At 45.5% G+C, this 115,343-nt stretch carries 103 protein-coding genes and 1 pseudogene (2 of these 104 running past the window's edge); 69 read left to right on the forward strand and 35 right to left on the reverse strand.

Annotation, left to right across the window (positions count from 1 at the left end):
* From EKN16_RS27020 to EKN16_RS27065, 10 genes are all read left to right on the forward strand, one after another.
* On the forward strand, nucleotides 1–140 hold the final stretch of the coding sequence (locus tag EKN16_RS27020; protein ID WP_125664051.1) for a spore germination protein. 1,396 nt of this gene lie to the left of the window's left edge; the window shows 140 of its 1,536 coding nt (coding positions 1,397–1,536); the start codon falls outside the window, past its left edge; the stop codon is at nucleotides 138–140.
* On the forward strand, nucleotides 137–1,234 hold the full coding sequence (locus EKN16_RS27025; protein WP_164523006.1) for a GerAB/ArcD/ProY family transporter: 1,098 nt from the start codon (nucleotides 137–139) through the stop codon (nucleotides 1,232–1,234). Before EKN16_RS27020 ends, EKN16_RS27025 begins: the two co-directional genes overlap by 4 nt.
* Nucleotides 1,231–2,349, forward strand: a complete 1,119-nt coding sequence (locus EKN16_RS27030) for a Ger(x)C family spore germination protein (RefSeq protein WP_164523007.1) — start codon at nucleotides 1,231–1,233, stop codon at nucleotides 2,347–2,349. Before EKN16_RS27025 ends, EKN16_RS27030 begins: the two co-directional genes overlap by 4 nt.
* Nucleotides 2,350–2,758: 409 nt before the next feature.
* Nucleotides 2,759–3,691: a ribokinase gene (gene rbsK / locus EKN16_RS27035; RefSeq protein ID WP_125664057.1), complete on the forward strand. Its 933-nt coding sequence runs from the start codon at nucleotides 2,759–2,761 to the stop codon at nucleotides 3,689–3,691.
* 133 nt (nucleotides 3,692–3,824) lie between these two features.
* Nucleotides 3,825–4,730 (forward strand): carbohydrate ABC transporter permease, encoded by a 906-nt coding sequence (locus tag EKN16_RS27040; protein WP_125664059.1) that lies wholly within the window; start codon nucleotides 3,825–3,827, stop codon nucleotides 4,728–4,730.
* Nucleotides 4,731–4,738: 8 nt separating this feature from the next.
* Nucleotides 4,739–5,557 carry a carbohydrate ABC transporter permease gene (locus EKN16_RS27045; protein ID WP_125664061.1) on the forward strand — a complete coding sequence of 273 codons (819 nt, stop codon included), beginning with the start codon at nucleotides 4,739–4,741 and terminating at the stop codon, nucleotides 5,555–5,557.
* A 27-nt stretch (nucleotides 5,558–5,584) separates the two neighbouring features.
* Nucleotides 5,585–7,321, forward strand: coding sequence for a sensor histidine kinase (locus tag EKN16_RS27050; RefSeq protein ID WP_125664063.1), 1,737 nt, complete (start codon nucleotides 5,585–5,587; stop codon nucleotides 7,319–7,321).
* Entirely contained in the window at nucleotides 7,318–8,940 is a 1,623-nt protein-coding gene (locus EKN16_RS27055; protein ID WP_125664065.1) for a response regulator, read from the forward strand. The genes EKN16_RS27050 and EKN16_RS27055 overlap by 4 nt, the downstream gene beginning before the upstream one ends.
* A gap of 108 nt (nucleotides 8,941–9,048) precedes the next feature.
* Nucleotides 9,049–10,383, forward strand: coding sequence for an ABC transporter substrate-binding protein (locus EKN16_RS27060; RefSeq protein WP_125664067.1), 1,335 nt, complete (start codon nucleotides 9,049–9,051; stop codon nucleotides 10,381–10,383).
* 86 nt (nucleotides 10,384–10,469) lie between these two features.
* On the forward strand, nucleotides 10,470–13,130 hold the full coding sequence (locus EKN16_RS27065) for a hypothetical protein (protein WP_125664069.1): 2,661 nt from the start codon (nucleotides 10,470–10,472) through the stop codon (nucleotides 13,128–13,130).
* Nucleotides 13,131–13,247: 117 nt separating this feature from the next.
* On the opposite strand, the gene EKN16_RS27070 is transcribed toward EKN16_RS27065, so the two are convergent.
* Nucleotides 13,248–14,003 carry a helix-turn-helix transcriptional regulator gene (locus EKN16_RS27070; protein ID WP_164523008.1) on the reverse strand — a complete coding sequence of 252 codons (756 nt, stop codon included), beginning with the start codon at nucleotides 14,001–14,003 and terminating at the stop codon, nucleotides 13,248–13,250.
* A 489-nt stretch (nucleotides 14,004–14,492) separates the two neighbouring features.
* Between EKN16_RS27070 and EKN16_RS27075 the strand changes: the two genes are divergently transcribed.
* On the forward strand, nucleotides 14,493–16,844 hold the full coding sequence (locus EKN16_RS27075; RefSeq protein ID WP_125664073.1) for an alpha-L-rhamnosidase-related protein: 2,352 nt from the start codon (nucleotides 14,493–14,495) through the stop codon (nucleotides 16,842–16,844).
* A 103-nt stretch (nucleotides 16,845–16,947) separates the two neighbouring features.
* The gene (locus EKN16_RS27080; protein ID WP_125664075.1) at nucleotides 16,948–18,063 is read left to right on the forward strand and encodes a GntR family transcriptional regulator; all 1,116 of its coding nucleotides are present in this window, start codon (nucleotides 16,948–16,950) and stop codon (nucleotides 18,061–18,063) included.
* Nucleotides 18,064–18,396: 333 nt separating this feature from the next.
* Here EKN16_RS27080 and EKN16_RS27085 read toward each other — a convergent pair whose 3' ends face one another.
* The 3 genes from EKN16_RS27085 to EKN16_RS27095 all read right to left on the reverse strand — a co-directional run bounded on the left by EKN16_RS27085 (nucleotide 18,397) and on the right by EKN16_RS27095 (nucleotide 20,235).
* On the reverse strand, nucleotides 18,397–18,906 hold the full coding sequence (locus tag EKN16_RS27085) for an SRPBCC domain-containing protein (protein WP_125664077.1): 510 nt from the start codon (nucleotides 18,904–18,906) through the stop codon (nucleotides 18,397–18,399).
* Nucleotides 18,907–19,277: 371 nt separating this feature from the next.
* Complete coding sequence (locus EKN16_RS27090; RefSeq protein WP_125664079.1) at nucleotides 19,278–19,622, reverse strand: ArsR/SmtB family transcription factor; 345 nt, start codon at nucleotides 19,620–19,622, stop codon at nucleotides 19,278–19,280.
* Between the two features lie 151 nt (nucleotides 19,623–19,773).
* Entirely contained in the window at nucleotides 19,774–20,235 is a 462-nt protein-coding gene (locus EKN16_RS27095; protein WP_375782085.1) for a hypothetical protein, read from the reverse strand.
* Between the two features lie 191 nt (nucleotides 20,236–20,426).
* On the opposite strand from EKN16_RS27095, the gene EKN16_RS27100 reads away from it, so the two are divergent.
* The 10 genes from EKN16_RS27100 (at nucleotide 20,427) to EKN16_RS27145 (ending at nucleotide 33,740) form a co-directional block, all read left to right on the forward strand.
* On the forward strand, nucleotides 20,427–20,669 hold the full coding sequence (locus EKN16_RS27100) for a RidA family protein (protein ID WP_125664081.1): 243 nt from the start codon (nucleotides 20,427–20,429) through the stop codon (nucleotides 20,667–20,669).
* A gap of 320 nt (nucleotides 20,670–20,989) precedes the next feature.
* Nucleotides 20,990–22,612 carry a response regulator transcription factor gene (locus EKN16_RS27105; RefSeq protein WP_125664083.1) on the forward strand — a complete coding sequence of 541 codons (1,623 nt, stop codon included), beginning with the start codon at nucleotides 20,990–20,992 and terminating at the stop codon, nucleotides 22,610–22,612.
* Nucleotides 22,613–22,635: 23 nt separating this feature from the next.
* Nucleotides 22,636–24,390, forward strand: coding sequence for a sensor histidine kinase (locus tag EKN16_RS27110; RefSeq protein WP_125664085.1), 1,755 nt, complete (start codon nucleotides 22,636–22,638; stop codon nucleotides 24,388–24,390).
* A gap of 171 nt (nucleotides 24,391–24,561) precedes the next feature.
* Nucleotides 24,562–26,298, forward strand: coding sequence for an extracellular solute-binding protein (locus EKN16_RS27115; RefSeq protein ID WP_232016042.1), 1,737 nt, complete (start codon nucleotides 24,562–24,564; stop codon nucleotides 26,296–26,298).
* Between the two features lie 62 nt (nucleotides 26,299–26,360).
* Nucleotides 26,361–27,260: an ABC transporter permease gene (locus EKN16_RS27120; RefSeq protein WP_125664089.1), complete on the forward strand. Its 900-nt coding sequence runs from the start codon at nucleotides 26,361–26,363 to the stop codon at nucleotides 27,258–27,260.
* A gap of 21 nt (nucleotides 27,261–27,281) precedes the next feature.
* A complete protein-coding gene (locus EKN16_RS27125) occupies nucleotides 27,282–28,166 on the forward strand; it encodes a carbohydrate ABC transporter permease (protein WP_125664091.1) in 885 nt (294 codons plus the stop codon).
* A gap of 28 nt (nucleotides 28,167–28,194) precedes the next feature.
* A complete protein-coding gene (locus tag EKN16_RS27130) occupies nucleotides 28,195–29,832 on the forward strand; it encodes a beta-galactosidase (protein ID WP_125664093.1) in 1,638 nt (545 codons plus the stop codon).
* Between the two features lie 29 nt (nucleotides 29,833–29,861).
* Complete coding sequence (locus EKN16_RS27135; RefSeq protein ID WP_125664095.1) at nucleotides 29,862–31,646, forward strand: glycoside hydrolase family 2 protein; 1,785 nt, start codon at nucleotides 29,862–29,864, stop codon at nucleotides 31,644–31,646.
* A complete protein-coding gene (locus EKN16_RS27140; protein WP_232016043.1) occupies nucleotides 31,618–32,448 on the forward strand; it encodes a polysaccharide deacetylase family protein in 831 nt (276 codons plus the stop codon). The genes EKN16_RS27135 and EKN16_RS27140 overlap by 29 nt, the downstream gene beginning before the upstream one ends.
* A gap of 173 nt (nucleotides 32,449–32,621) precedes the next feature.
* Nucleotides 32,622–33,740 carry an SDR family oxidoreductase gene (locus tag EKN16_RS27145; protein ID WP_125666723.1) on the forward strand — a complete coding sequence of 373 codons (1,119 nt, stop codon included), beginning with the start codon at nucleotides 32,622–32,624 and terminating at the stop codon, nucleotides 33,738–33,740.
* Nucleotides 33,741–33,798: 58 nt separating this feature from the next.
* Here EKN16_RS27145 and EKN16_RS27150 read toward each other — a convergent pair whose 3' ends face one another.
* Nucleotides 33,799–34,179 carry a winged helix-turn-helix transcriptional regulator gene (locus tag EKN16_RS27150; RefSeq protein WP_125664097.1) on the reverse strand — a complete coding sequence of 127 codons (381 nt, stop codon included), beginning with the start codon at nucleotides 34,177–34,179 and terminating at the stop codon, nucleotides 33,799–33,801.
* Between the two features lie 250 nt (nucleotides 34,180–34,429).
* Between EKN16_RS27150 and EKN16_RS27155 the strand changes: the two genes are divergently transcribed.
* On the forward strand, nucleotides 34,430–37,537 hold the full coding sequence (locus EKN16_RS27155) for a fibronectin type III domain-containing protein (RefSeq protein WP_125664099.1): 3,108 nt from the start codon (nucleotides 34,430–34,432) through the stop codon (nucleotides 37,535–37,537).
* A 178-nt stretch (nucleotides 37,538–37,715) separates the two neighbouring features.
* Here EKN16_RS27155 and EKN16_RS27160 read toward each other — a convergent pair whose 3' ends face one another.
* On the reverse strand, nucleotides 37,716–38,672 hold the full coding sequence (locus EKN16_RS27160; RefSeq protein ID WP_125664101.1) for a helix-turn-helix transcriptional regulator: 957 nt from the start codon (nucleotides 38,670–38,672) through the stop codon (nucleotides 37,716–37,718).
* Nucleotides 38,673–38,806: 134 nt separating this feature from the next.
* On the opposite strand from EKN16_RS27160, the gene EKN16_RS27165 reads away from it, so the two are divergent.
* From EKN16_RS27165 to EKN16_RS27225, 13 genes are all read left to right on the forward strand, one after another.
* Nucleotides 38,807–39,700: an SDR family oxidoreductase gene (locus tag EKN16_RS27165; protein WP_125664103.1), complete on the forward strand. Its 894-nt coding sequence runs from the start codon at nucleotides 38,807–38,809 to the stop codon at nucleotides 39,698–39,700.
* Nucleotides 39,701–39,768: 68 nt separating this feature from the next.
* Nucleotides 39,769–40,740: an AraC family transcriptional regulator gene (locus tag EKN16_RS27170; RefSeq protein ID WP_125664105.1), complete on the forward strand. Its 972-nt coding sequence runs from the start codon at nucleotides 39,769–39,771 to the stop codon at nucleotides 40,738–40,740.
* 88 nt (nucleotides 40,741–40,828) lie between these two features.
* On the forward strand, nucleotides 40,829–41,848 hold the full coding sequence (locus EKN16_RS27175; RefSeq protein ID WP_125664107.1) for a phytanoyl-CoA dioxygenase family protein: 1,020 nt from the start codon (nucleotides 40,829–40,831) through the stop codon (nucleotides 41,846–41,848).
* Nucleotides 41,849–42,184: 336 nt separating this feature from the next.
* The gene (locus tag EKN16_RS27180) at nucleotides 42,185–43,837 is read left to right on the forward strand and encodes an alginate lyase family protein (RefSeq protein ID WP_125664109.1); all 1,653 of its coding nucleotides are present in this window, start codon (nucleotides 42,185–42,187) and stop codon (nucleotides 43,835–43,837) included.
* An 82-nt stretch (nucleotides 43,838–43,919) separates the two neighbouring features.
* The gene (locus EKN16_RS27185) at nucleotides 43,920–45,572 is read left to right on the forward strand and encodes an alginate lyase family protein (RefSeq protein ID WP_164523009.1); all 1,653 of its coding nucleotides are present in this window, start codon (nucleotides 43,920–43,922) and stop codon (nucleotides 45,570–45,572) included.
* Nucleotides 45,573–45,815: 243 nt separating this feature from the next.
* Nucleotides 45,816–46,901, forward strand: a complete 1,086-nt coding sequence (rlmN, locus tag EKN16_RS27190) for a dual-specificity RNA methyltransferase RlmN (protein WP_125664113.1) — start codon at nucleotides 45,816–45,818, stop codon at nucleotides 46,899–46,901.
* A gap of 257 nt (nucleotides 46,902–47,158) precedes the next feature.
* Nucleotides 47,159–47,578, forward strand: coding sequence for an Rrf2 family transcriptional regulator (locus EKN16_RS27195; RefSeq protein ID WP_125664115.1), 420 nt, complete (start codon nucleotides 47,159–47,161; stop codon nucleotides 47,576–47,578).
* A 110-nt stretch (nucleotides 47,579–47,688) separates the two neighbouring features.
* Complete coding sequence (locus EKN16_RS27200; RefSeq protein ID WP_125664117.1) at nucleotides 47,689–48,327, forward strand: NAD(P)-dependent oxidoreductase; 639 nt, start codon at nucleotides 47,689–47,691, stop codon at nucleotides 48,325–48,327.
* Between the two features lie 133 nt (nucleotides 48,328–48,460).
* The gene (locus tag EKN16_RS27205) at nucleotides 48,461–49,816 is read left to right on the forward strand and encodes a hypothetical protein (RefSeq protein WP_125664119.1); all 1,356 of its coding nucleotides are present in this window, start codon (nucleotides 48,461–48,463) and stop codon (nucleotides 49,814–49,816) included.
* 147 nt (nucleotides 49,817–49,963) lie between these two features.
* The gene (locus tag EKN16_RS27210; RefSeq protein WP_125664121.1) at nucleotides 49,964–53,290 is read left to right on the forward strand and encodes a DEAD/DEAH box helicase; all 3,327 of its coding nucleotides are present in this window, start codon (nucleotides 49,964–49,966) and stop codon (nucleotides 53,288–53,290) included.
* 129 nt (nucleotides 53,291–53,419) lie between these two features.
* The gene (locus EKN16_RS27215; protein WP_125664123.1) at nucleotides 53,420–54,019 is read left to right on the forward strand and encodes an undecaprenyl-diphosphatase; all 600 of its coding nucleotides are present in this window, start codon (nucleotides 53,420–53,422) and stop codon (nucleotides 54,017–54,019) included.
* Between the two features lie 39 nt (nucleotides 54,020–54,058).
* Nucleotides 54,059–54,526, forward strand: a complete 468-nt coding sequence (locus EKN16_RS27220) for a divergent PAP2 family protein (protein ID WP_125664125.1) — start codon at nucleotides 54,059–54,061, stop codon at nucleotides 54,524–54,526.
* Between the two features lie 215 nt (nucleotides 54,527–54,741).
* Nucleotides 54,742–55,026, forward strand: coding sequence for a hypothetical protein (locus EKN16_RS27225; RefSeq protein ID WP_125664127.1), 285 nt, complete (start codon nucleotides 54,742–54,744; stop codon nucleotides 55,024–55,026).
* Nucleotides 55,027–55,126: 100 nt separating this feature from the next.
* Here EKN16_RS27225 and EKN16_RS27230 read toward each other — a convergent pair whose 3' ends face one another.
* Both EKN16_RS27230 and EKN16_RS27235 read right to left on the reverse strand, forming a co-directional pair.
* Nucleotides 55,127–55,390: a CD3324 family protein gene (locus EKN16_RS27230; RefSeq protein ID WP_125664129.1), complete on the reverse strand. Its 264-nt coding sequence runs from the start codon at nucleotides 55,388–55,390 to the stop codon at nucleotides 55,127–55,129.
* Nucleotides 55,387–56,355, reverse strand: coding sequence for a hypothetical protein (locus EKN16_RS27235; protein WP_125664131.1), 969 nt, complete (start codon nucleotides 56,353–56,355; stop codon nucleotides 55,387–55,389). Before EKN16_RS27235 ends, EKN16_RS27230 begins: the two co-directional genes overlap by 4 nt.
* 349 nt (nucleotides 56,356–56,704) lie before the next feature.
* Here EKN16_RS27235 and EKN16_RS27240 point away from each other — a divergent pair, with 349 nt between their 5' ends.
* The 6 genes from EKN16_RS27240 (at nucleotide 56,705) to cydC (ending at nucleotide 65,044) form a co-directional block, all read left to right on the forward strand.
* The gene (locus EKN16_RS27240) at nucleotides 56,705–57,646 is read left to right on the forward strand and encodes a hypothetical protein (RefSeq protein ID WP_125664133.1); all 942 of its coding nucleotides are present in this window, start codon (nucleotides 56,705–56,707) and stop codon (nucleotides 57,644–57,646) included.
* A 389-nt stretch (nucleotides 57,647–58,035) separates the two neighbouring features.
* Nucleotides 58,036–58,980, forward strand: coding sequence for an L-lactate dehydrogenase (locus EKN16_RS27245; protein ID WP_125664135.1), 945 nt, complete (start codon nucleotides 58,036–58,038; stop codon nucleotides 58,978–58,980).
* Nucleotides 58,973–60,376 carry a cytochrome ubiquinol oxidase subunit I gene (locus EKN16_RS27250; protein WP_125664137.1) on the forward strand — a complete coding sequence of 468 codons (1,404 nt, stop codon included), beginning with the start codon at nucleotides 58,973–58,975 and terminating at the stop codon, nucleotides 60,374–60,376. The genes EKN16_RS27245 and EKN16_RS27250 overlap by 8 nt, the downstream gene beginning before the upstream one ends.
* Before the next feature lie 81 nt (nucleotides 60,377–60,457).
* On the forward strand, nucleotides 60,458–61,471 hold the full coding sequence (gene cydB, locus EKN16_RS27255) for a cytochrome d ubiquinol oxidase subunit II (protein ID WP_125664140.1): 1,014 nt from the start codon (nucleotides 60,458–60,460) through the stop codon (nucleotides 61,469–61,471).
* Between the two features lies 1 nt (nucleotide 61,472).
* Nucleotides 61,473–63,239 (forward strand): thiol reductant ABC exporter subunit CydD, encoded by a 1,767-nt coding sequence (gene cydD, locus EKN16_RS27260; protein ID WP_125664142.1) that lies wholly within the window; start codon nucleotides 61,473–61,475, stop codon nucleotides 63,237–63,239.
* The gene (gene cydC / locus EKN16_RS27265; RefSeq protein WP_125664144.1) at nucleotides 63,236–65,044 is read left to right on the forward strand and encodes a thiol reductant ABC exporter subunit CydC; all 1,809 of its coding nucleotides are present in this window, start codon (nucleotides 63,236–63,238) and stop codon (nucleotides 65,042–65,044) included. The genes cydD and cydC overlap by 4 nt, the downstream gene beginning before the upstream one ends.
* A gap of 63 nt (nucleotides 65,045–65,107) precedes the next feature.
* Here the strand turns inward: cydC and EKN16_RS27270 are convergent, their stop codons facing one another.
* Entirely contained in the window at nucleotides 65,108–65,863 is a 756-nt protein-coding gene (locus EKN16_RS27270) for a Crp/Fnr family transcriptional regulator (protein ID WP_125664146.1), read from the reverse strand.
* A 144-nt stretch (nucleotides 65,864–66,007) separates the two neighbouring features.
* Between EKN16_RS27270 and EKN16_RS27275 the strand changes: the two genes are divergently transcribed.
* From EKN16_RS27275 to EKN16_RS27295, 5 genes are all read left to right on the forward strand, one after another.
* The gene (locus EKN16_RS27275) at nucleotides 66,008–66,493 is read left to right on the forward strand and encodes a GAF domain-containing protein (RefSeq protein WP_125664148.1); all 486 of its coding nucleotides are present in this window, start codon (nucleotides 66,008–66,010) and stop codon (nucleotides 66,491–66,493) included.
* Between the two features lie 43 nt (nucleotides 66,494–66,536).
* The gene (locus EKN16_RS27280) at nucleotides 66,537–67,190 is read left to right on the forward strand and encodes a response regulator transcription factor (protein WP_125664150.1); all 654 of its coding nucleotides are present in this window, start codon (nucleotides 66,537–66,539) and stop codon (nucleotides 67,188–67,190) included.
* A complete protein-coding gene (locus EKN16_RS27285) occupies nucleotides 67,183–68,295 on the forward strand; it encodes a PAS domain-containing sensor histidine kinase (RefSeq protein ID WP_164523011.1) in 1,113 nt (370 codons plus the stop codon). Before EKN16_RS27280 ends, EKN16_RS27285 begins: the two co-directional genes overlap by 8 nt.
* A gap of 99 nt (nucleotides 68,296–68,394) precedes the next feature.
* The gene (locus tag EKN16_RS27290; protein WP_125664152.1) at nucleotides 68,395–68,925 is read left to right on the forward strand and encodes a TQO small subunit DoxD; all 531 of its coding nucleotides are present in this window, start codon (nucleotides 68,395–68,397) and stop codon (nucleotides 68,923–68,925) included.
* Between the two features lie 29 nt (nucleotides 68,926–68,954).
* Nucleotides 68,955–69,380 carry a universal stress protein gene (locus tag EKN16_RS27295; protein ID WP_125664154.1) on the forward strand — a complete coding sequence of 142 codons (426 nt, stop codon included), beginning with the start codon at nucleotides 68,955–68,957 and terminating at the stop codon, nucleotides 69,378–69,380.
* A 130-nt stretch (nucleotides 69,381–69,510) separates the two neighbouring features.
* On the opposite strand, the gene EKN16_RS27300 is transcribed toward EKN16_RS27295, so the two are convergent.
* From EKN16_RS27300 to EKN16_RS27320, 5 genes are all read right to left on the reverse strand, one after another.
* Nucleotides 69,511–70,269 (reverse strand): hypothetical protein, encoded by a 759-nt coding sequence (locus EKN16_RS27300; protein ID WP_125664156.1) that lies wholly within the window; start codon nucleotides 70,267–70,269, stop codon nucleotides 69,511–69,513.
* 221 nt (nucleotides 70,270–70,490) lie between these two features.
* Nucleotides 70,491–70,943 (reverse strand): hypothetical protein, encoded by a 453-nt coding sequence (locus tag EKN16_RS27305; protein WP_125664158.1) that lies wholly within the window; start codon nucleotides 70,941–70,943, stop codon nucleotides 70,491–70,493.
* A 554-nt stretch (nucleotides 70,944–71,497) separates the two neighbouring features.
* On the reverse strand, nucleotides 71,498–72,094 hold the full coding sequence (locus tag EKN16_RS27310) for a DUF2971 domain-containing protein (protein WP_125664160.1): 597 nt from the start codon (nucleotides 72,092–72,094) through the stop codon (nucleotides 71,498–71,500).
* 989 nt (nucleotides 72,095–73,083) lie between these two features.
* Nucleotides 73,084–73,674, reverse strand: a complete 591-nt coding sequence (locus EKN16_RS27315; RefSeq protein WP_125664163.1) for a GNAT family N-acetyltransferase — start codon at nucleotides 73,672–73,674, stop codon at nucleotides 73,084–73,086.
* A 513-nt stretch (nucleotides 73,675–74,187) separates the two neighbouring features.
* Entirely contained in the window at nucleotides 74,188–75,024 is an 837-nt protein-coding gene (locus EKN16_RS27320) for a YitT family protein (protein ID WP_125664165.1), read from the reverse strand.
* 612 nt (nucleotides 75,025–75,636) lie between these two features.
* Here EKN16_RS27320 and EKN16_RS33285 point away from each other — a divergent pair.
* Nucleotides 75,637–75,774, forward strand: a pseudogene (locus EKN16_RS33285) (YiaA/YiaB family inner membrane protein); the annotation flags it as partial.
* 84 nt (nucleotides 75,775–75,858) lie between these two features.
* Nucleotides 75,859–76,050: a YiaA/YiaB family inner membrane protein gene (locus tag EKN16_RS33290; protein WP_232016596.1), complete on the forward strand. Its 192-nt coding sequence runs from the start codon at nucleotides 75,859–75,861 to the stop codon at nucleotides 76,048–76,050.
* Between the two features lie 111 nt (nucleotides 76,051–76,161).
* Here the strand turns inward: EKN16_RS33290 and EKN16_RS27330 are convergent, their stop codons facing one another.
* Together EKN16_RS27330 and EKN16_RS27335 are read right to left on the reverse strand one after the other, a co-directional pair.
* Nucleotides 76,162–77,004: an aldo/keto reductase gene (locus EKN16_RS27330; RefSeq protein ID WP_125664167.1), complete on the reverse strand. Its 843-nt coding sequence runs from the start codon at nucleotides 77,002–77,004 to the stop codon at nucleotides 76,162–76,164.
* 55 nt (nucleotides 77,005–77,059) lie between these two features.
* Nucleotides 77,060–78,271, reverse strand: coding sequence for an MFS transporter (locus EKN16_RS27335; protein WP_125664169.1), 1,212 nt, complete (start codon nucleotides 78,269–78,271; stop codon nucleotides 77,060–77,062).
* A gap of 148 nt (nucleotides 78,272–78,419) precedes the next feature.
* Here EKN16_RS27335 and EKN16_RS27340 point away from each other — a divergent pair, with 148 nt between their 5' ends.
* Nucleotides 78,420–78,830, forward strand: coding sequence for a winged helix-turn-helix transcriptional regulator (locus EKN16_RS27340; protein WP_125664171.1), 411 nt, complete (start codon nucleotides 78,420–78,422; stop codon nucleotides 78,828–78,830).
* A gap of 221 nt (nucleotides 78,831–79,051) precedes the next feature.
* On the opposite strand, the gene EKN16_RS27345 is transcribed toward EKN16_RS27340, so the two are convergent.
* Together EKN16_RS27345 and EKN16_RS27350 are read right to left on the reverse strand one after the other, a co-directional pair.
* Nucleotides 79,052–80,122, reverse strand: a complete 1,071-nt coding sequence (locus tag EKN16_RS27345; protein WP_125664173.1) for a DUF418 domain-containing protein — start codon at nucleotides 80,120–80,122, stop codon at nucleotides 79,052–79,054.
* Nucleotides 80,119–80,694, reverse strand: coding sequence for a TetR/AcrR family transcriptional regulator (locus EKN16_RS27350; protein ID WP_125664175.1), 576 nt, complete (start codon nucleotides 80,692–80,694; stop codon nucleotides 80,119–80,121). The genes EKN16_RS27345 and EKN16_RS27350 overlap by 4 nt, the downstream gene beginning before the upstream one ends.
* A gap of 287 nt (nucleotides 80,695–80,981) precedes the next feature.
* Between EKN16_RS27350 and EKN16_RS27355 the strand changes: the two genes are divergently transcribed.
* From EKN16_RS27355 to modB, 3 genes are all read left to right on the forward strand, one after another.
* Nucleotides 80,982–82,463 carry an aminoacyl-histidine dipeptidase gene (locus EKN16_RS27355; protein WP_125664176.1) on the forward strand — a complete coding sequence of 494 codons (1,482 nt, stop codon included), beginning with the start codon at nucleotides 80,982–80,984 and terminating at the stop codon, nucleotides 82,461–82,463.
* A gap of 451 nt (nucleotides 82,464–82,914) precedes the next feature.
* Nucleotides 82,915–83,697 carry a molybdate ABC transporter substrate-binding protein gene (gene modA, locus EKN16_RS27360; protein ID WP_375782084.1) on the forward strand — a complete coding sequence of 261 codons (783 nt, stop codon included), beginning with the start codon at nucleotides 82,915–82,917 and terminating at the stop codon, nucleotides 83,695–83,697.
* A 20-nt stretch (nucleotides 83,698–83,717) separates the two neighbouring features.
* A complete protein-coding gene (gene modB, locus EKN16_RS27365) occupies nucleotides 83,718–84,380 on the forward strand; it encodes a molybdate ABC transporter permease subunit (protein ID WP_125664180.1) in 663 nt (220 codons plus the stop codon).
* A gap of 47 nt (nucleotides 84,381–84,427) precedes the next feature.
* Here the strand turns inward: modB and EKN16_RS27370 are convergent, their stop codons facing one another.
* A complete protein-coding gene (locus EKN16_RS27370) occupies nucleotides 84,428–85,396 on the reverse strand; it encodes a substrate-binding domain-containing protein (protein WP_125664182.1) in 969 nt (322 codons plus the stop codon).
* A 231-nt stretch (nucleotides 85,397–85,627) separates the two neighbouring features.
* Between EKN16_RS27370 and EKN16_RS27375 the strand changes: the two genes are divergently transcribed.
* Nucleotides 85,628–87,283, forward strand: coding sequence for a DUF4091 domain-containing protein (locus EKN16_RS27375; protein WP_125664184.1), 1,656 nt, complete (start codon nucleotides 85,628–85,630; stop codon nucleotides 87,281–87,283).
* Nucleotides 87,284–87,627: 344 nt separating this feature from the next.
* Here the strand turns inward: EKN16_RS27375 and ptsP are convergent, their stop codons facing one another.
* The 8 genes from ptsP to EKN16_RS27415 form a co-directional block, all read right to left on the reverse strand.
* A complete protein-coding gene (gene ptsP / locus EKN16_RS27380) occupies nucleotides 87,628–89,373 on the reverse strand; it encodes a phosphoenolpyruvate--protein phosphotransferase (RefSeq protein WP_331852353.1) in 1,746 nt (581 codons plus the stop codon).
* A 36-nt stretch (nucleotides 89,374–89,409) separates the two neighbouring features.
* On the reverse strand, nucleotides 89,410–89,682 hold the full coding sequence (locus EKN16_RS27385) for an HPr family phosphocarrier protein (RefSeq protein WP_125664186.1): 273 nt from the start codon (nucleotides 89,680–89,682) through the stop codon (nucleotides 89,410–89,412).
* A gap of 22 nt (nucleotides 89,683–89,704) precedes the next feature.
* The gene (locus EKN16_RS27390) at nucleotides 89,705–90,157 is read right to left on the reverse strand and encodes a PTS sugar transporter subunit IIA (RefSeq protein WP_125664188.1); all 453 of its coding nucleotides are present in this window, start codon (nucleotides 90,155–90,157) and stop codon (nucleotides 89,705–89,707) included.
* Between the two features lie 126 nt (nucleotides 90,158–90,283).
* Nucleotides 90,284–91,669 carry a PTS fructose transporter subunit IIC gene (locus EKN16_RS27395; protein ID WP_125664190.1) on the reverse strand — a complete coding sequence of 462 codons (1,386 nt, stop codon included), beginning with the start codon at nucleotides 91,667–91,669 and terminating at the stop codon, nucleotides 90,284–90,286.
* Between the two features lie 36 nt (nucleotides 91,670–91,705).
* Nucleotides 91,706–92,650, reverse strand: coding sequence for a 1-phosphofructokinase (pfkB, locus tag EKN16_RS27400; protein ID WP_125664192.1), 945 nt, complete (start codon nucleotides 92,648–92,650; stop codon nucleotides 91,706–91,708).
* Nucleotides 92,647–93,435 carry a DeoR/GlpR family DNA-binding transcription regulator gene (locus tag EKN16_RS27405; RefSeq protein ID WP_125664194.1) on the reverse strand — a complete coding sequence of 263 codons (789 nt, stop codon included), beginning with the start codon at nucleotides 93,433–93,435 and terminating at the stop codon, nucleotides 92,647–92,649. Before EKN16_RS27405 ends, pfkB begins: the two co-directional genes overlap by 4 nt.
* A gap of 271 nt (nucleotides 93,436–93,706) precedes the next feature.
* Nucleotides 93,707–95,116: a sensor histidine kinase gene (locus EKN16_RS27410; protein ID WP_232016044.1), complete on the reverse strand. Its 1,410-nt coding sequence runs from the start codon at nucleotides 95,114–95,116 to the stop codon at nucleotides 93,707–93,709.
* A complete protein-coding gene (locus tag EKN16_RS27415; RefSeq protein ID WP_125664198.1) occupies nucleotides 95,106–95,780 on the reverse strand; it encodes a response regulator transcription factor in 675 nt (224 codons plus the stop codon). The genes EKN16_RS27410 and EKN16_RS27415 overlap by 11 nt, the downstream gene beginning before the upstream one ends.
* A gap of 159 nt (nucleotides 95,781–95,939) precedes the next feature.
* Between EKN16_RS27415 and EKN16_RS27420 the strand changes: the two genes are divergently transcribed.
* On the forward strand, nucleotides 95,940–96,380 hold the full coding sequence (locus EKN16_RS27420) for a hypothetical protein (RefSeq protein ID WP_125664200.1): 441 nt from the start codon (nucleotides 95,940–95,942) through the stop codon (nucleotides 96,378–96,380).
* 2 nt (nucleotides 96,381–96,382) lie between these two features.
* Nucleotides 96,383–97,087, forward strand: a complete 705-nt coding sequence (locus EKN16_RS27425) for a PspA/IM30 family protein (RefSeq protein WP_125664202.1) — start codon at nucleotides 96,383–96,385, stop codon at nucleotides 97,085–97,087.
* Nucleotides 97,088–97,229: 142 nt separating this feature from the next.
* Here EKN16_RS27425 and EKN16_RS27430 read toward each other — a convergent pair whose 3' ends face one another.
* Entirely contained in the window at nucleotides 97,230–97,643 is a 414-nt protein-coding gene (locus EKN16_RS27430) for a cupredoxin domain-containing protein (RefSeq protein WP_125664203.1), read from the reverse strand.
* Nucleotides 97,644–97,916: 273 nt separating this feature from the next.
* Between EKN16_RS27430 and EKN16_RS27435 the strand changes: the two genes are divergently transcribed.
* The 7 genes from EKN16_RS27435 (at nucleotide 97,917) to EKN16_RS27465 (ending at nucleotide 104,679) form a co-directional block, all read left to right on the forward strand.
* Nucleotides 97,917–98,354 carry a MarR family winged helix-turn-helix transcriptional regulator gene (locus EKN16_RS27435; protein WP_125664205.1) on the forward strand — a complete coding sequence of 146 codons (438 nt, stop codon included), beginning with the start codon at nucleotides 97,917–97,919 and terminating at the stop codon, nucleotides 98,352–98,354.
* Between the two features lie 303 nt (nucleotides 98,355–98,657).
* Nucleotides 98,658–99,230 (forward strand): TetR/AcrR family transcriptional regulator, encoded by a 573-nt coding sequence (locus EKN16_RS27440; RefSeq protein WP_125664207.1) that lies wholly within the window; start codon nucleotides 98,658–98,660, stop codon nucleotides 99,228–99,230.
* A gap of 87 nt (nucleotides 99,231–99,317) precedes the next feature.
* Nucleotides 99,318–99,839 carry a hypothetical protein gene (locus tag EKN16_RS27445; protein ID WP_232016045.1) on the forward strand — a complete coding sequence of 174 codons (522 nt, stop codon included), beginning with the start codon at nucleotides 99,318–99,320 and terminating at the stop codon, nucleotides 99,837–99,839.
* 212 nt (nucleotides 99,840–100,051) lie between these two features.
* Nucleotides 100,052–100,906 carry an AraC family transcriptional regulator gene (locus EKN16_RS27450; protein WP_232016046.1) on the forward strand — a complete coding sequence of 285 codons (855 nt, stop codon included), beginning with the start codon at nucleotides 100,052–100,054 and terminating at the stop codon, nucleotides 100,904–100,906.
* Between the two features lie 61 nt (nucleotides 100,907–100,967).
* Nucleotides 100,968–101,942, forward strand: coding sequence for a phosphotransferase enzyme family protein (locus EKN16_RS27455; RefSeq protein ID WP_125664213.1), 975 nt, complete (start codon nucleotides 100,968–100,970; stop codon nucleotides 101,940–101,942).
* A gap of 523 nt (nucleotides 101,943–102,465) precedes the next feature.
* Nucleotides 102,466–103,266 carry a COG4705 family protein gene (locus tag EKN16_RS27460; RefSeq protein ID WP_125664215.1) on the forward strand — a complete coding sequence of 267 codons (801 nt, stop codon included), beginning with the start codon at nucleotides 102,466–102,468 and terminating at the stop codon, nucleotides 103,264–103,266.
* A gap of 1,023 nt (nucleotides 103,267–104,289) precedes the next feature.
* Nucleotides 104,290–104,679 (forward strand): tautomerase family protein, encoded by a 390-nt coding sequence (locus tag EKN16_RS27465; RefSeq protein WP_125664217.1) that lies wholly within the window; start codon nucleotides 104,290–104,292, stop codon nucleotides 104,677–104,679.
* A 190-nt stretch (nucleotides 104,680–104,869) separates the two neighbouring features.
* Here the strand turns inward: EKN16_RS27465 and EKN16_RS27470 are convergent, their stop codons facing one another.
* The gene (locus EKN16_RS27470; protein WP_125664219.1) at nucleotides 104,870–105,175 is read right to left on the reverse strand and encodes a hypothetical protein; all 306 of its coding nucleotides are present in this window, start codon (nucleotides 105,173–105,175) and stop codon (nucleotides 104,870–104,872) included.
* A 132-nt stretch (nucleotides 105,176–105,307) separates the two neighbouring features.
* Between EKN16_RS27470 and EKN16_RS27475 the strand changes: the two genes are divergently transcribed.
* The 4 genes from EKN16_RS27475 to EKN16_RS27485 all read left to right on the forward strand — a co-directional run bounded on the left by EKN16_RS27475 (nucleotide 105,308) and on the right by EKN16_RS27485 (nucleotide 108,547).
* Nucleotides 105,308–105,541: a hypothetical protein gene (locus tag EKN16_RS27475; protein WP_179955567.1), complete on the forward strand. Its 234-nt coding sequence runs from the start codon at nucleotides 105,308–105,310 to the stop codon at nucleotides 105,539–105,541.
* Nucleotides 105,542–105,612: 71 nt separating this feature from the next.
* Nucleotides 105,613–105,810 (forward strand): hypothetical protein, encoded by a 198-nt coding sequence (locus EKN16_RS32515; protein ID WP_164523012.1) that lies wholly within the window; start codon nucleotides 105,613–105,615, stop codon nucleotides 105,808–105,810.
* A 43-nt stretch (nucleotides 105,811–105,853) separates the two neighbouring features.
* Nucleotides 105,854–106,831: an aminoglycoside phosphotransferase family protein gene (locus tag EKN16_RS27480; protein WP_164523013.1), complete on the forward strand. Its 978-nt coding sequence runs from the start codon at nucleotides 105,854–105,856 to the stop codon at nucleotides 106,829–106,831.
* Nucleotides 106,832–106,963: 132 nt separating this feature from the next.
* A complete protein-coding gene (locus EKN16_RS27485) occupies nucleotides 106,964–108,547 on the forward strand; it encodes a phytoene desaturase family protein (protein WP_125664222.1) in 1,584 nt (527 codons plus the stop codon).
* A gap of 436 nt (nucleotides 108,548–108,983) precedes the next feature.
* Here the strand turns inward: EKN16_RS27485 and EKN16_RS27495 are convergent, their stop codons facing one another.
* From EKN16_RS27495 to EKN16_RS27515, 5 genes are all read right to left on the reverse strand, one after another.
* On the reverse strand, nucleotides 108,984–110,000 hold the full coding sequence (locus EKN16_RS27495; RefSeq protein WP_125664226.1) for an aminoglycoside phosphotransferase family protein: 1,017 nt from the start codon (nucleotides 109,998–110,000) through the stop codon (nucleotides 108,984–108,986).
* Entirely contained in the window at nucleotides 109,997–111,160 is a 1,164-nt protein-coding gene (gene rsgA / locus EKN16_RS27500; protein WP_232016048.1) for a ribosome small subunit-dependent GTPase A, read from the reverse strand. The genes EKN16_RS27495 and rsgA overlap by 4 nt, the downstream gene beginning before the upstream one ends.
* Nucleotides 111,161–111,382: 222 nt before the next feature.
* Entirely contained in the window at nucleotides 111,383–111,607 is a 225-nt protein-coding gene (locus EKN16_RS27505) for a hypothetical protein (RefSeq protein ID WP_125664228.1), read from the reverse strand.
* A 471-nt stretch (nucleotides 111,608–112,078) separates the two neighbouring features.
* Entirely contained in the window at nucleotides 112,079–112,918 is an 840-nt protein-coding gene (locus EKN16_RS27510; protein ID WP_125664230.1) for an SDR family oxidoreductase, read from the reverse strand.
* A gap of 89 nt (nucleotides 112,919–113,007) precedes the next feature.
* A complete protein-coding gene (locus EKN16_RS27515) occupies nucleotides 113,008–113,433 on the reverse strand; it encodes a MarR family winged helix-turn-helix transcriptional regulator (RefSeq protein WP_125664232.1) in 426 nt (141 codons plus the stop codon).
* Nucleotides 113,434–113,963: 530 nt separating this feature from the next.
* Between EKN16_RS27515 and EKN16_RS27525 the strand changes: the two genes are divergently transcribed.
* Nucleotides 113,964–114,818: a VOC family protein gene (locus EKN16_RS27525; RefSeq protein ID WP_125664235.1), complete on the forward strand. Its 855-nt coding sequence runs from the start codon at nucleotides 113,964–113,966 to the stop codon at nucleotides 114,816–114,818.
* A gap of 89 nt (nucleotides 114,819–114,907) precedes the next feature.
* On the opposite strand, the gene EKN16_RS33585 is transcribed toward EKN16_RS27525, so the two are convergent.
* The gene (locus EKN16_RS33585; RefSeq protein ID WP_260182931.1) at nucleotides 114,908–115,042 is read right to left on the reverse strand and encodes a hypothetical protein; all 135 of its coding nucleotides are present in this window, start codon (nucleotides 115,040–115,042) and stop codon (nucleotides 114,908–114,910) included.
* A gap of 213 nt (nucleotides 115,043–115,255) precedes the next feature.
* Here EKN16_RS33585 and EKN16_RS27530 point away from each other — a divergent pair, with 213 nt between their 5' ends.
* Nucleotides 115,256–115,343, forward strand: partial view of an alpha-amylase family protein gene (locus EKN16_RS27530; protein WP_125664237.1) — the 5' portion only. The gene runs 1,523 nt beyond the window's last position; 88 of the gene's 1,611 nt are visible here — the first part of the coding sequence; its start codon is at nucleotides 115,256–115,258; the stop codon falls past the right edge of the window.

Consider the following 115,343-nt stretch of genomic DNA (forward strand, 5'->3'; position numbering starts at 1 on the left):
TTGTTCCCATCCGACTTCCTGACTGGAAAGACGTATGGATACGGATGCCCATGTGGAAAATGAAAAATCGCCCGCTCTCGAACGAACCGACTCAACTAAAAAGACAGGGAGCAAACAGAGAGGGGGAGAAGCAACAATGAAATATTCGTACAATCAAATCTCCTTGCTCCAATACATCTTTATTATATTTGAAGTCCAAGTGGGACTCGGAGTCCTCTCCCTTCCCCGCGATTTAGCTAAAACTGCCGGTACAGATGGATGGATATCCATTATATTGGGTTGGATTTTGGCTATTCTACTAAGCTTAGTTGTCCTGAAAATTATGGAAAAAAATCCCGAATCTACTTTATTTGATCTTTTGTCCAGATACTTTGGCAAATGGGTAGGTAAAAGTATATCTATTCTATGGATACTGTACGCAGCATTTGCAGCATTCGTTGTCATGTTTTCAACGATTCATATCATAAAGATATGGATCGTTCCGGATATGCCGAACTTCGTCTTGATGATCCTGTTTGTCATTCCCAACTATATGATTGCCAAGCATGGAATGAGGGTGATTGGACTCTTTTCCGAGCTTGTTTTTCTTGTCTCTATGTGGATGCCCTTCTTATTGTTATATACACTGAAGGATATCCAATGGCTTAACCTTCTTCCAATCGCAAAAGAAGGCTTGCTTCCGATTCTGGTTACCGTAAAATCGACCATCCTTGCTTTCCTCGGATTTGAACTGGCTTTCATTCTATATCCGTTTTTAAAGGATAAGAAATCCGCTTCCAAGGGAATTATTATTGCAAATTCTTTATCTATGATCATATTTTTAGCAATTACAGTCATTTGTTTCGTCAGATTCTCTCCGGAAGAGGTGACAGACTTCGTTTATCCCACGCTCAACTTATTGAAGCTCATCCGACTGCCGTTTTTGGAAGGGCTGGAATTCATTTTTCTCTGCTTTTATTTGTTTATGTTGTTTATAACGCTCATTCCTTACCTCTACACGGCTGTGTTGGGAGTTACTCAATTATTCGGCAAGCAGGATCACCGAAATTCTTTACGCATACTCTTGTTCCTATGGATCCTATTGTCATTCTTTTTTATTCCTTCTTCTAGCCAAATAACTCAAATGGGCAAATGGTGGGGAGAGGTAGGTTTATATTTCGCTGGTGTATTCCCCATTTTCCTTTGGATCTACGGATGGCTTTTTCATTTCTTGAGAAAGGAACAGAAACAATGAAAAAAATGCATCTCCTGATTCTAACATGGGCAGCCTTATTGTTTGTGCCAGGGTGTAACAAACCAGTGTATATAGAGAAACAACAGTTTGTTCTTATAGAAGGTATAGATCTGGATGAGCACAATAAACTGGTCGTGTACACGTCGTCTCCTGTCTTCAGCAAAGAAGCCAAAGAAAAATATAAAATCACATCCGCGACAGCTCATTCAATGCGCGATTCGAAGGCGAAAATCAATTCGAAGACGATCGGTTCGATAGCTTACGGAAAAACACAAACGGTTCTGATCGGAAAAAAACTACTGCTGCAACGAAATGCGTTTCCCTACTTGGATGTTCTCTTTCGTGATCCCCGAAATGAGATTAATGCGAACGTGATTGTGGTTAATGGAACCGTGAAAGAGGTCATGTATGCCAACATGAGCGATAAAGGCCGAATCGGTGTCGTGATCAACGATCAGGCAGAAAGCACATTTAAGAACAGTAATTCAGTGCAAACCTCACTGCAGCAATTTCATAAGCAAATGCTGGACAAAAGAGCGACCCCTTACCTATCTGAAATGAAGGTAGAGAAAAATGACCTCGTCATGTCGGGAACAGCTCTGTTACATAAAGATGGCACTTATGCTGCTTCCTTGAATAATAAAGAAACTTCCCTATTGCTATTGATACAGCGAAATACGAAAAATACGATTTCTTTAACATTTCACCTAGATCCTAAACGATTTCATACGGATGAAGAAATGTCTTATGTGAGTTTCGACATCAAGAAGGTAAAGTATAACCTCAAGACAAAATTCGCGGAAAACCATTTTACAATCGATATGCAAATGAAGGTTCAAATCAATTTGTCGGAACGCATGTTTTCTTTAGACTTAGAGAAGAAGAGCAAGCAGTTAGAACAAGCCATTTCACAAGAACTGACAAAAGAATGTAATGCTTTAATCAAGAAAGCTCAAAAGCATCAAGTCGCTCCTTTTGGTTTTGGGCATTATGTGCGGGCACATGACTATAAAAACTGGAAGAAAGTTCAGGATGACTGGGGGAAAGCTTTATCTGAAGCAACAGTAAACATTTCCACTAAAGTAATAATCAAAAATATTGGGGTTACCGAATAGTTTTGAGCATAGTGCTTCGCCATAGTTTTGAGCATAGCTTCGCCGCCAAGGACGGCGATAGCCGTTACAAATGTCATGTGCTCTGACCGAGAAGTTTAAGTTCCTTGGCCTGCGCTATTGCTTTTGTACGCCGCAGAAGTCATTAACTCGTGCGGAGACGACTGTGTTCCTTTACCGTATGCTGCTAAAAGCGGGATTAATCGATGGGTAAACATGAATGAGGAGACGAGCCGACGGGCTCGTCTCTTTTGTGCGCTTGGCAGTGCATCGACTTACGGATGCAAGACACTAAGGTTTTTAACCAAATGATGATAGAAGTCCCCCGAATCATGAAATCTAAAACGGAAGCTGCTAGTTTAAAATGAAGGAGCAGTTAAGGAATCCATTCCCGGCTTAGTCCAATGAAAGGATGATAGTTATTAAAGAACAGCGCATTACAGTGGTAGGCAGTCTCAATATGGACTTGGTTGTTATGGTGGAGAGGATGCCAAGAAGGGGAGAAACCATTCACGGCCGACAACTGCACACGATTCCCGGGGGAAAAGGCGCGAACCAGGCTATAGGCTGCGCGAAGCTTGGCGCGCAAGTCTCCATGATCGGTGCAGTGGGAAGCGATGCGTTCGGCGATAAGCTTATCGAACGGCTGGAAGCCTGCTCCGTTTCCACAGAAGCGATTGTTCGAGCGGGAGACATATCGACCGGAACAGCCTCCATTACGCATACACCTGAGGATAACAGCATTGTCATCGTATCCGGTGCCAATCTCCGGTGTTCTTCGGAGCTAGTTGACACATATAGAGACCGGATTGGGTCAGCCGATACGCTGTTAGTACAATTGGAAATTCCGCTCGCCTCCGTCCGGCGGGCTTTGGAATGGGCGCGCCGTTCGGGTGTACGGACCATTCTAAATCCGGCTCCGGCCGTACCGCTTTCTCGTGACCTGACACAGCTTGTGGATTTTATTTCACCGAATGAAACGGAGTTCGAAATCCTGAGTGGAACAACTTGGGACGATGAAGAAAGCTTAGCCCAAGCGATGCGGCAATGGGAGTACGAGTTCGGCGCTAGGGTCCTGATTACCAGAGGGGACAAGGGATGCTCATACCTCGAGGGGGATGAGCTGTACACGATATCCGCGCCCAATGTACAGGTCATAGACACGACGGGAGCCGGCGATGCTTTTAATGCGGCATTCTCTGTTGCGGTATCCCAAGGGATGTCTATTAGAGAAGCGATCTCTTTTGCGGTTCAGGCGGCATCCTTTTCCGTTACTCGATTCGGGGCACAGGACGGTATGCCTGTATGGGAAGAGGTTTTATCCATTACATCCACAGGGACTTGATGTTCCGAGATATGTTCGTAAAATTGAAGGATTCCTAACCCGAAAAAAAAGCAATCAATCAGAAATTAGTATCGTTGTTCACTTATTTAGGCGGTGATATACTGGGGTCATTCTACGAGAAGGGTGATTTGAAATGCCTCCCATACGCGTTCTAAATAAGCAAATGCTAGCCTATGCCATGATTTTTCCGGCGATGTTTTTCTTTGTCCTTTACCTTGTATTCCCTTTTTTTAAATCCCTCCAAATGAGTTTCTACGACTATGATGGTATCGGAAAGCTGGACCACTTCATAGGGTTGGATAATTTCGCGGAGGGGTTTAAAGATCAACGATTTTATCAGGCGATGTCCAATAATCTGATTCTCATGTTTGCGGAGATGGCGGTTTCGATGAGCATCGCCTTTGTTCTTGCTTATTTTCTATTTCGCGGTGTTTTCGCCTGGAAATTCTTCAATGTTGTTCTATTTCTCCCCTATATTATCCCGCTGGCGGTATCTGCTGTTATCTGGTCGCTGATCTTCGAACCGACGATTGGGATGCTGAACAATTTTCTCGGACTGATCGGTTTAAAATCATGGCAGCAGGTTTGGCTGGGAAGTCCGAATACGTCGCTGTTTTCCGTGATCCTAGTCTGGGTGTGGAGAACGATCCCCTTTAATATGCTGATATTGTTGGGCAGCCTGCTCAAAATCCCCAAAGAAATGATTGAAGCTTCCAAAATAGATGGATGCACCGGAATCAAAACGGTATGGCATATCATTTTGCCGATGATGCTTCCGACAATTATGTTATTGTTAATTATATCGATCGCGAACGATTTTCGCTCATTCGACATCGTCTGGATTATGACGCAAGGAGGGCCGATCGGCTCGACGGAAATTGCCTCTACGCTCATATACAAAATCGGTTTTAAGGAAAATCACTACGGCTATGCCAATGCGATTGCGATCATGGTATTCGTCATCGTAACTGTACTGGTGGGGCTCGTTAGTTTGATTTTACGGAAAATCAATGCCAAAGACGTACGGGTGGAAAGGTGAGGAATCGCATGTTCAAACGATCGATGATGACGCTTATCGTTACGCTGTTCGCACTTACTTCGTTATATCCGCTCTTTTGGGTAGTGCTGCAATCACTCAAAACGGACGTTGAATTTTTTGGAAACCAATGGTCTTTGCCTCATCGATTCATTTGGCAAAATTATATCACTGCCTGGGAGCAGGCGAGCTTCGCGACTTATTATGGGAACACGCTGCTGGTGACCTTAATCAGTCTAGTAGGCGGTGTAGCCGTGTGTGTCGTCGCGGGGTATGCTTTCGGCAAAATGAAGTTTTTCGGAAAAAGGACGCTTCAGGTGACGTTTGCGCTTGTCCTGTTCGTGCCTTCGCCCGTGCTGCTGCTGCCTGTCTTTTTCATCAATCGCGATTTGGGACTGCTTAATACCTATCCGGGTATGATTGGTCCGTATATCTGTTCGATTGTTCCGATGGGGGTTCTGCTCATGCAGTTTTCCTTCGCCGCATTGCCCAATGAGCTGAGCGAATCCGCAAAAATGGACGGCTGTGGGGAGTGGCGAACCTTTTACCGAATTTTGCTCCCCTTAACGATGCCGACTGTCGCCACACTGAGCATCCTCCAATTTATAGGGGTTTGGTCCGAATACATGTGGGCGTTCATATCCAATTCCAGTCCCAAAATGTACACGATTGCCGTCGGGATGGCACAAATGGCCTCCAAAAAATACGTATATGGGTTTGGCCCTGTTTTTGCAGGCATGGTTATTACCTCAATTGTTGTTATAGCCGTCTACATATTTTTGCAAAAATATTTTGTCCAAGCTTTATCTGAAGGGGCTGTCAAAGGGTAGCCGATTAACTGCCAAGGAGGAAGACGATTGGTAAAAAGACTTCTTAGTACTTACATCTTGTTGATCGTTCTACCTATTGTTCTGACTTCTTCTGTCTCTTATTATTTGTACAAGCAAAGCATGGAAGATGAAGTGTCGGTATCGGTTGAGCGGACGATCCGGCTGTTGTATTCGGAAGTTGATGGTTATTTCGTGGACATGGTGCGGTTGTCGACATCCATTATGACGGAAGACACACAGTTGGATGATGACCGCAATTTGCTTCACATTATTAACGAGCGCAATGCCGGTAGGGTCTCGGTTCATTCCTTGGAAGCATACACGCAGGTGCAGCGTTTGAACCATTTTTTAAACCAGCTGTTGAATCAAAAGCGCGATCTGAATTCCGTCTATCTCTACACGAAGTCCAAAGAAATATTTGAAAGCCACCGATCTGAGAGCCGAATGACTCCCCAAAAGCTGGCATATTACGAGCAGCAGTTGATGGAGTCAGGACGAGAGTGGATTATGGAAAAGGATGAAAAGGATGCTTCGATTTATTTAATTCGGCGAATCAATGATCCTTCACACCAATATCTCGGCAGTATTGTCCTGAGCATTGAATTATCCGGTTTAAACCAGCTCATGGAGAACGCCCAGCTGCCGAAACAGGATATGATCGTTCTATGGAATCGTCAGCTTCCGATATTCGATCCCGCCAGCAAATGGCCGGAATACGCCATCGAATTGTCTCCAACGCGGATCGCCTCCATGAATAAAAGCTTTCCATCCGGTAGCACACTCGTCACCTATGCCTCGCCCCAACAATCGGAGTGGACGCTTGTCGCCTACTTGCCGTACAGTGCGCTTACCGAGCAAATACGAACTGTGCGTTTCTGGGTGCTGACTGCAGGGGGCTTATGCGTCTTGTTTTCAATTATTGTCGCCATCTTACTGGCTATGGGTATGGTTAAGCCTGTCAAAGCTGTGCGCAATGCGATGAGGGTAATGGAAAAAGGCTTCTTGAATACAAGGGTTGTGGTACGAGGGACCGATGAGGTTGCGGAGCTGGCCGAAGGGTTCAACTCGATGTCAGAGAAATTGAAGGAGCTTATCGACCAGGTTTATCTGTCCGATCTGGCTCACAAAGAGGCGGAGCTAATAGCGCTGCACGCTCAAATCAATCCGCATTTTCTATATAACACACTGGAAGCGATCAGCATGGTCGCCGAAATGCAAAGGCCATCGGAAGCGGCGGAAATGGCCAGAGCGCTTGGACTGCTGTTCCGTGCGGCTACGGAATTTGAAATGCTCGTTCCTATCCATATGGAGCTCATGCTGCTGAAGCAGTATTTACTGCTTCAGGAAATACGTTTCAACGGATCTCTTCATATCGAGTATGATGTGCAGCCAGACGTGGAGAGAGTCCTTATTCCGAAGCTTTCCCTTCAGACTGTAGTGGAAAACTGTTTCAAACACGGTTTTGCGGCGATGAGGATGCCGCGTCAGGCGTCGATTCGCGTAAAGGTGTATGCTGTACAACAAACCGTGTCGGTCGAAATCATTGACAATGGGATCGGGATTGAGCAGGTCCGCTTGAATGAAATCATCCAGCATTTACAGATGGGAACGGCGGAGGCTTCCCATGTGGGATTGGTTAATGTCCATAACCGCATCCGCTTAAAGTGGGGAAAGGAATTTGGGATGTTGATCTCAAGCAGACCAGGAATCGGAACGGCCGTTACCCTCAACATCCCTTGCGAAAGGCCGGGTGAACAGGTATGAATATTGTTATCGCAGATGATGAGAAGTTGATCTTACAGGGTATGGCCTTCATCATCACCCAAATGAATGCAAACGATAGGATAGTCGCACAATGTTATGACGGCGAAGAAGCGTTGGCGTTTTGTTTGCAGGAAGGTGCAAACGTGGACGTTCTGATCACGGACGTCTGCATGCCTAATAAGGACGGTTTGGACCTGATCACGGAACTGGCCCGCGCTTGCCCCCATATCCAAACTATCGTCATGAGCGGATTTGGCGAATTTGATTACGTGAGAAGGGCCATGCGGGAAGGAGCGATCGATTACTTATTAAAGCCAGTCATTAAGAATGAGCTTCAAGCGGTGCTGGATCGCATCCGTAACCAGGAAAGTCCCGTTTCCAGAGCGGGGGGCTACGACAAGAGAGAATCTCCGCTGGGACCTTCCGTCTACCACGACAATCTATTGAACGCCTTGTTCCACAACAATCCCGGTATGGCTCCGGATGCTAGGGCCTATTTGGAGAATCGTTATGGAATTTCCGAGCATCAATATGTCTTCCTAGCCGCCGGTGTTTCTATCGACGAAATACCAGGAAGTCCTTTTCAGCAAGCCGATCGGATGCTGTTTCAATATTTTATACGCAAAATGGCAGAAGAAGCCTTGTTTTTGCTGCAGCCCGAAGGGGGGACTGTATGGCAAGGCCAGGACGGATTTGTCGTTTTGCTTTTCTTTGTGAAGAAGGGTAACGAAAGGGCTTCTGATATATCAGCTTCTCTGGATCATTTGTTGGCCTTGCTTGCTTCCCATGTCCAATATCCCGTCACGATCGGCTTAAGCTCCGCATTGGACAAGTTCTCGCTCTTTCCCGAGCTGCTGGGGCAAGTGCAGGCTTCGCTCCGAGCAAGATTAACGATGGGTACGGGTAAGGTCATTCGTTACGAAGATTCCTTGAACCTCCTCAACCAATGGTCTGTCAAGCAGGACTCCTTTCACAAGGTGGTTATGGCAACGGTGCTGGGCGATGTGGAGATCGTCGAGAAGGAATTGTATGTGCTTTTGGCCGATTTATACAAGGCAACTGTTCACCCGGAAGTTCTGTTGGATATGATTCTGCGGCTCTTCTTGCGAGTGGAAGATGCGCTGGAAGCGAAGGGGATTCGACCATCGGATGTTGGATTGAGCGATTGGGGAAAGCTGCAAAGGGATTTAGAGAAATGTCCGACATGGGTCGCCTTGGAAAGCGAGGTCATGTCCAGATTGACCGAATGGGCGGGTCTTATTCAGGAGAAACAGCTTGAAGTGAAGCCGACTTTTATTACCGATGCCGTGAATTATATCCATATTCACTATGCCAGCGATTTGACTTTGGCGGAGGTAGCAGATGTTGTGGGGCTGTATCCGACCTATTTAAGCGAGCAGTTCAAAGTGCGTATGGGCGTGAAATTCATTGACTACGTTATTAACATCCGGATGGAGAAAGCGAAGAAACTGCTCCGGGAAACGAACAAGCCTTCCTTTGAAATATGTGAGAAGGTAGGCTACGCGACTCCCGCACACTTTACGAAAGTTTTTAAAAACAAAGTCGGTTGTACGCCTGTGGAATACCGGGAAGGGTGGCGGGAACTGCGCAAACTATAAAATAAAAAACCGAATAATAGGCAATCATTCCGAATTTACTCGAGTTTTCAGCTTGGTTTGAGGGTGCTACGATAGGGGCGTGTTCAAACGACCTATGGAGGGGATTGCATGAAAAAGAGAGGGATGCTCATCACGTTGTCACTGCTGATCGTTGCGATGGTAGTATTGAGCGGATGCGGCGGCAAAAATGAAAACGATACGGTTGCATCTGCGGGGAACCAGAAGGAGTCATCAGCCGCAGGTGAAAATGTCACATTGAAGTTTATTTCCTGGTGGTCTTATTTAAAACCAGAACTATTCAAAAAATTCGAAGACGCTAATCCTGGCGTTAAAATTGACTATGAATATGTTGCTGCTGGTGACGCGTACAACAACAAGATTAAAACGCTAACCGCTTCCAATGATCTGCCTGACGTATTCGGTATTCAGGGCGTCACTTTTGAATCGCTGATCAAAACGAAGGACATTTTGGATTTGAAGAGTGCATTCACAACACCAGCGTACGATAAAAGTACGGCTTGGGGCGACACAATGAATCCTGTTCTTATCGATAATATGAATTCCGGTTTAACGTCAGAGGTAGATGCGAGAAACCATGTTTGGGGCGTTCCGTTCGGAGCCGTCAGCGTTGTCGTCGTCTATAACAAGTCGCTATTCGATGGATTGGGGCTCAAGGCTCCGGCGACATGGGCCGAATTCGAATCGAATAACAAACGAATTAAAGAAGCAGGCGTTATCCCAATGTCTTATGCGAATAAAGTAGGCTGGGGAGACTGGTGGCTTCGCTTCTTGCTTGATCAATCCATAAGAAACGTGACAACCGACGATTTCCTAACCGGGAAAGCGAAAGTAACGGACCCTGGATTTGTGGAGGCGGTTGCGAAGCTCAAAGAAATGTGGGACAGCGGCACGTTCGATCCAGCGGGCATGACCAATGGCGTGGATGAAACGCAAGCGCTGTTCGTCCAGCAAAAGATGGCTCAATATATGGTTGTTCCGGAAAATTTCATTCAATATTTACAACAAAATATGCCTAAGGAAGTTGAACTGGGAGCTTATGCCCTACCTGCTTGGAAGGGGATAGAGCCTAGCCGTACGCTCGGCGGGGCTTCGAATATTGTAGCGGTTTCCGCGAAAACGAAACACCAAGAGGCAGCTATTAAACTGGCGAAGTTTCTGACCTCTGAGAGTACGTTCCAAAGCTTGGCCGAGAGCGACGTGGTGCCGAGCACAAAAGGATATAAGCCGCCAGAGGGCGACAAAATCATGGGGGCTTATGCAAAAGCGGCCGAGAATGGTTTCATAGTCGAGCATACGCCAGGAAACGAAGCGGGTATCAAATTGTTCCAAGATGCACTCCCAAAAATCCTGATCGGGAACGAGCCAATTGAACAATCTTTGGCAGAAGTGCAGGCGCTTATCGATAAAAATGTAAAAAAATAAGTTTAAGAAAACACCGGAGCCTTCGAGCATGAGCATGAGCATGAATGGCTTCGGTGTTTTACATCGATCAAGGGAGCGTGAGTTTTATGATGACGATGATTGGGGATGTTCGGAAAACAATCGGTATGGCTATCGTAGTTGTTTGTGTTGTTATGATCGGTATTTTGTATGCTTCTACGGCGACCGCTTCAGCCGCCGCAACCTACTATGTCAATAACCAAATTGGAAGCGGTTGCAACGATAGTGGGACGGGAACTTCGCAAACAGCGCCGTGGTGCAGTTTTGTGCCTGTCAACAGCCATGGCGCGTTCGGGGCCGGAGACCAAATCCTGCTGGCTAGGGGGAGCGTATGGAACCAGCAAATGACGATTACGGGTACAGGAACATCAGTAAGCCCGATCGTATTAGGCGCCTACGGAAGCGGAAGCCGTCCGAGTATTATCCGCAACGGACTGGAGTCTGATAGAGCGATCATTTTGACGAATCCTACCTTCTGGCATATCAGTAGTCTGGAAATCGGCAGCGCCGGAACTGGTATTCTGGTCACCTTTTCTACAGCTGGACATGAGGGGCTTGTGTTCGATAATCTCTATTTTCATGATATTAAAGGGATTCATCAGGGATCGGGCAGCGGAAACGACAGCACGGGAGATGCGATCTGGAATTCAGCTGGGATCGAGTTTACGTCTAAAACATTCGACAATTCGAATAGCGTCAACAATTATATTGTGAATAATGTGACTTTCGACAGAATTGAAGGTACTCGAAACCTGGATACGATTTCGATCGACTGGTATAACGGGACGTACTCCTCGACATCGAGTCATAAAGCTGCGGAGAATATCGTGATGACGAATCTCAACTTTCACGGTAACAATGCGGGAGGCGGCAGCGCAACAGGTTGCGATGACGGAATGCGCATCACGGATGTCCGCTATTTGACAATGATTAACTCAAAATTGGATGGCGATTCGGGGTGTCATTCGGCTACCGGAACAGCTGCGGTTTATATGGCTGGTGTTTACGACAGTAATATTTTTAATAATATGTTTACCAACGTACCCGACACGGGATCTCCGGATATGGTTGCATTTGATTTTGAATGCTGTACGGATCATGTGAATATCAGCGAAAATTATATCGCCGGCAACGCCGGAGCGGGTATATCCTTTTTGGCTATTCATCCTGGTATCGGCTTTGAAACGAATACCGTAGCGGCAGGGAATACCTTTATTCAAAATGGAAATGGTTCTTTCCGCCGAGCCGGTACGTCCGATACGCCAACGGGCACAATTCGGGATAATTTCTACAACGAAGCGAAAAATTTCATGTACGAGGATGGGGCAGATTATAGCGGCTTTACCGTTTCCAACAATCTACCGATTAAATCGGTTTCTGCCATCTTTCATTCCGCGAACCAGTTTGGATCGACACAAGGATTGAACAACTGGGTTTACAAAGCTTATGACGGATCGACATGGTCGAATCTTGCTTATTATAATAGCGCTAATAAAGCCTGGCAGCCTTCATCTACGACGGGTACACCGAGTATTTCTCAATTTGATCAGAATCCCGCCAATTGCGGAAGTTGTTGGGTAGCCAGAGCTTGGAAAGCGCCGGTAACGGGTACGGTCAGCATTCGGGCTCGTGTATTGAAAGCGTTGTCGGGTGGCGATGGTTCAGTTGTCAGAATCACCAAAAATGGTACGCGCATATGGCCCGCAGCGGGCAATCAATCGCTTGGCTCAAGTGACATGGTCGGCTACGAGGCGATATTGGATAGTATCAGCGTAAACGAAAATGATGAAATCCGCTTTGAAGTTTCAAGCGGTACGACAGGAAATAACACAGATGATACGGTGAGCTGGGTACCATCCATTGCCTATAGCAATTACGGGCTGCAGTGGGATTTTAATACAAACGGCAATCTGGAAGGTTGGTCAATGGCCAACCAGATCAGCGGCTCGGTTTCTGGAGGGATCTTGACGCTGACAAGCAGCGGTACGGACCCTTATATCGTATCCAGTGACAACTTGAATAGCCCCGCTGTGAATCGCTATATTCGAATTCGGTTGAAGAATAATGCAAACGATCCAATGGCTCAAATTTTCTTTACAACAACGACTCATACAACTTGGGATGCGGCGAAATCCGTTACGTTTGCAACGAAAGAGAATGCGAGCGGCTATTCTACTTATGTGATCGATATGGGCGTCAACGCCAATTGGTCGGGAACGATTAAGCAATTGCGATTCGATCCAATGTCGAAAAGCGGATCTATGAATGTGGACTACATTCAGATGACTGCTTTGGGATACGACCAGGCTAAAGGTTGGGAGTTTAACACGGATGCGAACCTGGAGAACTGGTCGAGCGGGAACCAAAACAGTTCGATGACGGCAACGGGAGGCGCTTTAAATGTGACATCAAGCGGGACGGATCCATATATCTATTCTCCGGATCAGTTGGAGATTACGAATCCGCTCCTCAATCGCTATATTCATATCCGCCTACAGAATCAATCGAGCAATTCGACCGCCGAGCTATTCTTTATCACGACGACGGATACGACGTGGAATGCGACGAAATCAGTTCTCATACCCATTATTGCAACGAGCGGCATGATGGATTACGTAGTGGATATGGGGGAGAATGCAAACTGGACGGGAACAATCAGGCAAATCCGCTTCGATCCGCTGACCGCAGTTGGAACGGTTAATGTGGACTATATAAGAATAACGGATTAATGGATCGTAAGTATCCCCGGCGCTGATTGAACCTCTTTGCTGGATGAGTTCAAGCGGGTGCTGGGGAATATGTACACGATAAATTCAAGGGGGCTGTTACCGTACTGCAGCTGATCCCTACCGAATGAAATGCTTACGTTTGAACTCGCTTGGAGTGAAACCGGTTATTTTGCGGAACGTGTCCGAAAACTGCGAACTGTTCGAAAACCCGCAGTCCTGGGAGATGGTGCTCATCGACATATCGGTCGAAAGCATCATCTTTTTGGCATGCTGGATTCTTTTGTTGATGATGTAGCTCATAGGCGGTTCGCCGGTTTTCACTTTGAACAGATGTCTGAAATGATCGTAGCTGTAACCGGACAGATTGGCGAGGGAAGGCAGGTTAATCTGCTGTTGGAAATTTTCATTGATGAAATTTTCGATGTACTCGAATGATTCAGTGGAGGAGTGGATCGAGCGTGTCCGCTCGAATTCGATCAGAAACTCATTCAGCAGCAATTCGAGCTTCAGATGGTGATGAATGCGTTGGGTTAAAAGTTCATACTTCATCTTTTTCACGAGCTGCAGCAGCAGGCAGGAACGATCGGGATAGATGCCGTTCTCCAATCGGATGGAATGGCTTTCGCTTTCACGAAATGGGAATCCCAGACAGATCAGTTCAGTTGCCTCGTGATGAAGTTCGTTGTGATAGGTACGAGGTTGAATAATACTGAACGTATTCTCTGAGTAGGTATGGGCTGTGTTGTCGATGGTTGTCGTTCCAGAGCCGCGAAGATAATAGACCAATTCATAACAGTCATGCTGATGGAGGCTGATTTCTGTGTTGAATTTATGGGAAAAAAGGAATGAAAATTTAAGCTGCTTGGTAAACATCGGGCGCATCCTTTCCGATTAGATGATAGCCATATTTTATGGGTTAATCATATAGAACTTAAATATTTTCTGTCAAAATATATGTTTTCGGATTTTTATTGTTTTATTCGGGCTCTAAATCATAATCCGTGCTTGCCATCACGAAGTACCTAGCGAAGCGGACGGAATCGTTCTGAAGAAGCGATAGCGTTCGCCTTTGTCTCCGGATTTCTACCCTTAAGGGATAGAATCAAGAAATAGGGAGACAACAGCGACCCTTAAGAATGATCCGTCCGCGCAGCGGGCTTATTCGGTTCATTATCCATCGTATATTTAGTTGAAATACAATTCATTTAAGTATATCATGAATAAATAAAGAATACTTTGTTTAATGATCGTATGAAATGGCAAATCAATTGAAGTTAGTTCGGATAACTGGCTTATAAGGGCTGCCGTGTGAAGTCGAATGCAAACAGATAAGTTCTAGGCATAATTTTTAGGGGGAACGACATGGAAACAGAAAATTGGAAAGCGCATTGGATTTGGGCATCGGGAACTGCTTCGAATAACAATGTGTATGTAGAGGCACGGAAGGCCTTTGATGTAACAATGCCTCTTATTCGCGCGACGATAAGAATCTCCGCCAACCAGTCCTACAAGCTATATATTAACGGTGTGGAGGTAGGAAGAGGGCCGACGCCAGCGGATCTTTCCTGGATATCATTCGATACGTATGACGTAGCTGACTATTTACAAAAGGGAACAAATGCAATTGCCATTACTGCTCACAATTTCGGGAAGGAAATGGTCGTAACCGATCAGTTGCAGGGACCTGGCGGTGTAATCTGCCAGCTTGATCTGTACGATACGAATTCCTCCCAAGGGAATGAGGTACGAACGATTGTAAGTGGCCCCGATTGGAAGTGCAGGCGTTCGCAGCGATGGAGGTCGGAAGTGAGCCGGCTTCACCTTTGGGGTGGATATCGGGAACTGTTCGATGTCTCTAAAGAGGATGGCTGGGAGCAAACGGATTACGACGATTCTTCCTGGCCGCTAGCCGAAGCTGTCGCAGCAGCCGAGCAGCCGGATTCCCCATGGCCTCGGTTAGTATCTCGCGAAATCCCTTTCCTGCAGGAGACACTAGTACATCCGGTTTCTGTCATATCGGCAGAGCCTTATACAGGAGCCATACTAGCGCCAGAAGCCGCTCTCTCAAAGCAAGATCGGGGAAACGCGGAGTTTGTCATGATGGATGCATCCCAACCAGGATCTATTCCTCAAATCACTTATGACTTCGGAGCTGAAGTCGTAGGTTATACGGAGCTCGAAGTTTATGCGGAAGAAGGCGGTGTCCTTCAGTTATTCTACGGCGAATCGCTAGAGCTGGCGCTGATGGATACCTTTCTCCTGCGTAAGGGAAAGAATAAGCTTTCACCATTCGGAAGAAGGGCATTCCGCTATATGAAGGTCGCAGTGATGGCAACGCCAGTTCCGCTGCAAATTCAAAGTCTACAGTTCCGCTTCGTCCATTATCCATTCGTTGACGGGGGAATGTTCCGCTGTAGTGACAACCGTCTGAATCAGATCTGGGAGACGGGTCGATATACAACAATTGTCAACAGTCAGAACCACTTTGAAGATTGCCCATACCGTGAGGGGGCATTGTGGGTCGCCGATTCTGTTGTCATGGCTAAGGTCGTCTATCAGATCATCAAAGATCCAGCACTTGTACGCAAGTCACTGCTTCAAGCAGCTCGAATTCAGAATGAAGATGGCTCGATCCCTGGAACAGGACCACAGCGTAACAAATTCTTGCTTCCAGACTTTTGTGCACATTGGCTGTTCGGCATATGGGAGTATTATACGTACAGCAAAGATACGGCTTTTTTACAGGAAATATCGCCTTATGTGACTAAACTTGCGGGCTGGTTCGTTGATCAAGAGGATGAATCGGGCCTGTTCGCTGCAGCGGATCGCGCTGGTTGGTGGTGTTTCATCGACTGGTCGGATGATATTGAGCGGAAGGATCGCGTGACGGCGATTTCCTGCTTCTACTATAAGTTCTTAATCACCGCGGCCTTATTGGCTGAGGAACTGGGAGAACGAGAGCGCGGAGTGGGCTACCGGCAAAAGGCGGATAAGGTCCGCAGATCGATTCGTACCTTGCTTCAGGCAGCAGGCACAACGGTCTATGCAGACTGTCTGACCGATAATGGTTTGTCGTCAAGCATCACTGCTCAGACCAATTTCGCTGCAGCTTGGTCAGGTATCATGGATGAGGCGGAAGTGGTAGCCTTTGTACAGGACTACTATCTGCCGGACCAACTGCCTCCAATTCGTGGTGCCTTCTTCTACCATATCGTTCTGGAAACTCTATTTCGCTACAGGTTCGCGGAGGAAGCGATCCGTCTAATTCGTGATTATTGGGGTGCTATGTTGGATCGGGGGGCCACAACGTGGTGGGAGACATTCGATATGTCACTACCGTTCGTCACAACGCCAAGCCCGTATTTGGGTCATACACCAACCTATCTACAGGACTCGATCCCAGTCAGTCTCTGTCATGGGTGGGGGGCATCTCCTACGTATCTGCTGAGTAGAGAACTTCTTGGGGTTAACGTGTCCGAGATCGGTGTAGAAGGGGTAACACTGCAGCCTACCCTAGTAAAGGGGATCGAATGGGCAGAGGGGATCGTTCCGACAAAGGCTGGAGAGATTCGTGCCGAATGGAAACAAGGGGAAGATGGGAGAGTCAGGTACCAGGCCTTATTGCCAATTGGGCTTGCGTGGAAAGCGCTTGGACTGGCGGATCTATCCGTTGTCACGGATGAAGAAGGTATTCATGTAACGGGTATTATTTGATATAGGCAGCACATGACCATTTTGGTTGGGTGCTGCCTTTTTTCTTGCGGAATTAATAGGGTTAAAGTATACTTAATTCACTTTGCTAAGGAGTGATGGTTTGATGGATATGGATAAGTTGGACAAGACTCCGATGTATCAATATATAATGAATGATATTAAACGTAAAATCGCAGTAGGAGAACTTAAACCGCATGATTCGCTTCCGACTCAAATTGAGCTGGCCAAAGCGTACAATACAAGTGAAATTACTTCTCGACGTGCTCTCTCGGACCTTGTGCAGGAGGGCTTCGTCTACCGAATTCGGGGAAAGGGGAGCTTCGTTCAAGAAAATCCGGCTTCTGCTGGATCGCAGTCGATACGGGTGATCTACTTGGCACATCGGAATTATGAAGTTAATCTTTTCAACCATCCCTTTTTTACAGATATGTTTGAAGGTATAAAGGAAGTATGCAAGGAGAATGGAATCGACTTCTATTTGTGGGATATGGGAGACGACTACGAGCTGCCTGATGATCCCCAAGCTGGCATTATCCTGCTTACGTCGAAAGATGATTTCGATCTGACACGTTTAACATCTTGGCAGGAAGAGAATCGGCATATCATAACCGTCCATTTTTATTATCCGCATCTGGGCATTCCTTATGTCATTGTGGATAACCTCACAGGCGGGTACCTAGCCACTCAGCATTTGCTCTCCCTCGGTCACCGGCGTATAGGTGTCATTTTGACCGGCGGATCGATAGTGGATTTAAATCAGGAGTTCTCTCTCCGTCTGCAGGGCTATCGACTTGCCCTGTCGCAGCACCAGATCCCATTTGATTCCGACCTCATTGCTGTCATGAACGGCAATCTCGAACGAGCAGATATGGGCGATGAGGGCTTTAGGAAGCTGATGGAATTATCCGACCCGCCTACTGCAGTATTCGCCACGAGTGATTATAAGGCGATTGGGGCATTGAATGCAGCAAGAGATTTAGGACTGAAGGTTCCGGATGATATTAGCATTATGGGCTACGATGATGTGAAGATCAGTGAATATATCTACCCTAGGCTATCTACCGTTAATCAGAATACAAGAAAACTAGGCGAACGTGCTGCCGAGATCTTGCTGGATCTAAAGGCTAACAATAACCGATTAGTCAAGGACGAGATTGTTCCTACACTGATCCTGCGGGATAGCACCGCGGCGGTGTCGCTGAAACCGACAGTGAAATAGGATCTAATTAAATCATTGATGGAAGTGAGCTCCCATACGGGAGTTTTTTTAATTAGAGTAAGCATTCGTTTAGTATTTCACCACAAGATGCTTCAGCAATTAAGCAAAGAAAAAAGCACTGAAATGCCTATTATGTATAGTATACTTTTGTTTTATGAAGTATATATCAAAGTATTTACTATTATATCCTATTATGTTGCAAACCTGTGGCGCATTATTCGATCCAGCCATCTGCCGCTCCTCGTTAGACCGCTCTCGCTGCCTATTCTTGGCTAGGTGCACAACCTAAAATAAAGCCGCCGGCTCTTGCCGGACGGCCTTGTTGTGAAGAGATTATGAAATAGATTGCAGATGCTCAGCGAGACGGTCCCAAGTTTCAGTTATTCCTTGCTCCATCCCCATTTCCACGACGGCTTTAAGCGCTTCGGCTGAAGCGTATTGAGCCCGGCTGACAAGCTTCGTCTTACCCTCGTGCTCTATAAAAGTCATCGTAATCTGAGACGAGGGCATCCCTTCCGCTTCATTACCTTCGGCATCGGAGAAGTAGTCAACGTAGACGATCTTCTCCGTCGCTACGATTTCCTGATAGACTGCTTTGCCCCAAGATTCGAATCCAAAAAAATCGCCTTGGTTCTCATCGATGCACTTCATGCAGTAATGCCAGATGCCACCCGGACGAAAATCGACGTTGCAAACCGTAACCGTCCAGCCGCGAGGTCCCCACCAGTGCTTCAGATGCTCAGCCTCTGAGAACGCTTTGAATACAAGCTCGCGCGGCGCATCAAAAACACGTTCCAGAATAAGTGCTTGACCCTCTACCTTGAAAATCATTTTGTTCGACATTGAAAATTCCTCCTGAAATTTAGTTTTGATTGTTCTTTTCTTGGAGTTGAAGCCGATCGATGAAATCCATGATACCGTACTCATAATTACAATATACCTTAAAAGGAATATTCCGGTCAAGGAATATTATAATGTTTTTTTTCGTGTGTGCTCAAACAAGTTTGTTTTTTTAGAGGTTCGATAATGAGAACCAGTATGTTCCAGTCTAGATCGCTGAAGGATTCCCCAGTCTGTTATTCATTCTTGATGGTAGCCTTTCTTTGACCTTCAACTCATACAGCTGGACCAGTCGGAATTTTTTCGCATGATATAAAGATCGAATAGGCGATAATCCAAAGGGAATATCGCCTACTCGGCTCTGCGCTGCGGTGTTATTCCTTGTCCCCAGCTTTCTTTTCTTTTCCTTGCAGTTCAAGCAGATATTCGTCCAAGCGATCGAATCTCTCGTCCCAGACGCGACGAAAGGATTCCAGCCAGGAGTCCAGTTCTATGAATGGCTGGGACTGCAGCTTGTAGATACGCCGATTGGCGCTTGGATGAACCTCAACGAGCCCGGAATCACTAAGTACACGGAGATGTTTGGAAACTTGCGGCTGGTGGAGCCCAAGGCGTTCGGCAATTTCCCCTACTGTAAGGGGGCCGTCACGCAGAAGCTCGACAATGTGTAAGCGGTTGGGCTCGGCAAGTGCATTCAAAGTTGTCATTTTTACGCCCATATAACCTTGCTCCTTCCAATTAGAATATATACGATAACGTATATGCCTGTAAAGGAATATTGAAAGTGTTTTTCAAAAATAAAAAACTGCCATCTCGGCAGTTCCTTTTTTTTAAATCATAGATGATAAAAATGAATCCATGAAGGTTTATTTATATTCCGATAAACATATTTCTGCTTAAAGGTCCCCAGTTTTCTCCGGTGTAACCTGTTTTCCCCTCTAAGTTAACGAAACAGGGGAGTACGATATAAAGGACACCCATGATAGCAGTAGCCCTAAATGTTATGAGGAATCTCATTTTCGAATTGTCTATAGCTGTTATCATTCCCATTTCAGGGCGTATCGTATTTGCTCTTGTAAGAGCATCTCCCATTCCGACACTGGAAATATCAGTGCGATCAATCATATTACTTCTTATCCAATAATTAGATATATTTGTTGCTGATGCCAAATCAGTAGGCTGGTCATACGTCATTAATATTTGGTTAGGAGCAAGTTGCCTAGCCTCTGTAAGAATAGGATGAGGCATTGTTTGCCGGTCATCTGTAACCGCTGGTACCTCCCAATACACTTGATTGGCATAAGCATGATGAGGCAAGAGAGAGTGATTCATTAATTTTCCTCCATTTTGAATGGTGATATAGTCGATTGTCCCTGATTAATGTATGTAGACCAGAGATTTTTTGTTAAAAGAAAAATATCCGTCTGACTTAAAGAATGTAAAAACTTGCAAAATAAGAACATATGTTCTATAATTTAATTACTTAGTAGAGAGGCGAAACGCTCAAAAAAGGAGAAGATTAGATGGTAAGAAGAGTGAAAACCCCATTTAGTTATTCTGCAGCAGTTGCAGCAGGGGATTATGTTTTCATCGGTTTGCATCGAGGTTTTGGAGAAAGTTTCACTCAACAAATACACGATACTTTTACCAATTTAACAAAAACACTTCAACAATGTGATACCCTATTGGATCAAGTCGTTAAAATGAATGTCTATCTTAAAAACATTGCCGACTTGCCTTATGATGATCGATGGAGTAGCGTATAACCCAACCTCGCCAACAGTCCTGTGACGCCACACCCACTCTGCTCAAAATGAAAGCTTTTTCCTCATTAAATCAGTCTTGATGACTTCAATAAATGTCATCAGGACTCTTTTTATTATCAAGGGGCTCGGGACAATAATTGAAGTCATGTACGATAAGTTACGCGTCAAATCCGACTGTGTTATAGTAGTGGCAGATTGACAGAGTCAACATCATATCGATAATTATGCACCTTAAGAGGAATGAAAGGTAGTTGAGAGGGTCTCCTTTCCATTTGCACGATAGGTGTATTTTTCATATTTAGTAAAGGAAAGGTGAAGCCATGCATCGGTTGCTAATAACAGATGATGAATCAATTATTGTAGATGGACTTTATGAGATGTTTAGTGAGTATGCGGAATCAATGGAGCTTGAGCTGTATCGCGCCTATTCGGGCGAGGAAGCAATTAAGAGGCTGGATACGACGCAAATTGACATTTTATTGACCGATATCCATATGCCGGAGATCTCGGGGCTTGAAGTGCTGAAGCATGCTAAATCCACGTGGGCACATTGTAAGGTGATCATGCTGACGGGCTACAATGAATTCAAATATATCCAAGACGCTGTCCGTGGTGGAAGTCTCGATTATGTGCTGAAGACAGAAGGTGATGCCAAAATCGTTCAAGCAGTGGAACGGGCATGCTTGGAACTGAGGGAAGCATGGAAGCTAAATGAATTGATTTTGCAAGCAAAGGGCAGCATGAGCATCGCGCTTCCTATGCTCAGGAAGGTATTCTTATCCGAGTTGCTTGAAGGTGTCCGAACGACGGCGAATGTGAGAGCGGACAATCTAGCCGAGCTGCAAATTCCACTGGAGCTCGATCGTCCGGTGCTGCTGGTGACGGGTAAGGTCGACCATTGGGGCTCTGATCTTTTATTGGCGGATAAGGAGCTGCTGCTCTTCGCGATCAACAATATTGCGGAGGAGTATCTGCGACCGCGGCTCAGTATGGTGCAAGTTAAGTATGATAGTGATCAATGGGTATGGATGATACAGTCCAAAGACCCTCTCGATGAAGAGAGCTTGAAGCGGTTCATATACGGCAGTCTGGAAATGACGCAAAAACAAACCGATCAATTGTTGAAGGTAGGGGTATCGTTCCTCATTGGAGCGAGGGAGAATGATTGGAATAAGCTGCCGGAAAACTATTTCCGTATGAAATGGCAAATCAGCTATGGCATCGGGATGGGCAGGGAGATGATGCTCCATGAATACAGTGGGCCTACTGAGATTGAGGATAGTTCGAATAAAAATCAATTTTACGGTCCCACGCTGAAGAAATTGGAATCGTATCTGGAAAGCGGACTTGAAGGAGAATTCCGGGAACAGATGACCTCGTTCTTGGATAAGCTGCCGGATTGGACGGATGGAAAAAGCTATACGGTACAGGAGATATTCCTGGCCTTGTCTTCGACGTTTATGACTTGTATGAACCGCTCGGGATTAACGCTCGACATCGGCAGAAGAATCGATCTTGGAAGATGTGTGGAATTCAAATCGTTCACGGACTGGAAGGGAGTAGCGGATTATTTTCTCCAGATCGCAGAGCATTACTTCGAGCTGCGCAACCAGTCCGAATTCTCGCCCTACCGCGACGTAATCCAAACGATCGAGAATTATGTTCACGCTCATATTGCCGAGGATCTGTCCTTGACCCGGATGGCGGAGATCGTTTATCTGAATCCCTATTATTTATCTAGACTATACAAGAAGCTATCGGGTATCACGCTTACCGATTATGTCATCCACGTACGAATCGAGAAGGCGAAGGAACTATTGCGTGGGACGAACCTTAAGGTGAATGAGATCGCGCAGGAAATCGGATTTGAATCTTCGGCCTATTTTACCCGGTTCTTCAAACGGTTAACGAAGATGACGCCTATTGAATACCGGGAAAGATAAGTCAAAGGATTGGGGTGATCCCTATGAATCAGGACCGAAGGCTAAAGCTATCCATTTATCCGAAAATTGTATTCGTCTTTCTCCTTGTTATCGTACCGATCTGCACGCTGGGCTTGGTCGTTAATCAGAAGGGAAAGGAAAGCGTAAAACAGCAATTATCCAAGCAATTAGAGGTCAGCGTTCAGAATTTCATGGAATCATTCAACGCGGAGCTGGAGCTCATGAGCAAGCATCAACGAGAGTTTATTCTGGACAAGGACTTGCAGAATATCAGCTTTGGGGGTTCTGTCATGGACCCCTACGAGATGACGCGGCGCATGTTATACATTGAAGAGAAGCTGGGGATGATTCAAGGCTCAAGCTCTTTAATTCGTAATGTTAGCGCATACATACCGGTTCTTAATCGTGTGATCTCTTCGCTTACTTCGGTTACTACTTTACCGGTAGAGGAATACCAAATGGTTACGAATGCCTCGAAGAAACATATGTCTAAGGTGGTCGAGTGGAAAGGAAGATTATTCATTGTGCTGCCTTATCCCTCTTTGACTATTTATAATAAAGCGCCTTCCTATGCATTAAGCATCGAGCTTAACGTGGATATGCTCAAGCAGAAGCTCGAACAGTTCACGAATTATGGGAATGGCGGTTATGTATTATGGAATGATGAGCAGAACTGGACGGTATCCAAGGGGGAGGATCGGAAGCTAACAGCGGCCATTCAATCCTCTTCTCGCTCGATCGGGATTGATCAGGCCCTGTCCGGTGTCTATCCCTACCGTTATGATAGCAGCCGTTACATCGTGGTTCATCGTTCTACACCTAAAGGAGATATGACGTTAGCCGTCTATGTACCGGAGGAAGAAGTGCTGGGTCAGCTGTCCACCTATGGCAATTGGTTCTGGATCATATCGATTCTATCGATTGTTGTTATTCTAATTTTCTCTGCTTGGATCTATCGTTTGATTCATCGCCCGATGAGTCAGCTCGTGCGTTCTTTACGGAAGGTTGAGAGAGGGGTGCTCGAGAAAATGCCGGTCACGCGCAGAGCGGACGAGTTCTCTTATTTGTACACCCAGTTTAATTCCATGGTCGAGCAGCTGAATGTGTTGATTCACCAAGTATACGAGCAGCGAATTCGCTCGCAAAGCTCGGAGCTGAAGCAGCTGCAATCACAGATCAATCCCCATTTTCTTTACAATACCTATTTCACACTCTATCGACTTGCCAAGATGCAGGAGATCGATAAGGTCGTCTTATTCTGCGAGCATCTCGGCAGCTATTTTCAGTATATTACCCGCAGTGCGGCTGATGTCGTTCCCATCGAGCTGGAGCTTCAGCATTCCAGGTCTTATATGGATATTCAAGGTATACGCTTCTCCGATCGGATCGAGGTATCCTGCGATGAGCTGCCAGAGGCGATGGCTGAACTCCAAGTGCCCAAATTATTTCTCCAGCCCATTCTGGAGAATGCCTATAATCATGGGCTGGAGAATGTGAAGAGCGAGGGGCGAATTATTGTTTCGCTCCGTTCGAACGAACCGTTCTATCAGCTCATTGTTGAAGATAACGGAAAAGCATTAACGGACGAGACGATAGAGGAGCTTCGAAACAAGCTAAAGTATCGTGGCGATGAGTTAGAAACGACTGGACTCATTAACGTACACAGACGCATTCAGATATTCTTCGGACCCAAGAGTGGAATCGAGCTCGGAAGAAGTGAACTGGGTGGCTTGAAGGTATCCGTTAATATTAGCCGGAACGCAAGAGGCAATGAATAGATCATAAGAAGGATCGTAAGAAGGATCGTAAGAAGGATCGTAAGAAGTCATAAGAAGTCAACGAATGTGCAATTCTGAATCTATTCCTTTGTAACCGCATTCCTCATAATTAGAACTGTACACAAGTACTTCATCCGATAGGGGGAAAAAGCATTGACTAGTACAAAGAGAATGAGAACAGCATTTCTAATCGGTTTGGTTTGTACGATGACCGTGGTATCTGCTTGTTCAGATAAGAAAACGAATAATACCGGTGAAAAAGGTACTAACGGGCAAACAACTGAGGGCACTACGGGCACGACTAAGGGAACCGATGAGGGAGCACCTGTAGATCCGATGGCCAAATATGATCCGCCGATCGAGCTTAGCACTGTAGCGTTCCAGATGGAGAACTCGAAGTATCCAAAAGGGGACAACATTGATAATAATGTTTGGAAAAGAGAGTATCTGAGTCAGCTAGGTATCAAAATTAAAAACCTATGGGTAGCCACAGACACCCCAGAGGTTCGTGATCAAAAGATGAGCGTTACGATTGCTTCAGGGAACTTGCCTGATATTCTGCACGTAACGGCTCGCGAACTGCAAATGTTAATTGATTCCGATATGATTGAGGATTTGACGGACGTGTATAACAAATACGCTTCCCAAGAAGTGAAGGATAATCTGAATTACAATGATGGCATCATGCTGAAGGCTGCTTCTTACAAAGGCAAGCTAATGGCACTCCCTGATACGACTAAGGGTGGAGGTACGGATGGGGCACCTATGATCTGGGTGCGGACAGATTGGTTGGATAAGTTGAAGCTATCCCCGCCGAAGACGATGGACGACGTGATGAACATCGCCCGCGCTTTTACGAAGGATGATCCAGACGGCAACAAAAAGGACGACACATTCGGCATGGCAATCGGCAAAAATGTCTATGATGGCTTTGCTGGCGTAGAGGGTTTCTTCAGCGGATTCCATGCCTACCCTTACAGCGGGAATGTAACGATGTGGCAGAAGGATGAGGCTACAGGCCAGCTTGTCTACAGCAGCATTCAGCCTCAAGTCAAGGAAGGCTTAATTGCATTAAATAAGATGTTCAAAGAAGGACTGCTCGACCGGGAATTCGCTGTTAAAGATGGAACGAAGGTTGCGGAGTCTGTAACTTCAGGCAAAGTGGGCTTGTTCTTCGGTCAATTCTGGAATGCTTCATGGCCGCTTAATGATCTCAAGCAGCGGGACAAAAAAGCAGAGTGGATGCCTTTCCCGCTTGTGTCAGTTGATGATAAACCAGCTAAATCGTTTATTCAACAGCCGGTTCCTGACCAATACTATGTTGTCAAAAAAGGAACCGAGCACAAAGAAGCGATCGTTAAGATGCTTAACTTCTATTTTTCCAAAATCTACGGTGAGCACGCAGAGTCCAGCAAATATCATACAGTCACAGCTGATAACGGTGAGAAAATCCAAGTGTTTGGTTCTGCAATTATCCAGACGTTCACGATGGATACGAACATTAAGGCACATGAGCTCGTAACCGAAGCTTTAAAAACAGGGGACACTTCCAAGCTGAATGAAGAGTTCTTGGGTTACTACAATCAGATGAAGGAAGCGAAGGCGGGTACGAATCTCACAGGCTGGTACTTGAATCCGATCTTCGGTGATAATGGCGCATATGCCATTCTCAAAAATTATAACGCGAACAATCTTATTGTTTCCAACGAATTCTATGGAACGCCTACGCCGACGATGGTGGAGAAGGGCTCATTCTTGAAGCAGCAAGAGTTCGAGGCATTTACGAAGATTATTATGGGAGCTGCTTCGCCGGATGCGTTCGACAAGTTTGCTGCCGACTGGAAGAAGCTTGGCGGCGATCAAATCACGAAAGAAGTTAATGAGTGGTACGCGAATAATCACAAATAAGCGTTGGGGGAGGGTGATTCCCTCCCCTTCTTGTTATCACAGCTTAGAAAGGAGCTACCCGCATGAAAATGAAGATTTGGCAAAAAGAGCTGCCTCTCCATCTGATGGTCTGGCCTGCACTGGCAATTGTGTTGGTCTATAGTTACGGACCTATGCTCGGTATTGTTATGGCATTCGAAAAATTCATTCCGGTCGTGGGATTCATCAAGTCCAAATGGGTCGGATGGGATAATTTTGAGTACTTGGTTCATCTGCCTAATATTTGGCGGGTCGTGGGCAATACCTTATATATCTCCGCAATGAAAATTGTAGCCGGTCTAGTTGTACCGATCATAACGGCTCTGCTGCTAAATGAAATTCGATCACGGGCGTTCAAGCGGTCCGTTCAAACGTTGGTCTATCTGCCCCATTTTCTCTCGTGGGTTATTCTCGGGGGAATCATGATTGATCTTCTGTCGCCTTCGTCTGGAATTGTGAACCATATGCTTGGACTGTTCGGGATAAAACCGATTTTCTTCTTGGCTAACAATAACTGGTTCCCATTTGTGCTCGTTATCTCGGATATCTGGAAGGAATTCGGATTCAGCACGATTGTTTATCTTGCTGCTCTAACCGGCATTAACCCTGCATTATATGAAGCGGCTGTTATGGATGGAGCCAACCGAATTCGTCAGACTTGGCATATTACAGTACCAGGATTACTCCCCGTTATTATTTTGTTATCTACGCTCAGCCTGGGCAATGTGCTCAATGCAGGCTTCGACCAGGTCTTCAATTTGTACGGTACAGTCGTGTATGAATCCGGAGATATTCTCGATACGTTCGTTTATCGTCTCGGTCTGCTCGACTATCAATATAGCGTCGGAGCAGCAGTCGGATTATTCAAATCCTTCGTATCACTTATCTTTATCGCCGGATCCTATATTCTGGCCTTCAGATTCGCCAATTATCGGATATTCTAGCAGCTAGAGGAGGGATGCGGCTTGGTTGAGAATAAAAGTATAAGCCGGCGGGTATTTGAAGTCGGTAACTATACGGTTTTGTTGCTAGTATCGCTGCTTTGTATTTTTCCAATTGTTCATATTCTGGCCATTTCATTCAGCTCCAGCAGTGCTGCTACAGCCGGGGCGGTTAGCCTCTGGCCAGTGGAGTTCAACACAAAATCCTATTCCTTTGTCATCAAGGAACCTGCTTTTCTCAAATCGTTCATTATTACCCTGCAGCGATTGGCTCTGGGCGTTTCCTTGAACATGGTACTGGGCGTATTGGTCGCTTATGCTTTATCGAAAGAGGTCAAGGATTTTCGTTTTCGAACGATCTATGTGTGGATCTTCGTCATCACGATGCTATTCGGTGGCGGACTTATTCCAACGTATATGATCGTAATGAAAACCGGACTGCTCAATACGATCTGGGCACTCGTCTTGCCAAGTGCAGTTAATGTATTCAATGTCATTCTGATTTTGAATTTCTTCCGCGGCCTGCCCAAAGAACTGCTTGAGGCTGCCTTCATAGACGGCGCTAGCCATTGGAAGACGTTAGCCCGAGTCGTCATTCCGGTATCCATGCCGGTATTAGCTACAGTCACCTTATTCGCGATTGTGTTTCACTGGAATGAATGGTTCACGGGACTGATCTACATGAATTCGCCCGACAAGTATCCGCTGCAGAGCTATTTGCAGACCGTTATCGTGAACAAGGACTTCTCGAGATTAACGGTGGCCGATTTGACCTTGCTTGGCAAGGTATCTGACCGTACGGTTAAGGCGGCTCAAATCTTCCTTGGAACTGTTCCGATCCTCTTGGTTTACCCGTTCCTGCAGCGATATTTTATGAGTGGCATTGTCATGGGAAGTGTTAAGGAATAGATAGCTTCTAAGGATTGGAGAACGAACAATGAAACTAGGAATCGCGTATTACCCTGAGCATGATCAGAGCAGCCAATGGGCTGTCGATTACAAGCGGTTGGCTGAGGCAGGAGTAACGACCATTCGGATTGCTGAATTTGCTTGGTCTACGATTGAAAGTGAGGATGGCGTTTATAACTGGATATGGCTCGATGACGCCATCAATTTGGCTGCTGAATTCGGCATTCAAGTCGTTCTCTGCACGCCTACTGCCTGTCCGCCAATCTGGTTAACGGAGCTTCATCCTGAGGTCCTTCCTGTTAGTAAAGATGGACGAACAGTTGGCTTTGGCGCACGGCAGCACAGATCCTATCATTCATCCAAATATGTAGAATACTCACTGCGTATTGTGGAGAAGATGGCTCAGCGATATGGTGCTCATCCGAATGTTATCGCCTGGCAGCTGGATAATGAGTTTGGCGGCGAAACCAAATATGATTTCGGCAGCTGTGCTAAACAAGCTTTCAGTGCGTATTTAGAGAATAAATACGGGACAATTGAAGCCTTGAACAAGAGCTGGGGAACAGCTTTCTGGTCCCAGCATTATCATCGTTTCGAGCAGATTCCACTCCCAGCACCAGTCAGCTCTGATGTGATGATGTGGCATCACCCTAGTCTGGATCTGGAATTTGCTCGATTCTCCTCGGATGGTATGGTTCGTTTTGCACGCCTGCAGGCTTCCGTACTAAGAGCATATATCGGAGAACGACCGATTACGACGAATGCTTTCATGTTCAGCTGGGGAGATAATGTGAATTGGTCAGAGATGTTCGCTGAGCTTGATGTTGTCGGCATTGATATCTACAGCAGCAGGCCGTACGAAATTGCCTTTTATTGTGATGCCAGTCGCGGCGTGTTATCGAAGCCGTTCTGGATCATGGAATTCGGGGCAAGCTCTCAGGAGCTGGGGCAGAAGATGGAGCTGGTTAGAGAAAGAGGCTGCGAGGGTTTCTTCCTCTTCAAGATGAAGCCATTCCCATGGGGACAGGAGCAGTCCAATGGCGGTAGTGAGCTGATGACCCTCACCGGTGAACCCTCTGCGAATTACAGCGTTGTACAGCAATATGCCAAGCAGCATGAGGGTGAAGCGGGAGCAAACTTTCTTACCGCGGGAAGTCCTGCAAGCACCTCAGCCAAGCTCGGTTTGTACTATCATTTTGACAGCTCATGGTGTTATCAGCTAGCAGTTGGCGACCGTCTTAACTATACCGATTACGTTGTGAATACGGTGTATAAGAGCATGTATGAGCTTCATAATGGGGCTATCGATATTCTCTATTCGGCTGAGCAAATCCGCGATCAGGAAGTAATCGTCATTCCGCTGCATACCATTTATGATTCAGCGCTTGAGGATCGTTTGATTACTTATGTTCAAGCGGGTGGGAGGCTAATTGTCACGGATGATTTATTCCGTAAGAATGATCGGAATGTCTTCCTAACGGAAGTGCCTCGATTGTTCCGAGAACTGTTTAATTGGCAGGATAATAATTTTATCAAGGATGCTATTCTAGAACGCAGCAGTGTCTTGCTTCAACACGATGCCGGAGAGGGACAAGCATGGCTGCTGCCAAGAGATGCTTCTCCGGACGAATGGCTTGGAGTCATGGCTACTGTGCTCGGATCCTAATCACGGGGAACATGTAGGAGGGTATCATTATGCAGCGTTTGGCGCTTGAATTACAGGAGTGGACATTCCAAATCGATCAGAATGACAGGGGAGAGCAGCTGGAGTGGTTCAGGCCAGGTTATGATAGATCTGGTTGGATGGCCGTAGAGGTGCCGAAGCCTTGGGATTTCTACCAAGAAGCATTCTGGGGTTATGAAGGAATGGGTTGGTATGCGGCTTCGTTTAAGCTGGATCAGTCGGCTCGTGATACATGGGAACGGATTATTTTCAACAGCGTTAGCGGTCATGCGCGGGTTTGGTTGAATGGTACCTATTTGGGCGAACATTTCGGCACGTATTTGCCATTTGAATTTAACGTCACGCCTTTCCTTGCCGCTGAAGGCAATAATGAGCTAATCATTAAAGTTGATAATTGCCATAGAGAGGACTGGCTCCCTGGTGGACGGGTCGTGGAATGGATTCAGTATGGCGGTATTTTGCAGCCGGTTGTTGTGGAAACGACTTCGCGCGCTTATATTGCTGCCGTACACATTCGTACAGCTGTCTCAGAAGCTGGACCCGCGACGGTTCGTGCTGAAGTAGAGATCATAAATGCGGCCGATCAAGCTTTGGAAGGCGAAATTGGCTTACAATGTTCCACTGATGAGGGAGTAATAGAGAAGCTCCTCAGGATAAGTTGTCCTTCCGGAGCTGGTTCAGCTAATCAAGCAACAAGCTTCTCTTTTGAATTTGAGATAGCCAAACCTCTTTTGTGGGATCTGGATACGCCTCATCTCTACAATCTACAGGTAACGCTGATCGAAAGAGGAGATATACGGGATCATGCAGATGAGCGTTTCGGTATCCGGACGATCAGCAGGGATGGAAGTACCATTCTCTTGAATGGCACGCCGTTAATCATTAAGGGTGTTAATCGCTACGACGAATATGCAGGGTACGGACCGAGCGTTCCCCATCATCTCATTCGTGAGGATCTCATCAAGATCAAGCAGATGGGTGCTAACTTGGTGAGGGTTCATTATCCACAGCATCCGATCCATCTGGACATAATGGACGAGATTGGATTGTTATATATGTCGGAGATTCCGCTGAACTGGTGGCTATCCGAATGGGATGACAGACCTTATATTCCGGAAGTCATCGATAAGGCAGAGGTTGCGCTTGAAGAGATGATAGGGCGGGATGGCAATCATCCGTGCATCATTGCCTGGAGCATGTGTAATGAATCCGGTACGAACAAGGAAGTCGGCATAGCCGCAATGCGAAGGCTGATCAGAAGAACAAGGGAGCTGGATTCGACTCGGCTCGTGACCTTTGCGACAACGGGCTCCGGCGGGCATTTGGCTTTCGAGGAAGCCGATCTGGTATGCGTGAACTTGTATTACGGGGTATTCTTCCATCGTAAGATAGCCTACGAAATCGAAGAGTTCGACGAGATTGTACGTATCCCGACTGAGGAGCATCTGCGGGCAACAGCTGCCGAATATCCAGACAAAGCTGTCGTTATGTCGGAGTTCGGGACACCTGCTATTCTTGGTTTGAAGGGAAAAGACCGATTCTCGGAAACGTATCAAGCTGCTTATTTGGCAAGTGTATGGCAGGCCATTGTGAATACAGGCATCCAGGGCGGAGTGATCTGGAGCTGGGCGGATTATTATCACCGCCGCGACTTCTATGATTCCGAAGGTGGATTGAAGTGGAGCGCTCCTTATGGACCCTTCGGTGTAGTGACGATCGACCGAAAGGAAAAGGAAGGGTACCATACCATATCGCGACTGTTCAGAAATGGACAGGAGCGAAAGGGGAGGAATTGAACTGAAAATTACAGCTAACCGCTTTCCGGGAGGGCTAGCGAAGGCATTAACCTTCAGTTACGATGACGGCGTTGATCATGATCGCAGATTAGTGGAGATATTCAACCGCTACGGAATGAAAGCTACGTTCCATCTGATATCCGGTTCTCTGGATAAACCGGGTTTTCTGAGGGCTGATGAAGTTAAAGCGCTTTTCTCCGGTCACGAGGTTTCAGGACATAGCGTGAATCACCCACATTTGACGCTGGCCTCCAAGGAAACTCTAGTAGCCGAAGTATGGAATGACCGGAAGCAGCTCGAACAATTGGTAGGCTATCCGGTGAAAGGCATGTCTTATCCTTATGGTACCTACAACGATGAAGTAGTCAGGATCATCTCTTCACTCGGTATGGATTATGCGCGCACAGCTCACTGTACGGGAGAATTCACGATGCCAGACGACTTTCTGCGTTGGGCACCGACTTGTCACCATGACGATAATTTACTCCAGCAAGGCGAGCGTTTTCTTGAAGAAGAACGAGGCGATTCGATGCTGCTGTTCTATGTATTTGGACATAGCCATGACTTTGACCGCAAGGACAACTGGGAGCTGATCGAACAATTCTGTGAGCAGGTGGCAGGCCGAACAGATGTATGGTATGCCACTAATCATGATATTGTCGCCTACCAGCAGGCCGTCCAAAGGCTGGAGTATTCAGCTTCGGGAACAATCATTTATAATCCTTCCGCTTTATCGGTATGGATTAGTGTGGATGAACAGTCGGTTGAGCTGCCCGCAGGAAAGACTACGGTTTTGGGTTAAACAGCAGTTAAATGGCAGTGAGCTGCAGCGATCCTTCAGGGTCGCTGCTTTTTGATTTATAACCTGCCATCAATGGCAAGTGCTATAGCTCAATGCTAAGGGAAATGGCTGCTAGATTACAAAAAAGTGCTTATAGCACTTCAAAGTGCGTTCTTCTCAAGTATAGTTCCTTAATGAATAATAAAAGGGAACAAAGCACAGTACAAAAGGAGCTGAACACTTTGAATAATGAACCTCTAGCAGCACGCAAAGTCGCCTTGGTCGTAGGTGCAAATGGTGTTATCGGCCGCAACCTCATCGACCACCTTGCAACCCTTAGAGAATGGGACGTGATCGGCATATCGCGTCGTGGCGGAGAGCCAAGAGACCGTGTCCGGCATGTGGCGGTCGATCTTCTCGATAAAGAATCTAGCATCAAGAAGTTAAGTGGTCTAACTGAGGTTACGCATATTTTCTATGCCGCCTACCAAGACCGACCAACTTGGGCTGAACTTGTTCCACCCAACCTCGCCATGTTAGTGAACGTAGTTGAAGCGATCAAACCAATCGCAACTGACCTGAAACATATTAGTCTGATGCAAGGTTATAAGGTATACGGCGCACATCTAGGCCCGTTCAAGACACCGGCCCGTGAGACAGACGCTCACCATATGCCACCCGAATTTAATGTCGATCAGCAAAATTTTCTAGAAGAACGGCAAAAAGGAAAAGCTTGGACATGGTCTGCGCTCCGCCCCTCTGTCGTATGCGGCTTCTCTCTTGGTAATCCGATGAACCTTGCCATGGTTATTGCGATTTACGCCTCCATTTCAAAGGAATTAGGACTTCCATTACGTTTTCCGGGCAAACCGGGAGCTTATGACAGCCTCTTGGAGATGACTGATGCAGGACTCCTTGCGAAGGCAACGGTTTGGGCGGCGACCGATGAGCGCTGTGCCAACCAGGCATTTAACATCACGAACGGGGATCTCTTCCGTTGGAACGAGCTGTGGCCGAAGATCGCTCGATACTTCGGCTTGGAGACGGCACCCCCGCTACCGATGTCACTGGATATTGTCATGGCAGACAAGGAGCAACTATGGAACGGGATGGTCGAGAAGCATGGGCTTGCAAAGCATTCTTATAGCGACGTATCTTCCTGGGCTTTTGGTGACTTCGTGTTCGGATGGAATTACGACTTCTTCGCCGATGGATCGAAAGCTCGCCGCTTTGGCTTTCACGAATACATGGATACCGAAACGATGTTTATGAGCATCTTCGACGACTTTCGTCTGCGTAAACTCATCCCATAAGGATCGTATGATATAAGAAAAACCGACCTTGTACTATATTGTACATAAGGTCGGTTTCTTATATGTTATGCGCGGATTCAAGCTGTGGATTGGCCAGAACGGTGGCCCTCCCCCCGTACTTTCTCTCTATATGCGTATCCCCCCACCTACACATCAGATGCAGCATCTCTTTTAGGCTCCAACCGTAGTCTGTCAGCTCATACTCGACTTTTGGAGGAACCTGATTGTAAGAAATGCGCAAGATAACGCCTTCCTCTTCAAGCTCTCGAAGTTGCTGCGTTAACATTTTTTGAGTAATTGTGGGTATCAAGCCTTTCAATTCATTGTTACGTTTCTTGCCAAATGTAAGATGAAAGAGAATCACAGGTTTCCACTTTCCTCCAATTACCTCTAGCGTTGCCTCTACAGCAGTGTTGTAAATCTTATCCGGCTCTTTCATTATACAGCTCACTTTCCTTTTACGAATATGCGACATCGATCACCGTTAAAGATCAATGAAGTGGAGCCATGAAGTGTCTATAATTGAACATTATAACTGCAACCAGAATATTTCACTACTGCTCCTTATGTGACGAAAATAACTATTGAAGTTATGAAAGGACAAGGAATGTACGGATTATCCAATATATGTATCTAAATGGGCGGTTTATAATTGATTTGTAAGCTATTTGAAATGAGGAGGAGATTTGATGAAGAGGGCTTTATCTGCTGTACTGTCTTTTACGCTTGTTCTAGTAATTTGCGGTATAGGCTTCCCAAGTCAGCACGTGTATGCAGCAGAAACAAAGATCAATCTTTCGACTTCTATGGTTACAAATGAAAGCGCTAACGGAAATCCCACAGCGCTGGTTGACGAACAAACCATAGCCGGCGATCCGGCTAATGGCAGCGGCGGTGCGCCAAGCACGCCGTGGTTTGGAGGGTACAACGCTTCGGATTATCCTATTTATGCCTACATTGATTTAGGTCAGAATTATAATTTATCAAGCATTTATGTAAGAGATAGTTACAGCAGCGGAAATTTTATTGTTTCCTCTGGGAGTCCTGGAAGCTGGACAACCTTATTTACGGACCCTCTGACAAATTACATGACATGGAACGCACATGCGGTAGCAGTAACGACAAGGTATGTGCGCGTTAACTTAGTGAGTGGCGGGGATGTAGATGAAATCGTTATTTACGGAACGCCATCCGCTGGTGGAGGTGATACGACTCCCCCTGATGCAACAACGGATTTAGCGGCAGGCACCGCAACCTCTTCATCTGTACAGCTGACATGGACAGGCAAAGGTGACGACGGATCTACCGGAACGCCGACAAGCTACGACGTTCGGTACAGCACATCAGCCATCACGAATGCGAACTGGGCATCTGCGACGCCAGCTGCCGGAGTACCTGCGCCAGCCGCAGCAGGAACGACCCGAACGATGACGGTAAACGGATTATTAGCGGGTACAACTTATTATTTTGCCTTGAAGACAAGTGATGAGGTGCCCAACATATCGGCCTTATCCAATGTGGTATCCAAAGCAACAACAGCTTCAGCAGATACGACACCTCCTGGCGCAACCACAGATTTAGTGGCAGGCACAGCGACCTCTTCATCTGTGCAGCTGACTTGGACGGGTCAAGGTGATGACGGATCAACTGGAACGCCGGCAAGCTACGAGGTTCGGTACAGCACAGCAACCATCACAAGTGCGAACTGGGCATCTGCAACGCTCGCCACTGGAGTACCTGCACCAGCGGTTGCTGGTACGGTTCGAACGATGACGGTGAACGGATTATCAGCGAGTACGACGTACTATTTTGCCTTGAAGACTTCTGACGAAGTTCCGAATGTCTCCGCTTTGTCAAATGTGGTAAGCAAAACAACGACAGCTTCTACTGTTTCAGGTAAGGTTGTTATTACCCCATCTATGTATTTGAATGAATCCTTCTACGGAGACCCGTCTGCGCTCACAGACGAGCAAACGATAGCTGGTGATCCAAGAGCAGGCACTGGAGGCAATCCGACGAATGGCTGGGATATGGGATACAATTCAATTTATCACCCAGGCAGTACGGTCATTGACTTAGGTGCCGACTACGCCATAACTGACTTGTACTTATATGACGGCTCAGGGACAGGCAACGTGAAGGTTTCTACGGGAACTCCTTTCAGCTGGGATCTTAAATTTACCGACCCCATGAGCAATTATAATGTCTGGAACGCACATTCACTTCCTGTCACAACACGTTATATCCAAATTGTAAAAGACCCGGGAGCCGCGATGCCGGAGATCGTGCTCTATGGAACAGCTCTGGGAACACCGGCTGCGCCTCCAACTCCAGTCACGCCTACACTGCCTACAATGGACCAACTGATTGGTATCAATGCGTTTATTGATGATCCGTTGGATAAAATGAAGGTTGCCGGATTTGTACGTGAATATCACAATTGGCAGTGGGACGAGGGTGATATTTGGCCATTCGGCACGATTGCTACGGGTTATCCGGGCTATCCGAATAATCAAAATAAATTTGCTCCGAGTTACGCCGGCGGTGGTTGGAATTTCGACAGCTACTACAGCGGTTTGAAAAATGCCGGAATTACAGCGGTACCTGTCTATACTTGCAGTGTCAGCTGGTTGACGCTGGGGAACTGCGATAAGCCCATTAAGAATGGCTCGGGAAGGGATCCTCTTCTGCCGGCCTCCTATATTGAACACGCTGACCATATGTTCCAAGTCGCAGCCCGTTACGGCAGTACAGCTGTGGCTGACAATAAGCTCAAGCTTGCTTCCGGTCAGCCGCGAAGTACAGGCTTGAATACCATCCAATATTATGAGGATTGGAATGAGCAGGATGCTTGGTGGGCAGGACGCAATGTCTATTTCAATCCTTATGAATACGCGGCTATGGCAAGCGCTGATTATGATGGTCATCAAGGAACAATGGGTACAACCGTGGGCATCAAGAATGCCGATCCGAATGCAAAGATGGTCATGGGCGGACTCGCTGAACCGAGCTTGAGTATCATAAGAGCCATCAAATTCTGGGCGGATTTCAAGCGCGGGGGCAGCGTGCCTTTCGATGCCATCAATATCCATCATTACTCGACGAATGGAACGAATCAAACCTCGGGAACGACAGGAATCAGTCCGGAAGCAGATAATTTAGTGCAAAAGCTTAAAGCATATACAGACTACCGAGATCGCTATATGCAGGGAAAAGAAGTTTGGATCTCAGAGTTCGGTTATGATACGAATCAGGGATCTCCTGTTCATGCACCGATCATAGGAACAACTTCCCAGTATGAGACACAGGCTAACTGGCTGGTTCGTTCTTATCTAGCAGCAGCGGCAGCGGGTATTAGCAAGGCAGCGATGTTTATGCTCAGGGATACAGACGCAAGCAGTAGTCAGCAGTTCGCCAGCAGCGGTCTGGTAAGCAGTCAGGCTACCGGACAAACACCTAAAATATCTTGGTACTATGTCTATACCTTGAAGAATCAATTAACCGGTATGCGTTATGCGGGCGAACAAGCTTCAGGCAATAGCAATGTGAAAATCTACAAATTCAAAAGTGCAACAGGCAGCAACGGCGGTTATGTCCTTTGGTGTCCGACGGCTAACAATACAACCGTCAGTAACTATCAATTGAGCTTAACCACAGCAGCAAGCACAGCGTCGAAAGTTACACTGACAGATGGGAATACGAATGGTGTTTCTAGCGCTTTGTCGATCGCAGCTAACAAAGTAACGGTTAATGTAAGTGAAAAACCAGTTTTTGTACTTGTTAATGATATCCAATAGGCAAGGAAGTCATGACAGGTCATTAACGAAGTGTAAGATTGAATAAGGGTTGAAAAGGGCTGTCTCCCAGTAGCTATAGCTGCTGGGGGCAGCCCTTGGATTAGTTAATGGCGTGAAGCAGGGGAAGAGGGAACCCCGAAACCCCGAAACCCCGAAACCCCGAAACCCCGGCTGTTCTTCAATTGTCTTCATATAGCCTCACAGTCGCTGAGGCTTCCGCAAGGACCAGCGTTCTCAGCTCCAATGGAGCGAGCACCTTCACCTGCGGGCCAAAACTGAGAATGATCTCACAGGCCGATTCTAAAGTTTGGAACTCGATGTCGGCTTCATGCCAACCTGCCGTCTCGGTCGGATGACTATGCAGCAGCTTGGCATAGCGTTCGCTCGAGATGCGATCTAAAGAAGCTTCCTTGATAACAAGCTTTGCTGGATAGCTCGGCAAATTCGATTTGAACGTCAGCACGGACTGTTCCCAGTATCGTGCTAGATCAAAATCAACGGGCCGTTTAAAGTTTTCTTCTAGCCTGTGAACGCTGACGAACCGCGAAACCCGATAGGTACGGAAACCAGCATCCACTTCAGCTACGAGGTACCATGTGCTTCGTTTGGCGACTAGACCAAGCGGATGGACCAACCGTTCTACAATTTCATCATTTCGTCGATATTGTACGCGCAGCTTGCGATCTTCCCATACGGCTTCCTGTATAGCGGGCAGCCAGTCCACAGTCTCATTTGTTTGATGCCAGCCTGCACCGTCAACATGGATCCGCTGCCGTGCATAGTCGGCATCTCTTTTCATCGTCGTTGGTGAAGCTGCCAACAGCTTCTGGAATGCGGTATCGAAGCTTTTTTGCAAATCCATATCTGCTAATAGTGTAGTAGGTGCAACGAGCAGAAGCGATAGAACTTCTTCCTTCTTCATCCCCGTCAGATTGGTTCGATAGCCTTCGGATAAAGCCCACCCTCCAGTGGAGCCTCTCTCTGCAAAGACTGGAATTCCTGCAGCGCTAAGAGCCTCCATATCGCGAAAGATCGTCCTCTCGGATACCTCCAATTTACGAGCAAGCTCTCGCGAGGTCATCCTTGTATTATTTTGCAGCAGTAATAAAATCGAAAGCAATCGATCTGCCCTCATGTTTGTTCCTCTTTTCCAATACCGTAATCCAATTTCTTTCATCTTATCATAGATATAAGACAGTAGCTGTCATGTATCAGGGGGTAAACTAGGGTTAGAACCAACAGAATCAATGAGGCAGGAGATGTAGAATAATGAAACCTTTACATGGACCTTTACATGGACAAGTAGCGGTAGTTGCAGGTTCGACACGAGGAGCAGGCAGGGCCATTGCCGTTATGCTCGGAGAAGCAGGGGCGACGGTTTACTGTACAGGAAGGAGTGTGCGCGGGAATCCGTCTGACCTCAACCGATCAGAAACGATTGAAGAAACGGCAGAGATGGTAACCGCTCGCGGAGGTGTAGGCATCCCCGTTCGGGTAGACCACACGGTGGAGGAAGAAGTAAAGCAGCTATTTGAACGGGTTAAAGCTGAACAGAATGGCAGCTTGGATCTACTTGTGAATGATATATGGGGAGGGGAAAAGCTTACCCACTGGAATACGCCGTTCTGGGAGCAACCCCTGCAAGATGGCTTGTTGATGCAGGATCGCGCTGTTCGTACGCATATGGTTAACAGCTATTATGCAGCTCCTCTGATGGTAGCTAGGAATAAGGGGTTAATTATTGAAGTAACGGATGGAATCGGCTACCGTTATCGCGGGAATTTGTATTACAGTTTAGCCAAAATCTCCGCTATCCACCTGGCTGCAGCAATGGCAGAGGAGCTTCGTCCTCACTGCGTAACAGCACTCGCAGTTACGCCTGGATTTCTTCGCTCCGAGCAGATGTTGGATCACTTTGGTGTGAAGGAAGAGAATTGGAGGGACGCAATCGAGCAAGAACCTCATTATGTCGAGTCAGAAACCCCCTATTTTCTTGGAAAAGGCATAGTCGCTTTGGCCTCAGACAGCAATGTTTCGGCCAAAGCAGGGAAAGTGCTTGCAAGCTGGCAGCTGTCAGATGAATATGGTATTACGGATGTTGACGGTCGCGAGCCGCATTGGGGGAATTATGCGAAGGAGCATGGCTTCCCTCCTACCGAATAGCGGTGGTAATATAAATTGAGATATTAATAAGGGTTCGTGTCCAATGCCAAACGACAAGGAGCTTTACAATGACAATCTTCCCAACGGATGATAATCAATTTGTTCTGGATGGAAAGCCAGTCCGACATATTCCTGGCGCGGTGGCCGAAATCACAGGAGGTTGGCCGTTAGTCCATAGCGTTGGCGACGTATGGGCTCAAGCAGGTTCCGTTCTGGGTATGAGGACCATTCAAGATTACGAGCTCGTCTATTTTCCTGAGGGAACGACAACTCAGTATGAGCGGGAAGGCGTATCCTTCGAGCTAGACAAGCCATGCTTCATCTTTACGCGGCCGGATGAAGTCCACCGCTACCTGTTTGATCCCGTTCGGAAAGTACGCCACCTGTTCATTCATTTCGATTATGATAACTTCCGACAAGCCGACAGCCGGTTTAACACTTTGCTTAATGATTGCAATAAACTGCTTGTCAGCAGTAATAGTCTATTGCCAGGGCTCATTAAGCAAATGCTGCGAATAGCCAACTTTCAATTGCCGTATTGGAAAAGGCGGTTATCGGTCCTAATGGCTGCGGCTTTGGAAGAATTATGCGCATCAGTGGACAATGCTCTCGAGGAGCTCTCCAATCCTCTTCCGATTCCGATCGCCCGGGCGATGGCCTATATGGAGGAGCATCTCGATGAGCCGCTATCCATTGATTCGATTGCACAGCAATCGGGCTGGTCCCATGAGCATTTCACGCGTATGTTTGTTGCTTCCGTTGGGATATCACCGAAACGCGCTTTACTCGAACGCAGGATATTACGCGCGGAACAGCTCATGATGAGTGGTCAATGGACCGTCAAGCAAATCGCTTATCGGGTAGGCTTCGGGGATGAGCATCATTTTTCAAAAATGTATAAACGCATCCGCGGAATAACGGCCACTACCTATATTGCACGTTGCGAGAATTCCATCATTCATCATACGACGGCGATACTCGATTCGGAAACGAGTTACCCCGTTAACCGCCACATTCTGGTGAATGAATATATCAAATAAACACATCGTTTGCCGGGTTTACTCCATTGAGATCGCTCCCTTGGTATCGCACAATAAGAGTAAGATAATCAATGGAGGTGTTTATATAATGGGAATATCCTATACATCGAAGGCACGGAAGCGGGACGACCGTTATTTGGTCAGCGTGAAGGAATACACTCAATATCATCGAGATGGCTATTTGATCGTAAGAGGTTTGTTATCAAAAGAAGACATCAGCAAACTCTATGATCTAGCAGAGAGAACGAGGGCTGGCACCATTAAGCCTGTCGAACCGATTAACGCGGCGGATTCGGATAACTTAGATAAGGCAAACGAGGATCCCTTGAAGTCGGAATTCGTGCATCAGACCCGGGTTCATATGGTATCCAGGCTGGATACCGTGGCGGAATGGGGCATGCTTCATCCCCGCGTGCTCGATGTCACCGAAGCATTAATCGGACCGGATGTCTATGCTTTGCAGTCTATGTTATTCCTCAATCCGCCCGGTCGCGGCGGGCAAGGCTGGCATCAGGACTCTTACTATATTAAGACACATCCGGATATGATGCTCGGAGCATGGATGGCGCTCGAGGAAGTGGATGAGGAGAATGGCTGCTTATGGGTCGTACCGGGATCCAATCATGAGCCGATCTATCCGCCAGACGGCTATAATGGTGGCAGCGTACATGCCGTGGAAGCGTTCAAGGATTTGAACACGGTTGTGAATGTCAGCCATCTCGATGATGAGATTAACACGCTGTCTAAAGTGGTTGCCAATTATCCACCGCCGATCCCTGTGCCAATGCAAGCGGGTGATGTCCTTTTCTTCCATTCGCATCTGTTTCACCGCTCCTTCCCAAACCGTACAGAGGATCGTTACCGTCGTTCCTACGTTTGCCATTACTGCAACGCCCGCTCATGGGTTCCTTGGGATCATGACGGCTATGAAGGCGAGACGGGTAATTACCGCCAAATACTGGCTCGCGGACGTACACACTTGGCTTACGCGGAGCCCGTGTTCGGTACGGAGGTTTTCTTATCCGAAGCGAACGATGAGTCGGATAGCGTTCGGATGATGGGGATGGACGACGGAATGATGATGCCAATCGTTCAGAAGAAGGAATAAATAGCCCTACCGAATAGCGGTAACAGCTCCTATTTTATGAATGGTTCACGTAAAAAATAATGTAAAAGAAATATTACGGGCAATGAATTTAGGTTGAAATTAAATTAAAACGATTGTTTAATGAAGTGCACCTTTTCGGATAGACATTGGAGAACCCCATGGGTTTACCGATGAAAATCTAAGGGTGTATTTTTTATGGCAATCAGGGGAAAGGATTTGACTAGAGGAATGAACTCATTGATTCATTAATTTGCTTTACATTCCGATAAATCTAATACATTCTAGCATTGTAACTCAATCCTTAATGAAATAGTCATTCGACTTGGAGGTCTTAACTTGATAAAAAAGCTGTTCATAACCCTATCTGCTGCAATAATGAGCACATTCTTCATGGTCACCCAGTTTACACTGGCGCCAACCGCCTTCGCATATCCCCACCCAGGTGGATTATACTCCCAACAATTAATCGATGAGGTGAAAATCAACGCTGTTTCCAGTAATCCTTGGAAAATTGCGAGCGATACGCTAATTGCCAAGGCAAAATGGCTGCAGCCTGAGATGCCAAGTGCAGTGGCGACCTTTTATGTGCCTGCCTATTATTCTGATCCTGCAGCCCATACAGCTGCATCGGCCATTTTACAAGATGATGTGAAAGCAGCTTATGTCTCAGCCGTTGCTTATGTATTAACTGGTAACGCTTCATTCGGTAATAAAGCGATTGATATTCTCAATAATTGGGCCTATATCAATACCGACATTGGCGGCGATGATAGCTCTCTGGTTATGTCTTATGCAGGGATTGGCTTTATTCAAACCGCTGAGCTAATGCTTAATTACAGCGGCTGGGGAGCTGCTGATAAAGCAAAATTCAAAGAATGGGTATCCGTTGTCTTCCTTAATAAAGTAGCGAATCCAAATAAATTGCGGACTAATAACTGGGGAACCTGGGGATTATTCGATGCGATATCTGCTTATCGTTTTTTGGATGATTCCCCTAATGTATTGAGCAGCATCACTCTTCTTAAATCCAAGATAGACGCGCAAATTGCACTTGACGGGTCCATTCCTGAAGAAGTTAATCGCGGCGTGGGAGGTCTGAGGTACTCTTACTTTTATTTGGCACCTTTAACGGCGGCAGCCCAAATTGCACTTGAAGCAGAAGGGGTTGACCTGTTTAATTGGATTTCACCACAAGGCAAAACCATTAAGAGTGCTCTGGATTTTCTTCTCTATTACATGCAGAACCCCGTAAAGTGGCCGTATTATAGCAATCCGACACTGCCGACGGCTACCGAAGCTTGGCCTTATAATTTATTTGAAGCGATGTCGGATTACTATCCAGACCCGACGTTCGCCGCTTTTGCATCAACTAGAAGGCCAATTATGGAAACCGGGCATCATTATGCTTGGACATTTCCTACTTTAATGAAGAGTGGTCGATCATTAGTTAGCGAGACTTTCGACGGCATGCCAATAGGCGCTGCACCTACTGGTTGGATTGTTACAAATTCAGCAGATTCCAGTGCAGTAATTACGAGCATATCTGGCAATGAGGATAAAAGCTTAGCAATCTCTGATACGAATACCGCGGGGGCATCTTTAGTTCACAAACTATTTCCCACACAGTCCAATATTGTAACCGCGCAATGGAGCTTTATGGAGCAGACTGTCTTTCCTTATGCTAAATTCGGGTTAAGAAGCGGCGCAACCTTTGCTACCGAAATATACACGGCAGGAAGCAATCTTGTCTATCGAGATGCAAGCGGAACTTATATCACGATACAGAGCTTTGCTACAAACACATGGTATACTATAAAAATCGTGGCTAATCCCATGACAAAGACATACGATATTTATGTAAATGGACTCTTAAAGATTGCCAACGCCCCTTTCACTAACCCAGTCTCTTCCCTCAACTCGATCGCTTTTTATGGTGGGTGGGCACCAACGGGGATGGTGTATATTAATAATGTCGGTGTGATGAAGTAATATAAAACGGGATAAGTCTTAAATCAGAACATCCCTGCGAATGCTTTACTGCTTCTTTCATAAATTCGGAGGTCTACAAGTTATGAGTTCTTTCATCTTTAATAAATTTACTACTGCTGCGCTCGCTATGCTGATAACTGTCCAGCTTCTGCTGACTTCAACTGTGATGGCTTATTCCCATCCGGGAGGGTTACATTCGCAAAACCAGATCAACGGGATCAAGTCAAACGTACTAACAAGCACAGGACCTTGGAAACCTGCCTACGATGTACTGATTGCCAAAGCCAAATGGCTCAGCAATGAAGGGCCCTCCGCAGTGAAAACCTTTTATGTCCCAGGATATTACTCCGATCCGGAAGGACATTTGAATGCTTCTTCAACGCTTCAAGACGATGTGAAAGCTGCATATGTATCTGCCATTGCTTACGCACTGACGGGTAACGCTTCTTATGGCAACAAGACTGTTGAGATATTGAATGACTGGGCCTATACGAATACAGACTTGGGCGATGATGATAGTACGCTTGTCATGACCTATGCTGGAGTCGGGCTCATCCAAGCGGCAGAATTGGTCAGCTCGTTCAAAGGCTGGCAGTCTGACGACAAATCTAAATTCAAATCATGGGTATCTAATGTCTTTTTAAAGAAAGCAGCCAATGTGAATAAGAATCTGCTGAACAACTGGGGGGCCTGGGGAGTCTACGGGGCTATTAGCGGCTATCGCTTCTTGGATGATCCTATTCATGTCAAGGAGGAAATTCGTCTCATCCAATCCAAGATTGATTCTCAAATTGCAGCCGATGGGTCAATCTCCACAGAGACAAGCAGAGGTGCCGGAGGACTGAGATACACGTATTTTTACTTGTCTCCATTGACAGCAGCGGCTCAAATAGCATTTGACTCGGAGGGTACAGACCTGTTCCATTGGATATCACCTAGTGGCAGAACAATAAAGAGCGCTTTGGATTACCTGCTCTATTATATTCAGCACCCATCCAAGTGGCCGTATTACAGCAGCCCGAGCTTACCGACCACTACAGAAGCTTGGCCATATAATCTATATGAAGCGATGTCAGACATCTACCCAGATCCCGCCTATGCTGCTTTCGCATCATCTCGCAGACCGATTATGGAGACCGGACATAATTATGCGTGGTCATTCCCAACATTAATGAAGGGAGACGGAACCCTTGTTGATGAGACTTTCAACGGAATATCGAATGGGAAATTTCCAGCCAACTGGTTGGTTACCAATTCGAACAACACGCAGGCAGCCGTCACGGGCTTAACAACCAGTACAGATAAAAGCTTGAAAATAACGGATAACAATGCGGATGGAGCATCCCTTGTCCGTAAGTTATTCCCTGCACAGTCCGGCATCGTCTCGGCGCAATGGAGCTTTATGGAACCCTCTTTCTTCTCCAATTTCAAGATGGGTCTGAAGAAAGGTTCTCTCTTTGCGACCGAGATTAACACGGTGGGATCAAATCTTATGTACAAGGATAATTTAGGACGATACATAACGATCCAAAGCTTCAAACCGAATACTTGGTATACGTTGTCCGTTCTGGCTAATTCGAAGACAAGTACATACAACATTTATGTTAATGGAGTACTGAAGAAATCCAATGCTCCATTCACAAACCGAGTCTCATCCCTGGATTCTATCGGCTTTTATAGCGGATGGTCTCAAAAAGGTGCTATATTTATTAATAACGTTGGTGTACGAAAATAATAAGGATCGACCTCTTTAGGCAAACGGGCTCAAACAGGAGAGCTGACCTAAAGAGGTTTTTGTCTTGCCATGCCATCTGAACAGTCAGCCTAAAAGTGGCAATTGGTGAGCTGTACAGCGAAATAACTGCCCTCTTCCTCTTGTTTTAATAAAAAAAATTTGGGACAATAATAAAAAGATTGTTAGCTTCGGCTGCCTTAGTAGGATAGACAGAATTTTGTAGTTTTGAAAAGAGGATAAGTAATGAACAAGACTTCCATTTATGGATTAACATTTGAGCAGCTGACAGCTTGGCTGATGGAACATGGACATAAGAAATTCCGGGCGTCACAGGTTTGGGATTGGCTATATCGGAAGCGGGTAACGGACTTCGCTGAAATGTTTGATGTGAATGCGGAATGTACGCAGCTCTTGGCTGATCATTTTGTCATTCGGACGTTAACGGAGCACTTGAAGCAGGAATCGACGGATGGAACGATTAAGTTCCTGTTCAAGCTGCAGGATGGCAACCTGATCGAAACGGTGCTGATGAGACATAAATTCGGCTTGTCCGTTTGTGTGACGACTCAAGTCGGCTGTAATATTGGCTGCAGCTTTTGCGCGAGTGGATTATTAGCCAAAAGTCGCGATCTATCCGGTGGCGAAATTGTTGAGCAAATTATGAAGGTCCAGCTCCATCTGGATGATCTCAAGCAGGATGAAAAGGTAAGTCATGTTGTTGTGATGGGGATCGGTGAGCCCTTTGATAATTTCACCAATATGGTAGAATTCATTACAGTTATCAAAGATCAAAAAGGATTAGCCATTGGTGCCAGACATATTACGGTTTCGACCAGCGGCTTGGCCAACAAAATTGTTGAATTCACGGATACAGACTTGAAAGTAAACCTTGCAGTCTCTCTGCATGCGCCTAATAATGAGCTGCGAACGCGGATTATGAAGATCAACCGGGCGATTCCAATTGAGAAATTGATGGAGTCCATCGATTACTACCTGAGCAAGTCCAATCGAAGGATTACGCTTGAATATATTTTACTTAAGGATGTTAATGATCGCACGGAGCATGCTCTTGAGCTTGCTGAACTGGTTGGCGATAGAAGACAGCTCGTCAATGTGAATTTAATTCCCTTTAATCCAGTGGATGAGCATAGTCAATATCAACGAACCGAGCGGGAAACGGTACGAGCGTTCTACGATACGTTGAAGAAACAAGGTGTTAGTGTCAGTGTTCGCCTTGAGCATGGATCTGATATCGATGCTGCTTGTGGACAGCTTAGGAGCAAGCAAATGAAAGAGTCGAAGGAAACAGATAATCTTGTAGTTGGTTAAAAAGCAATGTAGAAGCGTATCCCAATGAGGGTGCGCTTTTCTTTTTTTGGATGATTGGCTGTATTAAGCTCATACCCATTCACTTAGGCGAAGGGGCTTAAAAATGGAATAATAGCCTGCCGCGGCACGAGTAAGCTTTTGCCTATTTGAGGATACTAATATTTGACGATACTAATGACACAAAGAGTTGACATATCTTAATGTAACTGTTAAAGTTACATTAAGCTAAGATAATAAATCACAGGGAGGTGAGAAGGGTGATTAGCAGCAGGTTTTCAGTGGCCATTCATATTCTATCGTTAATTGACATGAATGAAGGCAAGGTGACTTCGGACTACATCGCAGGCAGTGTTAACACGAACGCGGTGGTGATAAGGCGTATTATGAGTTTGCTGGGCAAAGCGGGAATTATTGAATCACATCCCGGGGTTACAGGTATGAAGCTTGTTCGTCCGCTCAGCGATATTACATTCCTTGATGTATATCAGGCAATTGAGCTTCCAGAGAATAGCGGATTATTCAGCATCCATCAGAATCCGAATCCGAATTGTCCCGTTGGTCGGAATATTCAAGCGGCGCTGGAGGTACCACTGTTAGAAGCCCAGAGGCAATTGGAACAAACGCTCGCAGAAACGACGGTTGAGCAGGTTGTTAGAAGTATTCAATTAAAAGCATAAGCTTTTTTTTGCTCCTATTAGTAACAAAGACAGTTACTAATTAGCAGCTGGATGGTTATATAATCGCTTAGATGCAAAACCTAATAAAAAACCAATGGAGGATGAAATCTATGAAAATCGCAGTAATCGGTGCAAGCGGCAAAGCAGGAAACGTAATCGTGAAGGAAGCGGCAGATCGGGGTCATGAAGTCACAGCCATCGTGCGGAATGCGGCTAAATTTGAAGGCCAAGCAAGCGTGATGGAGAAGGACGTATTTGATCTGAAAGCAGATGATCTGAAGTCGTTTGATGTTGTTATTAATGCATTTGGTGCAGCGCCAGGACAGGAGCATCTTCATGTGGAAGCAGGTCGTACACTTATTAACGCATTAAAAGATGCACCCAACACGCGATTGATTGTTGTTGGTGGCGCAGGCAGCTTGTTCGTAGATCCTGAACTAACGACACGCGTATATGAAACACCAGAATTCCCTGAATTGTATCTAGCTACAGCTCGCAATCAAGGGCAGAACTTATTCGACCTTCAGGCATCTTCAGGTCTTCAATGGACATTTATCAGTCCTTCCGCTTTCTTTGATCCTGCAGGCAAACGTACAGGTGCTTATCAGGGAGGTCAAGATCAGCTGCTTGTGAATTCGCAAGGCCAGAGCTACATTAGCTATGCAGACTTTGCTATTGCTGTGGTAGATGAAATTGAGAATCCGAAGCATCTGAATCGCCGCTTCACTGTTGTTGGCGAAGCGAACTAATTGAATACTTATGTCAAATCAAAAGAGTCCCGATGAATGCTTCATTGGGGCTCTTTTTTCTGATTATCACTCTATTTTCGGAATTTAAAAATACATAATATGGTATAGTTATTGGAGAGGAGGAGGGATATTTGTGAAATATCGTTTATTTCTAACTGTCTTTATGTCATTAGCATTCTTACTAAGTGGTAACGCCACATATGCAATCGGCACCACCCCGGACTATTCGGTACAATGGTTATTAAGTGAGAAGCAATTGGGACTATCCCTGCACTACGATTATTCATCCTATCGAACAAGTATGGGTGTGTTCAGCGTGCCCACCATCAACAAAGCAGGGAATACCTATCTTATTGCTCATCGTACGAATGATTTAACATCGAGTGCCATTCTCTGTTTGAACAGGGATGGGAAGGTGAAATGGAGAAAAGATTTTAAAGCGAATGAGTTGGATGTCAAAGGTAATTATATCCATACGGATCAGGAAGGTAATCTTTATTATCTAACATCACAATTGTCTGGCAAAAATCGCAAACAGATCGCCCATTCTTTAACGTCTGACGGAGTAGAACGATGGACGTACATAATCCCAGGTAACGATGCTGGAGAATTAGCGCTTAGAGGTGACGGGAATACGATTGTATCAACGACTACGAAGCTCTATGTCATCAACGCGAAGGGTAAGGTCACATTTACCAAGGATTTGCCTCAGACGAATGCGAATAACTTATCATTCCTCTCAGCGGACAATGGAAAGATACTCTTCTACAAATATTTGTTCAACAAAGATACCTATCTAGGGTCTGAGATTTATATCTACGGAAGTGATAATAAACTTTTGTATAAAGTGCCTGTCACAATCGGGTTTGGAGATATGAAATCTAAGGTGATACGGTTCTTTGATAACGGTGATTTTCTCAATGTCCAAAGCTACGATAATATGAGCAAACTGCCTGCAGTTTTGAAAATGTATGATTCGAAGGGAAAGCTAAAGTGGAAAAAGGTTATCTATACGAATATCCGGGTGGATGATGTGTTTATCTCTGGTCGGAATATCTACTACTGCAGCGGCTTTCATGATTATTCCACAGCGATGGCCAAATCGCTTCTTCGCATCGATGCAGATACAGGTGAGGAAAAGTCGAACTATACGACCATGCAGAAAGGAATGCCAACCTTCTACACGGGCTATAATCAGGAAACGATAATAGGGAACGAATCTCTAATTAAAGCAGCGAGGCGTGATCTTAGCCAAGAAAAGGATCTTTCGTTATATGAGCTTGGAAGAGGGGATTTTAAGCGAATTGATCCTTATTCTCTAGCTGTTACTTCGGATTACCGCGAGTCTCTGGATGCTTTCATGCTTGCTGCTTATCAATCGGAGGATTACCAAGTTATGTCCGCACGTAATGGATTTGCTTATGTCTATTTTGAAGACTTGAAGACGAAGCAATACTTATTGGCAAGAATTAAGTTGGCGAAGCTGTAAATTCAACGTTGGTGAATGTAAATGGGGCTGTTCTCTTTAACAAAAGAGTACAGCTCTTTTCTTTCCTTCCTTCTGATTTCTGTTATCATAAGATAAACATCAATTCGAGACGATTCAGTTCTCTTCCTAATAGAAAGGACTTCCGCAATGAGCTTTCAATTGACAGAAAAGGTTATAAAGATGCTGTGCGGCCAGACCTCTTACGAGAAGGGAGAAGCCTACTATCGGACGGGGAAAGTTACCATTACTTATTATGATCCCGAGACCTCTACCTATGAAGCTGTGGTCAAAGCAAACGGCAAGGATGAGGTTACCATTGAGCTCCATGATAATGGAGATCTGGAGGCGGAATGCAGCTGTCCGACTCTGGCTTCCTATGATAAATATTGCTCACATGTCGCAGCTGTGTTGGTGAATATTCAAGACAATCCGCGCGAATTTGCCGTTTCGGCATCCCGCTCTCACCGTTCAGGGAAGCAGTCGGAGAATAACTCCTCAGAAGGGAATAGGCAGCATGAAGCTGGATTTGGGGATTCTTCGGGCAGCGTAGCAAAAGATGCAAGATTGCTTAGCGGCATTCTTGGGCTTTTCAATGATAAGCCGCTGCGTCCAAGTCGTACAAGGAATCTCTTTGATACAAGGGAGCCCCTTGATGTAGAGTTCATTTGCAAGCCACTCCCATATGGATATAAGAAATATATGTTCGCGATAGAGCTGAAGATCGGTCCGAAACGGCTCTACATTGTCCAGAAATTAAGAGAGTTTCTAGATCGGGTGGAGCGGAGAGAAACCTTTGCTTTCACCAAGCATTTCACCTACGATCCGGAGCTGCATAGCTTTCATCCTGATAATGATGCGGTCATCAGAGCCCTTATCCAAATAGATCATAATGAGAGAATATTCCGCGAAAGCTCCAGCACCTTTCCGGGACATGCCAGTTATAGAGATAGTGATCGGCTGCTTCCGGTAGCTCCATCGTCATGGGCAGATTTGCATGCTTTGCTGACGAAGGCTCCAATGGTCAAGCTTGAACAGGATGGCAGCCTCTTCGAAGGTATACAATTCTCTGAGGAAGCACTCCCGCTGCGATATGAATTCGAGCAAGGGCAAGCCAAAGATGGCTATCAATTGGAAGTCCACGGCTTGGACCAAATCATCGTTATGGAAGCCTATGGAGTGGTCATTTCCAAGGGTAAATTATTGAAGCTGCAAGCCGAGCAGTGCAGCCGTCTATCCATGCTCAAGCAAATGCTTGAAGCTTCCCGGACGCAGCAAATCCAGATTGGGCTGGAGCAGATAGAGCCTTTTATGGAGAAGGTTATACCCGGTTTGATGAAGCTAGGCAGTGTTCATATTGCCGAGGATGTATCTAATCGGATGGTGCAGACGCCACTCAAGGCTAAGCTGTTTCTGGATCGGGTAAGGGATCGGCTGCTTGCGGCTATAGAGTTTCATTATGGCAGTATTGTTATTAATCCGTTAGAAGGAACCGGTCAGACTCGCGGTGAGGATCGCATTCTTATGCGGGATGGAGATCACGAAGAACGGATCTTGGAGCTTATGGAGCAAAGCGGCTTTACGAATACAGAAGGCGGATATTTCATGAATGATGAGGATGCGGAATATGAATTTCTGTACCGCATCGTTCCACAGCTCGAGAAGCTAGCCCATGTTTATGCGACCTCTGCTGTGAAGTCCAAGCTTCAAACCGGACTTATGCCTCCGAAGGTAAATGTGAGTGTCGACGAACGAACGGATTGGCTCATTTGCAAGTTCGAGATAGATGGTATTCCAGACTCAGAAATCCGGAATTTGATCAAGTCTCTGGAGGAGAAACGTAAATTCCACCGATTGCCAAGTGGTGCATTCATGCCGCTGGAAACCGAGGAATACCAGGAAATCATTCGCTTCATTAATGAAACGGGCATGAGCAAAAGTGAGGTGCTGGAGGCGGCAATTCGGTTCCCAATCGCCCATGCGCTGCATTTCATGGATTCCCAAAGACAAGGTAATACCATCAAGCTGGGCAAGTCGCTGCGGCAGCTTATAGATAATATGCGCAATCCTGACCATCTGGATTTCCCTGTTCCAGTTAGTCTCGAGCCTGTCCTTCGTGATTATCAGAAGGTGGGGTTCCAGTGGTTCAAGACGCTTGCTCATTATCACTTTGGCGGTATTCTGGCTGACGACATGGGACTTGGTAAAACCGTGCAGAGTATTGCATTCCTTGTCTCCGTGCTGCCTGAGATTCGAGAACAGAAGCAGCCAGCCATTATTGTCTCGCCTGCCTCTCTTGTATATAATTGGCATAATGAGCTGAAGAAATTCGCCCCTGAGATTCGGGTTGCCATCGCTGATGGCAATCAAGAAGAAAGGAAACATATTCTCAAGAATAGCGCTAAGGTGGATGTGATCATCACCTCCTACCCGCTCATACGCAGAGATATTCTGCAAGCAGCGAAGCAAGTCTTCCATACGCTTATCTTAGATGAGGCGCAGTTCTTCAAGAATCATGCCACTCAGACCGCGCATGCGGTGAAGGCGATTGAGGCGAAGTACCGTTTCGCACTTACGGGAACGCCAGTGGAGAACAAACTAGAAGAGCTATGGTCCATCTTCGACGCGGTGTTCCCAGCATTGTTTCCAAGCAGGAAGGTGTTTCATGATTTGAGTCGTGAGACGGTAGCGAAGCGGGTTCGACCGTTCCTGCTGCGTCGCTTGAAGACTGATGTGCTGAAGGAGCTCCCGGAGAAGATTGAGTCGATACAAGCTTCTGAGCTGCTGCCCGAGCAGAAAAAGCTATATGTCGCTTATCTAGCCAAGCTGCAGCAGGAAACCTTGAAGCATTTGGACCAGAAGGATTTTCAGAAGAATCGGATCAAGATTCTTGCAGGCTTAACAAGGCTTCGCCAGCTATGCTGTCATCCTGCTTTGTTCGTCGAAGATTATGCCGGAAGCTCGGCCAAATTCGAGCAGCTGCTCGAGATCATCGAGGAATGCCGGAGTGCGGGCAGACGTCTGCTCGTGTTCTCTCAGTTTACCGAGATGCTGGGCCTCATTGGTCGGGAGCTGGGCAGCCAAGGCGTGCCTTTCTTCTACTTGGATGGGAAGACCCGAGCTTCTGAGCGTGTAGAGCTGTGTAACAAGTTTAATGAGGGGGAGCGGGACTTGTTCTTGATTTCCTTGAAGGCTGGGGGAACTGGACTAAATCTGACCGGAGCGGATACCGTTATTCTCTATGATCTGTGGTGGAATCCTGCTGTAGAGCAGCAGGCAGCAGATCGTGCCCACCGTATTGGGCAGAAAAAGGTTGTGCAAGTTATTCGGCTTATGACTCAGGGGACCGTAGAGGATAAGATGTATGAACTCCAGCAGAGAAAGATAAACTTGATAGATGAAGTGATTCAGCCTGGACAAGAGGCTCTGTCATCTCTGTCAGAGCAGGAAATTCGGGAGATCCTGATGATCGAATAGTAGTCTAGATGAAATAGCCAATTTACAATTCATTAATGAAAATAAGTCATTCACAGTGAAATTTCATGTTCGTTTATTATAATAACCTCTATACATCATTTATGGATGCGTATAGGAGGTTAAAAAATTATGTTAGTTTCACAATTGGATTACAAGGTATTTGAAGCGATTAATGGACTTGCCGGACGTCTGCCTTGGGTAGATGCGATAATGGAATTTATTGCGAAGGATACAGAGTACTTGTTCTATATCGCAATTGTTATTTATTGGTTTACCCGGCGTGAAGATCATAGACGAATGGTGGTCCAAGCTCTGATTTCCGCATGTGCTGCCTTTGGTACCAGTATGATTCTAAGTCACCTGTTCTATCGGGATCGTCCGTTCGTTGCGCATAGAGTCATTCAATTGATTAGTCACCCGATTAACGCTTCATTCCCAAGCGATCATGCTATCGGCGCTTTCGTGATTGCCACCTCCATTTGGCTATTTAGAAAACGTGACGGGTACATTTGGCTAGCAATTGCCGCTTGCATTGCGTTCTCACGTATATGGACAGGGGTACATTATCCGCTTGATGTTATTAGTGGCGCAGTCATTGGCTCGGCAGCTGCCGTGTTGATTCATCGCTTATTCACTCGTTCTTCTAAGGTTCGTCAGTGGTTTCAATGGAGCATCGGACTCTATGAAGGAATAGAGCGTCGGATTTGGCCAACGAAAGTGATGAAGTAAGCCTATAGAAGAAGCATCCATCTGGAAGGGGAAAACGCAATGATATTCACTAATTTCCCGCTAGTTGCGGCGTTTTGCTCGATCCTGCTGGCTCAGGTTATCAAGGTACCTCTCCATTACATCAAAGTTCGTGAATGGGTATGGGGATTAACCTTTAGTACGGGGGGCATGCCGAGCTCACATTCAGCCGCAGTAGTGTCGCTCGCTACTGCAATTGGAATTGATCAGGGCGTTACCTCTACGTATTTTGCAATTGCGGTTGTGCTTGCTGCTATTATTATGTTCGATTCCTGCGGAATTAGAAGGCAGGCTGGTGAACAGGCCATCATCATCAATCGGCTGACGGAGGAATTTCATTATTTATTCCAAGATAAAAGCAAGCCAAACGCCGAACTCAGTGGAAGAAAAGCGTTAAAGGAGCTGCTTGGCCATCGCCCCATCGAGGTGGTTGCTGGAGGTATTTTCGGAGCAGTAATAAGCACGCTTATGTACGTTTTATTTTATTAAGAGTATGACAAGAACCGGATTTCCTATATGACCCATGCCCCCGTCAGGCTTAATCTGACGGGTTTCTTATTAGATCTGATAAAAGAAGGGTTTAACCGTGAGTAGGCGAAAGTCCTCTTGGTTAAACCCTTTTATTAATTATGAATAGGAATCCAGCGTACATAACCCGAATAGTAATAAAAGCAACCTACCTAAAATAGGAAAGGATTGGAAAAATGAATAACATAATAAACAAAACGTTACTCTCTATCTATGGAATCATGTTGTTACTGATCGGTGTGCTCCTTGTCCCGTACCATATTGTAGGGGGGAGGGGGAATGAGATAACCATAAGTGATGCAAAATATGCACCAATCTGGAAGTTAATGAACGGTAGAGACGAAATTAATGGGTTTCATCCCATTTATGAGCTGCAAATACAAAGGTTACTGTACGAAATTTTGATTTTGACACTAATCTTTCTCGTTCTATATCTGCTGCTTAAGAAACATGAGAAGTAAATGAAAAGGAAGTATCTGCTTCTTCTTTAGTATTGTCTAAGTAACCAATGTGGATTTTCAGTGAATATGAATATGAATATGTATATGTATATGTATAAGTTCATTTTTGTCCGTAAACAATTGAACGAACCCTTTCTTCACTTAGACCATACATTTTCGATAACGTAGAAATATCGGTTCCACTGTGGTAATACGACAACATCTCGAAATTTCGCTTGTCTAAATAATGACGTGTTCCTGAGTCCGTGCCCCATGCTTTCCGATCTTTCGCAGGAATATAAATATGAGAGCCATCCACATATTTCTGGATTTCTTCAACTAACTCTGGAGGCAATATTTCTTTGGCGTTGCGATACTTTTTCATGTTGATCTCTCACCGCAACTTAGAGTCATACTCACTTGAATCATAGGTGAATGGTTAAAACCCTGCTGGGACAACATCAGGATCGTATCAAAATAACGGGAGCTAATTCTGCCTCCTACATAGGAAATTTTAAGCTGTCTCATCGAAAGTAATGCTGAATAGATCAGATGATCTACTTCATTTTGAGATACCTTTACATGAGGTCGAATATGAAACCCAAACGTGTTCGTGCCTATATTACCATCTTCATGTTTGTTAACCTTGTAGTAAGCGACCCCTTTTATCGATTGTGATGATGAATCCACTAAATACAAGTAAATATTTTCTGGTGTTTCCTTAGAAAAATGTTCAAGAAACTCAGTTGCTAAGTAATACTCATTGTCCTCTTCCATCATTGAACTGATATCGAAAGGCTGGTTTGTAGTTCTTACATGGACAATAGATGGATCGATTTGAAACGAAGTGTCCCAATTCGTAAATTTTTCATTGATCATCCATGTTGTATAATAAGATTCTACCTTAAAGCCCATCCCCTCCCAGGTTGTGATCTCATTGCTTCTGATTTGCCCAGGAAGCATTTCTGCAAACTTATATAATACTCCGTTTGATTGTTTCTTCTGAATTTTGGTTAATAACTTGATCACCGATTTTTCATAACCCGGTAGATATCCACAGTGGACATAAGAGTTGCTAGATCCCTTCGGAGTCTTCGTAAACATCATTGCTTTTATTTCTTTTTCCTCAACATAGACGTAACCTTCATCTATATATACATATTCAGTTCTTCCTTTTGGCGGAAAAAAATTATCTTTGAAGTTCAATTTCCAGTTATAATCGACCCGGAATTCATTGCGATTCAGGTCTATCCCTTGATTATTATGCTGTTGTTTTATGTATTGCATGTATAGAGCCTCTATCTTGTCAAAATCATCAGTACGCTGAATTCTCCTTATTGTACCAGCCATGTCCATCATCCCCCGAATTGAAAATTGCTATCGTAATCATTACATATGATCTAGATGAAAGATAGCTTGAAATTGTTTGGTAAAAAAACTCAAACCGCTGCTTGAACCATCGATCTAGAGAAGCAAATGAGAAGACAGTATCTAGCCATGCTGGGTACTTTTTTTATATTTTCAGTGTTATAGAGCTTCTGGGCGAGCATGGATAGATAAAGTTCAATTTCTAGATTTTCCAAATAAAGCAACATGTTCGGATTAACAATCGTCTAACCTATTAAAGTTACCATGCTTTGGGAATCGAGAACCCTATAGGAAACGGTGAGATCGTCAAAAAAATGGAGGAATATGAGTAATGAAACGAAGTCTGTTATTGATTATGACTGCGCTAGTTATATTAAGCGGTTGTGCAGATGCTAAGCAAATTTCTACCCCGACCGAGAAGTCAGGGACTACAACCGATCACAACGAAAACAAGGGATCTAAAGGTGCTACCATCATCAAAGAGGGAACAAAAGAATTAACCCCATATGTAAAAACGACACAAATAAATAATGAGGATGTGACCTCCATAACTGTCCGTTCCTCCGAATCAGATCACAGTATCGACGTTCCCAAAGAACGCTACTTTGCAATTCTTGACGGCTTATACTGGTTGGATGAAGGGATTGCAAAAGCTGATGAGCAAGAAAAGCCAACTAAATCAGTAGCCGTTATACGTGTTGAAACGAAGTCGGATATTTATGAAATTCCGTATGACCTAGCGACTAATCGGCTGCAAATAGAAGGTGATTGGATATACGCCTATGATTATACTTTGCTGATCATGCATAGTCTTCTGGCTCCTGAATCAGATATCGGTAAGATCGACACTATGTTAGAGGAAGCAAGAATCGAGTTCGACAAGAACCCTACTGTTACGGATACGCATCTTATTGACTTTGAAGCTAATGTGAATGGCAAAGATTATAATGGTTGGGATAAAGAGCTGAAGAATGATGAAGCTACAAGCAGGGTTAAGTTTTACGAGACTGGCACCAAAATGGTTAATGCTTTATCTTTTTATACGAATGGCATCATTGCTTTAAACAGGCAATTACTTTTCACTGATCCGAAATATAAGACACAAGACGGGATTCACGTTGGGATGCCTCGCGAGAAAGCGTTGAAAAAGTTAGGGGAGCCGAACGTAAAGCTTGCCTCTCATTGGGGTTATAAGGTTGGAGACTATATAAGGTTCCACCTCTATTTTGAAAAAGATACAATAAAATGGATTAGTCTTTCAATGCCGCTGTAAAGTTAATTATAGCCTGTATTTAAATCGAACCAATCGGTCGTGGAAATTGATAAAAGGCTTGAATCATAAATGGTTGCAGCAAGACTGCTCATTAAGTAGAAATTTCTACTTGAGGAGCAGTTTTTTTTGCCTGCCGGGTGAGAGTAATAAATGAGATATGAACGGGCAGGCATGATGAAGTACTTTTATGAACTGTGATTTTCATCACAATCTCCAAAAGGTACACATGGTACTCTGAGTACAGTCGAGAATGTGCGTAATCAATCTTGCGTTCCGTAGCACGATGAATGCTGCATAATCAATCAATGCGTTCCGTAGCACGATGAATGCTGCATAATCAATCTTGCGATTGCTTACGCAAACCAATCATCTTATGAAAGGAAGAAACGATGTCAACTTCAAACAAAACACGGATTGTTGTTATAGGTATTGGAGAGGTTGGTTCAAGAACGGCCTATACGCTGCTGCTGAGAGAACGCGCGGATGAGCTGGTGTTGATCGACTCGGATCAGAATAAAGCTATAGGCGATGCGCTGGATATGAATCATGGCCTTCTCTTCCTGGGGCGTTCGAAGATCTGGGCGGGGACGTACGAGGATTGCACGGATGCAGATATTATCATCATTACAGCAGGCACGGAGCAGAAGCCAGAAGAATCGCGAATGGATCTCCTTCGGCGTAATCATGAAATCATGAGTGGCATTATGAGTGAATTGATAAAAACGAATACGAAGGCTATTGTGCTGATCACCGCAAGCCCGGTTGATCTAATGAGCTATTTTGCCTGGGAACAATCGGGTTTGCCTGCGAGCCGAGTCATCGGCACCGGCACCCTGCTCGATACAGCGAGATTCCGCTATTTGATCGGAGAGCAGATGAACATCGATGCTCATAGCGTGCATGCACAGATTATTGGCGAGCATGGCAATTCAGAGCTGCCGCTCTGGAGCGAGGCTAACGTTGCTGGATCTGAGCTTGATCTAAGCGAGGATACAAAAGCATCTATTGTCGCACGGACACAGGAAGCAGCCAATGAAGTTGTTCAAGCGAAGGGATCGAGCTGCTACGCAATTGCGTTGTCTATCAACCGTATTTGTGCCGCGATTCTGAAGGATGAAGGCTCGGTGCTGAATGTATCCACATTGCTGAAGGATTACCACGGCATATCTGATGTTTACTTGGGCGTTCCCTGTATCGTCGACCGCCAAGGAATCAGAAGCACGATAGAGGTTAAGCTGTCGGATAAGGAGAAAGTGCTGCTTCATCAATCCGCCGACAAATTGAAAGGTCTTATTGCGACAACAACTTATGCAAGGAGTGAAAGAAATGGATAATGTCGATTTAGCGAGATGGCAGTTTGCCGTAACAACTCTTTATCACTTCCTATTCGTTCCGCTAACCATCGGTCTTGTATTCATGATCGCTATTATACAAACGATGTATGTTGTGAAGAAGGAAGAAGTCTATAAACGAATGGCCAAATTCTGGGGTAAACTGTTTCTCCTGAATTTTGCGGTCGGCGTCGTAACGGGTATTTTACAAGAATTTCAATTCGGTATGAACTGGTCGGATTATTCCCGCTATGTTGGCGATGTGTTTGGCGGACCGCTGGCTATTGAAGCACTCGTATCCTTTTTTATGGAATCGACGTTTCTTGGGATATGGATATTCGGCTGGGATAAACTCTCGAAGAAGGTGCATCTGGCATCGATTTGGCTAGTAGCGTTAGGGACAGTGATCTCCGCATTCTGGATCTTAACCGCAAATTCCTTCATGCAGGAGCCAGCCGGTATTGTCATTCGTAATGGTCATGCGGAGATGGTCAGCTTCTTCGCTCTAATCTCGAATAAACAGCTGTGGCTGGAATTCCCTCATGTGCTCTTCGGTGCATGGACGACTGGCGGGTTGTTCGTAGCTGGCATAAGTGCTTATAAGCTTTTGAAAAAGCAGCATGTCGACGTATTCAAGCCTTCCTTCTCGATTGCAATCGTCTTCACGCTAGTGGCAAGTATTCTCGTTGCTGTTGTTGGTCATGATCAAGCACAGCATTTAATGAGTTCGCAACCGATGAAAATGGCTGCTTCCGAGGCACTCTGGGAGGATAGCGGCAACAGCGCACCTTGGACTGTCATAGCGGGCATTGATTCGAGTGGACAGAAGAACCAAATGGAGGTTAAGATTCCGGCTTTGCTCAGCATTCTTGCTTACAATAAGACCGAAGGCCAAGTGAAGGGCATCAAGACTCTTCAGGCGGAATATGAAGCGAAATACGGCCCAGGGAACTATATTCCTCCGGTACGTACGACATTCTGGAGCTTCCGCGTCATGGTGCTTGCTGGAAGTCTAATGATTCTACTTAGTTTGTTCGGCGCGATTGCAATTATGCGGGATCGTTTGAACCGCTATCGGCTGTATTTGAAATTTATGCTTCCTGCGATGAGTCTACCGTTTATTGCGAATTCGGCAGGCTGGATTATGACGGAGATGGGAAGGCAGCCTTGGATCGTATTCGGCTTGCAGCGAACGGAGCAGGGTGTATCTCCGACCGTCTCGGCTGGGATGGTTCTGACTACACTGATTGGCTTTAGCTTGGTTTATGGCATTCTGGCCTTCTTGCTTGTGTTCTTATTCGTAAAAGAAATACGTAAAGGTCCAGATGATGAGGAGCACACCCTGCAGGATGACAGTCATGCAAAGGATGAAATAGCTGTCCCGATGACTATTTTGTAGTCGAAGGCAGAGAAGAGTGAGCTATGTCAAAACGCGAAAATTGGCATAGCCTCGCAAAAACTTTTAGGAGGTGACCGTGCGATGACGTTGGAAGTACTGTGGTTTGTTCTGATAGCGGTTTTGTTTGTTGGGTTCTTTTTTCTGGAGGGCTTCGACTTTGGTGTTGGGATGCTGGTGCCTTTCCTAGGTAAGGATGACCTCGATCGCCGCGTTCTTATTAATACGATCGGTCCATTCTGGGACGGGAATGAAGTATGGTTTATTACAGCGGGAGGCGCGATGTTCGCGGCTTTCCCCAATTGGTACGCAACGTTGTTCAGCGGCTTTTACATGGCCTTGTTTCTTATGCTGATTGCACTGATCGGACGCGGTGTAGCCTTCGAGTTCCGAAGTAAGGTTGAGAATCCAAAGTGGCGTAAAACCTGGGATTGGGTCATTTTCTTCGGAAGCTTGCTGCCTCCGCTGCTCTGGGGTATTGCCTTGGCGAACCTTATGCGCGGTGTTCCCATTGATGAGCATATGAATTATACAGGAAGCTTCTGGGATCTAATCAGTCTGTATTCGGTAACAGCTGGCTTCAGCATGGTGCTCTTGTTCCTGCTGCATGGCTCCTTATTCATCACGTTAAAGACAACAGGCGATATGCAGAATAAAGCTCGTTCGGTAGCGCTTGGTATTGGGGCATGGACGACAATTCTGATGCTGCTGTTCGTCGTGCTGAGTTATTTTGAAACGGATATGTTTACTCGCAATGGGATTGACCCTGGAGCAGTACCTATTCTTGCTGGTCTGGCCCTATTCTCTGTGCAATATTTCCTCAGACATAAGAGAGATGGCTGGGCGTTTATTATGACGGGGCTGACGATTGTATTGTCTACGGTTACGGTGTTCATGGATCTATTCCCAAGAGTGATGATTAGCTCCATTGATCCTGCCTACTCGCTCACGATTTACAATGCGGCATCGGGGCATTATACGCTGAAAGTGATGACGATTGTAGCGCTCTCGACGATTCCATTCGTGCTTGCTTACCAAATTTGGACTTATTGGGTGTTCCGTAAACGAGTTACCCGCGCGGATCATCTGGATTATTAATATGATTAGGCGTTTGTTAGACTACAGCTCTACGGCAAAAGGTTTCCTAATCGCGGCCGTTATATTCGCAGCATTCGGAGGCACTTGCCTGCTGCTGGAAGCCTCCGTATTGGCCCATATTGTTGACCGTGCTTTCCTTGGCAAGTCGACGCTCGGCCCACTTATGCCGATGTTCGGATCACTTCTGATCTGGATTGTACTAAGATCTTTGTTCCAAATGCTTGCCGATGGAATGGCAGCAAAGTCCGCGGACGTCATGAAAAGTGAGCTTCGGATGAAGCTGATTCGCCATGCAGCTGCACTTGGCCCGCAGTTCACAAAGGGTGAGCGGAGTGGTGAATTAATCAGCACCGTAACCGAAGGTGTGGAGCAGCTCGAGACTTACTTAGCGAAATTCATTCCGCAAGCGGTCATGGCTGTCTTCCTGCCTGGTGCGATCGGGTGTGTCGTCTTATCCTTGGATGGTGTGAGTACCGTTGTTCTTGCTATTACGCTTCCGCTTCTTATTATCTTTATGATTCTGGTTGGGATAACAGCGAAGAAGAAGGCAGATCGCCAGTACAAGATGATGGGTCTTATGGGCGGCCATTTCTTTGATGTCATACGCGGCTTATCTACGCTGCGAATCTTCAATAGAAGCAAAGCGCAGCTTGAAGCGATTCGCAGGATGAGCGAGGAATACCGGACGGCAACAATGTCTGCCCTAAGGCTTGCTTTTCTCTCTGCATTCGTCATGGAGCTGTTTGCTACACTTGGGACGGCGATTGTTGCGGTCTTCCTAGGTTTAAGGCTGATCTCGGGCGATATCGAATTTTATCGGGCATTCTATGTCCTATTGCTCGTGCCGGAGTTTTATACGCCGATCCGTCTGCTTGGAACGCAGTATCATTCCGGAATGAACGGCGTTACAGCTGCGGAACGCATACTGAATTTGCTGCAAACACCATGTGCTCATTCGGGTGCGCAGGAGGATGGAGTGGTCTTAAAGGATAGCACCATCGGCCGCGAAATTGTCTTCGAGCATGTAACAGTTCAATACCCAGGCGAGGATAAGCCTGTTCTTGAGGATCTTTCTTTTACAATCAAGCCTGGTGAACGCATCGCTATTGTGGGCAAATCAGGAGCGGGCAAGAGTACGCTGCTTGACTTGCTGCAAGGCTTCACCCAGCCATCATCCGGAGAAATCCGTATTGATCATACAAGGCTCGGCGAATTATGCATGAACCATTGGCGTTCATGTCTTACCGTCGTTTCTCAGCGAACGCATTTATTCCCAGGTACGATAGCAGATAATTTGCGTATCGGTGCAAAGAACGCCAAGCAGGAAGAACTTGAAGCAGCATCGCGAATAGCAGGTGCTGAACGTTTCATCCGTGAACTGCCGCAAGGCTATGATACACAGCTAACGGAGAAAGTGAAGCTCAGTGGCGGGCAGATCAGACGGCTAGGCCTTGCTAGAGCCATAGTAAGAGAGGCATCGGTTGCGCTTCTGGATGAACCTTTGTCCCAATTGGATATGGAGAGTGCGAATGCGGTACAGACTGCGCTTGAAGGATGGTCTCAAGGTCAGACCGTACTCTGGGTAACGCATCATCTGAATGCAGCAAGAACTGCAGATCGGATATTCGTATTAAACGAGGGTAAGCTCGCTGAGTTCGGTTCACATGAGGAACTTATGAAGCAGCAAGGTTCTTATGCCGAATTGTGGAAGGTCTCCGAGACAGCCTGCACCAATCGCGAGAACAGAAGGGAGCCAGTCACCTTATGACGATAATGCTGCAAACGCTGCGTTTCATGAAACCGTATAAAGGTCGACTGCTGCTTGCTGTGCTGCTCGGCTTTCTAACGATTGGAGCTAACTTAGGCTTAATGGGAACATCGGGTTATCTTATCGCTTCAGCAGCTTTGCGCCCCGAGAACGTACTGCTGCTGTGGCTTCCCATCGTTGGGGTGCGTTTCTTCGGACTCTCCAGGGGGGTATTTCGCTACTTTGAACGGCTGATCTCTCATGACTTGACCTTTCGGATTCTGAAGGATATTCGGGTCTGGCTGTTTGTCCGTTTGGAAAGACGGGGCGAGAAATTGCTGGAAGGGGAGAAAAGCGGCGATTTGCTAGGATCGATCATATCAGATGTCGATACCCTTCAAGGTTTGTTTTTACGAGTTGTATTGCCTCCTGCTGTTGCCCTTCTTGTTGGATTGACGGGTGTTGGATTAATGTCGTTCTTCAGTGTAAAGCTTGGAATCATCCTCGGAATCATGCTGTTTCTCGCAGGGGTCGTGATTCCTTATGCGACGTATCGATGGGGGCGTAAGCCGGGACAGGAATGGGTTGAGCAAAGGGCCAAGATCTACGAGGAGACATCCGAGCTTATTACGGGGCTTCCGGAATTGACTATATTCGGCGGCTTGGAGGAAAGGCTTCAGCGGCTTGAACGCATCCAGCAGGCTTCGACCAAGCAGCAATCTGCTATAAACCGAATCAGTGCGCTGACGAGTGGGCTTATGCTGGGTATCGGTAGATTGGCTATGGTGCTTGTCCTGTTGGCAGCCATTCCGCTGGTTGTTCAGGGTAAGCTAACAGGTGTTCAGCTTCCAGCGTTAACTTTGCTTGCGCTTGCTGCTTTCGAAGCCGTCGCTCCTCTGCCGCAAGCTTTGCAGCAGTTAGGCCAGACGATGGCGGCGAGCAGCAGACTTTTTCGACTGGCAGATGGAGGAGTAGAAGAGCTTCCATTAGCGAAAGATATGGAGCATTCAGCAGGTGTAACGATGACGCGAATTCCTATGATAGAACGTCATAAACCATTACTAGCCATCGAATTCGAGGATGTTACACTGCGTTATGATCATACGAAGACGGCGCTTAAGCAGCTTTCCTTTTCAATTGAAGCTGGCTGCCATACGGCAATTGTAGGTGAAAGCGGAGCAGGCAAGAGCTCCATGATTGGCGTGCTGCTAGGATTAACGCCTTTGTCCGAAGGTATCATACGAATAAATGGGCAAGATACGCAAGAGATGGCTGGGAGTTCCATCCGTGATTGTTTCGCTGTTGTTCCTCAGCAGGTTCAGCTGTTCCATGCAACGGTGATGGATAATTTGCGAATTGCCAAGCCAGACGCAACTGAAGAGGAAGTCAGAGTGGCGCTCCGTCAAGCGCTTCTAGAAGATACAATTGCGAAGCTGCCAAATGGGATTCATACCCTGCTTGGAGAATGGGGAGAGCGTCTATCTGGCGGGGAACGTCAGCGAATGGGGTTGGCTAGAGCACTATTGAGGCAGGCACCCATTGTCGTTTTTGATGAACCGGCAACAGGGCTGGATGTTTGGACGGAGGAAGCTTTCTTTCGCAATATGCGTACAGTTCTGAAGGACAAAACCGTGCTGTGGATCAGTCATAAGCTGCATGGACTCGAGCAGATGGATCAGGTGTTCGTACTGCAAGAGGGTGAGCTCGCTGAACAAGGCAATCATGATGAACTGATGGCTAGTAATGGTTTGTATCGACGTCTGAGAGAGTTTCAATCCGGGGAGATGACAGAGGTAGCTCCATTCGTTTTCTCTGAGGCCAAATAAAAAGACGGTCACAAAGGCAAGAGCTTGAACCTTTGTGACCATCCAACTAAACGAACCTTATCGTTAAATCCGGCAGATGCCCTTCGGACACGCAGAGCAAGTCGGACATTGACTCATGGTACGCAGCGCATCTAAGCACTCTACGACAATGTACCCTTTGCGAATGGACAACGTTCCTTCTGCTTTAAGGGTACTCAGCATCCGGTTGATGCTCTCCCTTGTTGCTCCGATGAAATCAGCCAATTCAGCATTCGTAAGCTTCAGGTTAATTCGGATGCCATCAGGGGTAGCAACCCCATACGTATTCGTAAGGCGAATCAGCGTAGATGCAAGAGCACCTGGCTTGCCGAACAGCAGTAAATCCCGAAACTTGGATTCCGTCACCCGCTGCATGAAGGCCATCCAATTCATGAAGGAGAAAGCCAAATCTCCCTGCCGATGCATCAGACTATCGAGGTCCTTCGCTTGTATGACGCCAAGCTCGGCATTCTCGATGATCTCCGCACTAAAGGAATGATGCTGGCGAAAGCCATCTGCCGGTTCATGGAGCAGATCACCAGCTTGCAGGATAGACAGAATAAATTGCTTGCCATCCTCCGTTGACTTGAGCAGCTTTATTTTGCCCGAACGAATGTAATACAGCTTCCCGAGTGGATCGCCCTCCCAGAACAGATGGTTACCTGCAGATATATATTTGGGATACATGATCTCCTGCATCATGCTGAATTGTTCTTCTGTAAAAAAGGAACCGATTCCGAGCGGATTGTTCTTCTGTGCCTCAGAAGAGTCTGGCTTGATTGTTCTTACAGCGACTGCCATCGTGAAACAACCCCTTCCTATTTGTTATCTTCATCATAACAAGGGATCGAGGTGAATGTTATCGGGGAATCTCCTGATTTATGGAGGGAAAAACCCTTAGATCAATGAGAAATATCACATTTCGTAAAAAAACGGTAAGGATTAATGAGGAAAGAAGGTCCTCGGGTGAAGCAGCTATCGCATGAACTGGAGCAATTATTGGATCAAATTCGAGCGGATTTAGGTTGTGATTTCTGTTCCATTGGTCTTATCCATACTGAAGAACAGGTCATCTATTGGCGGTATTCGAGCGGTCAATTAAATGAGAAATGCCGCCGTATTACAGAGCGTACCGGGCGCGGTATAGGGGAAACGGTCATTCGAATTGGCCGGGCTGTTGAGCTCGTCACATCCGAACTATTCGTCACACGACGTATTCAAGAGTTCCCGATTCTGCTTGCGGAGAAGCTGGCATCAGCCTTTGTTGTTCCGATTGTGGTTGGACGTCAAACGCTTGCTGTCCTTCTGGCCGGGAACCGAAGAGAACATGTCCATGTTTCAATTGATCGCCATTTAGTGCTGAATGCTGGAGCTCAGTTAACAGCTTTTATTGTTCAGCAGCAGAATAACCCGAACTTCTCCCTGATTTGATATACTAGGTGCAGTAGCACAACATACAGGGGGAGGTAAGTAAATGGTTCGTATTATGGTAGTGGATGATCATGCCGTCGTTCGTTCTGGAATGGTCATGCTGCTCGGCGGTAAGAACGGCATGGAGATCGTAGGCGAGGCAGCGGATGGCGACGAAGCGATTCGTTTGGCTGAAACAATCAAACCTGATGTCGTTCTAATGGATATTAGCATGCCCAGCGGTAAAGATGGACTTACAGCTACAACGGAGCTGAAGAAGCGCCTTCCGGATACAGCCGTTCTTATTCTGACGATGCATGATGATGAGGCGTATTTATTTCGCGCCATTCAGGCAGGTGCATCCGGCTATTTACTTAAGAGCGCGTCGCATGAGGAGCTCATAAGCGCAATTCGCAGTGTTGCCGAAGGCAACGCTTATTTGCATCCCACGGCAACGAAAAGGCTCATGAGCGATTACCTCGATAAGCTGAAGCGCGGGGATTATGGCGATACCTATGAGCTATTGTCCGATCGGGAGAAGGAAATTATGGCCAAGGTAGCGCAGGGTTTCTCCAATAAGGAGATTGCGGATCAGCTGATCATCAGTGTGAAGACGGTAGAATCTCATAAGAGCAACTTGATGGATAAGCTGGGGCTGAAGACCAAACCGGATCTGGTGAAACTAGCTATGAAGAAGGGATTGCTGAATTATGACTGATACAGGAGGGAGAGAGCATGCAGCCGCTGGCAAAATAGCCGGTGATGTAGCCAAGCTCATGGCTGAAATCGATGACCGGTTGACGGACTCTCAATATCGGGACATGCTGAAGCGATCCTTGAAGCAGTTTTCGGACGTCAAGTTTGCACTTGATGAAGCTTCTATTGTAGCGATCACCAACCGGAAGGGCAATATTAAGTATGTGAATGATAAATTCTGTGAAATATCCGGCTACGGCCGGGAGGAACTGATTGGACAGGATCATCGTATTATTAACTCACGCTATCACGATAAAGGCTTTTTTCAAGAGCTGTGGCGAACGATTGCAGCGGGTAACGTGTGGCGAGGCGACATTAAGAATCTGGCTAAGAATGGTCGGTTGTACTGGGTAAATACGACGATTGTCCCTTTTTTGGAGGAAGACGGCAAGCCCTATCAGTATCTAGCCATTCGTCATGAGGTTACTCGCCTGAAGGAAACCGAGGAAGAGCTGCAGAACATGATGGCGCAGATGATGGGGATTCAAGAGGAGGAGCGCAGACGAATTTCACGTGATTTGCATGATGGAATTGGTCAAAGTCTCTTCAGCTTGAAAATTTCACTGGATCGTATCTTATTAGATCATGAATCGGATGATCTGAAGCTGCTTAGACAGGATGTAACCCAATTAATGACGGATGTCCGGGGGCTCGCATGGGAGCTGCGACCGTCTGTACTTGATGATCTCGGCGTTGTTCCTGCTTTGCGCACGTATATCGAGCATTTCAGCAGCTATTATGGGATACGCGTACATTTTGAGAGCGGGTTAAGTGAACGTCCACCTTTGCTGGTAGAGACGACGATCTTCCGCGTTGTTCAAGAGGCGCTCACGAATGTCAGCAAATATGCAGATGTTTCTGAGGCGGCTGTGTATGTAACGGAGCATGAGGGATACATTCAAACGATCGTTGAAGACAAGGGAGTCGGATTTACGAGAGGCAAAAGCGGAGGCGGCGTTGGCTTGTTCAGTATGGAAGAGAGGGCGCGATCCGTTGGCGGCGAGCTGCAGATTCATTCCATTATGGGGCAGGGGACAACGGTGGTGCTCAAGATTTTCGCTAAATAGAAGTGTGATATAACGCACAGCGTTCTCCTTTCATTTCCAGCATAATGAGGATATAGGATATTCCAAATCCAAGCTGAGTTCCGAGAGGAGATGACCGTTATGGTCATGAAATGGTACAATGAGAATAGGTGGGCGGCAGTTCTAATCACATTGGTAAGAGTCTATCTAGGCTGGCAGTGGCTGGATGCAGGCTGGCATAAGCTAACAGGTAAGGAAGCATTCGATGCGAGTGGGTTTATTAAAGGCGCGGTGGCTAAACCGGTGGCTGATCATGCGACAAATGCAGTCATTTATCCTAATTACACGTACTTTTTAGAGCATGTTGTCACTCCGAGCATGAAGCTGATTAATATTCTTATCCCTATTGGTGAAACGCTGATTGGACTTGGCTTAATCCTTGGTGGATTTACGTTGGTGGCTGGATTCTTCGGACTGGTGCTGAATTTTCTGTTCCTGTTTGCTGGGACGGTAAGCACGAATCCTTGGCTTCTGCTGCTGGGTGTGATTGTGTTCCTTGCAGGCACTAACGCAGGCCGCTTCGGGATCGATCGTTATTTGAATCCCCTTGTTCAAAAAGGTTGGAATCGGGTAATGAATAAGACGAATAAAGATCAAGCTATTAGAAGCTAACAAATAGATAAATTCTAGGAGGTAATCGCATGTTCGCAAGAATTCTTGTAGGTTACGATGGTTCAGAATGTTCCCAAAGAGCACTTGATGTTGCTGTGAAAATGGTGGAGGAGAATCGGGCCTCCGTTATAACGGTTGCTCATGTCTATCATTTGCCTAGCATGGTTCTTAGTCAGGGATATGCGATTCCTGAATCCTTTGTAAAGGAATTCGATGAGCAGGCCAAAGCGATGACCTCCGAAGCACTGACGAGAATCGCGCATCTGCCAGAATCGCATGCCGTCACTTTGAACGGAACACCGTATCAAGCCATTCTTGAATATGCGGATGAGAACGGCAGCGATCTGATCATCATCGGCAGCAGAGGGCTTGGCGGCTTCCGGGAGATGATGCTCGGCAGCGTGAGCCATCGTATTGTCCAGCATGCGAAGATACCCGTCATGGTTGTGAAATAAGGAAGGGGCTTTCCCTTCCTTTGCCAATCGAATAGCGACGTAGAAGAGCCGATCCTCTAGATCGGCTCTTTTAATAAGTTTTTGGGGTATCAGTTTCTAATAAAAAGAAGGCTAGACGAAGTAATCTGCATTAGTGAAATACACTGAATTCTATTATGTTTTTATATCCTGCATTTATTAATAAGCTTCTAAATGTATCAGTTAGTTCTAATCCATTTAATCCTTCCTTAGGCAAGCACTTTCCCATATTAATGCAAAAGGCAAAGTAATACGGTTTGATTGTAATTTCTACCTCTTCTCCTGTATAACCTAACCTAAATAGAATAGTAATTTCATCTTTGTTTCCTTCAGTACTATGTAAAAATGGCATAGTATTAAAACTGAGAACTTTAGTTTGTTTCCCTTTATTGAATATCCTATCCATAAAACTTATTTTTTCTGCAATGTTTATATGGATAGATGATTCGACATCGAAATCAGAATATATACTTTTGCCATTGTGAATAATATCCAGTACTTGCTCTCCAAATGGTAATAATACTCTGTTACCACCAATAATAGAAAGTGTATGACCATAGAGATCTTCAACATCTTCAATCATAAAAGTATTCTGCTTAAAGATTCTAGTATATTTCTCGGAATTAGATGATTCGTACAAATCAATATCAATTCGAAAGTCACCCTCTATATTAGATCCATCAACAATAAACTTCTGTAGGTTTATTGTTTGTTTTTGATCTTGTGATTCATGCGGATTAATTAAAAACTGTATTTCTTCATTATCTAACATTCCTTCCTCACAAAAAGATTGAAGTATTCCAATAACCCGGTCAATTTTAATTCCGGGTTCTGTCTCAAGTAAAATGTAATGTGAATATTCAACTCCCATGAAGTACCTCCTGTTATTTGTCTATGAGATTATTTCCTATAACGTTGTCGTATTCACGAACCCGAGAGCCTTAAGTGAACGGAGAGAACGGGTCATCAGACTAAGGCGCGCAGTGGTTGTCCGGCTGAGTATACTTTCTGGCTTATCAACTTCGGTCCGGACCAAGGGCGAATGCCCGCAGCGTGAATACGGTGTTATACGATGCCTTTGCCTTCTTCGAATTAACTCTCATCTAATTCCTTACTTGCTTTAAATAATTCATCATTTTTGTCTAAATTCCTTAAAGTTTCTTCAACATCAAGCTTTTCTAATGTTTTCATTATTATTAAATGTTCGATATGAAAACCTGATTCTACACAAGAATTATTAAAATAATTTCTTGTTTTTTCAGGTGTTGTAACCATAGACCATCGCCTACTTCCATCCGAAAATATCATACTAATATCTATAAAATCTAATTCGTCTATTTCATCATCGAACTTCCAACTTCTTAAAATAGGTATCTCTACAATGCCATCTACAAAATGCCCCTTATGTATCCATAATCGTTTTCCATGATCTCCAGCAATTCTATATTTATAATCTTCAATTTTAAATACTTCGTATATTTTCCCTCTTGTGAGTGCATGGGAATATACACCTATACGTGTACAAGTAACATAGTGGGCATCCATGAAATAGAAATCACCTCCATTTATTCTTAATTCCTGGCAGAGGTTTCGCATAACGTTTGTACATTCACGAACCCTACTGGCTTAAGCAGCTGGTTGATCCAGCGCAGCGATCGGTATCGGAGACTTAGCCAATGTAGGGTTGTCCCTGGATCCGCTTCTCTGCCAATTGCTGCTCGGGGACCGAGAGCCGTCAGGCCCGATGCGTGAATGCGATGTTATACGATGCCTGTGCCATTTTTGGATAAGTCCAACAAACTATCTAATACCTTAATGGAATTCGCGAACGTTCCACAGAAATAGAATCATACCCTTGTTTGATAAGCAAGAATTCTAATCCTACTTGGGCATTGTCGACGTTGTTTTTAGGACCAATAGTAATACTCTGTATTGGTAGTTTTTTTGAACTTGTAAGCGGTCTTACCTCGATATAAGGTGTAATGATTCCGCTCTTCTCTCTAAAGAGCACTTTTTGATTATATTTTGCTTCGTTATGGTCAATATCGTGTTGAAAAAAGACAACTCTATATTCCTCTTCATGAGAGAAACATGGGTCCTTAAAAAAACATTCCAAATAGCATGAATATTACAACTAATATATCAATTCCTATTTTCAATTTTTCTCGATTTTCTTCACTTTCATCAACAATAAAATCATCAATTTCTACACGGTATTTTTCAATTTCTTTCCTAATTAGTTCGATTTGCGCATCTCTGTCATAGATGACTCTACCATCTACGTTCATCGGAGATTTTTCTAGTATTTCTCTTAATGCACCACCTTCAAAACCAATATTGTACCCATAATAACTTGAATAATTGGACCATAGTGTTAAAGAATCTGGATTTACAGTCAATGATAAAATATAATAATTTTGCCCATTAACATCTCCATTTGAACCGTATTCTATATATGCTTTTTCACTCATAATCATATACATAACATTACTAGAGAGATTTAATTCTCTACCTGCATCAACAATTAACTCATTGATATATTTAGTTTCTGAAATGTCATTCAAGTAATTACTTTTTGAAACCCACAAGCACTCATTACTTATAATCCCAAGTAGACCTGAAGCACTTGTATAATGGTAAAGTGTTCCACTCTCTATCTGATCTAAGAAATCATCCGAATTTCTATATTTATTCAATGAATGAACCTCCATTTTATGATTGTTTGGATTTGAGATATTTATTTGCACGGATTTCGTATAACGTTCTTGTATTCACGAACCCGAGAGCCTTTAGTGACCGTCAGGGAACGGGTCGTTAGATTTAGGCTCGCAGTGGTTGTCCGGCTGATTCCACTCCCATGCTTTAGCTTCTACCGGACCAAGGGGCGGATGCCCCGAAGCGTGAATTCAGTGTTATGTGAAGTCATGTGCCATCTCGGCATTACCCTAATGATTTTTCTATACCCATAGGTACATTGTATATGCCATAAATATAAATGATAGAGAAGCAAGTATGCTTTGAATTGTTAAAGAGATGTAAAAAATGCCGTTCTTTCTCTTGTTTTTTACTCGATATCGAAATAAGAAAATCACATACACAATACTAGAAATTAGAGCTCCTAATAACACATAATCGAAATATGATCCGAATCGTTCATACGATTTATATATAAAGGTATCGGCCCACTGATTTTCTTCACTTTTGTAATAGGCGTCTAATAAGTCTATTATAAATACCAATATTGAGTAGATACTCACTCTAAATAATATTCCAAAAAATAAGTCCTTAAAAAACTTCTTTAAAGTAACATTCTGTTTATAATTATGATTTGCTGAACTACTAACAATAAGAGCTATTCCATAAACTAGACCTTCAATCAGAAAAAAAGGGATCAGGTAAATCAATCCTAAAATAATAAACACCACTGTAAATTCGCCTATCATAAATTCACACTCCAATAGGATCTTACTGAGTTATTATCAATTTTCAATCTTCACATGATTTCACATAACGTTCTTGTATTCACGACTTTCTACCACCTTAAGCCCGAAGGGCGACCGCGATGCGGTTAGGTGGTGGGATGTGTCCGGCTGAATCTACTTCCTCACTGCTGAAATATCTCTCAGAGTCCACTTCTAACTTCTGCCGGACCGAGGGCCGAATGGCCCGAAGCGTGAATATGGTGTTATCTGATGGCATGGCCTTCCTGAATCATCCTACAGTTCTCTTCGTTAATTATTGAATACAACTTCAAATCTTGAAACATTCCCTTTACAAATACGTGCTTTCTTAAAATACCCTCTAATTCCATTCCGCACTTCTCCATAACCCTAAATGATCCTGTATTTAATAAAAGACATCTTGCTTCAATTCTTACTAATTTCATCACTTCAAATCCATACTGAATTACTTTTCTCACAATTTCACTCATAACGCCTTTATTCCAGTACTCTCTAGATAATGCATAAGCCAATTCTGCCCTTGATTGTTTTTCATCCAAATATACAAACCCTACAGTTCCAATAATTGTTTTAGTTTCTTTATCTTCAATTCCCCATGGAGCTAATTTATTCTCTTCATATAAGCAAATAATATGTTTTACAAAGCCCAGCGAGTCTTCGATGGTTGAATGAGGGTACCAAGTAGTAAATTTAGATACTTCTTTATCTGAACAGTAGTTATAGATATCTCCTAAATCATTCAAAGTAATTTTCCTTAATATTACTCTCTCTGTTTCTAATACAGGGTTATTAAAGTTTGGAGTTTCACTAATCATTACTATCACTCTTTCTTTATGATATTGCCATGCTTTCAGCTAACGTCTTATTTGCGAACTTCGTTACGGCTAATGTCGTTTCATTTTGCTTTGATAAAGATATTTCCATCAAGACCTGCCTTTTCCATTATATCAATGATTGAAAATACTGGAAATAAAAAAGGAGGCTCACAAAGTCTCTAAAAGACTTTGCAACCCCCCGATGCTTTCGGTTATTTAGGTTGTAAAAGATAATTTAATCATATCATTGGATTATTGCCAACACGAAACAAAAGCGAAGCGGACGGAATCGTTCTGAAGAAGCGATAGCGTTCGCCTTTGTCTCCTTATTTCTACCCCTAAGGGATAGAATCAAGAAATAGGGAGACAACAGCGATCGTAAGAATGATCCGTCCGCGCAGCGGGCTTCTACGCACGATGCTTCGCATTTATCAAACACTTAATTTAGTGTTGAGCCGAATTTCGGGCTATATTTAATTTCGCTCTATTTATTATAAGGTTCAACATATCCGATCACTTCGAAATATCCACAAAGCCTTCCCCGAACACGTCTCTAACATCGTGAATCGTAATGAAAGCTTCCTTGTCAATCGATCTTACGATTTTCTTGAGCATGCTCACTTCCTGTTTGCTGATGACGATATAGAGCAGCTCTTTGGGCGAGTTTGAATAATAACCCCGTCCATAGATGACGGTAACACCTCGGTCCATGATCACGTTGACTTGCTCGGCAATTTGATTCTGCTCCTTAGATATAATCGTAACTGCCTTCTTAGGGTTGACGCCTTCAATAATGAAGTCCATCACCTTAGTCGCTATATAGAGCATCACGATCGTAAACATTAGGCTTTGAGCACCAATCATGAAATACGAGGCGCATACGACAATCAGATCAACGAACAAGAGGGCATAACTCACATTTATGTCCAAGTATTTATTCATAATCCGGGCAATAATAGTTGACCCTGCGGTCGTGCCGCCAACACGTATGATCAAACCTATACCTACTCCTACAAAAACACCGCCAAATATTACATTAATAATTAACTCATCGGTTTTAATATGCCAGTTCTCCGTAAGATGTAGAAAAAGCGAATTAAACAATACCGCAATAATGGTATAAATCGTCGTGGTCTTATCCAAAAACTTATAGCCTACGATCAGTAGGATGGCGTTCATAATTAGGTTTACGAGTCCGGGAGACCAGTGGTACAGATAATAAAGAATAAGGGTTATTCCCGTTACCCCGCCTTCGCCGAGCTCGTTCGGGATGATGAACACATTGACGGCCAAGGAGAAAAGCAAGGCCCCTACCATAATGACAAAAATATCTAAGATGCGTTTTTTCATGAATTTCCTTTCTTGATGAAATTTACAGTGGCGTTTTTCTAACAACAGCGTTTTTATTCAAAAGTATATAATATCATAATTACTCCAAATCATAAAAAGGAAATTGTGAATAATATTTTCCAATCCCATTTTCCCAATCCCATCTACCGCCATATGTATAAGCATAAGCAATTAGTAATGGGCTATGGTCTTGTCACTCGGTTGCCTGAAAGGTACGTCCTTGTTCTTTATCGTAACAGTCGAAGCATAGTAAGGATTTGTCTTCTAATACGACACCGTTAATAAATCCATCCTGACAGAAAATGTGCTTATTACATGTCTTGCATTGGCCAACAAGTTCCTGCAAACAAATCGCCTCCTAAAACTGTATGTGATAAGCTTTCGCGAAACAATGATGGATGTCCTTTTTTATTTGATCCATCGGATGCCCTCACTTAGCAGCAGGTACTAGAACAAGATAGTACTTACATAAACAGGCAAATATTTGTAGGATTAACTCATATCAAATAACCACAGCGGTTATACGGGAGGGCTTTTATAATGGAGAATACAACGCAGAATCGGAAAATCAATAACTTTTATCGTCGTCGCAATACGCCTACCTACAGCTTTATGGCATGGTCAGCATTCATTCTAGCCAGCGGTTTTGAATTCATCGGTATTTATAATCTCAAGCAGCCGTTGTCGGTGCAAGGTTATTATGCGGTAACAGGGGTTCTTCTGATTATTACGTCATTCCTGCTGCAGAAGGTTGCTAGGGATAACGATGAGGATAAGTACTTGAAGGAGCACAATTCGAGCTATAGAAGCAGGAATACATCGGCTTTCACTTTCATGGCATGGGGCGGTTTCCTGCTTGCAATCTTGGCAGAATACATCGGTCTTTATACGCTGCAAGAACCATTCTATGTAAAAGGTTATTACGCGATCGGTGGCGCTTTTCTCATCGTTGCATGCCTTGTTCTACAAAAAACGATTCGTGATAATGAGGAAGATAGCTTGTTTTTGAAGGAGACGGAGGAGTAGGCAGCAGCTGCATATGACTTCGAGTGGATGATGGAATAGTAAGGCAGTAAGAAGGGCTATCCCAAAGGTGAAAGTCGCCTTTGAGATAGCCCTTCTTCTTGCAGCCTGTTATTAGAAATCGAAGTTATCCGGATCTGGACCGACACGCTGATCCTTGTTCAAATCATCAATACGAGCGACTTCCGCCTGGTTTAATTCAAAATCAAAAATAGCTGCATTCTCGATAATTCGGTGCTCCTTCGTAGACTTTGGAATCGTGACAACACCGTGCTGCAGATCCCAGCGAAGAATGATCTGAGCAACGGATTTGCCATGGTGATTCGCGATTTCTTGCAGAACCGGATTATCTAACAGCTGACCTTGCATAAGCGGTGACCAGGCCTCCAGCTGAATGCCTTGTTCCTTGGTGAATCGGCGTAATTCCAGTTGGGACAGGAGAGGATGGAATTCCACTTGGTTCACTACAGGCTTAATCTGGGCATCCTTCATCAGATCCTCAAGGTGATGCACTTGGAAATTGCTTACCCCGATTGCTTTTACACGGCCTTCTTTATAAAGGGTCTCCAAGGCCCGCCATGCCTCTTTGTACTTGCCCCTCACAGGCCAATGGATAAGATAGAGATCGAGATATTCCAAGCCCAGCTTGTTCAAGCTTGCTTCATAGGCTGCTAATGTTGATTCATAACCAAGATCCGCATTCCAGACCTTTGATGTGACGAAGAGATCTTCTCGGGCGATTCCGTTCTCAGCAAGCGCTTCGCGGATTCCTTGACCGACTCCTGTTTCATTCCCATAAATGGCTGCCGTATCGATACTGCGATAACCGTGTTTGATAGCGGACTTCACAGCCTGAACGAGCTCTGACCCTTCTTCTACTTTAAAGACGCCTAGCCCAAACCAAGGCATGTTAACCCCGTTGTTTAATGTTGTTGCAGCTTGCAGATGGTTCGTCATATCGTCATGATCTCCTATTCGTATCTATTTTTATTTTGTACCGTTAAAATCATCTTCACGCAGCAGCGTTGTTTTTCCCGAAGTTGAACTTATCTTTTCTCTCTAGTGCACGGCTCCATCCAGTCAGAATAACGGCTCCCAGCACCATTAATGCACCAACCCAAGTTGTATGCTTGAGTCCAATCGTATCCGTAATGACACCGCCCAAGTATGCCCCAATTGCAATACCGGCATTAAAGGCAGCGATATTAAGAGCGGAGGCTACATCTACTGCACGGGGAACATAACGTTTGGCTAATATGACGACATAGACCTGTAAGCCTGGAACGTTCATAAAGGCTAACAATCCCATGAAGAAGAGGGTCACCAGCCCGGCTACTTGATAGGGAACGGTGAACCATAAGATAAGAAGCACGACGGCTTGCAAAGCGAACATATAGAATAAGGCAGTCAGAGGCTTGCGATTGGCAGCTTTGCCTCCAAGCACATTTCCGATCGCAATAGCGATGCCATAGAGAACAAGGATGCCCGCTACCGTCGTTTCCTTAAATCCGGTTATGTCATGAAGCAATGGGGATAAATAAGTGAAGACAACAAAGGTACCGCCGTAGCCTAGAGCCGTAATGGCAAAAGCAAGAAGTAAACGTCCATTAGTAACCAGCTTAACCTGATCTCGAAACGCTGTTTTGGCTCCTTTACGCAGATCGGATGGAACCAAGATCAAATTGGCTATGAGTGCGATAATGCCAATAACCACAATCGCAATAAAAGCAGCCCGCCAGCCTAGCTGCTGACCAATCAAGGTGCCAAGCGGCACACCAGTAACGGTAGCCACGGTAAGGCCAGAGAACATAATGGATATGGCGCTGGCCCTACGGTTCTCGGGAACGAGATCGGCAGCAATGGTCGAACCAATGGACATAAATACACCATGAGCGAATGCAGAGATGACGCGTGCAAGGAGCAGTAAGACAATTCCACTTGAAGCAGCGACTAAGCTGTTTCCAGCAATGAACACGATCATGATCCAGAATAACAGTGTCTTGCGTGATATCTTGGAGGTCAGTGCCGTCAAGATAGGGGCGCCTAGCATGACCCCAAGTGCATATAAAGTAACCGTTAATCCAGCAGTTGTAACGGATATGTGTAAGTCTTCAGCGATGAGTGGAAGCAGTCCCACACTGATAAACTCGGTTGTTCCAATGGCAAAAGCACTTACGGCTAACGCTAGCAGCGCTAACGTGCTTCTCTTTTTATCTAATGACATCTGCGAAACTCCCCTTTTTACACACAGTATGGTAATCACCGGCCGGTAAGTGTTAGTATAAGGTGTTCGCTCATTAATGAGTAGTACGTACTTATAAGTACTATAGGTACTAAAAAGTTCCTATACATGCTTTTGGGAGGAATCCATTATGGTTCAAAAGAAATATAATATTTCCGTAGAGGCAACTTTGGAGGTCATCGGCGGAAAATGGAAATGCGTCATACTTTGTCATCTCACACATGGGAAGAAACGAACGAGTGATTTAAGACGTATCATGCCCGGAATAACGCAAAAAATGTTAACCCAGCAGCTCAGAGAATTAGAACAGGCTGGCATCGTGAATCGGATTAGCTATAATCAGGTCCCTCCCAAGGTGGAGTATGAGCTTAGCACCTACGGATGGAGTCTGAAATCTATACTGGACTCTCTATGTGCCTGGGGGGAAACTCATATCATTAAAGAATACGGAGATAAACACGCGGTATTAGAAGATAATATACTGAATAATCTCGGGCAAGATTCGCGGGAAGTTCTTGAGCTTAATGGGGCTAAGGAGTAATGTTCTGTGTCGGTTACTCAAATAGGAATCAATTAAGCATATAAACAAAGAAAATAATTCAAACAATTAAAAAAAGGCCGATTCCTGTTCGATCAGGGATCGGCCTTTGAAACAAAAGAGTGGCATATCATTTGAATAAATCAGAACCGCTAGGGGCGACTACAAGACAGATGTGGAGCAAGAGTAGGGGGCGAATCTATAATCTACTTGCTTGAGGACCGCTATAGTTTTCGCATGATGGATTCAAAAGGGCCTCCATTGAACTTTAATCTCCATAAATAACTGAAAAGGATAGCCACCACGAAATAGGCTGCGGAATACAACACGGCAAATGGAAGTGAGCCGTTTTCAAGAATACCGAAAACTTCGAGCAGCCCAAGACCTACAGTAACATGTAATACGTAGTGTGTTAGCGCCATCTGACCGGTTTGGATAAGAGCGGAAACAAAGCGACGTGCAAACGATGTTTCCGTGACATAAACCGAGAGGAGGATAAAGGCAATTGCCGTACTCGTTGCCGAGACCATATAAAGAATATTCGGTGGCATTGGCTTTGTCTGAAACAAATAAATGGCCACCTCTTCCCCAAGGTAAAAGCCGCCAATCTTGAGCGCAGCAAATGATATGACTTCTACTCCAATGAAGGTGATCAAGGATGCGACCAGCCACTTTTTGCGAGCGGATTTGTCTGTAAGGTTGATTCTACCCAGCCACATCCCCACTAGGAAAAAACAAAACCATGGTAGAGCAGGATGGAAGCCATTGAACCACAAATTGCGCATAAAGCCTTCGATTGTCCAAAAATCTGTATACATGTGGAAGGAAGAATTCCATCCCATTGTGTAATCGAACTTCAGCAGGAACAATTGAGACGCCGCTAATAAGATAGCTGCAATGCTTAAAATAACTTTTCCAGAAGCGCGGATGAGAAGAGAAGCAAGAAATAAAAATAACGCATAGTAATGCAAAATATCAGCACTCCATCCAAAGAGGAGCAATAAGAAACCGAGAATAAGGAGATAGATGGATCTTTTCCAAACGAGTAACCGACTCTTCCGCAATTCTTTAGCGTCCCCTTGCCTTGCTTTGCGTGTCATGATGGAGAAACCAATGCCAGCAAGCACAACGAAAACGGCGGAGGCTCTGCCCTCAAACAAACCGGCGAACGCGCTCAGCCATTCTGGTCCGCCTGTATCCGCCACCATAGAAATTTTAAAATTTACAATAATCATGCCGAAAATAGAAAGGGCCCTAGCCAAATCGAATCCTGTAATCCTTTTGCTACTCATCATGATCGTGCTCCTTGCAACGTTTGAGACACACAATGCCGCCATAAACCTTCATAATCAAACCCAATGCTAAGACTCATGTAATTGTCGATTTGATCAATGACCAACGTCAGCATCTCGGCTTTCACACGTAAATTCTCTCCAGTTAAAACTCCGAGACTCACCCCGTGCTGAAGCAAAGCTTCAAACCCATTCAAATACGATTCGATAACGGTCTTAACCGACACTAGGATTTTCTCATCTCTCGTGCTTTGAATCATAAATTCCTTCATCAATAGTGAATAATTAGGATCATCACGCTGATCTTGAATCATAGTCAGCCCACATTGTACGAGCTGGTCTGCGAAGTTTGTTGCGGAAAATTGTGTGATCGAAAAGAATTTCTCAAACCGGATTTCATCGCAAACCGCCTGAAGGAGTGCATAAAATAATACCTCCTTCGAAGAAAAATAATAGTAGATGGCAGGCTTCGAAATCCCGACTTCCTTCGCTATCATGGAAAGACTCGTCTTCTCATAGCCATTTCGGGCAAATAATGAATAGGCTGTATTCAAAATAAGTTCGTATGTTTGCATGAATGATTCTCCTTTATTTTAACTTACCGACCGGTAAGTAGAATTATAGCGAAGTATTGTTAAAATGGCAATCATTACTTTTAGCACTCATTATGCTGCTGCTGCTGCTCGGTCTGCTGCCGCTGACAAACAACTGAGGAGGCAATACCAAATGGCTACTGTGGTTACCCTTATGGCAGTTAGTAATGGTAAAATGTTAGTAATGGTAAAATGTTAGTGAAGGAAAAGCTTGTACGTTCGGGTGCGAGAGCCCCGTTTGCTACGACGCTCAATCAGGAGGGATAGGAATGAGTAAAGAACAGACTAGAATATATAACGGTGACAGTAAGGTCATTCGTTTCTTCGAGGATTTGTCTGCAATCCCTAGAGAATCGGGGAATGAGAAGGCGATTAGCGATTATATCGTACGTTTCGCAGAGGAGCGGGGCTGTACAGTCAGTCAGGATCAGTGGTGGAATCTTATTATTAAGAAGCCGGCTGCGAAAGGGTATGAGAAGGCGCCGACTGTTATTTTTCAAGGCCATCTAGATATGGTTTGCGAGAAAAATAAATCTACTCAGCATGACTTCACCAAGGATCCGATTAAGCTGAAGATAGATGGGGAAATGATGTACGCGCAGGATACGACGCTGGGAGCCGATAATGGAATCGCAGTTGCCTTTGCGATGGCGCTTATGGATGCTAAGGATGCTGATCATCCCGAGCTTGAGATCTTGCTCACTACGCAGGAAGAGACGAGCATGGCAGGTGCCTTGAATATAGATGTGACGAACTTGCAGGGACGCATGCTGATTAACCTCGATTCTGACACGGAGGGTACGTTATACGTCAGCAGCGCTGGGGGTATGTCGGCTTTTCATTCGGTTCCGATCAGGTGGGAGGACAAGCGGCAAGCAAGCTCCCCTTATATAATCTCGGTAAAGGGCTTATTGGGCGGTCATTCCGGTGAGGATATTATTAAGCAAAGAGGCAATGCGAATCAGCTGCTTGGCAGAGTATTGGACGACCTGAGGCGGAATGGGGTGGATTATAATATCGCCCATATCAGCGGAGGAATCAAAGTGAATGCCATTCCAAGGGAAGCAGAAGCGGTTGTTTATGTAAACGAGGCCGCGTTGACCCATGCCTGTGAGCGAGTTGCAGTGTGGAACGGGCTTCTGCAAGATGAATTCGAGGCAACGGATCCTCAAATTGCGATTGAGCTGAAGACGTATGATAATACGAGTGCTGCCCTCACGGAGAAACGATTCTCAGCAGAGACCAAGAATAAAGTCATTCATTCCTTACTGTTAATTCGAAGTGGCGTGTTCAGTATGAATAAGTCGATAGACAATCTCGTGCGAAGCTCCTCCAACATTGGCAGTGTTAAAACCTCAGAAGCTGAGGTCGTGATTGAAAGCCTGGTGAGGAGTTCCTTGCGGTCACAGCTCGATCTTGCGCTCTATGAAATGGAAGCATTAGCTGAAGCGCTGGGCTGCAGCTTCCGAGCTGATCATTATTTTCCAGGCTGGCCTTATCGTCCAGAATCGAAGCTCCGAGACACCTTCGCGGAGGTATATCTTCGCAACTACGGGAAGCCGATGAAGATCAAAGCCATTCATGCAGGTCTAGAATGCGGCATTTTGATTGAGAAAATGCCCTACCTCGACGTTGTCTCTTATGGACCGGATATGTATAATTTTCACACACCGGAGGAGCACTTCCGCATCTCATCCGTAGAACGAACTTGGGATTATCTAACGAGCGTTCTTCGCGAGATAAAGGAATAGGCAGATGTTAAACATGATAATAAACATGATGTTTAGCATGGCTAAATATATTCAAGATTCTAAATATATTCAGGGTTCTAAATATATTCAAGTTTCTAAATCTTAATCAGTGCTTGCCATCACGAAGTACCCAGCGAAGCGGACGGAATCGTTCTGAAGAAGCGATAGCGTTCGCCTTTGTCTCCTTATTTCTACCCCTAAGGGATAGAATCAGGAAATAGGGAGACAACAGCGATCGTAAGAATGATCCGTCCGCGCAGCGGGCTTTTACGCACAAACAATGCTTCGAATTGATCAAGCACTTATTTTAGTGCTGAGCTATATTCAATCATATCTAGTTATATCTAGTTATATCTAGTTATATCTAGTTATAACAAGATCATTCTAATTATCGATGTCCTGTGCTACTATTATTCACATGGAATCGTCATTTTGGAATGGGGGAATTACATTGTTCAAGAAAGCATCTGTCGTTATCTTAAGTGCTGCTTTATCGTTATCTGTTCTGCTTACATCGGTGCATCCGGCAGTGGCCGCGAAGAGCAAGACCGAGCTGCTAATCTCTGCTGCAGCTAGTTTGAAGGACAGCTTAGAGGAGATTGAGAAGGCTTATGAGAAGCAGCATCCCGATATTGATTTAACGTTTAACTTTGGTTCATCCGGTACGCTGCAGAAGCAAATTGAGCAAGGAGCACCAGCTGATCTATTCTTCTCCGCGGGGAAGAAGCAGATGGATGCTCTTATCGATCAGAAGTTAATTTCGGAGAGCGCTACGCTGCTTGGCAATGAGCTCGTAATGGTTGTTCCTTCGAATAGCACCAAGAAATTTACAACGGTCAAAGAGCTGACAGATAAAGATATAAAGAAGATCGCCATCGGACAGCCGGAATCGGTTCCCGCAGGTCAATATGCGAAGGAAACGTTAACCACTCGCAAGGTCTGGGATGCCATTGCGGATAAATTGGTTTATGCGAAGGATGTACGTCAGGTTCTGACTTATGTGGAGACAGGCAATGTGGATGCAGGATTCGTGTACCGCACGGACGCATTGACTTCTAAGAAAGCGAAGGTTGCCATCCGAATCATACCTGGCGTTCATAAGGCTATCGTTTACCCAGCCGGCATCGTTAAAGACACCGAGCATAGTAAAGAAGCCAAAGCCTTCTATACGTACTTGCAATCCAAAGAAGCGGATGCGGTCTTCTTAAAGTACGGGTTTAAGCTACCCGCATAAAACGATTAGGATGAGTTGTTATGGATTGGAAGACATTTCTCGAACCGATTGCGCTTTCGATAAAAATATCAATGGTAGCGAGTTTAATTGTACTCGTCATAGCAGTATTCTTCGCGTGGCGAATGGCACATGCTAGGTTTGTCGGAAAAAGCATCGTAGATACGATACTCTTGCTGCCGCTTGTATTGCCGCCAACCGTTATAGGCTTTCTCCTGCTCGTCGCTCTAGGACGTCGAAGCTGGATAGGGAGGCTGTATGATTGGTTGGTTGGCAGCCAAATTGTGTTTACATGGGAAGCTGCGATAATAGCAGCTGTTGTTGTTGCTTTCCCGCTTGCTTATCGTTCGATGCGATTGGGTTTTGAAGGCGTTGATCGTGAGCTTGAGGACTCAGCCCGAGCGCTTGGCGCAACGGAATGGCAAGTTTTTCGTTATATCTCGGTACCACTTGCGGCGAGATCGTTGTGGGCAGGCTATATTTTGGGCTTTGCCCGCGGTCTTGGGGAGTTTGGAGCTACTTTAATGGTGGCAGGGAATATTCCAGGCAAGACGCAAACGATCCCAACGGCTATCTATGTTGCCATAGACGGGGGCAGCATGCAGCTAGCATGGGCATGGTCTGGTGCAATGGTGTTCTTCTCATTCCTCATGCTGCTTCTGGCGAACCGATTTACAAAGGTGTGACAACACGGAAATGCCCTTCATCCCTTCACAGGGAGAAGGGCATTTCGTTAGTTTTCAAAGAGAATTTGACCGGTTCGCTGTAAATCATAGCCATGGATGCTCTGCAGCTCATGGTGCAAAGCCTTCGATTGCAAGATCGTAAGTACCTCTTCGATCCACTCCCTATTCTCGGGTCGCTTCAACATGACCAGGTCATACTGCTCTTGAATCAAGGGGATATAGTCGACGCTGCCAACGATACGTGCCGCATTCTCAATGCCAATGCCAACATCTGCAGCACCCGCGGCAACCTTACCGGCAATGGCAAGGTGACTGTTCTCCTCATCTAGATATCCCATTAAGGAAGAAGGATCGATGTGGTGAAGCCGCAGCTGTTCATCTAATAGAACCCTTGCACCCGAGCCTTTCTCACGATTAATAAGGCGGAGACCAGGCTTTGTTAGATCTGACCACCCTTCGAGCCCAAGAGGATTCCCTTTCACTACGTAGAACCCTGCCGATCGAGCTAACAAGTGAACGACAATAACAGATTGGCTGACGAAAAGCTTGCGTACGTAAGGGATGTTATAGCTATGGCTATCTCCATCCAGCAAATGTGTGCTGACAATATCGGATTCACCTCTATACATAGAGACGAGGCTGTCCATACTGCCAACGAACGAACGCAATGGGCGTATGCTCGGCATTTGCTTCTCGATATGTTTGGCTAGAATATCGAGACTAATGTCCTGTCCAGTAATGACGATTTGCCTTTCGAGCGTGTGGGACAGATTCATTGTCTGCCTTGTCGGTCGCAGTAACTCTTTTGGTACGACAGCAGCATTGTCTGCCGCATTCGCAATCTTCCCTTTGGAGCGAAGCTTATACGTCTCCAGATCAGACGCATCCACTCGCATTTGCTTACCTACACGGTAGGAGGCAAGCTCACCTTTCTTGATCAAATCATAGACGGTGAGCTTGGATATTTTGAGCAGCTTGGCAATTTCTTCGGTTGTATAAGACGTATCATTTGTCATGGACATCCCTCGATTTGAAATCTAATTAGTCCTAATTATAGCAGAGTATATAGAGAGGTGATATTGTGAGCATTGCTGGACGTTATGCTGATATCGGACTTATGCAATATTCATTGCAAGCCCCATCCTTATGTACTATTCTGAAGATACAACAAAGATAGCGTTATCTAACCATATATTAACACTCGTGGAGTTAAAAGAAGTTCACTCGTAAAGGAGCCCTATGTAGCTATGCTTGAGACTAAATGCCTGCACTCATTAGAGAAAGTTTTTCCTGACGATGATCGTAATGAAAGTCCTTATTCCCGTGCGACTGCTCTTCGAGGGGAGCAGTTCTCGTTTCAGGTTGCCTATCGGAACCAGTCGCAACACACGCTTAGAAACATTACGGCCCGTGTATCTTCTGGATTGTCTGGATTGTCAGCCAAGCTATCTATTCGCCATGTGGGGCTTGTTCCTTCGGAATTCCCATGCTATCCCGATCATGATGAGCATATTATTCGGTCATCGGCTGGCTTATTCCCGGACCCACTTCATCCCATTCCGGAGAGCGGATTACATATGCCAGCTCAACAATGGCGCTCGGTATGGATATCCGTTGAGCTGAGTGAGACAACGATTTCTGGAACGTATCCGATCGTAATTACATTTGAACAAGACAATGGAGAGCTTCTGGCAGAGGAAACCTTCGAGCTGGAGATTATACCTGCAACGCTTCCGGAGCAAAAGCTTATTCACACCGAATGGTTCCACACCGATTGTTTGTCCAATTATTATGAGGTGGAAGTGTTCAGTGAAGCACATTGGAGCTACATTGAGAAATACATTCAGACCGCCGTTCGAAACGGGATGAATATGCTGCTGACACCACTCTTTACACCGCCACTAGATACCAAGGTTGGAGGGGAGCGTCCGACAGTCCAACTGGTCGACGTGCTCAAGGATGGAGATACTTATTCGTTCAGCTTCGAACGGTTACAACGATGGATTGAAATCTGTGATCGGAGTGGAATGCGGTACTTTGAATTCTCCCATTTATTCACACAGTGGGGAGCTAAGCATGCACCGAAAATCGTGGCAGCCGAGAAGGGGAGTTTAGTTCAGATATTTGGCTGGGATACGGATGCAACAGGTGATTCGTATAAGTCATTCTTGAATCAGCTTCTTCCAGCACTTGTTTCTTTTCTGAAGGAGCATGAATTGGAGAGCCGCAGCTACTTCCATATCTCGGATGAACCATCCTTGGAGCATTTGCCTTGGTACAAAAGTGCAAGCGAGATCATGCAATCGCATTTGAGTGATTTTCCTATTATTGATGCACTCTCGAATATCGAATTTTATCAGGCTGGACTTGTGGAAAATCCAATTCCGGGAAATAACCATATCGAGCCTTTTCTTGAGAGCGGCGTGTCTAACCTGTGGACGTACTATTGCTGTGTCCAGTATAAGGAAGTGTCGAATCGATTCTTCAATATGCCTTCCGCAAGAAATCGTATTATGGGCCTGCAAATGTATAAATTTGCGATTAAGGGCTTCCTGCATTGGGGCTATAACTTTTGGAACGCTCAATATTCGGAGCGGCAATTGAATCCCTTCCTAACAACCGATGCGGATTATGCATTCCCGTCGGGGGATTCTTTTCTAGTCTATCCTGGCGAAGAGGGACCGATTGAGTCACTTCGAATGGTTGTTTTTCATGAAGCACTTCAGGATATGCGGGCGCTCGAGCTGCTGGAAAGTCTAGTTGGTCGAGAGCAAACCTTGGCTCTGCTGGAGGAGGGACTCAGCGAAGCTATTACTTTCGATAGCTATCCAAGAGAAGCAGGCTGGCTGCTTAGCTGCAGGGAAAAAATAAATCAAAATATTAAGCTGCTTAGCGTGGTGTAGTGATAATTGCATGTGTAGTGATAATTGCATCAATCAATTTTCATATATAATGGAATGGGGCTGTCCCAAAAGGGTAAACTTGAGTAAGACAATCCCATAATATCGCAAAAGAACCTTCAAGCCACTATGAAAGTGGATCTGAAGGTTCTTTTTTACCCGAATATTACGTGAAAAGTGAAGGTTAAATTTTCCGGAAATGACTTTTGAGACAGCCCCTTCACATATTTACTACTTAGTTGTTAATATGCAAAAAGTACTATTATCCATCATCGAAGAATATGCCATAGCACAATTTGATAATGAAATTCTTAAGCAAGAGCTAACCTCGTCTTCTCCCGTATTCCTTATTGCTGCAGCTTCAAGAAAGCCTCTAGTTCGGAGCGGATTTCTGCTGGCGTATCTAGGTCGAGGAGTCGTTCGGTCAACTGCACGCAAGCGCTGCGCTCGAGCTTCCTTACCGTCTGCTTAATTCGTTGAATCGAAGAAGGCGACATGCTCCACTCGTGCAGGCCGAGTCCGACTAGCAGCGGAGCGGCTAGCGGATCTCCTGCCATGGTGCCGCACATACCGACCCATTTTCCGTGTTTATTCGAAGCGTCGATGACCTTCTTAATGAGCTGAATGATCGCTGGATGAAAGTAATCGTATAAATAAGAGACCTTCTCATTCATCCGGTCCACTGCAACCGTATACTGTACCAAATCATTCGTGCCGATGCTGAAGAAGTCGACCTCTTTGGCCAAGCGATCCGCCATTAGCGCGGCGGACGGGATTTCAATCATAATGCCAATTTCGATGGCCTCGCCCACGTTCGCTCCTTCGCTAATTAACTGCTGGCGAGCTTCTTCATACAAAGCTTTGGCTTGACGCCATTCGTCCACTCCAGAGATCATAGGGAACATGATCTTTACGTTGCCATATGCTCCAGCCCGGATAATGGCACGCAGCTGGGTAAGAAATAACTGCTTCTGATCGAGACAAAGCCGAATAGCGCGATAGCCAAGAAAGGGGTTCAGCTCTTCGGGAAGCTGAAGATACGGCAGCGCCTTATCGCCTCCAATATCCAGCGTTCGGATGACGACCGGGCGTCCCTGCATCGCTTCCGCAGTTTGGCGGTAGGCTTCAAACTGTATCTCCTCCGAGGGCATTTGGGATGCGCTCATGAACAAAAACTCCGTCCGATACAAACCGATGGCTTCCGAACCTTTCTCGAGCAGGCCGACTGCTTCCTGAGGCGTTCCGATATTCGCGGCCATCTCGAAGGCAAAGCCATCCTTTGTTACAGCAGTAAGTGAACGATAAGCATTCAAGCTTTCCTGCTCCATCTGCTCAACAGCAAGTTGAGCTGCAAAGGCATCCTTCGTCGCTTTCTCTGGATGCAGCACAATTTCGCCTGTTGAGCCGTTGATGATAAGCTCCTCACCATGCTGAATCCGCTCAATCGCTGAGCCTAACCCGAGCACGGCTGCGATTCCAAGCGAGTTAGCGAGAATCGCGGTATGAGACGTTTTGCCCCCGATGCGCGTTACGAAGCCAAGCACATATTGTTTATCCAGTTGAACTGTATCGGAAGGTGTCAGGTCATCTGCGACAAGGATGACCTCAGCCGTAATATCGGTCAGACGTGAACCCTGATATCCGACAAGATGCGTCATTAGCCTACTGCCGACATCTCGAATATCTGCCGACCTCTCACGCATATATTCGTTAGCCATGGCTTCAAATAGCCCAGCGACCTGATTCACCGTACGGCGAACTGCGGTTTCAGCCGACCATTGTTCATTTTGAATGAGCTTCTGCATCGGAGGGTAAAAGGCAGGGTCATTCAAGAAGCTAATCTGCCCTTTTAATATAGCGGCCTTCTCTTCACCAAGCGTCTGCTGGGCCCGTTCAATGAGTGCGGTAAGCTCCAAAGTGCACTGCGCCTTTGCCAGCTCCAAGCGTGCCAGCTCTTTATCCGGCTGCTCGGCCTTGCTCTCTTTGATCTCATCAAGCTTCAACGGCTTGTAAACAAAAACCTTACCCATCCGAATGCCCTCAGATACGCCTAGTCCTGTTAATCTCTGCTCGATTGTGTCTGTCATCATCATTCGTTCCTCCTCGCTGCGCTTCTTATAAGCCGATCATTAGGTTTCTCCGAATCCGCTCTTAACAAGCTCAGATAGCTCCGCGACGGCTTCCGTTTCATCCGGGCCTTCGGCTTGAATCGTAATAACAGAGCCTTTTTCTAGACCAAGCGTCATGAGGTTGAGAATGCTTTTGGCATTGGCCTCTATTGTTGTGCCTTCCGGCATAATCATAATCGTCGATTGAAATTGTATTGCCTTCTCCGTAAATAGCTGTGCGGGACGAATATGAAAACCAGCATCGTTCTGAATGACTACTTTTTGTGAGTACATGAGTTAAACCTTCCCTTCCTAATTAGATCGTTGCAAGCAAGCTTTTTAGTTGGTCCGAATTCTCGACGGCCATTAGCTTCTCGCGAAATTCAGAATCAATGAGCTTACGGGATAACGCGATTAATATTTTTAGATGGTCCTTGCCATCGGCAGCCTCGGGTACAGCAATCATAAATACAACCTTAACCGGCTCACCGTCGAGTGATTGCCAATCTGTAGGTGTGGATAGCTTAGCGAATGCGAGACCTGCTTTGGCGACGCCATTTGATTTGCCATGCGGAATCGCAACGCTGAAGCCGACGCCTGTTGATCCGGTGCTCTCGCGAGCAAGGACCGCATTCATGTATGCTTCCTTGTCCGATACGGTACCTGATGCTGCAAGACCGTCAATCATAGCAGCTATAATACTATCTCTATCCGTCGAGGTTAGTGGTATAAAAATGGCTTTTTCGTCTAGCAGAGAGTTAATGTTCATGGTGTATTCCTCCTGAAATTTAATTGTTTGAAATAGACAATGGGGGAGAAATCCCCCTATATCCAAATTCGTTTAAGACTGGTTTATGACTGGTTTAAGACTGGCTTATGACTGGCTTATGACTGCTTATGATTGAATACGCTGCTCTACTGGTTTTTTGAGAAAGCTCAGCATGGCTGCTGTGACAACCGTACCGATTACAATCGCCAGCGTATAAAGAGCGAGGTGGCCAACCGCATTCGGAATTGGGAGAACAAAGATACCGCCATGCGGAGCGCGCAGCGTTGCCCCAAAAGCCATCGACAATGCGCCGGTTATGGCCGAGCCAACCATAGCGGAAGGGATGACGCGGAATGGATCGCTCGCAGCGAAAGGGATCGCGCCTTCCGTAATGAACGAGATGCCGAGTACCGCTGCAGCATTGCCAGCATCCTTCTCTTCTTTGGTAAATTTATTTTTCGCCAATACTGTTGCTAGCCAGAGACCGAGCGGAGGTGTCATGCCTGCAGCCATTACCGCAGCCATTGGACCGAATACGTTACTTGCAAGCAAGCCGACCGCAAACGTATAAGCGGCTTTGTTCACCGGACCGCCCATATCGAAGGCCATCATCGCACCGAGCAGCAGGCCAAGCAGTACTGCATTTGTTGTGCCTAGTCCTGTAAGCCAAGCTGTAAGACCATCCATAATGCCTTTAACGGGATCGCCGATTATATAAATCATCATAAGGCCCGTGAAGGCAGACGCAAGAAGCGGAATGAGCAGGATCGGCTTCAAACCTTCAAGGTTGCGTGGAAGCTTAATATATTTCTTCAAGAAAAGAGAGGTGTAGCCTGCCAGGAAGCCTGCGAGAATTCCGCCAAGGAAGCCTGCTCCGATGCTTGATGCAAGCATACCTCCGATAAGACCTGGCGCGAGGCCGGGCTTCTCAGCGATAGAGAAGGAGATAAAGCCGGCAAGAACGGGAACCATAAGGGCAAAAGCTGAGCTGCCCCCAATTTGCATCAATGCGGCTGCGAATGTGCCTTTAACTTTGAAAGCTTCAATTCCGAAAACGAATGATAACGCGATAAGCAGACCGCCTGCCACAACAAGAGGAAGCATATGTGAAACGCCTGTCATCAGATGCTTATAGGGGCCGCTTCGTGTTGCGCTGCGATCCGACTTCGATTGCTCCACCTGCTTCGCATAATCGTCAGGAGAGGCTGCTTGCTTAGCTAAGGCTTGTTCCAGCAGACCAGCAGGGTTTTTGATTGCTTGAGCGACAGCGACCTTCACGACCGGCTTGCCTAAGAACCTACCTTCAAGCACATCGGTATCGGCAGCGACGATAATGGCATGCGCTTCAGCAATTTCCTGCTCGGTAAATTCGTTCTCGACGCCGACAGCACCTCTGGTTTCCACTTTAAGTGCAATATTTTTTTCCTTAGCCGCTTTAATTAATGATTCAGCAGCCATATAAGTGTGAGCGACACCGGTTGGACATGCAGTTACAGCGAGTATTTTTTTCATAGAGCGTAACCCTCCTTAGAATGGGCAGATGACCCTTTAATAATGTGTAAGAGTAACTAATTGAAGTGAATGCATGACCTCGTGAAGCGTACATACTTGTGTGCCTGGCTTAGAAGCCGTGATCGTGCCTGCTGCTGATGTCCATCTGGCCGTTTCTTCAACTGATTTGCCGTTAAGGAAGCTGTATACCAAAGCAGCAACCATGGAATCGCCTGCTCCTACCGTACTAACCGGCATAATCGGGAACGGGCTTGCTTTCACCGCTTCCGTCTTGCTGACGAGAAGTGAGCCTTCCGCGCCCATCGAGACAAGCACGTATTCGATGCCACGATCAATTAATTTTCTTACGGCTGCAATCATTTGTTCCATGCTGTCGAACGTCTCACCTAGGAGAGCTTCGAGCTCATGAACATTGGGCTTGATGGCGAATGGGGCCGCTTCGATTCCGAGTGCGAGCGCCTCGCCATCTGCATCAAGAATCGTTCGAATTCCTTGCGCACGTGCAATTTCGATTAGCGATCGATAGTAGTTGGGAGGGATGCCGGGAGAAAGGCTGCCGCCCAGTACGATAATAGACGCTTCGGCAGCCTTCGATTTGAACACGGCCTGGAACTGCTCAAGCAGATCGGTATCAACCATAAACCCTGGCTCGTTGAGCTCCGTCGTCTGCTTCGTTGATTCATCAACTATTTTCAAATTAACTCGTGTCTCTCCTGGAGCTTCAATCATTGTCGAATCGATGCCCAGCTTCTCTAGCTGGTCTCGAATGACCTGCCCTTGATAGCCTGCCTTGAGACCCAGGGCGTTAACATCAACTTCGAACAGCTTCAATACCTTGGCAACATTAATACCTTTGCCTCCTGCATCGGTCCGCATCTCCTTAATGCGATTTAACCCTCCGTACTCAAATTGCTCTATGGTGACGGTTTTATCCAATGCCGGATTTAAAGTGACGGTGATGACTGGAGCAGCCGGCTTCATTGTATAACACCTCCATGATCAGCTAAGGCGACAACGATCCCGATTTCTTCGAATACCTGCAAAATAGCCGGTGATGCGAGAGAATCAGTAATCAGTGTTGTGACATCCTCGGGATCTCCAAAGCGAGAAAAGGATATCTTTCCGAACTTACTATGATCCGCGAGCAAAAAAACCTGATCTGCCGATCGAATCATTCGTTTCTTCGTTGCGGCTTCAATAAGATTCGGCGTCGTCAATCCGGCTTCGGAATCAAAGCCGTTTGTTGCCAGGAACAGCTTATCGACATGAACGGATTCAATGGCGCGCTCTGCGAAGGGGCCGACCATTGCAAGTGTCTCTGGGCGAAGAGTGCCTCCAGTGAGCAGAAGCTCAATGTTCTTCTCATTCGCCAGCTCCTGCGCGACCATGACCGAATTGGTCACGACGGTTAATCGCTGGAAGTTCTTCAGCAGCTTAGCCAAATGATAAGTCGTGGTACCCGAGTCAAGCATGATCGTATCGCCTTCACGTATGAACGATAGCGCCGTCCTTGCAATAGCCAGCTTTTGCTGCTGAAAGCGATCCTCTTTCTCTAGGAAGGAGGGCTCTATATTATCATTTTGCATGACTGCAACCGCGCCACCATGTGTACGCTGCAGCAGTTCTTGCACTTCTAGATCTTTAAGATCCCGCCGTACCGTCGATTCCGACACTTGAAAGTTGTTCGCAAGCTCCTGAACAGAAGCTCGCCCTTGCTGGTGAACGTATTCCGCGATCTGCCGCTTACGTTCTTCTTCAAATAACATATCGCTCTTCCTCCTTCAGTCAAATCCATGAAGCTTATTTTGCATATTGTGCTCATTTGTGAATGAGTTAAAATTATTATTGCTCATTTGTTCTTGTTTATGATTATATATGACCGATTAGAAAAAGTAAAGCGCTTTCCACGACTGTTTATGATCATATATGCAGGATCTTTTTGGACGAAATACATTCATTTGGATTGCGAACAACTAGAGGAATGCGAACAACTAGAAACGGCTTCTTCGCCCGATTTGGACAAAGAAGCCGTTCTTATTACCGTTCAAACGGAATTTTTACTGTAAAGGTGCTGCCTTCACCGACGATACTCACAACTTGAATGGTTCCCTTGTGAGCATCCACAATCCATTTTGCAATGGCAAGGCCGAGTCCGTGACCGCCGAGCTGGCGAGAACGGGATTTATCCTTTCGGTAGAAGCGAGCAAAGATCCGCTGATGCTCCTCGGGAGGGATACCAATTCCGGTATCCTGCACGACAATCTTCAGGGCAGCCGCCGATTTAATGGTTTCCATCGATAAAGCAACAAGGACAGAACCGCCATCGGGCGTATACTTGATTGCATTGTCTACCAGCAGTACCAGCAGCTGCTCCAAACGATCCGCATCTCCTCGTATAGGCAGCGTTCCCGGACCTTCGAGTCGAAGCGTAATTTGCTTGGCTTCAGCAAGCGGCTGGAGAGAGTGGATCATCTGTTCCGCATGAACCCGCAAATCGAGCGGCTCTCTTTGCAGCTCCAACGTACCTGAATCGGACCGAGCGAGCGTCAACAGATCCCCTGCGAGCTTGGTCATTCGTTTTACTTCACCCTTCATATTAGCCAATACCCTTTGAGAAAAAGGATCCTTTTCTAGCGTTTCCTCCATCTGCAGCGTATCAATCGAAGAGAGCAGGACGCTGAGCGGCGTTCGCAGCTCATGAGACGCATCTGCAACAAACTCCCGCTGCCTTGTATAGGCATGCATGATCGGTATCATGGCCCGCTTGGACATAATATGACTCACATACAAGGCGAGCATGAAGAAGAGAAAGCCTAGACCCAGAAGGGCAGCTAATGACCAGCGGAAGAGGGTTAATTGAAAGGAGACATCTCGCCCGATATAGAGCGTTCCGATCAGCTCATCCTTCATATAGAGGGAACGTCCGGTCATCATTAATCTCAACCTTTGCTCCTGCTCGGGACGGAACTTTTTATTGAAATCACGATGCTTCTCGCGTCCGTGAATATCTACTATGCGAATCTCGTTCGACTCTGGCAGCCAGCCAGACAGCCGAGATAAAAGTTCATCTCGCGCTTCTGCTTGAAGCTCCTCTCCGAATTTGAGCGTGCCTGAGGCATCTACCCAATAGTAGAAGAACTGATTTTGTCCGAGAGTGAAAGCAGTTGTATTAGTCGGATTTGGCTGCTTCATGGGATCCGGTTTAATGCCTTTATGAGCAAGAAGATCACTCACTTCAGCGATCTCCTCATTCGCCAGCGTTTGGAGCTGCCGTTTGGGATCGTTGATCAAGATATAATACAGCAGTCCAATAACAATGATAATAAATAAGATTAAGAATAACATCAGCAATCCGCTGTACTGGAGGGTCAGCCGGTTTTGGGTGCGACTGAATACCGATGTATGCTCTGGCTTACGCAGATTCCTAAGCAAGGCTCTAATTCTCAAGTTTATATCCCACCCCGCGTACGCTTTGGATAAAGCCATCTTGTTCGGAGCTGCCGAGCTTTTTCCGTAAAAGCTTAATTGTAGCGTCTATGGTCTTGAGATTAACGTCCGCATCCAACCCCCAGATTCGATCGAAGATGATCTCCCTGGTAAGCACCAGCCCTTTATTCTGTACGAGTAGATCGAATAGCTGAAATTCTCGCGGTGAAAGTTGAATCCGGTCGCTTCCCTTATGTACCGTTTGATTCATCCGATGCAGCTCATAATTACGGATAAGAACGGTATCCTCCTGTATAGGTGCATAGTTCCGGCGGGTAAGCGCGCGAAGCCGAGCTAGCAGCTCATCAATTTCAAAAGGCTTGACTAAATAATCATCAGCGCCGGCATCCAAGCCTTCGATTCGGTCCTGCAGTGTATCTTTAGCTGTCAGCATGAGTACGGCGCCCATATAGCCTTCTTTTCTCAAACGACGACAAATCGTTGTGCCATCTCCACCTGGCATCATCCAATCCAGAATGAGTACATCGTAACTGGAGCCTGCCGCATAATCGTAGGCTTCTTCACCCTCGGTCACCCAATCGACGCTGTAACCAGCTTTTTTCTTCAACATATGGGCAATGAGCTCGCCAAGAAGCGGATCATCCTCCGCTAATAAGATTTTCATTACCGCCATCGGCTCCTTTGCCATACAAATTATATATCTAGAAGATACCACAATTGGATGAAAAGAAGATGAAAGAGACTTTCACTATATTTTCACCAAGTTCGTTTATCTTGATGAAGTAGCAAGTGAAAAGAAAACCTAGTGAAAGGAGGAACGTCAATGAAGAGAAGATCGAAAGGCGTTAAATTAGCATTAGCAGCCGCTAGCTTATTGATTCTGTTGGTTATTGTCGTCAACGTCTTTCATGGAGACGGTCATCGTTTCTCTGAAAGGCAGCAGCAAGTCGCTATTACTCAGAATGGACAAATGTTTATCGTAGAAAGAGGTCATGGGCCTGGAATCGCTGAAGGGCAAATGTTCAGCAGAGGTGAAGAATTCAGGCATCATAGCCATAATGAGGGTGCGCTTCTTGGCAAGCTTGCATGGATATTGCTGATCGTCGGCCTTATCACCTTCTGGCTCTATCGCAGAGTGAAACGGTTCTCTCCACGTCATGCACCGGTTGGCCCGATGATTGAGATGAACGTACCAAATATACCTACCCGTAACGTCGATCTGTTAGACGAATGGGAAAAAAATATAAATAAAGAGGAGAAATGAAGATGGGACTATTCAAAAGAGTGAAACATATGGCGACGGCGGATTTGCACAACTTTTTGGACAAGGTAGAGAATCCGGTTAGTATGGTGAAGCAATATATTCGGGAGCTGGAGGAGCAGATTGGACAAGCCCAGCGGGCGTTATCCCAGCAATATTACGTCGAGCGGAAATACGAGCTGCAGATCGAAGAGCTCGCAGCATTGGTAATGAAGCGATCCAGACAGGCGGAGCTTGCGGTTGAACGCGGTGAGGATGGAATCGCGGAGCTTGCGTTAGAGGAGAAGTTGAAAAATCAAACCAAGCTGACGTTATACAAGTCCCAGTACGAAACAATCAAAGCTCAGTCGGATTTACTGCTGGAGCAGATTAAGCGAATGAAAGAGAAATACGATGAGCTGCAGCTGAAAAAACAGCATTTATTTGCAAGGATAAGCGCAGCACAGGCGATACAAGCTACTAGTTCTGCTATAACCCCTTTTGATGCAGACCGATTCAATTATGGGCTATCCCGTATCGAAGAGCAGGTAGGGAGACTTGAAGCCAATGCCCTCGCGGGACGCCAAGTCGGTGAGGTGCTGCAAGCCGTACCAGCTAGCAACCAATTGGAGCGGCAAGAGGAAATCCAGAAACAATTGGCAGCCTTGAAGGAGAAGAAGGGATTTGGTGTAAGTTTAGATTTAGCGCCATCCACCACGAACGGAAATTGAAGAAACCACAATGTGTAAAAGAAACCACAATGAGTAGAAGAAACCACAATGAGTAGAAGAATTGAAGGGGCGGTCTTCTAGCAGCTGTTGCTGCTAGAAGACCGCCCCTTAATCTTATGGCTAACTATTCAAATGAGATGATCTATTCAACAATGATTTTTCCAGTCATTTTGCTATGACCCCCTCCGCACATAACAGCACAGTTAAATTCAAAAGTACCTGCTTTGTCAGCTGTGAATTCAGTCGTACCTGCACTAGTCAGCTTCACATTATAATCGGGGATCTCGATACCATGGCTACCTGCAGCGTTTTTGAAGGTCAATTTTACTTTATCGCCTTTTTTGATGTGAATCTCTTTTTGATCGAATTCGAAGTTTTTGGCTGTTATTGTAATGTCTTCGGTACCACCAGTGGAATTCGAAGTTGCAGTATTTGAATTAGAAGGAGTCGTTGTGTTTGCATTTGTGGCTGCAGTATTCGTACTGTTGCTTCCGCATGCTGAGAGTGATAAGACGGTCGCTAGGGCGATCGATGCAATTGCTAGCTGTTTCTTCATACTCGTAAAAACCTCCATGAAATTTAGTTATCTTACTGATAAGATAATTGTCATAACGAATGTTACTCTTATTAAACATGTCTGTCAATTGTGAAACCTGGTGTTTTACTAGAAAAACGGGTCGTAACGGGTAATTGACGTATTTCGTTCAAAGGTTTAACATAATTAATATTCAATGGTAACAATATTACAAGTAAGATAATTAGGCGTGCTATACTCACAGTATAATGGAACCCTTCAGCGGGCATAGTAGAGACATGAAAGAGGGAGCATATGATGAATAGACATGAACAATTGTATGCCTGCTCGCAGATGTTCGTTGTTCATAGGCGTAAGTGGGAGACGGAATGGAATCGTCATAATGCAGCACTAGATCTAACTGCCACGCAGGCGAGCTTCCTAACCCTTCTGAAGAGGGAAGGGCCGAAGCAATCCAAGGAATTGGTTGAACGACTTGGCGTCACATCAGGTGGTGTCACGACTATAGCCGATAAATTGCTCGAGCGGGGTTTAATACGTCGCTCACGAGATGGACAGCAAGATCGACGAGCAGTTCTGCTTGAGATAACGGATATGGGGTTGGAAGTGGAGAATCATGCACAAGAGGTGTGGTGGAAGGTAACGGATTCCATTTTCTCGGTGCTGACGGATACGGAAGTAGCCATATTGAAGCAAATTTATACGAAGCTTGCATTAGCCCCGAATACATAGATAGATGAATAATAAACGCAGCCCCTTTATGCGAAGTGGGGCTGCGTTTATTTCGTTACACCTACTGGTTATCTTTAGGACTAGTTGTTGGGCAGAAATGATAATTTTTGAGACCGCTTTAATGGTGGTCTTTTTTTGAATACTGGCACATTTGTTAAGCTAAACGGATAACTATAGTTCAACAACAAGAGGGCTGCCGTGTGGTAGCCCTTCGCTCAATAAAAATCCATCTTGACATTCCGGACACCAACATATAACATACGTTATATAACATATGTATTTATTGAATGTGGAGATGACAAAATGCCCCCAAAAGCAGAGATAACGAAGGAAAAGGTTTTAGACGCAGCGTTTGAAATGGTACGGGAACAAGGACTTGAAGTTCTGACGGCTAGGAGCATCGCGCAAAGACTTAAATGCTCTACCCAGCCTATTTACAGCATGTATGGAAGCATGGAAGAAGTTAATGAAGATGTATTTAACCGAGCAGTTGATTTTGCCCTTACCAGCATGAAACAGTACGAGAATGAAAAAAACGCGCCTGCCATGAATCTGGCGATTGGTTGCCTGCTTTTCGCCCGAAATGAAAAGCAGCTTTTCAGAGCCTTATACCTTTCTGATTATAGTAGTCATTACTTAAAAAGGAACAAAGACAAACTTAACGATGAAATATATGCTGCTTTTTTAAAGCTCGATAATCGGCTAAGTACGATTGCAGAGAGCAAGGTCCAGAAAATGTTTCTGAAACTTACCGCTTATTGGCTTGGAATTGGCACGATGATCAATACAAATATGTTAGAACTCGATATCAACGAGGCTATAGAAATGTTAGCAGAGATGTACCAAGCTCTAACGATCAATGAAGGTGTGATATAACATAATGTTGGAGGTGAGAAATTGATGTTTGAGTTTTTGACGCACTACTATAAACAGGGGGACTTGCCTTTTCGAAGTTTATCCGCATTGACTGATTCTGAAGCTCTAAAAATAATGGAATCTCTCTACGAAGACAATCCTTTAGCTGAAAGATTTAAGGAACCAGTCCAATACTTGAACAACAGAAAACAAACAGAAAAATGGGTAAGAGATGAATTTATTGCAAAAGGTGGGCAGCCAAAAGATGAGTATCCACTGTACGCTGTGCTTGGATACTCTAATTGGATAGAAAACCATTTATCGAGCTTTGACATAGACAGGATACATATACCTCTTTCAATTTTTACTGAACTTGATATTAGCTTTACATATCCAGATAGCATGGTAACTTATTTGCTTGGTATGGATAAACATGCAGTATACTATCAACCCGAATATCATGGTAAAATCTTCACTCTTTCCGAAGTCAATTTATTAGCAAATATGTATGGAGCACCTGAGGAGAAATGGAGAACCGCACTTTTAGAAGGAATGGGTCCATATATTGAATATATTGAAGCACAGATTTGGAACCATAAGCCTCTTTTAGCGTATCTGGGAACACGATAGTTAAGGAGCTTGCTATACGAGGGCTCCCTTTTTCGTTTGTTAAAGTAACGGGCAGTACAGCGTGGTGAAAGGAGTCGTATTACCTCTTGCTCAAACCTGCGTTTAGATACTGGCAACCATGATATTTCTGTGCAAGGATTGCTAGGCTCCATTTTCCACCATTACCTATAATTATACTTGAAAGAAGGATCTGAATGGATTGGCTAGGCCGCATGAATAACGCAATGGAATATGTCGAAACACACCTGTCTGAAGCAATCGATTACGATCAAGTGGCTAGAATAGCCTGTTGCTCAACTTACCATTTTCAGCGGATGTTTTCGTTCATCACAAATGTTACGCTGGCGGAGTATGTTCGGCGCAGGCGGCTCACCCTTGCCGCATTTGAACTGCAAAACACGGGTGTAAAGGTTATCGACATTGCATTGAAGTATGGTTATGAATCGCCTGAGGCATTTTCCAGAGCGTTCAAAAAAATGCACGGCGTGGCGCCAATGTCAGCGCGCGACAAAGGCGTTTCACTCAAGGCCTATCCTCGGTTATCCTTTCATATTTCGGTTCGAGGAGATGTGGAGATGAATTACAAAATCGAGGAAAAACAAGGTCTTGTAATGTTCGGTGTTTCAACTCTGGTCAATGCCGATGGCGAGAATCCGTTTGTTGAAATACCTAAATTTTGGGAGAAGTGCATTTCCGACGGAACAGTAAATCGAATCCGTGCCGCCGCAGGTTTGGGGGGACATGGCCAGATTCATGCGGTATTATACAACAACCAAGGCGAGAAATTTTCCTACATGATTGGTTACTTTTTACCCCAAAGTGGCTTGCTGGTAGGGTTTGAAAAGCTTCAAATTCCCCCTCAGACTTACGCGATTTTCACAACCGGAATCAATCCCGATGGACAGAATGATATTCATGGATTGTGGAAGCGTATCTGGGGCGAGTGGTTTCCGAGTTCTAATTACGAATTTGCAAATGGCACTGAGCTTGAAATGACCTATGATCGAGGCAACGGCATGTACGAAATGGAAGTTTGGATCCCTGTCGTTAAAAAAAGTGAGTCGTAGGCATAGTACCATATCATTACCTTAGTGTTAGGGGCGATTTCCTTTGGAAGGTGTGAACAGAATGGATAATGCAATCATTGCGCAACATGCGCTGACGCAGTACGATATTAACGTTGTATCCGTATCGCCAGTAGCTCAAAGCGGCGCCGCGGTTTTCAAAATTGAAGATAATTGTGGATTGTTATACAGCCTGCGTGTTCACAAATCTAAAATCAATACGCTTGAAAAGATGTGGACGCGCCCAGATGTGCTGGATTCTGAGTTGGTATGGCTGGATGCGCTTAATCGCGATACTAGTCTCACCCTCCCTGTGCCAAAACGCAATCAGCAAGGGTCATATGTTACACAAGTGGACGATATAAATTGCACGATGCTCAGTTGGGTGGAAGGCGAGCAAAAACAATACTTTACCAGCGAGCAAGAATTGAAATCCACCGCTGAAATGACGGCAGCTTTGCACCATCATGCCAGTAAGTGGCAGCCCCCTTCATCTTTTATCCGTCCAACGGTTAATCGTGCACGCATACAGAATGCTCTGGACTTGCTCAAGCAGCAGGTGCGGGAAGAGTTATTAGATGCACACGATGTTCAGATCCTTGAAGCCGCTGGGGAAAAAGCGATGGCCCTGCTCGACACTCTCCCTATAAATAAGTTGACTTGGGGCGTATTGCACGGTGATATCGTTCCTCCCAATATCGTGTTTGTAGATGGGGTTGCAAATCCCATTGACTTTGGCGCGTGTGGATTCGGTCCTTTTCTCACTGACTTGGCCATCACATTTACCTTTATTCATCCCAATGCCAGACAGCAATACATTGATTGGTATGGAAAGCACTTTCCGCTACCAAATGATTATGTGGCACAAATAGAAGCATTATTTATTTCGCTAGTGCTAATCGGGATGAGGAACGCTCTTGGTATGCCTGAATCGAACAATTGGCTGCCGACGCATGTGCATAAGTCTGCATCTCGTGAATTTGGCAGGTATGCAAATGGGGAGGACTTTTTATTTACAGGCACACCATTTTGGGAATGATAAGCAATTTTATTTATAAAGAGATCACGATTTCAGGAAAATGATGACTTGATTTTGCTAATTGAGAACGATAGCTGAAATAAAGTGAGTTCAAATAAAGGGCCATCCCGCAAAGGATGGCCTTAAAACTTGCCGTTACAGACAGCGCGGAGAACCGTATCACAAATAGTGGTAAAGCGGAGGGTAGAGTTAGTGGTGAGTTTGAAAGAGTACAGTAATATGGAATAATCTCGATTTTAGCTTTGCAAAAAAAATTAGTGAATTCAGCTAACCGGCATTTAGGATCGGACATTGTTATAGTATGACGGGAAACGATAGCTTAATAAACTAAGAGCGGCTCGTTCAAGTAAACAGTCAAAGACTTCTAAAATTGAAGTCTCTGGCTGTTTTTTCTATAGTAACTTTCATCGCATTCTCATTTTCCTTTAGTATACTAAGACCGCGATAGCGTTGCAAAATCCTCTCCCACGAGTCAGGAGGTTTGGCATGCTTATATGGAACAAGGAAGGGGTACCTGTTGGACATGGACAAATCACTATTAAAAATCGGTGATCAAGGCAAAAAAATGATTACCAAAGTTCCAGAGATTACGCTTTTCTTTTGGATTACGAAGCTACTAACGACCGGAATGGGCGAAGTGGCGTCCGATTATCTATTCGAGCGTCTAAACCCTATGTACTCGGTACCACTCAGCGTTCTAATATTTATAGCTGCAATGGTGCTGCAATTCAAAGTGCGCCGATATGTGGCAAGCATCTATTGGTTGGTTGTCGTCATGGTCAGTATTTTCGGTACCACAGCTGCCGATGTAGTGCGCGTAGGATTGGGCATCCCGTATGTGGTTTCGACTTTGTTCTTCGTTGTGGCGCTTGCTGCAGTTCTCATCACGTGGTATGTCAAAGAGAAGACGTTATCGATTCACAGCATATCCACCCGTCGTCGCGAGGTGTTTTACTGGCTAACCGTACTGACAACCTTTGCGCTTGGAACTGCAGCGGGTGATATGACCGCAACAACAATGCATTTGGGCTACTTATCTTCAGGTATTTGGTTTGCTGTCATCCTTGCTATTCCGGCGATCGGTTATTTCATGTTGAAATGGAAAGAAATCTTCGCCTTTTGGTTCGCTTATATTATGACGCGTCCGGTAGGCGCCTCATTCGCGGACTGGCTATCCGCGACACATAATAGTGGCGGGCTGGGTCTTGGGAAAGGGTCAGTAACTTTTGTCTTAACTATTCTGATTGTAATACTCGTCGTCTTCCGAGGCGGATCTGCGGCACAAGTAGCGGAGCTCGAAAGTGATGCGGCAAGCGGGTTTTGATGTTGGATGTTATAGCTTGAAATAAGAAAGAGAGGAGGGCGAATCCGCCCTTCTCTCTTTCTTATTTCCGATAGAGTGAGTAGAGTTAAAAAACCATGCATAGTAAAATATACTAAACATGAAATAATTAGGTAGGTTAATAATATTATCGAAATAAAGAGGCTAATTAGTAGAGACTTTATGATCGAGGATTTGGAAGAAATACATGTGTATGCATCGGATCCATTAGTAGTAAAGTATATGTTATGGGAAACTCTTGATTTATCTTTTCTTTGGTCACTATTTGAAGTAGATTATTTGATCTAAATTATTCCTAGAGGAGTGTGCAAATGTGGAGAACAATCCGCCACTGATTTTAGTTGTTTAGCATAGGCAAAATCAAGGGGATTGCGATGAGAAATAAAATGTCGATGTCATCGGCTATGTTGTCGAGTGACAAGAACATATACGCTTATGAAGCCGCATATCTGCGGCTTTTTTCATGTTAACGATATATGTTCTTGTCAAAAGCCAGTGACAAGAACATATATCGTTTGCCGATTTAGGACAAGAACATGTATCGTTGTCCGCAGTTGAGGATTATTCTCAATTTGAATAACTAAAAGGCAGGCAGAGGAGCAACAGCGGCGTTTATCGTTAAGCTAAGGGCAGCATAGTTGCAATTTGTGGTATTATTTTAATGAGGGTAAGTTCCTTTTTAGAATGAGTCCCTTCGGGGCAATTTCTTTAGGAGGTGATTAGCTGAATAAGTATGTCATATTCATTTTCTTCTCCGTGGGGTGTATAGTTCTTCCTATAATATTTCTTATTTATGGATATTGGAATGCATCTCAGCCCAAAGTGGGTCCTGTAGCCCAAAATAATAACCTGACCGATAGGGCTTCACTCAAATGGAAAACATTTGAGGGGGGGGTATTACGCTAACGGGCAGATGGGTTTTATAGTCTGAAAGTAACTGTTATATTTTAGTTGTACCCGAAAATAGTCGAGAAAAGTTGAGATGAGAAAGGTGAGATGAGGAGCATGGCTCAAGTGAAGATTTTTGGTTTGAAGGAAAATTTAAACCCAATAAAGGAAAGATTTTCGGAGATAATTCATACATGTGTAGTTGAAGCATTTAAATTACCAACCGATAAAAAATTCCATCGTTTTTTTCCAATGGATAAGGAAGATTTTCATTATGCCCCTGAACGTACAGAAGCATATACCATAATTGAACTGAGTATATTTGAAGGGCGTTCGGTGGAATCGAAAAAACATTTGATACGGTCGCTTTTTGAACACATCCAACGAGAACTAAGTATTTCCCCGCAAGATATTGAAATAACAATCATCGAGACTCCTAAATCAAATTGGGGAATTAGGGGATTGCCTGGTGATGAGCTTCAGCTTAATTACAATGTAAATGTATAGTCTTTAATAAGGCGACCAGATTTGGTTGCTTATTTTTTTTTGGAACGACCCAGCACTTCGTTGTGTGAACGGGCAGTATAGTTTAATTGGTTCATTTAGGTAAATGCAAAACTAACGTAATACGATAGTGCACAAAAACACGAAGGCAGCCGATGGGAAACGATCGGCTGCCTTTATTCAATTCATCTGCTTAGCCTTGCAGATTTAACGAGGCGTGTTCTTTATCGAAATAATAGCGTCGATAGTTGCTGACATGGCCGAAAAAATAGCGCGTGACGCTGATAAATCGCTTCACATTCAGATCCTTGTTGTACCAAATCGACCGGATCATATTCTTCTGTCTATAATGCTGATCGATCTCAGCCGACAACGCCTGATCGGCGATGTAGCGTTTTAATACTATTTTCGGCACATTCGTCCACAGCGCGGCAGCTTGCCCGTACACGCAATCGGTTTCTTTGCCGTAAACGACTTGGTCCATGAGTGCTGCAATCATGTTAAAAACCCGCTGCCCGGACGAACAAACTACTTCTACCCAATCGCGGGTTGATTTCGAACATCATGTATTTGCCATTTGCCCGTCCTGCTGTCGAACTTCATGTCGATGTTGGAAAATCCGACATAACCGATGTTTTCCAAGAATGCACCACCATATGGAGGCGGCAAAGCTGACGCGGCGGTGTTTGCAGAGAGTGCCATTCAAATGTTGAACGCGGCGAGTCAGGGAATTCCGAGAGTTGTGAACCAAATATGCGGGCAGGCAGTGTTTGAGGCGGAAGGAAAAGGGCTAGAAGTTATAGTAGAAGAACATATAGGCCGAGTCCTCTCCGATATGGACCGGCAACGGGGAACTGCGGGATAACTCGCCGGTTTTCCATAGTGTGAGTGATTGGCGTTATACCTCCCACCTGCCTGGCGTGCCTGACATACAAGATGAACGCTGATTTTGATACGGATAAATTAGCTGATTATTGTGTACTTGAGAGTGATACGTTTTGGACCAAAGTTAACGGGAATAGGCAATGGTCGATTATGATTGATGGTGTTGCAGTTGATATCAAGGCTAATACAGGAGAATTTGTTCAAATGGTATTTCCTTTGGATGGAGTCATTACTGAACTCCCAAAGTAATGGTCTCACCATTGTGCTATCTAACGAGAGTGGAGTTGAAGTCATGAATAGCAAGTCAAGGATTTATAAAACAATTAATATAAGGGAAATAGAACAAATCGTAAAAAGTGCTTTTGATACAGACACGACTATAGATTCGTGGAGGGAACTCAGTGGTGGACTGTTTAATACGACTTATTTTATAAAAACACTACGGCCTACCAAAAGCTTAGTCCTGCGCATTGCTCCAATAAGACAAGAGTTGCTGTTTGATTTTGAAAAGGTAATGATGGGGATTGAGCCAGGACTCTATAAGTTATTCAATGATCATAATATCCCGGCACCTAAAGTAATTCTTTATGATGAAACTCATCGCATTTTACCGCGAAATTATATCATCACTGAATATATAAATAGTATTACTTTAAATGACCCTTCTTTTCCAGGAGAGCACAAAAGTAAAATTCAATATGATCTTGGCGTTTATACAGCAAAACTACACAGCATTAAATCAGATAAGTTCGGGTGGCCTACGCCGAATAACGAAGTTAACGGCTCACATTTATGGTTGGATGTAGTTAAGAAGTTTGTTGAAGAAGATGCGGAGAAAACGTCAAATCATCATGTTTTTTCAGAAAAAGAAATAAAAGAGTTTAATGAATTTTTTCGAAAAAATGATCATCTTTTCGTTAATAGAGAAAGACCAAGCTTAGTTCATAATGACCTGTGGGACCCCAATATTCTCGTCCATAAAGTGAATCAAGATTGGGAAATTGCGGCAATTATTGATGCAGATCGTGCTATGTATGCAGACCGTGAATTTGAATTTGTACTGTGGGGAAATGACCCTCATTTTATGAAGGGCTATGGAATCGGACTAGATATGTCAAATGAGGGTATCCTTCGGCGAAAAGCTTATTCTCTAATAACAGGTTTTTTTGGAGCCTATGTATACAAAGTCCAATATGATAATGAAACAGCGTACATAGATACTAAAAATTGGGTTCTAGATGTTTTGAAAGATGTTATGAATAATTCCTAAATAAGCTATGGATTCCTATGTTCGTTATTAAGCATGCCCATAGAATAATTGTCGTACGACAACAAACGTCATACTTTGTTCGTAGCATCGGTTAGTATGGATTCAACGATGCTTAGTGAGGAGGATGACGACGTGAATACGTATGATGTAATTTTGATAGGAAGCGGACATAATGCTTTAATTGCTGCTGCCTATCTGACAAAAGCCGGCCGCCGAGTGCTCGTTCTGGAGAAGAATGATCGCCCTGGCGGTTTTGTTCGTACAGAGGAGCTAACTCTCCCAGGATTCAAGCATGATGTTTACGCTGCAGCTCACCCATTGTTTCTAACGGGACCCGCTTATGGGGACTTGGGTAAAGAGCTGGAGGAACGAGGGCTGCGATATATAAATACGGAGTTACCAACCGGTGTTTCGATGGAGAGTGGGGAGACCGCTGTATTTTCTCGTACAATTGAAAAACTAATTGTGGAGGCAGAGCGGCTTGCTCCAGGTGACGGAGCTTCATTATCCAAGATGTTTGAGCAGTTCAACGCCTATGCAAATGATGTATTTGGATTATTTAATATGGATCTTGCCGAGCCCAAGGCTTCCGCTATCATTAATAAGCTATTCCAAAATAAAGGGCGTGCGGGATACTCGGATTTTGCATCTATATTCCTATCGACCGCGCGACAAGCTGTCCAATCCTTTCAGTCCCCTGTGTTAAAAGCGATGCTTGCTCCATGGGTTACTCATCTTGGACGGACTCCTGATGAAGTAGGAAGTGGGATTTGGGTGCCGCTAACCGCGATGGCCTTAATGGGAGGCGGGATGCCGATCCCTGAGGGTGGCAGTGAGAAGCTTGCGGAGGCTTTAGCTCGGCTTGTGAAGGACAAGGGAGGAACTATTCGCACACATTCGCTAGTTAAGCGCATACTTGTGGAAAATGGGAAAGCGGTTGGTGTTTCCACAGTGAACGGAGAGAACTTTTACGCCAAGCAAGCGGTTGTTGCTTCAACTGGTCCTGATCAACTGTATCTTTCACTTCTGGCGGATACGAAAGTTGACGAGAAGTTGCGACAGCAAGCAAAAGGATTCCGATATGGCAGAGGTTGCGTGCAAATCCACCTTGCACTTAGTGAACCACCACGATGGCCAGACGTGAGATTCACCCAAGTGGGTCAGCCACATTTGACGGATGGACTGGATGGCTTTACCTTGGCCATAGCGCAAGGAATGGTCAATTTGCTTCCTGCAAAACCAACTTTTACAGTTGATTGCTCCACGAATCTTGATCCGACAAGAGCGCCTGCGGGCAAAGCTATTATGCGTATACAAGTGCTTGAGGTGCCGATTAAACCTCAAGGTGATTCGGCAGGTCTTATCGACGTTGGAGATGGCTCTTGGACGCCTGAGCTTACAGAGAGATTCACAGAGCGAGTGCTTGCAATCGTGGGCAAGCATATTCCCAATATACCAAGTGATATTATCGGATATTCGGTAGTGACGCCGGATACCATTGCGCGGTTTAATCCTAATTCAGGTCCAGGTGACCCGTATGGCGGTTCCCATGAATTGGGGCAAAGCTACTTGCTCAGGCCATTGCCTTCACAGCCAAGCCATCAGACCGAGATACCTAATTTATTCATGCTTGGTGCGGGGACTTGGCCGGGACATGGTATTAACGGAGGATCAGGTTATATTGTCGCTCAGAAGCTGTTGTCGAATCATAAATGAAGTAGAGAGATAGTACTATAGCCGTTGTTGGCAAGAGCTTCGGCAAATATCGATGAGCAGGCGCTATGAGAGCCTGCTCATTTTGTTTACGAACGGGCAGGTTAGCGCAGCCATGATATTTGAAATTCCCAGCAATGGTCGTTCACGCTGTCATCTACATCAGAGTGAGCACTGAGGAGCAAGCATTGCAGGGGTACAGCCTTGAAGCTCAAAATGTCGGCAGGAATCCAGGAAGTTTCCAGCAACGATGACGTACATCGGAGCTTCCGATGTGACGCCGTAAACGTTTGTCAATTTCACTGTCGATTCACCGACTGGAATGCCCGCGTCGTCTACGATATCACGAGCAAGCCGCCGGCGACGATCGAAGGGGAGTAATGAAAGAAACTCCGAAAACCCACTACAATCAAGGGTTTTCGGAGTTCTTTTTTTAGAGTCAACCCCGCGCAGGGCTGGTCTTCATTTCATAGATTTTTTGGAGCGTATGGACACGCTTCGTCTTCTCGTCATCGTCCTCTGTGTGGAGGTACCACTCCACAAGCCTGTACCCGAATACGAGAAGGATCAGCTCGTAGACGCAATGATCGGCGATAGGGGATACATCCGCATACTCCGAAAAGCCTTTGTAATACGCGGGGACACATCGCTGGTAGTATTCGACCATGTGATCGATATCCGCTTCATCCGCAATCAGGCTTGCGAGATCCTCGCCCAGGTAGCCCCATCCGGATGTATCCCAGTCAATGAGCGCGATTTTCCCGTCGGCATAGATCAGGTTGGTCACCCAGAAGTCCCGGTGGCATAGCACGAGGGGCAATTTTTCGATGCGGGCGAGTATCTCGTCTGCGTGCTCATCGATGTCGATGAGCATTTGCCGCACGTGCTGCGGGAATTCGCAGTCCTCCGAGCGTATATAATCGTAGACGACCGGCCATGACCGGTAATGCAGATACGTATTCTTCATGAGATCCGCATGGCTCAGGTTGGTCAGGCTCTGCAGCACAGCGGGCTGCTCCGCATACAGCTTGCCTTGATAGCGTCCTAACTCCAGCGCGGCCTGTTCATACATGTCACCGGTCAAGTCTAAACCGGTTACGCCATCGATATATTCCAGCCACAGCTGGAATTCATTTTCTTCGGCATTGATCTCGGCATGATAACATGTCGGCCAGCGGAAGGCATCCGAGAACGTCGCTCCAAAGTCAGACGCATAGAGATCATATTCTCGGCGCCATGAACCCGGATCGCCGTAACGCTCCCATTTCTTCTGGATTTTCAGCACGATACGGTACGGCAATTTTTCGCCTTCCGCGGTTTCGGCGATCCCCGTTACCAGGTACACATTTCCCACAGTTCCGCCCTGTAACGGCATGGTTTGGAAGTCGGCAGAGATGATATCCTTCTTGAACCGTCGACTTAAGGCATAGATCAGCGTTTCGAATTTAATATTCATTTCTTCCAACCTCCGTTTTTCTTCGTTTGCTTGCTCCACATGGCGATCGTTTTGTTTCTCGCCCGCTTGTCGATGAGGTAGCTCGTTTTATCCTGGACAAACTTGTTCTCATGCTGTTGGGCAACATAATGCTCCCACCGTTCACGCGGCAACGAATCGTTGGCAAGCGCGGCGAGAACGGCACAGCCCGGCTCGGCCTGATGGCGGCAATCCGTATATCGGCATTGAGGGAACCATTCCTCCACATCGGTAAAGCTTGCGCGTATGCCTTCGTCGGCATCAAAAAGCCCAAGCTCACGCATACCCGGAGTATCGATGACCATCGTACCGGAGGGGAGCATGAACAGCTGACGGTGCGTTGTCGTATGCCGCCCCCGGCTGTCGACCTCCCGGATCGCCTGAACCTTCATTACGTCCTGTTCTATCAACGCATTGAGCAGAGACGATTTACCGACGCCGGACATGCCGAGAAAGACGACTGTTTTACCAGGCATCAAGTAGGGATCGAGTTCGTTCAGCCCCAGGCCTGTATGACTGCAGATCGCGTGAACCGGCACATTAGGGATGCTTTGTGTGATTTCTGCGAGCGGGAGATTATAATCTTCAACGAGATCAGCCTTGGTCAGAATGAAGACCGGCTGGCCGCCGCTCTGCCTGACTTGTGTCAGGTAGCGCATGATGCGGGTAACGTTGAAATCCCAATTCAGAGAAGAAAGGATAAACACATAGTCAAAGTTGGTTGCGACGACCTGTTCCAGCACGGTTTTGGCATAGCCTGCGGCATGCCCTGAGTAATCCGAGCGTGAGAACTTGGATCGGCGGGGCAGTACCGTAACAATGAGAGAATCTCCGCTCTCGTTGTAGTGCAGCAAGACAAAATCACCGACGCACGGAAAGTCTACGCGCGTTTCCGCGCTGTGATAGAACGCTCCTTTGAGCACCGCCGTTACTTCGCCGCGCTCGGTCATGACCGTGAAGCGCTCGCGCCGAAGCTCCGTCACCCTGCCGGGCAATAATCCGTCGGGAATTGCTTCTATTTCTGTGTAGCCATAGGTTTTCAAATCCATCATGGTTTTTTTGTTAGCTCCTTTAATGTTGTTTTTTGGACGCAAAAATGCCACGGACAAGCAGCCTCTAAAGAAGCTGCTGTCGCGCGGCATCAGGACGCAAAAAAGATACGACCTTCATCGTATCCTGCAAACAGCAATATTCACGAAAGGTTACTTTGGATGGCATACCAAATAATACGGGCGTTTTCCCGCTTTTTTCGTGTATGCCTGCTATTCAGTTTTAAGACCAAACCACCATATAAGTAGTTGCCATTAAAAACATCTCCCTTCGTGTCAGGAACTTGCTTATCGCTAAGCTGTCTATAAAATAACCTAATTTGGAAAAAAAATCAATGCCGAACAGCGCATATTGTGTCGACCTGCTCCATCGAGTCTGCCGTTAATAAAAAACTCGCGAGCATCAAAAGTCAGCGTGAGCGCTTCCTCAAGTTGTTTGAAGGAAACGGCGTCGATGACGACCTTTTCTTCGAACGACTCGGCGAGTTGAAAGACCGTCAGGAGCGGCTGTTGTCCCGGAGGAACGAGGTCGAGCATCAACTGGAGTCCATTCCCCCTCCAGGTACCATATCATTTTGTGACCCCAAAAAGCTCGCAGAAGCCCGTTTGCGCCGATTTCGCCACCAAGCGTGCCCCTTCCTGAACCCATGTCCGGCAAAGCGCCCTTCCAAGCCTGCTGCGAGCTTTTCTCCAAAAAACTTGCCCTACTTGTGATATGGTTCACCGTGAATTATCCTAGAATTTATCGCATGGATTAGCTTATTTACAGTTCTCTCGATGATCCGATAACCCATTCTTTAATCGTAGTGGAGTGCGAAAGAAAGTACGTGCTGATGCTGAGTCAATAATTCTTTGGGATGGTATATCAAAGATCGGCGAAATTGCAGAAATCGACAAGAAACTCATTGAATACTCGTAACGTGATTTGTTGAACTTTTCATTAGCAAATTCGATGCTGGCAATCGGACAATGTTCTTTTCATCATCCGACATCTGCTCTTAAGGCATTCGGCTACAAATTCAATTGCAGCTTGCGTGTATTTAACATCCCATCTAAACCGGATGGATCATTCCCTATTTTATAGGCAACGAATTTCTCTGCTGCCTCCGATGTGCGGATACGCAGCGGCTTAGTCTCCATGTTGACCAAGTCTGCCATAACATCGGCAACAGATTCAGCTGTCTGAGGCACGGAATTCCGGGTGGAGAAGTTGTGGATATAGGATTCAATTATGGCTTTGTACTCATCGTCGCGAATGCCGCCCGTTTGTTGGATTTGTCCTAAGACGGTACTGTTGAAGTTGGTAGCGATTGCTCCAGGTTCGAGCAGGGTGATATCAATATTGAACAGTGGCTTGTAATAGGTAGCCATACCTTCAAGTAAGCCTTCAATAGCGAATTTACTTGCACAGTAAATTTCATTGAACGGCTGGCCGACTAATCCGCCGACACTGGAAGTAGCAACGATATGCCCGCATGTGGATTTGCGAAGGAGAGGAAGCCCAGCTTTAATGGTGTTAATAACGCCATGAACATTGGTATTGAATACTGCCTCGATCTCTTCGGTAGTGGCTTGACCTAATGCGCGGAGGAATCCATAACCAGCATTGCAAAACAATACATCAATTCGGCCATGCTCCTGCTCAATTACGTCGAATGCGCTCTGAAGGGTCTCTGGGCGAGTTACCTCCATCTCAAGAAACTGTAGATTCTCCACGTCCCCGTATTGTTCTTGATCACGTGCTAGGTTGCGCGTTCCCGCGTATACACGCCAGCCATTGCTTGCGAATTTCAAAGCGGTTGCGAGTCCAATACCTGCCGATGCACCAGTAATAGCAATGACCTTATTCATTGTAGACACTCCTTCTTATTAAATGTTTAGTAATTAAACAATATAATCATTAAACAATTTAGTCAAGCGAAAATAAAAAAACCACCGCACTAAACACGATGGGAATGCAAAGGTAATTTATCTAACAGTTCTCTAAGTAACGCTAGTTCTTCTTTGGAGTAGTTGGCCAATAGCAGCTCTATTTTCTCATTGTAAGTCTCAAGAATTGAAGCGGATAACTGATGGCCTTTATCGGTAACATCAATTTGCAAGCTTCTGCGGCTTGTCGGATGCGGCTTACGTGCTACGAGCCCTTGTTCCTCTAACTTATCTAACAGCTGTGTTATCGCACCGCGAGTGAGACCAAATTCGTTAGCGATGTCAACGGCTTTCGCATCCGTATGCTTGCGAAGAAATTCTAATGCATACATCATAATTGGCGAGATTTCAAAAGCTGGAAGTACTTGTGTAAGAGAAGAGGAGAGCGAGTTCTTGATTTCTCGAAACATTAGCGTAATCGCTTGATAATCCTCCATAATAGGCTCCCTTATTATTCGCGTAGTTGTTTAGTTATTATACCAACATTTATGAGTGGTATGGCAAGTTGTATTGTTTTATCAGTAGATATGAAATATTCTATTAGCGATACAAATCCCAATTTTAGGCAAAGCTTATACAAAATAAAGGTCAGTACTGGTATTGGTTAGAAGAGGATTTTGCATCTTTAGGAGATGCTTACGATAACTGATTTTATTGGTGCTTGTCAACGAAACAAAAGCGAAGCGGACGGAATCGTTCTGAAGAAGCGATAGCGTTCGCCTTTGTCTCCTTATTTCTACCCCTAAGGGATAGAATCAAGAAATAGGGAGACAACAGCGATCGTAAGAATGATCCGGTCCGCGTAGCGGGCTTCGAATGATCCGGTCCGCGTAGCGGGCTTCGAATGATCCGTCAGCGCAGCGGCTTCTACGCACCATGCTTCGAATGTAAGAAAAGCAGTTTTGCATCAAGGGTAGGATCAGTATTAGAATGGAGGGTAGCAACCCTTAAAAAGGAGAGGTAATATATGTTCGAATCCATTCATCCAGGCACATCAATTGGGCAAGTGAGTTTGCGAGTAAGTGATCTACAGCGGTCGATTGAATTTTATCGTAACATTGTTGGTTTGCAAGTGCTTCGAGAAGAGAATGGCATGGCGGAGCTGACTGCTGATGGAAAGACGCCGCTTCTAACGCTAAAGGAAATTCCAGGTGCAGTCGTTCGGCCTCGTAGATCAGGAGCGGGCCTGTATCATTTTGCTATTCTGCTGCCAGACCGTAAATCATTGGGACTTTCACTGCGACACCTTGTACAAAGCGGCATACATATCGGCCAAGCGGATCATCTTGTCAGTGAAGCGCTGTATATCGCCGATCCCGACAATAACGGTATTGAGATCTACAGAGATCGTCCGAGAACGGAGTGGCAGCGAGATCAGAAGGGTGAATATATCATGGCTGTCGATCCCATTGATTGGGACGGCTTATTAGAAGAGGCTGGGGACGAGGCTTGGCATGGCCTACCTGAAGGGACCATTATTGGGCATATTCATTTGCATGTGACCGATCTTGAGGCGACAAAACAGTTCTACCATGACGTGTTAGGCTTCGACATTGTGGCTCACATGGAGAAGTCAGCGTTATTCATATCTGCGGGGGGTTATCATCACCATATTGGGCTTAATACATGGGCAGGTGTAGGTGCGCCCCTTACGCCAGCAGATTCACCAGGCTTATCCTATTATCAAATTAAACTCGAGGATCAGGCCGCGCTTGATGCAGTAATCGGTCGTTTGAGTGCCGCGGGTATTAACATCGAACACAATTCCGGTTCGGTCATCGTACTTGATCCATCGGGAATAGAGATTCATTTGGTTATTTGAGGACGAACTCCTTATCCATGGCCATCTTAGCTGTAGTCTAAGTCTAAGAGGCCAGCTAGTGGATACTTCATAAAAGCTGACGTCTGTGGTCATACCTCTGTTACCGCAGACGTCAGCTTTTCGGCTTTTTCAGAAAAGTATACGTGATCTTGCCACCTGTTCGAAATCTGCTCGATTACTTCTTCCAAATCTCCTGCTTGAATTCTTCGTTCTACAACACTCATGAACGATCCTCTCCGTTATCTGTATACCAAATTTTATTGCTTCTTACATAGAATCCCCATTATAAACCGTTTCGAATATTTATCTTTGTGACCACCTCCGTGGAGGATATATCGGTTTGTTGTTCATCAACGGTAGGTATATGAAGACGGGCGTCGAACAATTAACGAGACGAATCATAAGAAAACAGAAAACATCATAAGGAGCTGGATTGCATGTCACTACCCATTATGAGAGAACCTAATGTTGTTTTAATAGAAACGGAAGCAGGATGGAAAGCGCCTGAACGCGTCTCTGAAGGGC

It is taken from the genome of Paenibacillus baekrokdamisoli (genome assembly GCF_003945345.1).
In the GTDB taxonomy this organism is placed as follows: domain Bacteria; phylum Bacillota; class Bacilli; order Paenibacillales; family Paenibacillaceae; genus Paenibacillus_Z; species Paenibacillus_Z baekrokdamisoli.

Excerpts from the sequence above, each read along its gene's own strand:
- EKN16_RS27200 (WP_125664117.1), top strand. The coding sequence starts at position 47,689 with ATGAAAATCGCAGTAATCGGTGCAAGCGGCAAAGCAGGAAACGTAATC.
- EKN16_RS27465 (WP_125664217.1), top strand. The coding sequence starts at position 104,290 with ATGGCTCAAGTGAAGATTTTTGGTTTGAAGGAAAATTTAAACCCAATA.
- EKN16_RS27235 (WP_125664131.1), bottom strand. The coding sequence starts at position 56,355 with ATGGCTGGTACAATAAGGAGAATTCAGCGTACTGATGATTTTGACAAG.
- EKN16_RS27135 (WP_125664095.1), top strand. The coding sequence starts at position 29,862 with ATGCAGCGTTTGGCGCTTGAATTACAGGAGTGGACATTCCAAATCGAT.
- EKN16_RS27355 (WP_125664176.1), top strand. The coding sequence starts at position 80,982 with ATGAGTAAAGAACAGACTAGAATATATAACGGTGACAGTAAGGTCATT.
- EKN16_RS27295 (WP_125664154.1), top strand. The coding sequence starts at position 68,955 with ATGTTCGCAAGAATTCTTGTAGGTTACGATGGTTCAGAATGTTCCCAA.
- EKN16_RS27385 (WP_125664186.1), bottom strand. The coding sequence starts at position 89,682 with ATGTACTCACAAAAAGTAGTCATTCAGAACGATGCTGGTTTTCATATT.
- rbsK (WP_125664057.1), top strand. The coding sequence starts at position 2,759 with ATGATAGTTATTAAAGAACAGCGCATTACAGTGGTAGGCAGTCTCAAT.
- EKN16_RS27085 (WP_125664077.1), bottom strand. The coding sequence starts at position 18,906 with ATGTCGAACAAAATGATTTTCAAGGTAGAGGGTCAAGCACTTATTCTG.
- EKN16_RS27080 (WP_125664075.1), top strand. The coding sequence starts at position 16,948 with ATGGATATGGATAAGTTGGACAAGACTCCGATGTATCAATATATAATG.
- EKN16_RS27270 (WP_125664146.1), bottom strand. The coding sequence starts at position 65,863 with ATGGCAGTCGCTGTAAGAACAATCAAGCCAGACTCTTCTGAGGCACAG.
- EKN16_RS27225 (WP_125664127.1), top strand. The coding sequence starts at position 54,742 with ATGAATAACATAATAAACAAAACGTTACTCTCTATCTATGGAATCATG.
- EKN16_RS27515 (WP_125664232.1), bottom strand. The coding sequence starts at position 113,433 with ATGGAGGATTATCAAGCGATTACGCTAATGTTTCGAGAAATCAAGAAC.
- EKN16_RS27150 (WP_125664097.1), bottom strand. The coding sequence starts at position 34,179 with ATGAAAGAGCCGGATAAGATTTACAACACTGCTGTAGAGGCAACGCTA.
- EKN16_RS27470 (WP_125664219.1), bottom strand. The coding sequence starts at position 105,175 with ATGATTGCAGCACTCATGGACCAAGTCGTTTACGGCAAAGAAACCGAT.
- EKN16_RS27280 (WP_125664150.1), top strand. The coding sequence starts at position 66,537 with ATGGTTCGTATTATGGTAGTGGATGATCATGCCGTCGTTCGTTCTGGA.
- EKN16_RS27110 (WP_125664085.1), top strand. The coding sequence starts at position 22,636 with ATGAATCAGGACCGAAGGCTAAAGCTATCCATTTATCCGAAAATTGTA.
- EKN16_RS27435 (WP_125664205.1), top strand. The coding sequence starts at position 97,917 with ATGATGAATAGACATGAACAATTGTATGCCTGCTCGCAGATGTTCGTT.
- EKN16_RS27155 (WP_125664099.1), top strand. The coding sequence starts at position 34,430 with ATGAAGAGGGCTTTATCTGCTGTACTGTCTTTTACGCTTGTTCTAGTA.
- EKN16_RS27430 (WP_125664203.1), bottom strand. The coding sequence starts at position 97,643 with ATGAAGAAACAGCTAGCAATTGCATCGATCGCCCTAGCGACCGTCTTA.
- EKN16_RS27480 (WP_164523013.1), top strand. The coding sequence starts at position 105,854 with ATGAATAGCAAGTCAAGGATTTATAAAACAATTAATATAAGGGAAATA.
- EKN16_RS27250 (WP_125664137.1), top strand. The coding sequence starts at position 58,973 with ATGGATAATGTCGATTTAGCGAGATGGCAGTTTGCCGTAACAACTCTT.
- EKN16_RS27510 (WP_125664230.1), bottom strand. The coding sequence starts at position 112,918 with ATGAATAAGGTCATTGCTATTACTGGTGCATCGGCAGGTATTGGACTC.
- EKN16_RS27165 (WP_125664103.1), top strand. The coding sequence starts at position 38,807 with ATGAAACCTTTACATGGACCTTTACATGGACAAGTAGCGGTAGTTGCA.
- EKN16_RS27060 (WP_125664067.1), top strand. The coding sequence starts at position 9,049 with ATGAAAAAGAGAGGGATGCTCATCACGTTGTCACTGCTGATCGTTGCG.
- EKN16_RS27095 (WP_375782085.1), bottom strand. The coding sequence starts at position 20,235 with ATGAATCACTCTCTCTTGCCTCATCATGCTTATGCCAATCAAGTGTAT.
- EKN16_RS27335 (WP_125664169.1), bottom strand. The coding sequence starts at position 78,271 with ATGTCATTAGATAAAAAGAGAAGCACGTTAGCGCTGCTAGCGTTAGCC.
- EKN16_RS27425 (WP_125664202.1), top strand. The coding sequence starts at position 96,383 with ATGGGACTATTCAAAAGAGTGAAACATATGGCGACGGCGGATTTGCAC.
- EKN16_RS27475 (WP_179955567.1), top strand. The coding sequence starts at position 105,308 with ATGTTTTCCAAGAATGCACCACCATATGGAGGCGGCAAAGCTGACGCG.
- EKN16_RS27230 (WP_125664129.1), bottom strand. The coding sequence starts at position 55,390 with ATGAAAAAGTATCGCAACGCCAAAGAAATATTGCCTCCAGAGTTAGTT.
- EKN16_RS27285 (WP_164523011.1), top strand. The coding sequence starts at position 67,183 with ATGACTGATACAGGAGGGAGAGAGCATGCAGCCGCTGGCAAAATAGCC.
- EKN16_RS27340 (WP_125664171.1), top strand. The coding sequence starts at position 78,420 with ATGGTTCAAAAGAAATATAATATTTCCGTAGAGGCAACTTTGGAGGTC.
- EKN16_RS27440 (WP_125664207.1), top strand. The coding sequence starts at position 98,658 with ATGCCCCCAAAAGCAGAGATAACGAAGGAAAAGGTTTTAGACGCAGCG.
- EKN16_RS27075 (WP_125664073.1), top strand. The coding sequence starts at position 14,493 with ATGGAAACAGAAAATTGGAAAGCGCATTGGATTTGGGCATCGGGAACT.
- EKN16_RS27160 (WP_125664101.1), bottom strand. The coding sequence starts at position 38,672 with ATGAGGGCAGATCGATTGCTTTCGATTTTATTACTGCTGCAAAATAAT.
- EKN16_RS32515 (WP_164523012.1), top strand. The coding sequence starts at position 105,613 with ATGAACGCTGATTTTGATACGGATAAATTAGCTGATTATTGTGTACTT.
- EKN16_RS27390 (WP_125664188.1), bottom strand. The coding sequence starts at position 90,157 with ATGAACATTAACTCTCTGCTAGACGAAAAAGCCATTTTTATACCACTA.
- EKN16_RS27100 (WP_125664081.1), top strand. The coding sequence starts at position 20,427 with ATGGTAAGAAGAGTGAAAACCCCATTTAGTTATTCTGCAGCAGTTGCA.
- EKN16_RS27315 (WP_125664163.1), bottom strand. The coding sequence starts at position 73,674 with ATGATTAGTGAAACTCCAAACTTTAATAACCCTGTATTAGAAACAGAG.
- EKN16_RS27300 (WP_125664156.1), bottom strand. The coding sequence starts at position 70,269 with ATGGGAGTTGAATATTCACATTACATTTTACTTGAGACAGAACCCGGA.
- EKN16_RS27065 (WP_125664069.1), top strand. The coding sequence starts at position 10,470 with ATGATGACGATGATTGGGGATGTTCGGAAAACAATCGGTATGGCTATC.
- EKN16_RS27370 (WP_125664182.1), bottom strand. The coding sequence starts at position 85,396 with ATGACAAATGATACGTCTTATACAACCGAAGAAATTGCCAAGCTGCTC.
- EKN16_RS27415 (WP_125664198.1), bottom strand. The coding sequence starts at position 95,780 with ATGAAAATCTTATTAGCGGAGGATGATCCGCTTCTTGGCGAGCTCATT.
- EKN16_RS27455 (WP_125664213.1), top strand. The coding sequence starts at position 100,968 with ATGGATAATGCAATCATTGCGCAACATGCGCTGACGCAGTACGATATT.
- EKN16_RS27460 (WP_125664215.1), top strand. The coding sequence starts at position 102,466 with ATGGACAAATCACTATTAAAAATCGGTGATCAAGGCAAAAAAATGATT.
- EKN16_RS27245 (WP_125664135.1), top strand. The coding sequence starts at position 58,036 with ATGTCAACTTCAAACAAAACACGGATTGTTGTTATAGGTATTGGAGAG.
- EKN16_RS27185 (WP_164523009.1), top strand. The coding sequence starts at position 43,920 with ATGAGTTCTTTCATCTTTAATAAATTTACTACTGCTGCGCTCGCTATG.
- EKN16_RS27170 (WP_125664105.1), top strand. The coding sequence starts at position 39,769 with ATGACAATCTTCCCAACGGATGATAATCAATTTGTTCTGGATGGAAAG.
- EKN16_RS27290 (WP_125664152.1), top strand. The coding sequence starts at position 68,395 with ATGGTCATGAAATGGTACAATGAGAATAGGTGGGCGGCAGTTCTAATC.
- cydC (WP_125664144.1), top strand. The coding sequence starts at position 63,236 with ATGACGATAATGCTGCAAACGCTGCGTTTCATGAAACCGTATAAAGGT.
- EKN16_RS27045 (WP_125664061.1), top strand. The coding sequence starts at position 4,739 with ATGTTCAAACGATCGATGATGACGCTTATCGTTACGCTGTTCGCACTT.
- EKN16_RS27420 (WP_125664200.1), top strand. The coding sequence starts at position 95,940 with ATGAAGAGAAGATCGAAAGGCGTTAAATTAGCATTAGCAGCCGCTAGC.
- EKN16_RS27215 (WP_125664123.1), top strand. The coding sequence starts at position 53,420 with ATGTTAGTTTCACAATTGGATTACAAGGTATTTGAAGCGATTAATGGA.
- EKN16_RS33585 (WP_260182931.1), bottom strand. The coding sequence starts at position 115,042 with ATGAGTGTTGTAGAACGAAGAATTCAAGCAGGAGATTTGGAAGAAGTA.
- EKN16_RS27210 (WP_125664121.1), top strand. The coding sequence starts at position 49,964 with ATGAGCTTTCAATTGACAGAAAAGGTTATAAAGATGCTGTGCGGCCAG.
- EKN16_RS27175 (WP_125664107.1), top strand. The coding sequence starts at position 40,829 with ATGGGAATATCCTATACATCGAAGGCACGGAAGCGGGACGACCGTTAT.
- EKN16_RS27070 (WP_164523008.1), bottom strand. The coding sequence starts at position 14,003 with ATGTTTACCAAGCAGCTTAAATTTTCATTCCTTTTTTCCCATAAATTC.
- rsgA (WP_232016048.1), bottom strand. The coding sequence starts at position 111,160 with ATGCCGCGCGACAGCAGCTTCTTTAGAGGCTGCTTGTCCGTGGCATTT.
- EKN16_RS27305 (WP_125664158.1), bottom strand. The coding sequence starts at position 70,943 with ATGGATGCCCACTATGTTACTTGTACACGTATAGGTGTATATTCCCAT.
- EKN16_RS27495 (WP_125664226.1), bottom strand. The coding sequence starts at position 110,000 with ATGAATATTAAATTCGAAACGCTGATCTATGCCTTAAGTCGACGGTTC.
- EKN16_RS27115 (WP_232016042.1), top strand. The coding sequence starts at position 24,562 with ATGAGAACAGCATTTCTAATCGGTTTGGTTTGTACGATGACCGTGGTA.
- EKN16_RS27525 (WP_125664235.1), top strand. The coding sequence starts at position 113,964 with ATGTTCGAATCCATTCATCCAGGCACATCAATTGGGCAAGTGAGTTTG.
- EKN16_RS27375 (WP_125664184.1), top strand. The coding sequence starts at position 85,628 with ATGCTTGAGACTAAATGCCTGCACTCATTAGAGAAAGTTTTTCCTGAC.
- modB (WP_125664180.1), top strand. The coding sequence starts at position 83,718 with ATGGATTGGAAGACATTTCTCGAACCGATTGCGCTTTCGATAAAAATA.
- EKN16_RS27395 (WP_125664190.1), bottom strand. The coding sequence starts at position 91,669 with ATGAAAAAAATACTCGCTGTAACTGCATGTCCAACCGGTGTCGCTCAC.
- EKN16_RS27405 (WP_125664194.1), bottom strand. The coding sequence starts at position 93,435 with ATGTTATTTGAAGAAGAACGTAAGCGGCAGATCGCGGAATACGTTCAC.
- EKN16_RS27275 (WP_125664148.1), top strand. The coding sequence starts at position 66,008 with ATGAGGAAAGAAGGTCCTCGGGTGAAGCAGCTATCGCATGAACTGGAG.
- EKN16_RS27090 (WP_125664079.1), bottom strand. The coding sequence starts at position 19,622 with ATGGGCGTAAAAATGACAACTTTGAATGCACTTGCCGAGCCCAACCGC.
- EKN16_RS27055 (WP_125664065.1), top strand. The coding sequence starts at position 7,318 with ATGAATATTGTTATCGCAGATGATGAGAAGTTGATCTTACAGGGTATG.
- EKN16_RS27030 (WP_164523007.1), top strand. The coding sequence starts at position 1,231 with ATGAAAAAAATGCATCTCCTGATTCTAACATGGGCAGCCTTATTGTTT.
- cydB (WP_125664140.1), top strand. The coding sequence starts at position 60,458 with ATGACGTTGGAAGTACTGTGGTTTGTTCTGATAGCGGTTTTGTTTGTT.
- EKN16_RS27120 (WP_125664089.1), top strand. The coding sequence starts at position 26,361 with ATGAAAATGAAGATTTGGCAAAAAGAGCTGCCTCTCCATCTGATGGTC.
- pfkB (WP_125664192.1), bottom strand. The coding sequence starts at position 92,650 with ATGAAGCCGGCTGCTCCAGTCATCACCGTCACTTTAAATCCGGCATTG.
- EKN16_RS33290 (WP_232016596.1), top strand. The coding sequence starts at position 75,859 with ATGGCATGGGGCGGTTTCCTGCTTGCAATCTTGGCAGAATACATCGGT.
- EKN16_RS27040 (WP_125664059.1), top strand. The coding sequence starts at position 3,825 with ATGCCTCCCATACGCGTTCTAAATAAGCAAATGCTAGCCTATGCCATG.
- EKN16_RS27450 (WP_232016046.1), top strand. The coding sequence starts at position 100,052 with ATGAATAACGCAATGGAATATGTCGAAACACACCTGTCTGAAGCAATC.
- EKN16_RS27140 (WP_232016043.1), top strand. The coding sequence starts at position 31,618 with ATGGACAGGAGCGAAAGGGGAGGAATTGAACTGAAAATTACAGCTAAC.
- EKN16_RS27130 (WP_125664093.1), top strand. The coding sequence starts at position 28,195 with ATGAAACTAGGAATCGCGTATTACCCTGAGCATGATCAGAGCAGCCAA.
- EKN16_RS27320 (WP_125664165.1), bottom strand. The coding sequence starts at position 75,024 with ATGAAAAAACGCATCTTAGATATTTTTGTCATTATGGTAGGGGCCTTG.
- EKN16_RS27240 (WP_125664133.1), top strand. The coding sequence starts at position 56,705 with ATGAAACGAAGTCTGTTATTGATTATGACTGCGCTAGTTATATTAAGC.
- cydD (WP_125664142.1), top strand. The coding sequence starts at position 61,473 with ATGATTAGGCGTTTGTTAGACTACAGCTCTACGGCAAAAGGTTTCCTA.
- rlmN (WP_125664113.1), top strand. The coding sequence starts at position 45,816 with ATGAACAAGACTTCCATTTATGGATTAACATTTGAGCAGCTGACAGCT.
- EKN16_RS27145 (WP_125666723.1), top strand. The coding sequence starts at position 32,622 with ATGAATAATAAAAGGGAACAAAGCACAGTACAAAAGGAGCTGAACACT.
- EKN16_RS27220 (WP_125664125.1), top strand. The coding sequence starts at position 54,059 with ATGATATTCACTAATTTCCCGCTAGTTGCGGCGTTTTGCTCGATCCTG.
- EKN16_RS27350 (WP_125664175.1), bottom strand. The coding sequence starts at position 80,694 with ATGCAAACATACGAACTTATTTTGAATACAGCCTATTCATTATTTGCC.
- EKN16_RS27345 (WP_125664173.1), bottom strand. The coding sequence starts at position 80,122 with ATGATGAGTAGCAAAAGGATTACAGGATTCGATTTGGCTAGGGCCCTT.
- EKN16_RS27330 (WP_125664167.1), bottom strand. The coding sequence starts at position 77,004 with ATGACGAACCATCTGCAAGCTGCAACAACATTAAACAACGGGGTTAAC.
- EKN16_RS27105 (WP_125664083.1), top strand. The coding sequence starts at position 20,990 with ATGCATCGGTTGCTAATAACAGATGATGAATCAATTATTGTAGATGGA.
- EKN16_RS27025 (WP_164523006.1), top strand. The coding sequence starts at position 137 with ATGAAATATTCGTACAATCAAATCTCCTTGCTCCAATACATCTTTATT.
- ptsP (WP_331852353.1), bottom strand. The coding sequence starts at position 89,373 with ATGATGATGACAGACACAATCGAGCAGAGATTAACAGGACTAGGCGTA.